This is a genomic window from Pseudomonas jinjuensis (genome assembly GCF_900103845.1).
GTDB lineage: Bacteria > Pseudomonadota > Gammaproteobacteria > Pseudomonadales > Pseudomonadaceae > Pseudomonas > Pseudomonas jinjuensis.
On record NZ_FNIJ01000008.1, the window covers coordinates 226,908 to 308,266 of the forward strand.

Sequence of the window (81,359 nt, forward strand, 5' to 3'; positions counted from 1 at the left end):
CAGCGGCAGGCCTTCGCACAGTTTGGCGACGCGCACGTTCAGGTCGCTCAGGTAATCGTCGCTGCCGACCTCCACTTCCAGCCAGACCGGCGACTCGTCGCTACCCTGCTGCGCCACCTCGGCCAGCACGGCGGGCAACTCGGCGAGGGAGCCGGATACCGACTGCAGCACCTGGAAACGCGGCACTGGCAGCGCGGTCACGCCACGCAGGCCGGACTCGTCGAGATCGACCAGCAGCACTTCCTTGCCCTGCCGCGCCTCGTCGAAGGCCAGCGGAATCGGCGAACCGCAGTAACGGATGTGCTCCAGGCCGCCGACCTTCTGCGGCCTGTGGATATGTCCCAGGGCGATGTAGTCCGCCGCCGGGAAGACGTTGGTGGGGAAGGCTTCCAGCGCGCCGACGTAGATTTCCCGCACCGACTCGCTGGCGCTGGCGCCGACGGTGGTCAGGTGGCCGGTGGCGACGATGGGCAGATGCACGCCCAGCTCGGCGCGCTTCGTCTCGGCCTGTTCGAACAGCTGCCGGTAGTGCGCCTGGATCGCCTGCTGCAGCGCCATCTGCTTGTCCTGCGCGCTCTGCCCGGCCTGGCTGCCGAGCACGTCGCGCGGGCGGATGAAGGGAATGGCGCAGAGCAGCGCGCCGGGGCTGCCGTCTCTCTGCGGAAGAACCAGCAACTGCTCGGCCGGGTCCTCGGCGACCGCGGCGATCACCCGCGTATCCAGGCAGGCCAGCAGCGCCTTGGATTCCTCCAGCATGGCCACCGAATCATGGTTGCCGCCGAGCACCACCAGCGCCGCGCCGGTGCCGCGCAGGTCGACGATGAAGCGGTTGTACAGCTCGCGGGCGTAGCTCGGCGGCGCGCCGGTATCGAACACGTCGCCGGCGATGATCACGGCATCCACCGCCTGCTCGCGCACCTGCGCCACCAGCCAGGCGCAGAAGGCCTGGTGCTCGGTCTCGCGGGTCTTGCCCATGAAGTGCTGGCCGAGGTGCCAGTCGGAGGTGTGGAGGATGCGCATGCGGGGGAAGTCCGTGTTTCGGGGTGTCGATGATAACGGCTTTCCGATGGTTCCCACGCAGGAGCGTGGAAACGATCGGAACGCTGAAGCCCTCGCTCCTACAAAGTGGCGCCGAACCTCCGGCACGCCCCCCAATGTCGTGCAAGACTTGTACTGAACCCCTCATGGCCCGAGCCCCATGCAACGCCTCGTCAACATGCTCAGGGACCTCGCCATCCTCGTCCGCGCCAATCTGTGGGTGGTGCCGGTATTGGTCGCGCTGGTGGTGGCGCTGTTCTATTTCGCTTCGCCGCCGCCGCCGATGAGCGCCAGCATGGCCACCGGCGTGCAGGGCGGTGGCTATGTGGCCTTCGCCACGAAACTGAAGGCGGAACTGGAGAAGCAGGGCTTCGAGCTGAAGCTGGTGCCCAGCGCCGGTTCGGCGGAAAACCTGGCGATGCTGCTCGACCCGGCCAGCGAAGTGGCGATCGGCCTGGTGCAGAGCGGCCAGGAGCGCCAGCTCGATGCCGCGCAGCGCGAGCGCCTGCATTCGCTCGGCGCGATGTATCACGAGCCGCTCTGGCTGTTCCAGCGCCGGCTGGTGCACATCGACCGCCTCGCCGACCTGCTGCACCTGCGCCTCGCCCTGGGCAGCCCCGGCAGCGGCACCGAGGCGGCCACCGCGGCGATGCTGGAAACCAACAACATCCTGCCCGCGCAGTACCCGCCGATCTGGCAGCGGATCGGCGCCAATCCGGCGGCGGATGCGCTGCTTGAGGGCGAACTGGATGCCGGCTTCTTCATCGGTCCGGCGGAGAACCCGCTGATCCAGCGCCTGGCCGCCAGCCCGGACCTGGTGCTCGCCGGCTTCCGCCGCGCCCGCGCCTACGAGGCACGGCTGCCGTTCCTCAGGCGCATCGAGGTCGGCGAGGGGCTGCTCAGCCTGGAGCAGAACGTGCCGTACCGGAACATCGAGACCCTCTCGCCGGTGGCGACCCTGGTGGTCAACGAGAAATTCCACCCGGCGTTGACGCCACTGCTGCTGCAGGCCGCGCGCGAGGTGATGAAGGACGGCAGCCTGCTCGATCCGCCCGCCGCCTTCCCCAGCGCCGAGCCGCGCACGCTGCGGCTCAACGACGACGCCGAGCACTACTACCGGAGCGGCCTGCCGCTGCTGCAGCGCTTCCTGCCATTCCGCATCGCCTCGCTGGCGGACCGCTACATCATCCTGCTGATTCCCTTCATCGCCATCCTCATCCCGCTGCTCAAGTCCATCGGCCCGCTGTACCGCTGGCGCATCCGCGCGCGCATCTATCGCTGGTACCGCTATCTGCGGGAGATCGACCGCGGGCTGGACGACAGCACCGGCGAGATGGAACTGAACGGGCAGATCAGGCGGCTGCAGAACCTGGAGAACGAGCTATCCAGGGTCGAGGTGCCGCTGTCGTACTACCACGAGCTGTACGAGCTGCATCTGCACCTGAGCTACGTGATCCAGCGGCTGGAGATGTTGCGGGACAGGGCGCGGCGGCCGGATGGGGAATGAGGGCCGCCGCGGAGGGATTCAGAAGACCAGCTTGTAGCCGATGCTGAACAGCATCAGGCTCAGGCACGGGCGCAGGACTTCGTCGGCGACGCGGCCGGACAGGTGGCTGCCCAGGTAGATGCCCGGCAGCGAGCCCATCAGCAGGTAGCCGAGCAGTTGCCAGTCCATGTTGCCCATGCTGGCGTGGCCGAGGCCGGCGACCAGGGTCAGCGGCACGGCGTGGGCGATTTCCGTGCCGACCAGGCGCCTGGTGGAGAGGAACGGGTAGAGCACGAACAGCGCCACGGTGCCGAGGGCGCCGGCGCCGATGGAGGTCAGGGTGACCATGACGCCGAGCACGGCGCCGGTCACCAGGGTCAGCAGATGCAGGCTCCTGCCGTTGAGGTGGTAGCGGTCGCCGGCATGGCGCTGGGCGAAGGCCAGCAGTTGCTTCTTGAACAGGATGGCCAGGGCGGTCAGCAGCAGGACGAAGCCCAGCGCGTGCTTGATGACCGCGTTCACCGCGTGGGGATCGGAGTCCAGGCCTTTCAGCAGCAGCAGGGTCAGGGCCGCCGCCGGCACGCTGCCGAGGGTCAGCCAGCCGGTGATCGACCAGTCGATGTTGTCGTTGCGCTTGTGCACCCAGACGCCGCCGGCCTTGGTGATCGCGGCGTAGAGCAGGTCGGTTCCCACCGCGGCGGCCGGATTGATGCCGAACCACAGCAGGATCGGAGTCATCAGCGAGCCGCCGCCGACACCGGTCATGCCGACGATGAATCCGACGATCAAGCCTGCCGCTACGAAACCGAGAGCCCCAATTTCCATCAATCACTTCCTGAACAGACCGAACCCGGTCGCGTTGGTTTGCGCGGCAGAATAACGGGATTCCTTATAAAACCTTATACCGATGTGGACTTTTCTTATAACTTATCGTCGGAAATTGCCGTAGGAAAGCGCGCAGGATCGCCGCTGCGGCAGGCGGCCGGCGGCTCGGTTAAACTCCTCCCCTTTCCGGCCCCGCCAACAGCGCGGGCCTCACCATTCCGACTTGCAGAAAGGCCGCGTCCGATGCCGATTCGTCACGCCATCGTCCATTTCATCGACAAGAAGCCCGACGGCAACCCCGCGACGCTGCATGCGCGCGCTGCCGAACTGGGCGATTCCCAGGCCATCGAGAACCTGATGGCCGACCTCAACGAAAGCTACAACGCCAAGCCGAACAAGGCCTGGGGCCTGTTCCAGGAGGAGTCCGGCGCCTATCCGTTCAGCGGCTGGCTGGCCGAGTACCTGGACGGCGGCAGGGATTTCGTCGCCTTCAGCCAGCAGGCGGTGGAGCACCTGAAGAGCCTGATGGAAGAGTCCAACCTCTCCACCGGCGGCCACGTGCTGTTCGCCCACTACCAGCAGGGCATGACCGACTACCTGAGCATCGCCCTGCTGCACCACAGCGAGGGCGTGGCGGTGACCGAGGCGCTGGAAGTCGCGCCGTCGCGCCACCTCGACCTAGGCCAGCTGCACATGGCGGCGCGCATCAACATCTCCGAGTGGCGCAACAACAAGGCGTCCCGGCAGTACATCTCGTTCATCAAGGGCCGCGGCGGCAAGAAGGTCTCCGACTACTTCCGCGACTTCATCGGCTGCCACGAGGGCGTCGATGCGCCGAGCGAGACGCGCACCCTGCTCAAGGCCTTCAGCGACTACGTGGAAAGCGAGGACCTGGCCGAGGAGCAGGCGCGCGAGAAGACCGAGGTGCTGGTCGACTACGCCACCAGCCAGGCGCGCATCGGCGAGCCGATGACCCTCGACGCGCTCTCCGAGCTGATCGACGAGGACGCGCCGCGCGCCTTCTACGACTACATCCGCAACAAGGACTACGGCCTGTCGCCGGAGATCCCGGCGGACAAGCGCACCCTCAACCAGTTCCGCCGCTTCACCGGCCGCGCCGAGGGGCTGTCGATCAGCTTCGAGGCGCACCTGCTGGGCAGCAAGGTGGAGTACGACGAGGAACGCGACATGCTGATCATCCGCGGCCTGCCGACCCAACTGCACGACCAGCTCAAGCGCCGGCAGAAATGACGGCACCAATGGCCTGATCGGCAGGAACATTCCGACAGGGGCCCCGGTCCGGCCGGGGCGCGGCTGCTAGAGTCAGGACAGTACGCCTGTCCGGACTCCGCGCAATGTCCCGATCAGCCGGTTCGGTGGTAGCCATCCTTCTCGCTACCGGAATTTTCCGGACGGTGGCCGTCTACCTGTCGGCGCTGCTGCTGGCCCTGCTCGCCGGCAGGCTGGCCGCGGAACCGGTGGATTCCCTCTCCCCGGACGTGATCCGCTTCATCGTCGCCAACACCGAATTCAGCGTGATGCACGAAATGGGGCACATGCTGATCGCCGAATACGACCTGCCGGTGCTCGGGCGCGAGGAGGATGCCGCCGACCAGCTCGGTTTCATCGCCCTGTTCCAGCTGTATTCCCGACTGTCGACCGCCGAGGTCGACGCGCGCCTGCTGGACATCGCCGACTACTGGCGCCTGGAATGGCAGCGGCCGAAGTCGATCCGCGAGCAGGTCCAGGCCTGGGACACCCACCCGCTGGACGAGCAGCGCTACTACAACATCGTCTGCCTGCTGTACGGCAGCGACATGCGGCGCCTGGACTGGGTGCCCGAGCTCACCCACCTGCCCTACGAACGGGCGTTGTACTGCGACGACGAGTTCCGCCAGGCGCGCAGGGCCCTGCACTGGGTGGGCAGCTTCCAGCACAAGGCGATCCAGCGGCGCGCCGGCATCCGCGTGGTGTTCGAGGCCCCCACCGGCGCGATCCCCGACATCGACCAGTTGATCACGCCCCTGCACGACGACGACACCTTCCAGCGTCTCGCCGACGACATCACCCAGCTGCTCCAGCCGCCGCGCGCGCTGACCCTGCGCCTGATGTCCTGCGGCGCGCCGGATGCCTCGTACAACCGGCGCAGCGGCGAACTGACGCTGTGCTATGAGCGCCTGGATCATTTCCGTCACCTGGCCGAGACCCTGAAGCGCCTGAAGAAGCCCAGCGACTGGCACTGCCCGCGGCCCGAGCTGGTCAAGGTGCAGGCGTGCTGAGATCAGGGGAAGCGCGGAAGCAGCGACAGGCTCGGCGCGGATGCCGCCAGGCGTTCCTTGGCCGGCTTGCGCAGGGCCTTGATCGCCCGTTCGCGGCTCAGGGCCTCGCCCTTGCCGGCGCAGGCCTCGACGTAGACCAGCGCCTGCGCCGGGCTGGAGTGGAAGAAACGCGCGCCGCGACCGCTGCGGTGGGCCTCGAAGCGCCGCTGCGGATCGTCGCTGATGCCGCAGTACAGCGCGCCGTTGGCCGCGCGCACCAGGTAGACGAACCAGGGCCGGGGTGGCGCTGCGCTCATGCCCAGACCCGCTGGTACATGCGCTCGCAGTAGTCCACCAGCCGCTCGTATTCCCGCGCCATGCGCGACAGCGGCGTTTCCAGGGTGCACAGGATCAGGTTGGCGAGCACGCCATAGGCCGCCGCATCGGCGCTGCACGGCTGGGCGCCGCCGAAATAGGGCACGTCGCCGAGCAGGCCGTCGAGAGCCTCGAGATCGGCCCGGGCGAAGGCCAGCAGCTCGTCCCGGCTGTGCGCGCCCAGGCCGCGGCCATTCATGTTGCCGCGTATCCGGCGCCGCACCAGGGGCCCCGCCAGCGGACGCAGCGGGGCGGGAATCGAGGCGAAGAACACCGGCGCCACCTGCTTCCAGCCTTCGTCGTCGAGCCAGCGGAAATACACCATCAGCGGCGCCAGGTGCTCGTCGCACAGGCGGGTGATCGCCACCGCCCAGCCGCGGCCGCGGGCGTCCAGGCCGGCGTCGAGGTCGAAGGCAAAGCGCTGCTGCAGGTCGCGGATGATGATCTCGCTGTCGGCGATGGTCTGGCCTTCGACCTTGATGAACGGCAGCTTGCCCTTGGGGCCCTGGCGCGGGTCGCCCAGATGCTTGACCTGATACTCCAGCCCGGCCAGGCGCAGGAAGGTTTCCAGCTTCAGGCAGTAGGGGCTGGCGTTGGGTACGTTGAACGCGGGAGGGAACTGGAAAAGAGTGATCATGGGCAGGGCCTGATGTCCTGTGCGGAATCGCTGTCATTTAAGCCTATCGCGGCGGCAACGGCGAGCATGGCAATGGCTGGCGCCGCCCCCGGCAGCCATAATCGCCAGGGACGCACTCACCGGAGAACCTCATGAAGCTGCAGATATTCACCACCGGCGGAACCTTCGACAAGGTCTACTACGACGCCCTTTCCGACTTCCAGATCGGCGACCCGATGGCGCCGGAAATCCTCCGCGAGGCGCGCGTGACCTTCGAATGGCAGGTGGAGGGCCTGACCCGCAAGGACAGCCTGGAGCTCACCGACGAAGACCGCGAACTGATCCGCAGCCGCGTCGCCGCCTGCCCGGAGCGGCACATCCTGATCACCCACGGCACAGACACCATGACCAGGACCGCCGACGTGCTGCGCGACATCCCCGGCAAGGTGATCGTCTTCACCGGCGCCATGCAGCCGGCGCGCATGCGCGACACCGACGCGCCGTTCAACCTCGGCGTGGCCGTCGGCGCACTGCAGGTGCTGCCGGATGGCATCTACATCGCCATGAGCGGACGCATCTTCGAGGCGGGCAAGGTGAAGAAGAACCGCGCGGAGGGGCGGTTCGAGGATAGTTGAGCCTGCGGGCCATACGTAGGGTGGATCAGCTCCATCGATCCACCATGGCCACCCATGCGGTCCCGCAATGGTGGATGAAAAAGGCCTCATCCACCCTACGTCTTGAGCATCACCGCGGTCGCGGGCATGGCCCGCTCCTACGCGAACCACTCCCGCGCCGTGCGCCACAGGCAGACGCCGATGAAGTAGGCCGAGGCGACGAACCAGATGCCCAGCAGCCACGGCCGGTCGACCGGCTGCTGGAGGATCAGCAGGGCGCTGCTGAGCATCCAGACGAAGGTCACCGCGATATTCAGCGGCATGAATTCGCGCACGCGGAACGGGTGCAGGAACTTCATCCGGGTCAGGGTCAGCGCCGCCAGCACCAGCACGGCGACCAGGCTGGCCCAGGGGTGCGGGTCGAGCACGTAGAAGTACACCGCCACCACGTTCCACGCCGCCGGGAAGCCGACGAAGTAGTTGTCCTGGCTCTTCATGTTGACGTTGCAGAAGCAGAACAGCGAGGAGACCAGGATCACCCCAACCACCGGCAGCTCGCTATACACCGGCAGCGGAATGTAGCGGTAGATGAAGATCGCCGGGATGAACACGTAGGTGAGGTAGTCGATCACCAGGTCCAGGGTCGAGCCATCGAAATGCGGCAGCACCGACTTGACGTGGAAGCGGCGCGCCAGGGTGCCGTCCAGCCCGTCCACCAGCAGCGCGACGCCGAGCCACAGCAGGCAGGCCTGGGGACGGTTGTCGACCAGCGCCAGCAAAGCCATCAGGGCGAGGATCACGCCGCTGGCGGTCACTGCGTGGACGCTCCAGGCCTTGGCCTTGCTGATATGCATCGGGGTGATGGTCAGATTCACGGTACATCTCTTCTGTCTGGCGGCGGCTACATCAACGTATAGCCCATCCTTGGCAAGTCACCGGATATCGGAACCGCAAGCCTGCGATGAGTTCAACGCAGGGTGTTCTTCGCAGGAGCGGGCCATGCGCGCGCCATCGGCGCCGCCGGCATTTCGCGGGCATGGCCCGCTCCTGCGCCTATTGCCTCACCTCAATGCAGGATCTGGCTGAGGAACAGCTTGGTCCGGTCCGACTGCGGGCTGTCGAAGAACTGGTCCGGCGGCGCCTGTTCGACGATCTCGCCCTTGTCCATGAAGATCACCCGGTTCGCCACGGTGCGGGCGAAGCCCATCTCGTGGGTCACGCAGAGCATGGTCATGCCGCTCTGCGCCAGGCCGATCATGGTGTCCAGCACCTCCTTGACCATCTCCGGGTCGAGCGCCGAGGTCGGTTCGTCGAACAGCATGATCTTCGGCTTCATGCACAGCGCGCGGGCGATCGCCACGCGCTGCTGCTGGCCGCCGGAGAGCTGCCCCGGATACTTGCCGGCCTGCTCCGGGATGCGCACCCGCTCCAGGTAGTGCATGGCGACTTCCTCGGCCTGGCGCTTGGGCATCTTGCGCACCCACATCGGCGCCAGGGTGCAGTTCTGCAGCACGGTCAGGTGCGGGAACAGGTTGAAGTGCTGGAACACCATGCCGACCTCGCTGCGGATCGCCTCGATCTGCTTGAGGTCGTTGGTCAGTTCGGTGCCGTCGACGACGATGGTGCCCTGCTGGTGCTCCTCCAGCCGGTTGATGCAGCGGATGGTGGTGGACTTGCCCGATCCCGACGGCCCGCAGAGGACGATGCGCTCGCCCTGCTGCACGGTGAGGTTGATGTCCTTGAGCACGTGGAACTGGCCGTACCACTTGTTCACGCCCTTCATCTCGATCATCACGTGATCGCCGACTTTCGCTGCGGTCTTGCCGTTCGCTTCAGCCATCGAATTGCTCCTAACGCTTGTGGCCAGTGTCCAGCCTGCGCTCGATGTGCATCGAGTAGCGGGACATGCCGAAACAGAAGATCCAGTACACCAGCGCGGCGAACACGTAGCCCTCGGTGGACATGCCCAGCCAGGCCGGGTCCGCGGTCGCGCGCTTGATGCTGTTGAGGAAGTCGAACAGGCCGATGATGATCACCAGGCTGGTGTCCTTGAACAGGGCGATGAAGGTGTTGACGATGCCCGGGATCACCAGCTTCAGCGCCTGCGGCAGGATCACCAGGCCCATCATCCGCCAGTAGCCCAGCCCCATGGCCGCGGCGGCCTCGTACTGGCCCTTGGGGATCGCCTGCATGCCGCCGCGCACCACCTCGGCGATGTAGGCGGCCTCGAACAGCACCACCATCACCATGGCCCGCAGCAGCTTGTCCAGGTTCATCCCCTCGGGGAGGAACAGCGGCAGCATCACCGAGGACATGAACAGCACGGTGATCAGCGGCACGCCGCGCCAGAACTCGATGGTGGTGACGCAGATGACCTTGATCGCCGGCAGTTTCGAGCGCCGCCCCAGCGCCAGCAGGATGCCCAGCGGCAATGCCCCGCAGATGCCGACCGCGGCGATCACCACGGTGAGCATCAGCCCGCCCCATTGACTGGTCCCCACGTTTTCCAGACCGAGGAAGCCGCCGTGCAGCAGCCAGTAGGAGACGATCGGCAGGGCGATCAGGTAGGCGATGCCGTACTTCAGCTTGTACTCGAAGCGCTTCATGAACAGCGGCGCCGCGCCGAAGATCACCAGCAGCACGGTGAGGTCCACCCGCCAGCGCAGTTCCTCGGGGTAGAAGCCGTACATGAACTGGCCGAAGCGGGTGGCGATGAACACCCAGCAGGCGCCCTCCCGCGAGCAGTCGGCGCGGCTGGTGCCGACCCAGTCGGCCTTGACGATCGCCCACTCGATCACCGGCGGCACGATCAGCCAGACCAGGTACAGGCCGATGAAGGTCAGCAGGGTGTTGAACCAGCCGGAAAACAGGTTCTTGCGCAACCAGCCGAGCACGCCGACGCTCATCGCGGGTGGCGGCAGGTCGGGCCGGAAAGTGTGTGTGCCCATGCTCGGCCTCCTAGCGTTCGACGAGCGCCATGCGCTTGTTGTACCAGTTCATCAGCAGCGAAATGCTGATGCTGATGGCCAGGTACACGCTCATGGTGATGGCCATGGTCTCGATCGCCTGGCCGGTCTGGTTGAGTACGGTGCCGGCGAACAGCGACACCATGTCCGGATAGCCGATGCCGGCGGCCAGCGAGGAGTTCTTCGCCAGGTTCAGGTACTGGCTGGTCAGCGGCGGGATGATCACCCGCAGCGCCTGCGGGATGACCACCAGGCGCAGGATCTTGCCGGGCGCCAGGCCGAGCGAACTGGCCGCCTCGGTCTGCCCGTGGCTGACCGCCTGGATGCCGGAGCGCACGGTCTCGCCGATGAAGGCGGCGGTATAGATCGACAGCGCCAGCACCAGCGACACCAGTTCGGGGATCACCACCCAGCCGCCGCGGAAGTTGAAGCCCTGCAGCACCGGCATGTCCCAGTGGAACGGCGTCCCGGCGAACAGCGCGGTGAGCGTCGGCAGCAGGATCAGCAGCGCCAGGCCGCTGAGCAGCACCGGGAAGGTCTTGCCGGTGGCATGCCGCCGGGCCTTCGCCCAGCGCCAGATCACCGCCCAGCCGGCGATGGCCAGGATCAGCGCGACGATGAACGGGCCGAAGCCGTCGGCGGCGACCGGCGCGGGCATCTGCATGCCGCGGTTGTTGAGGAAGAACAGCCCGCCGAAACTGATGCTCTGCCGCGGCCCCGGCAGCGGGCCGATCACGGCGAAGTACCAGAAGAAGATCTGCAGCAGCGGCGGGATGTTGCGGAAGGTCTCGATGTAGATGGTGGCGAGCAGGCGGATCAGCCAGTTCTTCGACAGCCGCGCGATACCGAGGATGAAGCCGAGGATGGTGGCGAAGAAGATGCCGATCACCGTGACCAGCAGGGTGTTGAGCAGGCCGATGACGAACACCCGGCCGTAGGTGTCGGCCTCGGTGTAGTCGATCAGGTGCTGGGAAATGCCGAAGCCGGCGCTGTTCTGCAGGAAGCCGAAGCCGGACTGGATGCCGCGGTGGGCGAGGTTGGTCTGGGTGTTGTCGAACAGGAACCAGCCACAACCGACGACCAGGATGACGGCGATGATCTGGAAGGCCCAGGCGCGTACCTGTGGATCGTTGAGCGACAATCCACGCGACGGGCGCCGGGCTTTGCTGGGATTATCCATCAATGGCCCTCTTGGAGGCCTGCCGGCGCGTGAGGCACGGCATCCGTCCGCGCGCCGGAGGCAACTCGTTGCCGAAACAAGAACCGGCGCCCGTCAGCGGACGCCGGCATGGGGTTCAGCGCACCGGCGGTGCGTACTGCACTCCACCCTTGTTCCACAGGGCGTTGAGGCCGCGCTGGATCTTCAGATCGCTGCCGGCGCCGACGTTACGGTCGAAGATCTCGCCGTAGTTGCCTACCTGCTTGATGACCTTCACCGCCCAGTCCTTCGGCAGCTTCAGGTCCTTGCCGTAGTCGCCCTCGGTACCCAGCAGGCGGGCGATGTCCGGGTTCTTGGTGGTCTTGGCGGTTTCCTCGACGTTCTTCGAGGTGATGCCCATCTCCTCGGCATTGAGCATGGCGAACAGCGTCCAGCGGACGATGTCGAACCATTCCTCGTCGCCCTGGCGCACGGCCGGGCCGAGCGGCTCCTTGGAGATCACTTCCGGCAGCACCACGTACTCGTCCGGCTTGGCCAGCTTGATGCGCTGGGCGTAGAGCTGCGACTGGTCGGAGGTCAGCACGTCGCAGCGGCCGGATTCCAGCGACTTGGCGCTCTCGTCCGAGGTGTCGTAGGTGATCGGGGTGTACTTGAGGTTGTTGGCGCGGAAGTAGTCGGACAGGTTCAGCTCGGTGGTGGTGCCGGCCTGGATGCACACGGTGGCGCCGTCGAGCTCCTTGGCGCTGCTCACGCCGAGCTTCTTGTTCACCAGGAAGCCCTGGCCGTCGTAGTAGGTCACGCCGGCGAAGTTCAGGCCCATGGCGCTGTCGCGGGAACTGGTCCAAGTGGTGTTGCGCGACAGCACGTCGATCTCGCCGGACTGCAGCGCGGTGAAGCGTTCCTTGGCGGTCAGCGGACTGAACTTGACCTTGTTCGCGTCGCCGAACACCGCGGCGGCGATGCCACGGCAGACGTCCACATCGATGCCCTTGTACTTGCCCTTGGCGTCGGCGAAGGAGAAGCCCGGGAGGCCATCGCTGATGCCGCACTGCACGTAGCCTTTGCTCTTCACCGCATCCAGGGTGGCGCCTGCGTGCGCGAGGCCGCTGATGCCGAAAACGGTTGCGGCGGTCAGCACTGCCAGAGTGGATTTCACCATCTTCATCGTCTTCTCCAGTTGCTCTTTTTTAGTGTTTGGAGTCGGTACCACCGCCGTACCCTCATGAGGCGCGTTCGCCGCTGCGAACGGAGTGGTCCTCAGGGGAGTCTAGCCGGCTATCGGGATACGTCCCGCTTCGCATGGCCAGTCGCTCCCGTGCCCGTTGATCGAACGGGCACGCACCCGGGGCGGGCCGGTGACGGCCTTTCCCCGGCGAGCTGCCGCGCCCCGCTTCCGTTACGGCTTTTCCGGATGGGGTCGGATAAAGTGTTACCCGGAAGCGGGGCGCCCCAGCCTGGAGCCTCTGATAGCAAGGCCCGTACCATCCGGCCGCGCTGCCGCCCGATCCGGCGAGTCAAGCTCCCGCCCTTGCGACGATGCGACAACTTCTTGCACCTGACGCACATTCCCATCGATTGCCTGCGCCCTTCGGCGGGGCACACGCCTCATTCTGGAGCCGCCATGAACCAACCCCTGATCCTTGAGCCTAGCCAACCTGCCGACGGGTGCGTCATTTGGTTGCACGGACTGGGCGCCGACCGTTACGACTTCCAGCCGGTAGCGCAGATGCTGCAGCGCGTCCTGCCGCGCCTGCGCTTCGTCCTGCCGCAGGCGCCGACCCGCCCGGTGACCGTCTTCAACGGCATGCCGGCACCGAGCTGGTACGACATCCTCGCCATGCAGCCGGCGCGGGCCATCGACGAGGCGCAGCTGGAGGAGTCGGCGCAGCAGGTCATCGCCCTGATCGAGGAACAGCTGGCCGCGGGCATCGCGCCACGGCGCATCGTCCTCGCCGGCTTCTCCCAGGGCGGCGCCGTGGTCCTGCACACCGCCCTCCACCGCTGGCAGGGCGAACTGGGCGGGCTGATGGCGCTGTCCACCTACGCGCCGACCTTCGACGCCGGCCTGCAGCTTTCCGCAGAGCGGCAGCGACTGCCGGTGCTCTGCCTGCACGGCAGCGCCGACGACGTGGTGGCACCCGCGCTGGGCCGCGCCGCCCACGACTTCCTGCTGGCCCAGGGCGTGCCGGTGGAGTGGCACGACTACCCGATGGCGCACGAGGTGGTGCTGGAGGAAATCGAGGACATCGCCGCCTGGCTGCAACGGATTCTGTAACCGTCGTGCCAACTTGCGGAGCGCTTCCAACCGCCGGTCGGGCCGCCATGGATGCGAATTGCCAGTATTCCAAACTGGTTAATACTCAGGGTTCAGTGTGCGAAGGGGACTACAGGGAGAGTCGGTCGTGCACATATACGGAAACAGCACTTCGTCTCGTGTCCGCGTGCCATGAAAGCGACCCGTTGGCAGGAAGACGTCCAGCAGCTCCAGCATTTCAGACTGTTCCAGAACGTGGCTGCGGCCAGCCTGGAACAGCTTCTGACGGATTTCTGCGCCTGCGAGCTGGAAACCGGTGAAGTGGTGCTGACGCCGTTCAGCCGCAACAACTTCCTTTATATGGTCCTGCGCGGCGAGCTGAAGGTTTACCTCGGTTCGCTGGACAACCATCCGGTCAGCGTCGTGCCGCCGGGCGAGTGCGCCGGGGAAATCAGCTTCATCGACAACAACTTCCCGTCCGCCTACGTGGTCGCCAGCCAGCCCACCATCGTGCTGCGCCTGCATCGCGAATCGTTGCTGGGGCTGATGCAGCGCTGCCCGGAATTCATGCAGAACCTGCTGGAGCTGCTGTGCCAGCGGGTCCGCCAGGGCAACCGGATCATCCTCGACACCGAGGCCAACGCCAACATCGATACCCTCACCGGGCTGTTCAACCGGCGCTGGCTGGAGCACGTCTACGACCGGGAGAAGGCCCGCTGCGTGCTGAACATGCAGCCGCTGTGCATGCTCATGCTGGATGTCGACCACTTCAAGGACTACAACGACCAGCACGGCCACCTGGCCGGCGACTACGCACTGATCCTCGTCGCCCACACTTTCCGCAACCAGCTGCGCCCCAAGGACAGCATGGCGCGCTTCGGCGGGGAGGAATTCGTCATCCTCCTGCCGGAGGTCGGCATCGACGAGGCGCGCAGCATCGGCGACCGGCTGCGCCTGAGCCTGGAGCACGTCACCTCCTTCTATTCGCCGGTCGGCGTGCTGCCGGGGGTCACGGTGTCCCTCGGCGTCGCCCAGATGGATGGCTGCGAGACCCTGGCGAGCCTGATCCTGCGCGCCGACAACGCGCTCTACCAGGCCAAGCAGTGCGGCCGCAACTGCCTCTGCGGCTGATCGGAAGCAGGGAATCCCGCTCTCCTGCAAGCACGGATTTCTCCCGGCTGGCAACATGCTTTACACTGGCGACCGCTCATTCCTTAACCACTACGAGATCACCGTGCTCAAAGCACTCAAGAAAATCTTCCGCAAGGGCGAGGGCGATCAGCCCACGGCCACTCCCGCCGCCCCTGCTCCTGCCGCCGAAGCCGCCGCCGACAGCGGTGAAAAACGCCAGCGCAAGCCGCACACACCCCGCCCGGAAGGCGAGGCCTCGCGCCCGCCGAAAGCCGCCAAGCCACGCGCCGAGAAGGCCATCGACAAGCCCGGCGAAAAGGCCGACAAGCCCAGGGACAGCAAACCGCGTAGCGACAAGCCACGCCGCGAACGCACTCCCAGGCCCCCGCTGGTGGACAACTGGAAGCTAGAGGACTTCGTCGTCGAACCGCAGGAAGGCAAGACCCGCTTCCACGACTTCAACCTCGACCCGCGGCTGATGCACGCCATCCACGACCTCGGCTTCCCCTACTGCACGCCGATCCAGGCGCAGGTGCTGGGCTTCACCCTCAGGGGCCAGGACGCCATCGGCCGCGCCCAGACCGGCACCGGCAAGACCGCCGCGTTCCTCATCTCGATCATCACCCAGCTGCTGCAGACCCCGCCGCCGAAAGAGCGCTACATGGGCGAGCCGCGCGCGCTGATCATCGCGCCGACCCGCGAGCTGGTGGTGCAGATCGCCAAGGACGCCGTCGGCCTGGCCAAGTACACCGGCCTGAACGTCATGAGCTTCGTCGGCGGCATGGACTTCGACAAGCAGCTGAAGACCCTGGAATCGCGCTTCTGCGACATCCTGGTCGCCACCCCGGGCCGCCTGCTGGACTTCAACCAGCGCGGCGAGGTGCACCTGGACATGGTCGAGGTGATGGTGCTGGACGAGGCCGACCGCATGCTCGACATGGGCTTCATCCCGCAGGTCCGCCAGATCATCCGCCAGACCCCGTACAAGGGCGAGCGCCAGACCCTGCTGTTCTCCGCGACCTTCACCAGCGACGTGATGAACCTCGCCCAACAGTGGACCGTCGAGCCGGCCATCGTCGAGATCGAGCCGGAGAACGTCGCCAGCGACACCGTCGAGCAGCACGTCTACGCGGTGGCCGGCAGCGACAAGTACAAGCTGCTGTACAACCTGATCGCGCAGAACAACTGGGAACGGGTGATGGTCTTCGCCAACCGCAAGGATGAAGTCCGCCGCATCGAGGAACGCCTGACCAAGGACGGCATCAGCGCCGCGCAGATGTCCGGCGACGTGCCGCAGCACAAGCGCATCAAGGTCCTGGAAGGCTTCCGCGAGGGCAAGATCCGCGTGCTGGTCGCCACCGACGTCGCCGGCCGCGGCATCCATGTCGAAGCCATCAGCCACGTGATCAATTTCACCCTGCCGGAAGATCCGGACGACTACGTCCACCGCATCGGCCGCACCGGCCGCGCCGGCACCACCGGCACTTCGATCAGCTTCGCCGGCGAGGACGACGCCTTCGCCCTGCCGCCGATCGAGGAACTGCTCGGCCGCAAGATCAATTGCGAAATGCCGCCGACCGAACTGCTCAAGCCGGTGCCGCGCAAGCATCACTGAGCCGAGCGGCAGTGAAGAAAGGCGAAGCCGGCAGGCTTCGCCTTTTTTGTTGGTACGGCGCCAATCGGTCCCACGCTCCCGCGTGGGAATGCATCCCGGGACGCTCCTGCGTCCGGACTCGGCAACGCAAAGCCGACTCCCTGTAGGAGCGAGCTTGCTCGCGAACCGAGGTGGCATTCATTCGCGAGCAGGAACTAGCCGCCCCCCTCGCTCCTACCGTACAGCCTGCAGGCGTACACTCCGGAGCGTTACCCCATCGGGAAAGGAGCCCCGCCATGTCCCTCAAGTTCGACGCCCAGGACCTCGCCCGCGCCGTCGCCGCCGGCATCCTCCAGCCCGGGCAGGACCAGCGCCTGCTGGAATTCCTCCGCCAGCAACCGGAAAGCCGCGCAAGCTTCCAACTCGCCCACGTCGCCTACTACTTCGGCGCCCTGCTGATCATGGGCGCCATGGGCTGGCTGCTCACCGAGGCCTGGATGAACGTCGGCGACGTCGCGCTGCTGGCCATCGCCCTGATCTACATGGTCCTGTTCACCCTCACCGGGCTGAACCTGTGGCAACGCGGGCTGCAGATCCCCGGCGGGCTGCTCGGCGCCGTGGCGGTGGGCCTGACGCCGCTGGCGGTGTTCGCCATCGAGCGCCTGACCGGCATCTGGCCCATGGACGACGCCCAGGCCGACTATCACGACTACTACAGGTACGTGCAGGGCGGCTGGCTGCTGATGGAAGTCGCCACCGTGATCGCCGGCCTGCTGATGCTGCGCCTGCTGCCCTTCCCCTTCATCGTCATGCCGATGGCGGTGGCGCTGTGGTTCATGTCCATGGACCTCACCGAGCTGGCCTACAGCAGCCCCTTCAGCTGGGACGAAAGGCGCTGGGTGTCGCTGTGGTTCGGCCTGGCGCTGATCCTCGCCAGCCTGCTGGTGGATGGCCGCAGCCGCCGGGATTTCGCCTTCTGGGGCTATTTCGCCGGCCTGTTGGCGTTCTGGGGCGGACTGAGCCTGATGGACAGCGGCAGCGAGCTGGGCAAGGCGCTCTACTGCCTGATCAACCTCGGCCTGATGGGCCTTGCGGTGCTGCTGCGGCGGCCGCTGTTCATGGTCTTCGGCGCCCTGGGCGTGGCCGGCTACCTGGGTTACCTGGCGTCCGAGGTGTTCGAGGATTCGTTGCTGTTCCCGGTGGCGCTGACCCTGATCGGCCTGGGCGTGATCGCCCTCGGCATCCTCTACCAGAAGCACCGCGACCGCATCACCGACGCCCTGCGCAATCATCTGCCAGGGGCGCTGCTGGCGTTCCTGCCGGCGCTGCGCCGCTGATCTGCCCCTCGTCCCGTTCGCGCCGCCGATCTACCCCTTCCGGGGAATCCCCGGCGCCGACGGCAATGCTTATGCTGGGTTCCAACACATGGCGACAGGAGGAGTTGGCAACGACTGAAGTATCCATGTTTTCCATTGGCAACCACGGTTAGGGCAATCCCCTTCGCCCTTGTAAGCCCCCGCGCAATGCTCATGCCGCGGGGGCTTTTTCTTTGTGGGCGCGTGTCTGGAGCATGGGAGATGGGTGACGCCGTAGGAGCGGGCCATGCCCGCGACATCGGCGGAGCCGGGCTTTCGCGGGCATGGCCCGCTCTTACGCCTGACTCTGCTGCAGAGACGTAGGGTGGATGAGGCTTTTTTCATTCACCTGCGGGGCCGCATGCGCGGCCATGGTGGATCGGTGGAGCGTGATCCACCCTACGCGGGCAGCCCACCGACAGAGTGGACGCGGGAGCGTCCGGGGAGGCGTTCCCACGCGGGAGCATGGGAACGATATGGATCAGCCGCCGCTCATGTTCATGAAACGCAGCACCTGCACCTCGCCGCCGGTGGCGAACTCGTGGCGCGCGGGTTTGCGTTGCAGGGCGGCGTAAATGGCGTCGATCACCGGCTGGTCGCCGAGCGGATGGCGGCGTAGCAGGCCGCGCATGTCCAGCGAGTTCTCGTGGCCGAGGCAGAGCAGCAGACGGCCTTCGGCGGTCAGGCGCAGGCGGTTGCAGGTCGAGCAGAAGTTGTGCGAATGCGGCGAGATGAAGCCGATGCGGGTCTGTGGATGGTCGGCGAGCCGCACGTAGCGCGCCGGGCCGCCGCTCTGCTCGGCGCTGTCCAGCAGTTCATGGCGCTCGGCGATGAGGGCTCGGACTTCTGCGCTGGAGCAGAAGCTTTCCTCGCGCTCGCGGCCCACCTGCCCCAGCGGCATTTCCTCGATGAAGCTGATGTCCAGGCCATGCTCGATGGCGAAATCCACCAGCGCCGGGACTTCGTCGGCATTGCGGCCCTTCATCACCACCGCGTTCAGCTTGATGCCGGTGAAGCCGGCGGCCTGCGCGGCGTCGATGCCGGCCAGCACCTGGCGCAGCTCGCCGGTGCGGGTGATGGCGCGGAAGCGTTCCGGGTCGAGAGTGTCCAGGCTGATGTTCAGCCGTTTAAGCCCGGCGTCGTGCAGGGCGCGGGCATGGCGGACCAGTTGCGAGCCATTGGTGGTCATGCACAACTCACGCAGTCCCGGCAGCGCGGCCAGGCGCTCGCACAGACCGACGATGCCCGGCCGCACCAGCGGCTCGCCACCGGTGAGGCGCAGCTTGCGCACGCCACGGGCGACGAAGATGCGCGCCACCCGTTCGATCTCTTCCAGGGTCAGCACCTGCTGGCGCGGCAGGAAGCGCATGTCCTCGGCCATGCAGTAGACGCAGCGGAAGTCGCAGCGATCAGTCACCGACAGGCGCAGGTAGTCGACATGGCGGCCGCAGCCGTCGATCCATTGGGACATGCTTTGGTGCTCCGGTGCGTTGTGTCTTGCCATCGGTGTGGGCGGGTTCCCTCACCCCTGCCCTCTCCCGGAGGGAGAGGGGGTTACTGCGGTGCGGAAGGAAACATCGGAGTTCGCCTGCTACACCGTACAGTCCCTCTCCCTTCAGAGAGAGGGTGGCCGGCTATTGAACGAGCGGACTATCCGCCCCGTCGAAAGCGAACCCTTCGATCTCCGCCTCCCCCGCCAGCACGGCGATGTACTGGGCGATCCCCCGCTGCATCACCTGCGCCTGCAGATGCGCGGCGATCTGCGGGCGGGCCTGTTCGAAGCTCAGCGGCTCGCCGCCTTCGCGCTCCAGCAGTTCCACCACGTGCAGGCCGTAGCGGCTTTCCAGGGGCGTTTCCAGCAGCCCCGGCGCACGGCGCAGCAGGCGCTTCTCGAATTCCGGGACGGTCTGTCCCGGCTCGATCCAGCCCAGTTCGCCGCCTTCGTCCTTCGACGGGCAGGCGGAGAAGCGCATGGCTTTCTCGGCGAAACGCTCGGGATGCTCGCGCAGCTCGGCGATCAGCGCTTCGGCGGCTTCCCGCTGTTGCGCCCGGCCCTCCAGATCGTCCGGCGCGCAGGCCAGCAGCACGTGGCGCAGGCTCATCCGCCAGGGGCCGAGCAGGCGTGCGGAGTTGGCCTGGTACCAGGTCCGGCAGTTCGCCTCGTCGGCCTGCGGCACCTGCACCTCGCGTTCCAGAAGCTGGCGGATCAGCGCCTCTTCCTCGGTCTCATCGTTCTCGCGCAGGGCAACCAGGCCCAGCGCCTCGGCGCGTTGCAGCAGCAGTTGCCGCACGACCAGGGCGCGGCAGGCAGCAACCAGCGCTTCGGCATGGCTGGCGGCCGGGTGGTATTGCAGTTCGCGGGCAAGGACGTCCTCGGCGATCTCCACCCCGTTCACCTTCAGGTGCGGCAGTTCGACCTTTTCCACGCGTTCGCTGTAGTGGGAACAACTCATCTCGATAACCTCCAGGCGGTGGATAAGCCTCGCGGGCCTATCCACCCTACGGGAACCTCTGGGCGAATGACGCGCCAGCGTCATCCGCCATCACCTCACGCCACGCGGCGCTTCTGCCGCACCACCTGATAGCGCCGGCCCAGGTACCACACCGGGGCACTGACGATATGCACCAGGCGGGTGAAGGGGAACAGCACGAACAGGGTCAGGCCGAGGGCCACGTGCAGCTTGTAGACCAGGCTGACCGGGGCGATGGCCTCGGCGGCGGCCAGCGGCTGCAGGGTGACGATGGACTGCGCCCAGTCGGCCAGCATCACCATCACCGAACCTTCCATGTGATGGGTGGAAGCGACGATGGTGGACAGGCCGAGGATCAGCTGCACGTACAGCACCACCAGGATCATCAGGTCCGAGGCGTTGCCGGCGGCACGCACCCGCGCATCGGTCAGGCGGCGCAGGATCAGCCCGCTCAGGCCGATGAAGCAGAGCACGCCGAAGAAGCCGCCGGAAACCATCGCCAGCAGTTGCTTCTGCTCGGTGCTGATCAGGTGCTCATAGACCGCGTGCGGGGTCAGCAGGCCGACGAAGTGGCCGGCGAGGATGAACAGCACACCAACGTGGAACAGGTTGCTGTACACCCGCATGCCCTTCTTGCTCAGCATCTGGCTGGAGCCGGCCTTCCAGGTGTATTGCGCCAGGTCGAAGCGCGCCCAGCTGCCGACCAGGCAGATCAGCAGGGCGACATAGGGGTAGACCCCGAACATGAGTGTGTTGAACGACATGATTCAGACTCCCTGGTTCGCTGCGCGGTACTGCATCTGCGGCACCGGCTGGGCGACCCACTGCATGGGTTGTTCGATGGACTGCGAAGGACGGCGGGCGCTGGACGACGGGCAGCCGACGGCGGGCTCGGTGAAGCTCACCGGGGTTTCTTCCCAGGCCTTGTCGATGGCTTCCAGGCTGTCGTCGCGCTCTTCCTGCTGGCGGTCGCGGCGCAGGGCGGACAGGTCCGGCTGCTCGCCGCTGAGTTCCAGCAGGGTCTGGAAGATCGCGGCATAGGCGCTGTCGCGTTCCTCCAGGCGCACTTCCAGCAGGGCGAGAATGTGCGCCACCTCGGCCAGCCCGCTGCGCGCCGCCAGCGGCGACAGCAGCGAGAGGTATTCGAGGTACAGCGGCAGGTAGTCCGGCAGTTCCGGCACGTCGATTTCCAGCCCGACCTGGGTGTAGCGTTCGAGCAGGTCGACCATCGCCTGGCCGCGGTCACGGCTCTCGCCATGCACATGCTCGAAGAGCAGCAGCGACAGCGAGCGGCCGCGCTCGAACAGGCCGTCGTAGCACGCCTGCACATCCATCAGGTCGCCCTGGCAGAGTTCGGCGAGCAGCGCGGCGAGGCCGTCGCGCTGTGCTTCCGGCAGATCGGCCATGCGGATCAGGCCGTGCAGCGCCAGGCTCTCCGCGCGCACTTCGGCGCGCGGGTAGTCGAGCAGCAGGGCCATGAGTTTCAGCAGTTGGCTGTGATCGGTCATGGCGCTCACTCCTGGATCTGCACGGTCTGGATGACGTTGCGCTTGTCCACCGGCTTGCCACCGAACAGGTTGACCCCGGAGTTGCCCGAGCAGCCGTTGCCGAAGCTGAAGCCGCAGCCGGAACGCTCGGCGAAGGCATCCGACAGCGCCTCTTCGCGGTGCGCGGTGGGGATGACGAAGCGGTCCTCGTAGTTGGCGATGGCCAGGTAGCGGTACATCTCTTCCACCTGGGCCACGGTCAGGCCGACCTTGGCCAGCACGTCGAGGTCCTGGCGCCCTTCCACATGCTCGGAGCGCTTGTAGGCGCGCATCGCCAGCAGGCGCTTGAGCGCCAGCAGCACCGGCTCGGTATCGCCGGCGGTGAGCAGGTTGGCCAGGTACTGCACGGGGATGCGCAGCGACTCGACGTCCGGGATCACCCCGTCGACGCCGATATGTCCTTCAGCGGCGGCGTTCTGGATCGGCGACAGCGGCGGCACGTACCACACCATCGGCAGCGTGCGGTATTCCGGGTGCAGCGGCAGGGCCAGCTTCCAGTCCATCGCCAGCTTGTACACCGGCGACTTCTGCGCGGCTTCGATCACGCTGTCCGGCACGCCGTCCTTGCGCGCCTGTTCGATGACCTTGCGGTCGAACGGATCGAGGAAGATTTCCAGCTGCTTCTTGTACAGGTCGCGCTCGTTCTCGCAGCTCGCCACTTCGTGGATGCGGTCGGCGTCATACAGCAGCACGCCAAGGTAGCGGATGCGGCCCACGCAGGTTTCCGAGCAGACGGTCGGCTGGCCGGCCTCGATGCGCGGGTAGCAGAAGATGCACTTCTCGGATTTGCCGCTCTTCCAGTTGAAGTAGATCTTCTTGTACGGGCAGCCGGAGATGCACATCCGCCAGCCGCGGCACTTGTCCTGGTCGATCAGGACGATGCCGTCCTCCTCGCGCTTGTAGATCGCGCCGCTCGGGCAGGACGCCACGCACGCCGGGTTCAGGCAGTGCTCGCAGAGGCGCGGCAGGTACATCATGAAGGTGTTTTCGTACTCACCGTAGATGTCCGCCTGGACCTGGTCGAAGTTCTTGTCCTTGCGCCGCTTGGCGAATTCGGTGCCGAGGATTTCCTCCCAGTTCGGACCCCATTCGATCTTCTGCATGCGCTGGCCGGACACCAGCGAACGCGGCCGCGCGGTGGGCTGGTGTTCGGATTTCGGCGCGGTGTGCAGATGCTGGTAGTCGAAGTCGAAGGGCTCGTAGTAGTCGTCGATCTCCGGCAGGTCCGGGTTGGCGAAGATGTTCGCCAGCACGCGGAACTTGCCGCCGATGCGCGGGGTGATCGAGCCGTCGGAATTGCGCTTCCAGCCGCCCTTCCACTTCTCCTGGTTTTCCCATTCCTTCGGATAGCCGATGCCCGGCTTGGTTTCGACGTTGTTGAACCAGGCGTATTCCATGCCTTCACGGCTGGTCCAGACGTTCTTGCAGGTGATCGAGCAGGTGTGGCAACCGATGCATTTGTCGAGGTTCAGCACCATGCCGACTTGCGAACGAATTTTCATGGCGTATCTCCTCAAATATCCTGGGGCAGCGGTTGCGGCAGGGCGTCGCCGTTCGGCCCGTCGAGCCAGTCGACCTTGGCCATCTTGCGCACCACGACGAACTCGTCGCGGTTGCAGCCGACGGTGCCGTAGTAGTTGAAGCCCCAGGCCTGCTGGGCGTAGCCGCCGATCATGTGGGTCGGCTTGAGCACCACGCGGGTGACCGAGTTGTGGTGGCCGCCGCGGGTCTTGGTGGTCTCGCTGCCGGGCACGTTCACGATGCGTTCCTGGGCGTGGTACATCAGCACCATGCCGTCCTTCACGCGCTGGCTGACCACCGCACGGCAGGTCGCCGCGCCGTTGGCGTTGAACACCTCGACCCAGTCGTTATCGACGATGCCGACCTTCGCCGCGTCGTTCTCGCTCATCCAGATGATCGGCCCGCCGCGGGACAGGGTGAGCATGATCAGGTTGTCGCTGTAGGTGGAGTGGATGCCCCACTTCTGGTGCGGGGTGATCCAGTTGAGGACGATCTCCTTGTTGCCGTTCGGCTTGTGGTTCAGCAGCTGGTCGGTGGTGCGGGTGTTCACCGGCGGCCGGTAGCTGACGAAGCCTTCGCCGAACGCCTGCATCCACGGGTGATCCTGGTAGAACTGCTGGCGGCCGGTGATGGTGCGCCACGGGATCAGCTCGTGGACGTTGGTGTAGCCGGCGTTGTAGCTGACGTGCTCGTCTTCCAGGCCGGACCAAGTCGGGCTGGAGATGATCTTGCGCGGCTGCGCCTGGACGTCGCGGAAGCGGATCTTCTCCTCTTCCTTCGGAATCGCCAGGTGGGTGTGGTCGCGACCGGTGATCTTCGACAGCGCATCCCAGGCCTTCACCGCCACCTGGCCGTTGGTTTCCGGCGCCAGGGCGAGGATCACCTCGGCGGCGTCGATGGCGCTCTCGATGCGCGGCCGGCCATGGCTGACGCCCTGTTCGGTGATGCGGTGGTTGAGGTCGCCGAGCAGCTTCACTTCCTTCTCGGTGTTCCAGCCGATGCCTTTGCCGCCGTTACCGACCTTGTCGAGAATCGGGCCAAGGGAAGTGAATTTCTTGAAGGTGTTCGGGTAGTCACGCTCGACCAGATGCAAGGTCGGCATGTTCTTGCCCGGAACCGGATCGCACTCGCCCTTCTTCCAGTCGAGTCCGTCTGCGCCGAACGGCTGGGCCAGTTCGGTGGGGGTATCGTGCAGCAGCGGCACGGTGACCAGGTCCTTCTCCACGCCGAGGTGGCCGACCGCTACCTGGGAGAACTTCTTGGCGATGGCCTTGTAGATTTCCCAGTCGCTCTTGGCTTCCCACGCCGGGTCGGTGGCTGCCGACAGCGGGTGGATGAAGGGGTGCATGTCGGAGGTGTTGAGGTCGTCCTTCTCGTACCAGGTAGCAGTGGGCAGGACGATGTCCGAGTACATGCAGGTGGAGGACATGCGGAAGTCGAGGGTGGTGACCAGATCGATCTTGCCTTCGGCGCCCTGGTCGACCCAGTCCACTTCGGTCGGACGCGGGCCACCGGACTTGCCGATGTCTTCGTTCATCACGCCGTTCTTCGCCCCGAGCAGGTACTTGAGCATGTACTCGTGGCCCTTGCCCGAGGAACCGAGCAGGTTGGAACGCCAGATGAACATGTTGCGCGGGAAGTTCTGCGGATCGTCCGGCGACTCGCTGGCGAAGCGCAGGTTGCCACTCTTGATCTCGCGTACCACGTAGTCCTGCACCGACAGGCCGGCCTTCTCGGCATCGGCGGCGATGCGCAGCGGGTTGCGGTTCAGCTGCGGCGCAGACGGCAGCCAGCCCATGCGTTCGGCGCGGATGTTGTAGTCCAGCGCGTGCTCGGGGAATTTGGCGGTGTCAGCCAGTGGCGATAGCACCTCGTGCATCGACAGCTTCTCGTGCCGCCACTGCGAACTGTGCATATAGAAGAAGCTGGTGCCGTTCATCTGCCGTGGCGGCCGGCTCCAGTCGGTGCCGAAGGCCAGGGGCGCCCAGCCGGTCTGCGGGCGGAGCTTTTCCTGGCCGACGTAGTGTGCCCAGCCGCCGCCGCTCTGGCCGATGCAGCCGCACATCATCAGCATGTTGATGACTGCGCGGTAGTTCATGTCCATGTGGTACCAGTGGTTCATCGCCGCGCCGATGATCACCATGGCCTTGCCGCGGGTCTTGTGCGCGCTGTCGGCGAACTCGCGGGCGACCTGGATCGCACGGGCCGCCGGTACGCCGGTGATGCGTTCCTGCCAGGCCGGGGTGTAGGGAGTCTCCCCGTCGTCGTAGGAAGACGCCACGTTGGCGCCGCCGAGGCCGCGGTCGACGCTGTAGTTGGCCATCTGCAGGTCGTAGACGGTGGCCACGCGAATGGTCTTGCCCTCGGCGCCGGTGATCTCGCGGAACGGCACGCGGCGCACCAGCACCTCGTCGTTGGCCACACCCTTGAAGTGCGGGTGTTCCTGGCCGGCGAAGTACGGGAAGCCGACGTCGCAGGCGTTCTTCGCGCCGTCGATCAGCGACAGCTTCAGGCGCGTCTCGCCGCCACTCTTGCCGTCCAGCTCGGCGATGTTCCACTTGCCCGACTCGCCCCAGCGATAGCCGATGGCGCCGGTCGGCGAGACCAGTTCGCCGCTGGTTTCGTCCAGGGCGATGGTCTTCCACTCGGGGTTGTTGTCCTGGCCGAGGTTGTCGGCGAGGTCGGCGGCGCGCAGGTAGCGGGTCGGCTTGTAGACGCCGTCGGTGTGCGGTTCGAGCAGCACCAGCATCGGCATGTCGGTGTACTGGCGGCAGTAGTCGACGAAGTAGGCGCTCGGCTTGTCGAGGTGGAATTCCTTGAGGATCACGTGACCGAAGGCCATGCCCAGCGCGGCGTCGGTGCCCTGCTTGGGGTTGAGCCAGAGGTCGGTGAGCTTGGCCACCTCGGAGTAGTCCGGAGTGACGGAAACGGTCTTGGTGCCCTTGTAGCGGACTTCGGTGAAGAAGTGCGCGTCCGGGGTACGGGTCTGCGGGACGTTGGAGCCCCAGGCGATGATGTAGCTGGAGTTGTACCAGTCGGCCGATTCCGGCACGTCGGTCTGCTCGCCCCAGATCTGCGGGCTGGACGGCGGCAGGTCGCAGTACCAGTCATAGAAGGACAGGCACACGCCGCCGATCAGCGACAGGTAACGGGCGCCGGCGGCGTAGCTGACCATGGACATGGCCGGGATCGGCGAGAAGCCGATCACCCGGTCCGGGCCGTAGGTCTTGGCGGTGTAGACGTTGGCCGCGGCGATGATGTCGGTCACCTCGTCCCAGCTGGAACGGATGAAGCCACCCAGGCCGCGCTGGCTCTTGTAGCTGTGCGCCTTCTGCTTGTCCTCGACGATGCTCGCCCAGGCGGCCACCGGGTCGTTGTGCACCGCGCGCGCCTCGCGCCACAGCTTGAGCAGTGGCTTGCGCACCTTCGGGTACTTCAGGCGGTTGGCGCTGTAGATGTACCAGGAGTAGCTGGCGCCCCGCGGGCAGCCACGCGGTTCGTGGTTGGGCAGGTCGGCGCGGGTGCGCGGGTAGTCGGTCTGCTGGGTTTCCCAGGTGATCAGGCCATTCTTCACATAGATCTTCCACGAGCAGGAACCGGTGCAGTTCACCCCGTGGGTGGACCGCACGATCTTGTCGTGCTGCCAGCGCTGGCGGTAGGAACCTTCCCAGGCGCGGCTCTCGTTGGTGACCTCGCCGTGGCCATCGGCGAACTCACCCTGCTTTTTCTTGAAGAACTGCAGGCGGTCGAGCAGGTAACTCATCTATATCTCCTCACCCGATCTACGTCGGGCGTAAAAAAGCGAAGCAGGCTCAATCGGAATCGGTCAGCACGGGCTCTCCGCCCCTTTGCGCGCATACCACCACCAGGTGGCGACGATGCAGGTCACGTAGTAGGCGATGAACACGTAGAGGGCGCCCTCGGCACTGCCGGTCATGGCCAGCGAAGTACCGAACGCCTTGGGAATGAAGAAGCCGCCGAATGCGCCGATGGCCGAGCTGAAGCCGATCACCGCCGCCGATTCCTTGCCCGCCTCGCGCTGGGCCTGGGTCGCGGTGGCCTGGCCGTGCTGCACGCGCTTTGCCCATTCGCCACGGAAGATCACCGGGATCATGCGGAAGGTGGAGCCGTTGCCGATGCCGGCGAAGAAGAACAGCAGGATGAAGGCGCCGAGGAAGCCGAAGAAGCTGCCCTGTCCGCCTGCACCCGGCAGGAAGGAAATCACCGCCAGCACGCCGCCGATCATCGCTGCGTAGTTCCACAGGGTGATGCGCGCGCCGCCGAACTTGTCCGCCAGCCAGCCGCCGAGCGGACGGCTCAGCGCGCCCACCAGCGGGCCGAGGAAGGCGTACTGCAGCGGGTTGATGTCGGGGAACTGGGTCTTGCTGAGCATGGCGAAGCCGGCGGAGAAGCCGATGAACGAGCCGAAGGTGGCCACGTACAGCCAGCACATCAGCCAGTTGTGCTTGCGCTTGAAGATCACCGCCTGCTCGCTGAAGGAAGCCTTGGCGTCGGCGATGTCATGCATGCCGAACCAGGCCGCGATGGCCACCACGCTGATGAACGGGACCCAGATCAGCCCGGCATTCTGCAGCCACAGGCGGCTGCCGTCGGAGAGCTGTTGCGGCTCGCCGCCGAAGCTGCCGAACAGGCCACCGGCCACCGCCAGCGGAACGGCGAACTGCATCACCGACACGCCGAGGTTGCCCAGGCCGGCGTTCAGGCCGAGCGCGGTGCCCTGCTGGTTCTTCGGGTAGAAGAAGCTGATGTTGGACATGCTGGAAGCGAAGTTGCCGCCGCCGAAACCGCAGAGCAGCGCGATGGCGCAGAACACCCAGTAGGGAGTGGTCGGGTCCTGCACGGCGTAGCCCAGCCACAGGCAGGGGATCAGCAGCGAAGCGGTCGACAGCGCCGTCCAGCGGCGGCCGCCGAATACCGGGACCATGAAGGAATAGAAGATGCGCAGGGTCGCGCCGGAGATCGACGGCAGCGCGGCGAGCATGAACAGCTGGTCATTGCTGAAGGCGAAGCCGACGCTGTTCAGGCGCACGGTCACCGTGCTCCATACCATCCACACGGAAAAGGCCAGGAGCAGCGCGGGGATCGATATCCACAGGTTGCGCGTGGCGATGTTCTTGCCGGACGCGGCCCAGAATTCGGCATCCTCCGGGCGCCAGTCGATCAGCAGCGGCCCCCGCGCGGTTTTCAGTTGGTTGTTGGCGATCATGCCCATGACGGCACTTCCTCAATTATTGGCAGTAAGGGATTTGGGGAAATCGACTTCTTCGGCCGCGGCGAGGCCGTCGATGCGCCGTTGCTGCTTGATCGCGTAGTGCATCCAGACCATGCAGATCACGGTCAGGCCGAACAGCAACATGAAGCAGGAGGAACGCACGCCGATGCGGTCGGCGGCGTAGCCGAACAGGATGGGCAGGATGAAGCCGCCGAGGCCGCCGATCACGCCGACCATGCCGCCGACGGTACCCATGTTCTGCGGGTAGTAGTCGTGGATGATCCGGTACACGCTGGCCTTGCCGAAGCCCTGGGCGATGCCGACGATGAACACCAGGAAGGTGAACACCCAGACGTTGAGGCCGATGCCCAGGCTGACATCACCCTTGATGCCATGGATGGTCATGGTGGTCTGCGGATAGGAGAGGAAGAACAGACAGACCAGGCAGATCCAGAACACGCCCCAGTTCACCGAGCGGGCGCCGTAGCGGTCGCTGAACCAGCCGCCGAGGGCGCGGATCAGGCCCGATGGCAGGGTGAACAGCATGGTGATGAAGGATGCGGTCCTCAGGTCCAGGCCGTACTCGGCGATGTAGTACTTCGGCAGCCACAGGGCGAGAGCGACGAAGCCGCCGAAGACGAAGAAGTAGTACAGGCCAAAGCGCCACACCCGCAGCTCGGCCAGCGGCGCCAACTGCTTGGCCAGGGTCGGCCGGTCGGCGGCCTGGGTGGCGCCTTTCACGTGCGCCGGGTCGGTGAAGGTGAAGAACCAGAACAGCAGCGCGGTGACCAGCATCGCCACCGAGTAGATCTGCGGCACCATGCGCCAGCCGAAGGCGACCACGATCATCGGCGCCACCAGGTTGGTGATCGCCGCGCCGGCGTTGCCCGCGCCGAAGATGCCCATGGCGGTGCCCTGGCGTTCCTTCTCGAACCATGCCGAGGTGTAGGCAATGCCCACTGCGAAGGAGCCGCCGGCCAGGCCGACGAACAGGCCGAGCACCAGGTAGTGCCAGTACAGGCTGGCGAAGGCCAGGCCGTAGATCGGGATCGCCACCAGCAGCATGTGCACGAAGAACACGATGCGTCCGCCGAAGCGGTCGGTGAGCAGACCCAGCGGCAGGCGGATGATCGAGCCGGTGAGGATCGGCAGCGCGACCATCAGGCCGAACTGCGCCTCGCTCAGCCCCAACTCTTCCTTGATGCGGATGCCGATGATCGAAAACATCGTCCACACGGCGAAGTTCACCGCGAACGAGAGTGTGCTCATTCCAAGCACGGAGTACTGTTTCTGACGATGGGACAACATGGCTAATCTCTCTTCCTGACCGCCGTTGCGCGCACCCTATGTAAGGGCCCTCATCACCCCCTTGATGGCCGTCAATGAAGAGAAATGCCGTTCGTGCGCCGATACGCGCCTCTACCTCCAATGAGGTACAGCCGAAAAACACACTTAACTTACTGTTTTAAAAGGAAAAACCATATGAAAGAGGGAGCCTCCCCAGGCATCGCCGGGAGTGACCAACTCTTTGGAGGTAGCAGCAGCAACGTCCTGCGCCGCTCGCTGGTGTTGCGCTTCGGCTGCTACCTCACCCTGCTGGTGTCGCTGGCCCTGGCCGGCATGTTCAGTGCACTGCTGTTCGCCGACTACTCGCACCAGGACGCCGCGGTGATCAACCAGGCCGGCTCGCTGCGCATGCTCACCTACCGGCTGGGCATGGAACCCTCGCTGGAGAAGCGCTCGGAGATGCGGACGACCCTCGCCGAACGCCTCGACGGCCCGGAAATCCGCCGTCTTCTGGAACGCCTGGAGCACGAGGCGCCGCTGCGCGAGGAGCACCGGCAACTGCGCGACGAGCTCAGCCGCCTGGACATCCGCACGTCCCCTGACCTGCAGCAGCTGGACGTCTATGTCGGGCATATCGACCACTTCGTCGGCACCCTGCAGCACGACGCCGAACGCCGCTCGCAAATGCTCAGTACCGTGCAGGGACTGTGCCTGTTCCTCAGCCTGCTGGTGGTCTTCATCACCCTCTATGACCTCAGCGTGCATGTGGTTGGCCCATTGCGCGAACTCACCCGTACCGCCCGCCGCCTCGGACGTGGCGAGCTGGACACGCGGGTGGTGTCCAATGGCGAGGACGAGCTGAGCCTGCTCGGCGAACGCTTCAACCAGATGGCCGAAGAACTGCAGGGCATCTACGGCGACCTGGAGGCACGGGTCGAAGAGAAGACCCGCGCCCTCTCCCACAGCCACCAGCGTCTCGAACTGCTTTACGCCAGCGCCCGCCGCCTCGGCGAGGACCCCTACGACCAGCGCAGCCTGCAGCCATTGCTGGCCCGCCTGGAAAGCGTGCTGCAGGCCGGCAGGGTCACCCTGTGCCTGAACAAGGATGGCGTCGAGCGCGCCTACAACTCGCTGACCACCACCGGCAGCCGCGCCGCCTTCTGCCTGCAGGGCGACTGCAACGCCTGCCGCGCCCAGGCCATCCCCTGCGACCAGCCGGCCAAGGGGCCGCAGCCGCTGTTCATGCAGCCGCTGGTGATCGGCGAGCATCGCTTCGGCGATCTCTTCGTCGAGGCCCGGGGCGAACGTCTGCAGGACTGGCAACAGCAGTTCCTCGCGGCCTTCTGCGACAACATCGCGCGCACCTTCGCCCTGTCCCTGCAACAGGAGCAGGAAAGCCGCCTGGCCCTGCTCACCGAGCGCGGCACCATCGCCCGCGAGCTGCACGACTCGCTGGCGCAATCGCTGTCCTACCTGAAGATCCAGGTCAGCCGGCTGGGCATGCTGCGCAAGCGCGACGCTCCGGCGGAAAGCATCGACGCCACCCTCAATGAGTTGCGCGAGGGCCTGAACAGCGCCTACCGCCAGCTCCGCGAACTGCTCACCACCTTCCGCCTCAGCCTCGAACAACCCAGCCTGGAAGCCGCACTGGCCGGCACGGTGAAGGAATTCACCGAGCGCGGCGTGGCGGTCGAACTGGACAACCGGATCACCCACATTCCGCTGCACCCCAACGAGGAAATCCATCTGCTGCAGATCATCCGCGAGGCGCTTTCCAACGTGGCGCGCCACTCCGGCGCCAGCAACGCCTGGGTGCGCCTGAACGAACAGGCCGACGGCCGGGTGGAGGTGTGCGTTGAAGACGACGGCATCGGCTTTGACCCAGCGCACGGCCCCAGCGGCCACTACGGCCTTAGCATCATGCGGGAACGCAGCCAGACCTTCGGCGCGCAACTCGACATCGGGCCTCGCGCACCACAGGGAACACGGGTCCGGCTATCCTTCACACCGCAGCCGCTTTCCCACGGCACCCGCGAGGAATCCATCCGATGACCGACCACGCCACCGACGGGCCGGCCCGTATCCTATTGGTTGACGACCACCCGATGATGCGCAAGGGGGTAATCCAGCTGCTCGAACTGGAAGACGACCTGAGCGTTATCGGCGAAGCCGGCAGCGGCGAGGAAGCACTCCGTCTCGCCGCCGAGCTGGACCCGGACATGATCCTCCTCGACCTCAACATGCGCGGCATGAACGGCCTGGAAACCCTGCGCGCGCTGCGCGCCAACGGCGTCGATGCACGCATCGTGGTATTCACCGTGTCCGACGACCGGAGCGACGTGATCAACGTGCTGCGCGCCGGCGCCGACGGCTACCTGCTCAAGGACATGGAGCCGGAACGCCTGCTCGAACACATCCGCCAGGCCGCCACCGGCCAGCTCACCCTCAGCCCGCAGCTGACCCAGATCCTCGCCCAGGCCCTGCGCGGCGACGAACACCCGCAGCGCATCGAGGAACTGACCGACCGCGAACGGCAGATCCTCCGTCAACTGGCGCAGGGCTACAGCAACAAGATGATCGCGCGGAAGCTGGACATCACCGAAGGCACGGTGAAGGTCCACGTGAAGCGCGTGCTGCACAAGCTCGGCATGCGCTCGCGGGTCGAAGCGGCGGTGTGGGCGGTGGAGAATCATCTGGCCTGACCGAAGGGGGGATCAGCTCTATCGATCCACCGTGGCCGCGCATGCGGCCCCCACAAGGGTGGATGAAAAAAGCCTCATCCACCCTACGTTAATCCCGACCTCGAATACCCCCTTCGCGATATCCGCCACCCGCGCTTGATATGAATCAAGCCTCCCCGCCCTCCTGCAGGATGACACTGACTCCTCTGCCTGGAGGTGCCCCATGTCCGATCTCCCCCTCGTCTACTCCTGCTCCGGCTGCTCCAACGTCGCGCAACTGGCCAACGACCTCGCCCTGCGCCTCGACCGCGCCGGCATGGCGGAAATGTCCTGCATCGCCGGGGTCGGCGGCGGCGTACCGATGCTGGTGAAGAAGGCGCAATCCGGCCGCCGGATCATCGCCCTCGACGGCTGCCCGCTGCATTGCGTGAAAGGCTGCCTGGCCCGCTGCGGCGTCACCGCGGACACCCACCTGACTCTCAGCGAGTACGGCCTGAAGAAGCGCTACGGCGCCGATTGCACCGAGGAAGACGCCGACATGCTGTTCGAGGAACTGTCCTTCCTGCTGAAGCAGCCGGCCTGACAAGCCTCGATCGCGGGCATGGCCCGCTCCTACCGGTTACTGACATGTCCGGGTAGGGCGCATAACGCGCCAGCGTTATGCGCCATCGGCAGGGCCTTGTCGGCGAATGAAGCGTTCCGCTTCATTCGCCCTACAAAGAGCCCACCCCCTGTAGGAACGGGCCATGCCCGCGAGAGCGGGGGCAACCCGCCAATTCTCACCCCGCCTGCTGCACCGCATCCCCCGCCCGCTGCATCCCCTTCCACAGCCATCCCGGCAGATCTTCCGGGTCGAGGCTGTCGATCAGGTTCTTCACCGCCAGCCCCAGTTCGGTATCGCCCTCGATCACCAGCCGGCGGCGGAAGAACAGGGTGTCAGGGTCCTCGTGACGGCTGGCCAGCAGGACGAAATCGCGCCAGTTGCCGCGAATGGTCACGCTCGGCCGGCAGCGTTGCACCAGGCGCAGGCCGCCGGGTACGCGGGTAAGGTTCCAGCCCAGGCCGAGGTCGGCGATTTCCAGGCGCAGCCACTGCCCGGATAGAACGTCGAACTCGCCATCGGCCAGCGGCCGGGCAAACAGGCGATCGATCGCCCGCTGCAGCACCAGTCGCTGCAACGGCTGCGGTACCCGCGCCGCCAGGGGCAGCAGGCGTTCGGCGGCGCGCAGGGCGCCAGTCTGCAGGTTCAGCACAGTCCCACCTCATCCGCTCGCAGCATGCCGGGCTGGCCATGCCAGTAACCATTACAGCCGTCCACCGCCAGCGGTGGGCTGGCGCCGCGGCGCACCTGGTCGAAGGCCTGGATCACCTCGGCCATGCCCTGCGCGCGCGGGCTCAGGCGCAGCAGGTCGGCGCCGCAGCGTTGCAGGGAGGCGTAGTCGGCCAGCAGGTTGCTCGGTTCGCCGGAAAGGGTCTGGATGCCGTTCAGGGTGAACAGCGTCCGGCCTTCCTGGCTCTGCAGCGGAATGCCTTCCGGGTAGTTCTGGCAGCAGAACCGGCAATCGTCCTTCGGCCGGTTCTCCGCACGTGCCGTGAAGCAGCGGGCGGACCAGGCCAGCGGCAGATGGCCGTAGGCGAAGATCTCGGTCTCGATGTCGCTCACGCCCAGCGCCTGTACCTGATCCAGCACGCCGAGAACCAGTTCGCCCGAGCACTCCACCGGCGGCACCCAGCGGCGCAGGCCGCAGCGGTGCAGCTCGGCCAGGGTATGGCCGTTGTAGATGTTCAGCGACGGCCCGCCGGCGAACTCCACGCCAAGGCGCTCCAGGTAATGCACCGCGGCCATGTCGTTGGCCTCGACGCGCAGCTCGCCGTTGGCGCACAGGCGGCGCAGCGTGGACAGCTCGGAGGCGGCCTCGAGCAGCGCCAGTCCGGAGACGACGATCTCCGCCCTGCCCTGCTGCGCCAGCTCGCGGCCCAGCCCCAGCCAGTCGTCCAGGGACAGGGCGCGGCGCTTGGAGCAGACGGTTTCGCCAAGATAGATGGCGTCCAGCGGCTGTTCCGCCATCTGCGCATAGAAATCGAGAGTCTGCTGGCGATCCCAGTAGAACAGCAGCGGCCCCAGGCTCAGTTTCATCGACGGCTCCTTCACTGCCAGGAACGGTGGTAGGCGCCCAACGTGGTCTGGTGCCCTTCGGAAAGATTGGCCAGCGTCTTCTGCCACGCCGGCTGCACGGCGAACCGGTCCGGCGCGCGCTGCAGCGTATCCAGCGCCTGACGCCAGACGCGGGTGACCTGCTCGACGTAGGCCGGACTGCGCTGGCGGCCCTCGATCTTCACCGCGGCGATGCCGACTTCCGCCAGCTGCGGCAGCAGGTCGAGGGTGTTCAGGCTGGTCGGTTCCTCCAGCGCGTGGAAACGCTGGCCGTTGACCAGGAAGCGCCCCTTGCACAGGGTCGGATAGCCCGCCGGCTCGCCGGGAGCGTAGCGGTCGATCAGCACTTCGTTGAGGCGCGAGGTCAGCCCTTCCGGTTCCTCGCTCCAGCGCACCGCCTTGGCCGGGGAACAGACTCCGCAGAGGTTCGGCGACTCGCCGGTGACGTACGAGGACAGGTGACAGCGCCCCTCGGCCATGATGCACAGGCTGCCGAAGGCGAAGACTTCCAGCTGCACCGGGCTGCCGGCGGCGACCTGGCGCACCTGGGCCAGCGACAGCACCCGCGGCAGCACGGCACGACGGATGCCGTAGTGCTCGTGGTAGAAGCTCAGCGCCCCGGCATTGGTCGCCGAACCCTGCACCGACAGGTGCAGCGGCAACCCCGGATGGCGCCTCGCGGCATAGCCGAGCACCGCGCAATCGGCGGCGATCAGCGCGTCCACGCCGAGGTCCGCGGCGCGGTCCACCGCACGCTGCCAGCGCGCCCAGCCCTGCGCGCCGGAATAGGTGTTCACCGCGATGTACAGCTGCCGGCCGGCCTGGCGCACGCGCTGCAGGCCCTCTTCCAGCTGGCGGTCATCCAGGTTGAGACCGGTGAAATGCCGGGCGTTGGTGTCGTCGCGAAAACCGACGTAGATGGCGTCCGCCCCTTCACGCAGGGCGGACTTGAGCGCGGGCAGACTGCCCGCGGGACAGACCAGTTGCATGCATCCCCCAAGAATCAGCTACAGCAGAGCGGAAAACGGCAGGTAGCCCACCGGCTCGCCCTCGCGCAGGGTCGCGCCCGCCTCGACCACCGCCAGGCCGTCGGCCCAGCTGGCGGCGAGCAGCATCGCCGAACCCTGCTGTGGATGGATCACTACGTGGCCCTGTTCGAGGCGCGCCCGCAGGTACTGCCGGCGGGCATTCGGCTTCGGCCAGTCGAAGCCGGCGGGCAGTTCCAGCAGCGGCGTATCGACCTCGACCTGCCCCTGTGCACGGAGCAGGAACGGCCGCGCCACCACCAGCGCGGTGACCAGCGCCGCGGCCGGGTTGCCCGGCAGGCCGATCCACGGCTTGCCGGAAATCTCGCCGAAGGCCAGCGGCTTGCCCGGCTGCATCGCCAGGCGCCACAGGTGCAGTTCGCCGAGTTCGCGGATCGCCTGCTTGAGATGGTCGCGCTCGCCCACCGAAACGCCGCCCGAGGTGATCAGCACATCCCATTCGGAAGCGGCCAGGCTCAACGCGTCGCGGCTGGCCGCCAGGGTATCGGCGAGCACGCCGTAGTCGTGCAGTTCCATGCCCCAGCCGTCGAGCAGCGCGCCGATGCTGAAGCGGTTGACGTTGTAGATCTGCCCGGGAGCCAGCTTCTCGCCCGGCTCGCGCAGCTCGTCGCCGCTGCTCAGCAGGCAGACGCGCAGGCGCCGATGGACCGGTACTTCGGCGATCCCGACACTGGCCAGCAGGCCCAGCTCCTGGACGCGCAGGCGGCTGCCCTTGCGCAGCAGCGGGGCGCCCTCGCGCAGTTCCTCGCCGCGCAGGCGCACATGGCTGCCGCGCCGTACCGGCGGCAGGATCACCCGCTCGCCGTCGATTCGGCAGTCTTCCTGGGCGACCACGCTGTCGGCGCCCGGCGGCAGCGGCGCGCCGGTGAAGATGCGTACGGCGTGCCCTGCGGGCAGCGCATCGCTGGCCGGATCACCAGCGGCGATGCACCCGGCCAGCGGCAGCGCGCCACCGGCGTCAGGCAGATCGGCGGCGCGCAGCGCGTAGCCGTCCATCGCGCTGTTGTCCCAGGCCGGCTGGTCCTGGGTCGCACTCAGGTCTTCCGCCAGCACCCGCCCCAGCGCTTCGCCCAGCGGCACCCGCTCCACCTTCGGCGGCGCCGGTACCCGTTGCAGCAGTGCGGCCAGCGCTTCATCCACCGGGCGCAGGTCATGGCCCGAACATCCGCAGCCGCTCATGCCCGGCTACCGCAGCAGAGGCGTTCGGCCTGATCGGGCTGGACCTTCAGGTGCGGCACGAAGTTGCACGGCCGCGTGCGGCTGTCCAGCTGGCCGAGGAGGATTTCGTTCCAGGCGGTGCGGCAGGCGCCCGGAGAGCCGGGCAGGCAGCAGACCAGGGTGCCGTTGCTGATCCCGGCGAGGGCGCGTGACTGGATGGTGGAAGCGCCGATCTCCTGCATGGAGACCTGGCGGAACAGCTCGCCGAAACCGTCCACCGTGCGCTCCAGCAGCGGCGCCACGGCCTGGGGCGTGTTGTCGCGCAGGGTGAAACCGGTGCCGCCGGTGATCAGGCCGACCTGGATGGCGGGGTCGGCGATCCAGGCGGAGACCACGGCGCGAATCTGGTAGATGTCGTCCGGCACCAGGCGGCGCTCGGCCAGTTGGTGGCCGGCGTCCTGCAGCAGGTTCGCCAGGGTCTGTCCGGAAGTATCGGTGGAGAGGTTGCGGGTGTCGCTGACGGTAAGGACGGCGATCTGCAGGGACTGGAACTCCTGCGTGGCCAGGTGGCTCATGGGCATCTCCGGGAAAATCAGGCTGCCCGCCAGCCTGCGCCGAAGACAGGTATCAGGCCATTCCTCGGAAGGGGTAGGAAAGGCTGCGAAAAGGGAAACGGCACCGCGAGGAAATTTCCCCTTACCATCTCCCCCGACAACTCACTCCCCAAACGGAATGTCCGGAATGATCGAAACGGATTACCTCATCATCGGCGCCGGTATCGCCGGTGCCTCCACCGGCTTCTGGCTATCGCGCCACGGCCGCGTCACCGTGCTGGAACGCGAGGCACACGCCGGCTACCACTCCAGCGGCCGCTCGGCCGCGCTCTACACCCCGGCCTACGGCGCGCCCCAGGTGCGTGCGCTGACGGTCGCCAGCCGCGCCTTCTTCGACGCGCCGCCGGCCGGTTTCACCGAGCACCCGCTGCTCTCGCCGCGCGGCGAGATCATCGTGGACTTCGAGGGCAATCCCGACGAGCTGCACCGCCAGTTCGACAGCGCCCGCGCCAGCGTGCCGGAGATGCGCCTGATCGACGCCGACGAGGCCTGCGCGATGTTCCCCGCCCTGCGCCGGGAGCAGGTGCATGGCGCGATGCACGACCCGACCGCCGCGGACATCGATACCGACGCGCTGCTGCAGGGCTATCTGCGCGGCATCCGCCACAATGGCGGGAGCATCCAGCTGGGTTGCGAGGTGCTGGGCATCGAGCGGATCGACGGCGGCTGGGAAGTGCGCAGCAGCGGCGAAACCTTCCGCGCAGCGGTGCTGGTCAACGCGGCGGGCGCCTGGTGCGACAAGGTCGCCACGCTGGCCGGCGTCGCCCCGCTCGGACTGCAGCCGAAGCGTCGCGCGGCCTTCCTCTTCGCCCCGCCGGAAGGCGTGGACTGCCAGCGCTGGCCGATGCTGGTCGGCCTCGACGAATCCTTCTACATCAAGCCGGATGCCGGCCAACTGCTGGGCTCGCCGGCCAATGCCGATCCGGTGGAGCCGCACGACGTGCAGCCGGAGGAGCTGGACATCGCCACCGGCATCTACCGCATCGAGGAACACACCACCCTGAGCATCCGCCGCCCCAGCCATGCCTGGGCGGGGCTGCGCTCGTTCGTCGCCGATGGCGGGCTGGTGTCCGGCTACGATCCGCGGGTGGCGGGCTTCTACTGGGTCGCCGGCCAGGGCGGCTACGGCATGCAGACCTCCCCGGCGATGGGCGAGGCCAGCGCGGCGCTGATCCGCGGCGAGCCGTTGCCGGAGCATCTGCAGCGGCAGGGGTTGAGTGCGGAGATGCTGGCGCCGGGGCGGCTTGGCAGGTAACGAAAGGGCTCAGGCGTGCGTAGGGTGGATCACGCTCCACCGATCCACCATGGCCGCGCATGCGGCCCCGAAAATGGTGGATGAAAAAAACCTCATCCACCCTTGTCAGCGGAACCGTTCCGGGCAGGGCGAATAACGTGCCAGCGTTATCCGCCGAAACCGTCAGAGGTGCTTGATCTTCTCCAGCTCCTCGGGGCTGTAGTTCAGCTCGGTGGAGCGGGTCAGGTCGGTCATGAAGTGCGACTGCAGCGTCTTCGCCTGGTCCAGGGCCCACAGCGCGGTGCCGTTGCTGAAGCGTTCGGCGTAGGCGCGGGCGGCTTCCGGGTCCTTGGCGGCGAGGGTCTTGAGCATGGCGTCGGTGGCCGGCTGGGCGGTCGTCAGGCTGCCTTCGATGCGGTCGCGCCAGGCGTGCAGCACCGGCATGTACCTGGCGTCATTGCTGTGCGCCAGGCTGGTCAGGCTGCGGAAGGTCCACCAGGCGGACTGGCCGTCGTAGTCGTCGTTACCCTGCTGGAAGGCTTGCGGCGTGCTGCGCAGGCTTTCCAGGTAGTACGGCAGCAACAGGCCGTCGCGTACGTTGCCGAGGGACTGCCAGGACAGCACCTGCAAGTCCTTGGGCATGTCGCCGCGAACCTGCAGGATGTGCGCCTCGACATTGCGCTCCATGGCGATCGGCCGCTGCTTCTGGCCGTCGGCGGGCTTCTTGCCGTCCAGCGGAGTACCGGCATAGGTGTCGGCGCGCAGGATGGCGGCCACCTCGGGCACGCTGATCGGCTTGTCGGCCTTGTCGATGAACGGGTACTGCTGCTGGCGGATGGCCTGCTTGTGCGACGGTGTCAGGCGTTCCTGCACCAGCCATTCGCGGTCGATGTTGTAGGCGTCGCCGACCACGCCGAAAGCCTTGGCGAAGTTGAATTTCGCCGGGTCGACCTTGTCCAGCAACTGGTTCTTCTCGACGAACTCGGCGATGCCCTTGCTGGCGATGACATTGGCGTGGTCGTTGAGGTTGACGTCATGCACGCGCATGCCGTTGGCCATCACCATGTAGCTGTCGTCCGGCACGCGCACGGCGATCCAGTGGTGGCCGGAGCCGATCTCGAACAGCCAGGCTTCCTTCGCGTCGCCGATCTCGATGCCGTTGGTCTCGCCGGCGCCGAGGGTGTCGACGTAGTGGCCGAGCAGTTCCACCGCCTCGCGGGCGGTCTTCGCCTGCGGCAGGATCAGGTCCGGGATGATCGCCTCGACCACCCCGCCCTCGTCGGCCACCAGCGGGTCGGCCTTGGCGGCGCGGTCGTTCGGCGAAGTGCTGTTGGTGGCGGAAATCACCACCCCGGCCTCGTTGCTGCCGAACTCGCTCCACTGGCCGAGGGCGCCGAACTGGTCGCCGTTCCAGTCGCGCATGGCGGTGTAGCGCAGGCCGATCTTCGGCGCCGGCACGCTGACGCCATTGTCGAAGCTCAGCGTGTCGCCGTCCTTGTATTGCTGGTGCGGCACCACCACGAAGCGCTTGGCGTGGTTGTTGGTGGTGTAGTCCTCGAGGCGGGCGACCAGCACCGAACCGTCGGCGGTGGCGCCGCGGCCGGCGATGATGGTGGTGCAGGCCAGCGCGCTCTGCGACATGCCGGCGACCAGCATTGCGGAAACCAGGCCCTTGAGGACGAAATTCTTGATGCGCATGACACTCTCCTTTCGATCAGCGGGCTGGAACGGCTTTCAGGGCCGAACCAGTTGATAGCCAGGAGGTGTACTGGTTAAGGCAGGGCGAAGAGGTCCTGGAGCTTTGAGCTGAAGTGCCGACCACCTGGCGACGGTGGCCAGATTAGCCAAATCCGAACAGACGGAGATGATTAGTCAGCTATCTAATGTCCGAGATCAATTTTCCCAGCGTTTGGCAGCCGAATGGTCGCTGCAGCGGCCTTCCACCCAGCGCGGGCCTTCGGTGGTGTCTTCCTTCTTCCAGAACGGCGCGCGGGTCTTCAGGTAGTCCATGACGAAGTTGCAGGCGTCGAACGCCGCCTGGCGGTGGGCGCTGGCGGCGCCGACGAAGACGATGGGCTCGCCCGGCTCCAGGCGGCCGATGCGGTGGAGGATTTCCAGGCGCAGCAATGGCCAGCGCTCGGCAGCCTCGGCGGCGATCTTCTCCAGGGATTTCTCGGTCATCCCCGGGTAGTGTTCGAGGAACATGCCGCCCACTTCGCGGCCGTCGTTGAAATCGCGCACGTAGCCGACGAAGCCGACCACCGCGCCGATGCCGACATTGGCGGCATGCAGCGCATTCAGCTCGGCGCCGGGATCGAACGCCTGTTCCTGCACACGGATCGCCATCGCCTCAGCCTCCGGTCACGGTGGGGAAGAACGCCACTTCGTCGCCGTCCTGCAGCGCCTCGTCGAGGCTGCACAGCTCCTGGTTGCGCGCGCACATCAGGTTCTGCTCGGCGAGCACGCTCCACACGCCGCCGCGCTCCAGCAGCAGGTGGCGCAGGTCGTCGAGGCGGGCCAGGCTGCCGTCCCAGGCCAGCTGCTCGCCATCCAGGCCGAGCGCTTCACGGTAACGGGCGAAATACTGCACGCGAATCATGGGGTTTCCTCGACTACGTAATGGCCGCTCTTGCCACCGAGCTTCTCCAGCAGGCGCACCTGCTCGATGGTCATGCCGCGGTCCACGGCCTTGCACATGTCGTAGATGGTCAGCGCGGCGACGCTGGCGGCGGTCAGCGCCTCCATTTCCACGCCGGTCTGCCCGGCCAGCTTGCAGCGCGCGACGATGCGCACGCAGTCCGCGCCATCGGCTTCCAGTTCGACCTTGACGCTGGTCAGCAGCAGCGGATGGCACAGCGGGATCAGTTCGTGGGTGCGCTTGGCCGCCTGGATGCCGGCGATGCGCGCCACGGCGAACACGTCGCCCTTGGGATGGCCGCCGTCCTGGATCAGTTGCAGGGTTTCCGGGCGCATGCGCACCCGCGCTTCGGCCACCGCCTCACGGGATGTCACCGCTTTTTCGGTGACATCGACCATGTTGGCGCGGCCCTGGGAATCGAGATGGGTCAGCACGGAGGGGACTCTTGGCTGGTGGGGAGATCAGTTTAAGCCCTGGCGCCACCCGGGGATAACCGTCGGGCGGGGCGTTGGAGGGATGATTGTATACAGAAAGAGGTATTCCGGGATCGATAGCGTCGTAGGATGCGTTCCCACGCGGGAGCGTGGGAACGCTGAGTCCGCGGTTTTTGTAGGAGCGGGCCATGCCCGCGAAAGCGCGGTTGGTCGCGGGCACGGCCCGCTCCTACAGGAGTTACAGGTTCAGCTCGGCGAACTCCGCCAGCACCGAGCGCGGCACCCCTTGCAGGGTCACGTGCACGCCGTGGGGGAAGTCCTTGAAGCGCTCGGTCAGGTAGGTCAGGCCGGAGCTGGTGGCGGACAGGTAGGGTGTGTCGATCTGCGCCAGGTTGCCCAGGCAGATCACCTTCGAGCCGTTGCCGGCGCGGGTGATGATGGTCTTCATCTGGTGCGGGGTGAGGTTCTGGCACTCGTCGATGAGGATCAGGCTCTGCTGGAAGCTGCGCCCGCGGATGTAGTTCAGCGATTTGAACTGCAGCGGCACCTTGCTGAGGATGTAGTCGACGCTGCCGTGGGTACATTCGTCGTCGGAATGCAGCGCCTCCAGGTTATCGGTGATGGCGCCGAGCCAGGGCTCCATCTTCTCCGCCTCGGTGCCGGGCAGGAAACCGATGTCCTCGTCCAGCCCCTGCACGCTGCGGGTGGCGATGATGCGGCGGTAGCGCTTGGTGACCATGGTCTGCTCGATGGCGGCGGCCAGGGCGAGGATGGTCTTGCCGGAGCCGGCGGCGCCGGACAGGTTGACCAGGTGGATGTCCGGATCGAGCAGCGCGTAGAGCGCCAGCGACTGGTACACGTCCCGCGGGCGCAGGCCCCAGGCTTCCTGGTGCAGCAGCGGTTCCTGGTGCAGGTCGAGGATCAGCAGTTCGTCCTGCTCGATGCCCTTGATCCAGCCGACGAAGCCCTGCTCGTCGACGATGAACTCGTTGATGTGCACCGCCGGCAGGTTGTCGGTGAGCTGCACGCGGTGCCAGGTGCGGCCGTGGTCCTGGCGGGTCTCCACGGTGCTGACGCGGTCCCAGAACGAGCCGCTCAGCGAGTGGTAGCCGCGCGACAGCAGGTTGACGTCGTCGATCAGTTGGTCGGTGTGGTAGTCCTCCGCCGCCACCCCGCAGGCGCGCGCCTTCAGGCGCATGTTGATGTCCTTGGTCACCAGCACCACGCGCTTGGCGTTGTGGCGGCTCTGCAGCTCCACCAGCTGGTTGATGATGCGGTTGTCGTTGAGGTGCTCGGGCAGCCAGGTGATGGGTTCGGCGCGCTTGCTCATGAGGATCGACAGGCTGCCGCACGGGCCGCTCTTGCCGCGCTGGATCGGAACGCCCTCCTCCACTTCCTCGGGCGACGCTTCGCCCAGCACCTGGTCGATCAGGCGGATGGCCTGGCGGCATTCCGCGGCGATGGTGTGCTTTCCGGCCTTCAGCTTGTCCAGTTCCTCCAGCACCGTCATCGGAATGGCTACGTGGTGCTCCTGGAAATTCAGCAGTGCGTTGGGGTCGTGGATCAGAACGTTGGTGTCGAGAACGTAGAGGGTGGGCTTGGTGGGGCGGGAGCGTCCGTGGTCATCCATACGCGGGTCACCTCTTCTTGGAAGGTAACGACGGAATGCCAGACCAGCGCTCCGCCGTGTGGTGAGCCGCCGACTCTCGAGGAGGCTCGAGAGAGGATGCAAGCAAGTGACGGGCCGGGGCCGCCACCTGTGTGCAGGATTCGGCGGTCTACGGCTCAACAAATACAGGAAAAATTGTGACGGTAAAAAGTACTTTTCCTTCTGAAGGACATTTTTTTTTACCTGCGCTGAAATAGCTTGGCAGTGAGCTAAGCCTCCGCTAGCGTTAAAGATCTTTCCCTCCGATGAATGCCGGTTCAGCATTTTTCGCGGCAATCCGGTCACTGCGCAGCATCTCCCGGATCAGCGCCTTCGCGAAGTCGAAATCCGAAATTTCCTAACGATACTCGTCCCTTACGGACACAAATCGGAGCCACGCGCCCGCCCTTAGGCGGACGCGCATGCCCTCAGCCCTGCAAGCCGCCGAAGAACGCCCGCGCATTGCGCTCCAGCGTCTGCAGGTGATACCCGCCTTCCTGCACTATGACCTGCGGCAGCCCCAGCGCGGCGATTTCGCGGCCGAGCCGGGCAAAACCTTCGGTACTCACCGCCACTTTCGACTGCGGGTCGTCCTTGTAGATGTCGAAGCCCAGCGACAGCACCAGCGCCTGCGCACCGAAGTCGCGCACCGCGCGCAGCGCCTCGGCCACCTGCACGAAGAAGTCCTCCTCGCCGGCCCCATGCGGCATCGGCAGGTTGAGGTTGAAGCCTTCGCCCTGCCCTTCGCCGCGCTCGTCGTCGAAGCCGGCGACCACCGGGTAGAAGTTGGTCGGATCGCCGTGCACCGACACGTAGAGCACATCGTCGCGGCCGTAGAAGATTTCCTGGATGCCCTGGCCATGGTGCATGTCGGTGTCGAGGATGGCGACCCTGTCGAAGCGCTGGCGCAGCTCCGCTGCGGCGATGGCGGCGTTGTTCAGGTAGCAGAAGCCGCCGGCGCCCTCCTCCCGCGCGTGGTGTCCCGGCGGACGGCAGAGGGCGTAGGCCGCCGGCGCGCCATCGCGTACCACCCGCGCCGCCGCCACGGCGGATTGCGCCGACCAGTAGGCCGAGTGCCAGGTGTGCTCGCCCACCGGACAACTGCCGTCGGCCAGGTAGCGCGCCGCCTGGGCAAGGATGCCGCGCAGCGGGTTGCCCTCGCGGATGAACACGTTGGACATCACCTCGTCGCCCCAGTCCTCCGGCACTTCATGCCAGCGCTGGTAGGCGTGTTCGAGGAAGTCCAGGTACGCCTCGCTGTGCGCGGCCAGCAGTGGCTGACGACCGAAGTCGTCGGGCACCAGGATCGGGAAGCCCATCGCCCCCACCGCCTTCAGCAGTCGTTCGGCGCGCTGCGGCAGCTCTTGCGGAGTGCGCATCTGGCCACGAGAGAAGTAGCTGCGCGGCACATGCAGCAGTTGATCGGGATGGAAGAACGTCAGCACGGCTATCTCCTGTCAGTCGGCACGGCCGGCGCGAGCCAGCACGGCATTGAGCAGCACATCGGCGCCCTGGGTGGCCTGTTCGGGAATCACGTCCTCGGCCTCGTTGTGGCTGAGCCCGCCGACGCAGGGAATGAACACCATGGCCGTCGGGCAGACCCGCGCCAGGTGGATGGCGTCGTGGCCGGCGCCGCTGACGATGTCCTGGTGCGAGTAGCCCAGCGCCTGCACCGCCTCGCGCACGTGGCCGACGCAGTCAGCGTCGAATGGCGTGGCCGGGCTGACCCAGTGCACGCCGATCTCCAGCGCCAGCCCGCGACGCGCGGCGATGTCCGCCAGCAGCACGCGGGCTTCCTGCTCCATGGCGGCGATCACGTCGTCGCCGTGGTGGCGCAGGTCGATGGTGAAGTCCAGCAGGCCGGCGATGGTATTGCGCGAGGACTTGGCGATCTCCAACTGGCCGACGGTCACCAGTCCGTTGGGCGCGAAACGCTGCGCCAGTGACTCCAGCGCCCGGATCATCTCCGCCGCACCGAACATCGCGTCGTGGCGCAGCGGCATCGGCGTGGTGCCGGCGTGGGCGGCCTGCCCGCCGACGCGTACATCGAGCCAGCGGATCGCCTGGCCGCCGGTGACGACGCCAACGTCGATGCCGTTGTCTTCGAGAATCGGCCCCTGTTCGATGTGCGCCTCGAAATAGGCGTCGAGACGGCGCCCCAGCGGCAGGTCGCCCTGCCAGTCGAGTGCCTGCAACGCCTCGCCGACGCTGACGCCCTCGGCATCGCGGGACGCCAGCGCCGCGTCCAGCGCCATGGCGCCGGTGAACGCCGCCGAGCCGAGCATCGCCGGGGTGAAGCGCGCGCCCTCCTCGTTGGTCCACACCGCCACTTCCAACGGACGGCGGGTGCGGATGCCCCGGTCGTTCAGGCTGCGCAGCACTTCCAGTCCGGCCAGCACGCCGTAGACGCCGTCGAAGCGGCCGCCTTCGGGCTGGGTGTCGAGGTGGCTGCCCATCACCACCGGGTCGAGGCTGTCGTCCTCCCCGGCACGACGGGCGAACAGGTTGCCCACGGCGTCGCGGTGCAGGCTCAGGCCGGCGTCACGACACCAGCCTTCGAACAGTTCGCGGCCGGCGCGGTCCTCTTCGGAGAGCGCCAGTCGGCGGGAGCCGCCACGGGCGGTCGCGCCGACCTGGGCCATGTCCATCAGGCTCGCCCACAGGCGGGCGCCATCGATCTTCAGCATCAATCAGTCCTCGGGGAAATCAGGCAGCGGCCGCTGCGGTGCGCAGGCGCTGGCGGCGGTCCAGACCGACGATGCACAGCAGCGAGAGGCCGGCCAGCAGGGAATAGAACAGCGCCAGCGGCAGCCACTGGCCATCGAAGCGGTGCGCCAGGAAGGTGCCGATCAGCGGCGTGAGGCCGCCGGCGATGGCGCCGCAGACCTGGTAGGCGATGGAGATCGCCGAGTAGCGCACGCGGGTCTCGAACACCTCGCTGACGAAACCGGCGATCACCGAATAGAAGCTGGACATGCACACCACCGCGGTGGCGATGCCGACGATGATCGCTCCGGAACTGCCCTGGCTGACCAGCAGGAACATCGGGTATGGAGAAGCCACCGCCAGCAGCGCCGCCAGCTTGAGGAAGCGTGCCGAGCCGATGACTTCGGCCAGGCGCGCGGCCAGCGGCTGCACGCAGAACTGGATGATCGCCACGTAGAACAGGCAGTCGAGGATCAGCGCCCGGTCGATCTGCAGGTTCTGCGTGGTGTAGGAAATCATGAAGGTGTTGGTGAAATAGACGCCGGCGATACCGATGGTATTGGCGCCGATGCACAGCAGCAGCGGTCGCCAGGAACTGCGCAGCACCTCCAGCGCCGGCAGCTTGTGCTGGCGCGACTGCTGCTGGATGCGGGCGAATTCCGGCGACTCGTTGACGCCCAGGCGGATCGCCAGGCCGACGATCAGCAGCACCGCGCTGGCGAGGAACGGCAGGCGCCAGCCCCAGTCGAGGAAGGTCGCGCTGTCCATGCTGGTGACCGCCTTGAAGGCCAGCAGCGAGAGGATCAGCCCGGCCGGGCTGCCGAGCTGCGCGAACGAGGCGAAGAAGGTGCGTCGTCCGCTGGGCGCATGCTCGCCGGCCATCAGCACGGCGCCGCCCCACTCGCCGCCCACGGCGATGCCCTGGACGATGCGCAAGGCCACCAGCAGCGCCGGAGCCGCAACGCCGATCTGCGCGTGGGTCGGCAGCAGGCCGATGCACACCGTCGCCACGCCCATCATCACCAGGGTGACCAGCAGCGCCTTCTTGCGCCCGATGCGATCGCCCAGGTGACCGAAGATCAGCCCGCCCAGCGGCCGGGCGAAGAAGCCCACGGCGAAGGTGCCGAAGGCGGCCATGGTGCTGAGGAACTGGCTGTCGGAGGGGAAGAACAGGGTGCCGAACACGAGGGCGGCGGCGGTGGCGTAGATGTAGAAGTCGTACCACTCGATCATGGTACCGATGAAGGCGGCCGTGGCGGCACGGACCGGCTGTGGCGCGGGTTGGGACATTTCAGGCTCCCGATCTTGTCGATTGTTCTGGGCAGACGCTGTACGAGCGGCGTTCTGCAACGCCTGACCAGCGTTATCGCACCGGGACCATGATCATTCAATTTTCTAATCGTTATTCAAAGAATAATTCCCGCTTATAATCGGACGACCTACGAGCGGAGATTGTCCTGTGGAACCTCGCGACGGCCTCGGCCGCTTTCTCAACGACCGGCTGGACTGGAACCTGCTGCGCACCTGGCTGGTGATCGGCCAGGAACGCAGCATCAGCCGCGCCGCCGCACGCCTGCACCTGACCCAGCCGGCGGTCAGCCAGGCGCTGCGCCGTCTGGAAGAGCAACTCGGCGCCGCGCTGATCCAGCGTCGGGGACCGCGCTTCGAAATCACGGCGATCGGCGAGGAAATCCTGCGCATCGCCGGCGATGTCAACGGCAACGTCTCGCGTCTGGCGGCTGCGCTGGAGCAGCCGGCCGACCAGGTGGTGGGCAAGGTGCGCATGCTCAACATCAGCCGCATCCAGTCGGGTTTCTATGACGACTTCCTCACCGACTTCCACCGTGCCCATCCCGGCGTCGAACTGGAAATCGAGGTGATGCGCAGCGCCGACGTGCTCAGCTCGCTGCAGCAGAAGACCGCCACCCTCGGCCTGGCGCTGTGCCGCCTGCCCTCGCCGCGCCTGGAGCAACGCGCCTTCCTGCGCCAGCGCTACACCTTCTTCTGCGGGCGCCACCATGCGCTCTATGGCCGCCGCGACCTGCGCCTGGACGACCTGCTGGGCGAGGACTTCGTGTCCTTCACCAGCGACCAGATCGGCGAGGCGCTCTCGCCGCTGACCATCTTCCGCGACCAGCAGGGCTTCACCGGCAAGCTGGTGGCCTCCTCGCCGAGCCTCGAGGAAATCCGCCGTCTTGTTTATTGCGGCTATGGCATCGGCTGCCTGCCGCAGCACATCGTCGCCGACGACCTCGCCCAGGGCCGTCTCTGGCAACTGCCGCCGGAGGATGGCGTGGCCGACGTGGACATCCACCTGCTGTGGAACCGCGAGCAGAAGCACACCCAGGCCGAGCGCTGCTTCCTCGGCGAACTGCTCAAGCGCATGGAACAGGTGCCGATGGAGCAGCGTCTCCTATCGTCGCCATAGCTGGAGCCTCACGCCCTCAGCCCCTACAATCGCCCCTCGCTTGAAGGAGACTGCACGATGCTGATGGTGATTTCCCCCGCCAAGACCCTGGACTACGACACCGCTCCGGTGACCGAGCGCTTCACGCTGCCCGAACACCTGGACGACGCCCAGGAGCTGATCGGCATCCTCCGCGAGCTGACGCCGGCGCAGATCGCCGAGCTGATGAGCCTCTCCGACAAGCTGGCCGGCCTGAACGCGGCGCGCTTCGGCAGCTGGCACCCGGACTTCACCCCGGCCAACGCCAAGCAGGCGCTGCTGGCGTTCAAGGGCGACGTGTATACCGGGCTGCACGCCGAGGACTTCTCCGCGGACGATTTCGACTTCGCCCAGCGCCACCTGCGCATGCTCTCCGGCCTGTACGGCGTGCTGCGGCCGCTGGACCTGATGCAGCCCTATCGCCTGGAAATGGGCACGAAGCTGGCCAACGCCCGTGGCAAGGACCTCTACGCCTTCTGGGGCGAGCGCATCAGCGGCTGGCTGAACGAGGCGCTGGCCGAACAGGGCGACGACGTGCTGCTCAACCTGGCCTCCAACGAATACTTCGGCGCGGTGAAGCGCAAGGCGCTGAATGCGCGGGTCATCGACACCGAGTTCAGGGACCTGAAGAACGGCCAGTACAAGATCATCAGCTTCTACGCCAAGAAGGCCCGCGGGCTGATGGCGCGCTATGTGATCCGCGAACGCCTGAGCGACCCGGCCGGGCTGAAGGACTTCAGCTACGCCGGCTATCGCTTCAGCGCCGAACAGTCCGGCGCGGACAACCTGGTGTTCCTGCGCGACCAGCCCGACGATTGAAGCGGGCCGCTTGAAGCGGGCCTACACGGCAGGCCCGTAGCACTACGGGGAACTCAGTTCACCGCCCGGCCCTTGCCCTTCCAGTAGGGCTCGCGCAGCTCGCGCTTGAGGATCTTGCCGGCGCCGGACAGCGGCATGGCGTCGCGGAATTCCACGCTCTTCGGGCACTTGTAGCCGGCGATGTGCTCGCGGCACAGGGCGCGCAGCTCGTCCTCGCTCGCCGTCACCCCCGGCTTCAGGGTGACGATGGCATGCACCGCCTCGCCCCACTCCGCGCTGGGGATGCCGATGACCGCGCACATGGCCACCGCCGGGTGCTTGGCCAGGGCGTTCTCCACCTCCGCCGAGTACACGTTCTCGCCGCCGCTGACGATCATGTCCTTCACCCGGTCGACGATGAAGATGTAGCCGTTCTCGTTCATCCGGGCCGCATCGCCGGTGTGGAACCAGCCGTCGCGTAGCGCCGAGGCGGTTTCCTCCGGCTTGTTCCAGTAGCCCTGCATCACCGACGGTCCCTTGATCAGGATTTCCCCGACCTCGCCCCGCGGCACCTCGTTGCCCTCGGAGTCGGCGATCATCAGCTGCAGGCCGGTCATCACCCGCCCCGCGGAACGATAGAGCCCGCTGGCGCGCCCTTCCGGGCCATGGTTCTCCGCAAGGTTGAGGGTCACCGTGCCGGCGTTCTCGGTCATGCCGTAGGCGTGGATGAACTCGATGCCCGCCGGCAGCATTTCCATGGCCTTCTCCAGCACCGCCGCATTGATCGGCGAGGCGCCATAGCTGATGCGGCGCAGGCTGCCGAGGTCGTACTCGGCGAATTTCGGATGGGCCAGCAGCATCTGCAGCATGGTCGGCACCAGCACCGCTTCGGTGATCCCCTCGCGCTGGATGGCTTCCAGCGCCATGGTCGGCTCGAACATGGGCAGGAAACAGCTCGGCACACCGACCACCACCCGTGCGGCGGCGTAGGCCAGGCCGGCGATATGGAACATCGGCGAAGTCACCAGCGCCAGCGAGTCGTCGCGGATCGGCGCCACGGTCATGCGCATGAACATGCAGGACCACAGGCTGGCGTGCGACATCATCACGCCCTTGGGCAGGCCGGTGGTGCCGCCGGTGTACATGATCACCGCCAGGTCGTCGCCGCCATGGCCGGAGTCGGCGATGGGCGCGGAATCGGCGATCAGCCGTTCGAAGGAGTGCATGCCGTCAGGCGCCTCGCCATCGCCGGCGTGGATCAGCAGCGGCCGGTTCTTCGCCGCGGCGAGGATGCCTTCGGTCAGCGGCAGGAACTGGTCGTCGACGATCACGTAGCGGGTATCGCAGTCGTCCAGCGAATAGACGATCTCCGGGACGCTCCAGCGGGTATTCACCGGATTGAGCACCGCGCCGAGCCACCAGCCGGCCAGTATGTATTCCAGATAACGGTCGGAGTTCAGCGCCAGCATGCCGATGCGGTCGCCCGGCTGCACGCCGAGGCCGCGCAGGCCGGCGGCCAGGCGCGCCACGCGCTCGCCCAGCTCGCGGAAGGTGTGCCGGCGGTCCTTGTAGATGGTGGCGACCCGCTCGGGATTCATCTGCATGGCGATCTGCAGACCATGGGTCAGTTGCATGGGAAAACCTCGACCGTTGTTCTTGTAGAAGGCATGCATCCTAGGCGGCGGTCCCGGCACCGTCATGGCTCAAAGGAGTGAGAGGCGGCGGTGCCGGGAATCGGTCGAACGGACCAGTCCCCGCCGAACGGGGACCGGATGCGCGGCGGCAGGCCTCAGTTGACCGCGCGGGCCCGGTCCTGCCAGTACGGCTCGCGCAGGTCGCGCTTGAGGATCTTGCCGGCGCCGGAGAGCGGCATGGCGTCGCGAAACTCGACGGTCTTCGGGCACTTGTAGCCGGCGATGAACTCGCGGCAATGGGCGCGCAGTTCGGTCTCGTCGGCGCTGCAGCCAGGCTTCAGGGTGACCACCGCGTGCACCGCCTCGCCCCAGGTTTCGTGGGGAATGCCGATCACCGCGCACATCGCCACCGCCGGGTGGCGGGCCAGGGCGTTCTCCACCTCCGCCGAGTACACGTTCTCGCCGCCGCTGACGATCATGTCCTTCACCCGGTCGACGATGAACAGGTAGCCGTCCGCATCGACGTAGCCGGCGTCGCCGGTATGCAGCCAGCCATCGCGCAGCGCCCTGGCGGTTTCTTCCGGCTTGTTCCAGTAGCCCTGCATCACGGTCGGGCCCATGCAGGTCACCTCGCCCACCGTGCCGCGCGGCACCTCGTTGCCGTCGGCGTCGACGATGCGCATGGCGAGCCCGGTCAGCGCCCGGCCGGCGGAGCGGTACAGGCCGCTGGCGCGCGCTTCGGGGCCGTGGTTTTCCGGCGGGTTGATGGTGATCACCGGCGAATTCTCGGTGAGTCCGTAGGTGTGGTAGAACTTCGCGCCCGGCAGCACTTCCAGGGCGTGCTCCAGCACCGCGGCGTTGATCGGCGAGGCGCCATAGGCGATGCGCTTCAGGCTGGAGAGGTCGAATTCGCGGAAGCGCGGATGCGCCAGCAGCGCCTGCAGCATGGTCGGCACCAGCATGATCTCCGCCACCTTCTCGCGCTCGATGGTTTCCAGCACCTCGGTCGGCTCGAAGAACGGCACGTAGGCATTCGGCTCGCCCTGGATCACCCGTGCCGCGACCCGCGACAGGCCGGCGGTGTGGAACAGCGGGGCGACGTTCAGGCAGACGGTGTCGCGCAGCGGCTCCAGGTCGGCCATGCGCATCAGCGCGCTGGTCCACAGGTTGCGGTGCGACAGCATCACGCCCTTGGGCAGGCCGGTGGTGCCGCCGGTATAGAGGATCACCGCGAGGTCCTCGCCGCCGCGCCGGCAGTCTTCCACCGGCTGCGAATCGGCGATCAGTGCCTCGAACGAGTGCATGCCCGCCGGCGCCGGGCCGTCGCCGGCGTGGATCAGGACCGGTTTGCGGCGGGCGCCGGCGACGATCGCCTCCACCAGCGGCAGGTGGGCGTCGTCCACGATCAGCAGGCCGGTGTCGCAGTCGTCCAGCGAATAGACGATCTCCGCCGCGCTCCAGCGGATGTTCACCGGGTTGAGCACCGCGCCGGCCCACCAGCCGGCCAGCATGTATTCCTGGAAACGGTCCGAGTTCAACGCCAGCATCGCGATGCGGTCGCCTGGCTGCACGCCGAGTCCGCGCAGGCCGGCGGCCAGCCGGGCCACCCGCTCGCCGAGCTCCCTGTAGGTGCGATGACGGCCGCGGAAGATGGTGGCGATCTTGTCCGGCGTCATGAGGACGGAGGTGTGCAGGCCTTGCGTAAGATGCATGAAGCGAACCCTCTTGTTGTTCTGTTTTCGGATGACCACCCGGGCATCCTAGGGTCGGCTGGCGGCGGCGGGCATAGATCAAAGGAACCATAAGCGCATCGCCAGCATTTCCCGCCGCGCCAGCGCGGGGAAGTCCCTGCGATCGATGTGCCTTTCGCTACCGCTCATCCGGAAACGCCTCTCCCGCGGAAGAACTTTTCAGCGCCATCGCAGCGCCGACTGGCGTCCGGAATTTCCGCAAATGCCAATCATCCTGTAATCCATTGGCCATTACAGGCGAGGCGCCATCCTGTGCATTTCACGATTGCAAGTTGCACTGAAACGCACCGGACCAAGTCTTTCGAGTGGTGATCCGATCAATTTTCAGACAAATATTTTCGGGAACTTTTCGGCATCCTGCAATTTGCACAGGGAATACGAAGCGGGAGATTTGCCATCATTCCGAGATCAATGGATGGCAACTGGATAGCCTTGTGAAACTTTCGTTCGGGATGAGCGGCAGGAACTATCCGTGAATTTGAAAAATCCTATCTGCGCAACGTCCCTGATATTCAACAGGGCTTGATCCCTGCCGTTCCGCAACTGCTGCAGAACGCCTCGGAGGTATTGCCAACTTCAACCGATTCAATGAGTTAGCGATTAGCAACTGATTATCGAACCAAACTGGAGCACCTCAGTCCGACATATGCACCATCAACGACATCGAACTGAAACATAACGGGGCAATGCTCATGAAGTTTGCCCGAATATTGTGCTCTGAAGTCTAGCAGTACTTCTCATACCTGCCAGGAGGAAGTTCGGAGACATTTGTTTCCGCAATATTCCTACGCATGAAAAACGGCTCTTCGGCCAACTTTGAATCACTCGATAATTGCAGAGGTGAATGCGATGCGTATCAGCATCTTTGGGCTCGGCTATGTCGGCGCTGTATGTGCCGGTTGCCTGTCTGCGCGTGGTCATGAAGTTATCGGCGTGGATGTTTCCACCACCAAGATCGACCTGATCAACCAGGGCAAGTCCCCCATCGTCGAACCGGGCCTGGAAGAACTCCTGCAACAGGGCATCCGCAGCGGCCGCCTGTCCGGCACCACCGACTTCCGCAAGGCGGTGATGGACAGCGACGTGTCGTTCATCTGCGTCGGCACGCCGAGCAAGAAGAACGGCGACCTCGACCTCGGCTACATCGAGACGGTATGCCGCGAGATCGGCTACGCCATCCGCGAGAAGGCCGGCCGCCACACCGTGGTGGTACGCAGCACGGTGCTGCCGGGCACGGTGCAGAACGTGGTCATCCCGCTGATCGAGGACTGCTCCGGGAAGAAGGCCGGCGCTGACTTCGGCGTCGGCACCAACCCGGAATTCCTCCGCGAAAGCACCGCGATCAAGGACTACGACTTCCCGCCCATGACCGTGATCGGCGAGCTGGACAGCCAGACCGGCGACCTGCTGGAAGAGATCTACCGCGAACTAGACGCACCGATCATCCGCAAGTCGGTCGAGGTCGCCGAGATGATCAAGTACACCTGCAACGTCTGGCACGCGGCCAAGGTCACCTTCGCCAACGAGATCGGCAACATCGCCAAGGCGGTGGGCGTCGACGGCCGCGAGGTGATGGACGTGATCTGCCAGGACAGCAAGCTGAACCTGTCACGCTACTACATGAAGCCCGGCTTCGCCTTCGGCGGCTCCTGCCTGCCCAAGGACGTGCGCGCCCTCACCTACCGCGCCAGCCAGCTCGACGTCGAGCACCCGATGCTCGGTTCGCTGATGCGCAGCAACTCCAACCAGGTGCAGAAAGCCTTCGACATCATCGCCAGCCACGGCACCCGCAAGGTCGGCCTGCTCGGCCTGTCGTTCAAGGCCGGCACCGACGACCTGCGCGAAAGCCCGCTGGTGGAACTGGCCGAGATGCTGATCGGCAAGGGCTACGAGCTGCGCATCTTCGACCGCAACGTCGAGTACGCCCGCGTCCACGGGGCGAACAAGGAATACATCGAGTCGAAGATCCCGCACATCTCCTCGCTGCTGGTCTCCGACCTCGACGAAGTGGTGCGCGCCTCCGACGTGCTGGTGCTGGGCAACGGCGACGAGCTGTTCGTCGACATCGTGAACAAGGCGCCGGCGGGCAAGAAGGTGGTCGACCTGATCGGCTTCATGCCGAGCGTCACGGACGAGCGCGCCGAAGGCATCTGCTGGTAAGCGCCACGCGCCCCTGTAGGAGCGGGCCATGCCCGCGAAGAACGAACGCTCCGGCGGTCGCGGGCATGGCCCGCTCCTACAACACCCCTGCCCAACGTGACGGTTCTGATGATGGACACATACAAGCGAATCCTCGGCGAAGCCAGCGGCTGGCTGGCAATGATCGGCGGGCTGATGCTGCTGGCCCTGCTGGTGCCGCCGTCGGTCTTCGATGCCGAATCCCGGGACTTCCTCCTGCTGATCGGCGCGGTCGGCATCTGGCGCTATTCCATGGGCGGCCTGCATTTCCTGCGCGGGATGCTGTTCCTCCACGTGGTCTACCCGCACTACCGCCGCCGGCTGCGCAAGCTCGGCAGCGCGGCGGATCCGTCCCATGTGTTCCTGATGGTCACCAGCTTCCGCATCGACGCCCTGACCACCTCCATGGTCTACCGCTCGGTGATCCAGGAAGCCATCGACTGCGGCCTGCCCACCACCGTGGTGTGCTCCATCGTCGAGCTGTCCGACGAGGTGCTGATCAAGCAGCAGTGGCAGAAGCTCAACCCGCCGGAGCACGTGAAGCTCGACTTCGTGCGCATCCCCGGCACCGGCAAGCGCGACGGCCTGGCCCACGGTTTCCGCGCCATCTCCCGGCACCTGCCGGACGAACATGCGGTGGTCGCGGTGATCGACGGCGACACCGTGCTGGAGCAGGGCGTGGTGAGGAAGACCGTGCCCTGGTTCAGGCTCTTCCCCAACGTCGGCGGCCTCACCACCAACGAATTCTGCGAAGTGCGCGGCGGCTACATCATGAGCGAGTGGCACAAGCTGCGCTTCGCCCAGCGCCACATCAACATGTGCTCGATGGCCCTGTCCAAGCGCGTGCTGACCATGACCGGACGCATGTCGGTGTTCCGCGCCCAGGTCGTCACCGATCCCGACTTCATCGCCGACGTCGAGAGCGACCACCTCGACCACTGGCGCCTCGGCCGCTTCCAGTTCCTCACCGGCGACGACAAGTCCAGCTGGTACAGCCTGATGCGCCTGGGCTACGACACCTTCTACGTGCCCGACGCGGCGATCAATACCGTCGAGCACCCGCCGGAGAAGAGCTTCCTCAAGGCCAGCCGCAAGCTGATGTTCCGCTGGTACGGCAACAACCTGCGGCAGAACGCCCGCGCCCTCGCCCTCGGCCCGCAGCGCCTGGGCTGGTTCACCAGCGTGGTGCTGTTCGACCAGCGCGTGTCGATGTGGACCTGCCTGCTCGGCCTGACCGCCGCGCTCATCGCCAGCATCAAGTACAGCATCGCCTACCTGCTGGTGTACCTGCTGTGGATCGGCCTCACCCGCCTGGTGCTGACGCTGCTGCTGTCGCTGTCCGGCCACCACATCGGACCGGCCTACCCGCTGATCCTCTATTACAACCAGATCGTCGGTGCCCTGGTGAAGATCTACGTGTTCTTCCGCCTCGACCAGCAGTCGTGGACCCGCCAGAACACCAAGCTCGACCGTGGCCTGGCCAGCTTCCAGCGCTGGTTCAACACCTGGTCGTCGCGCGCCATGACCTTCTCCGCTGCCAGTGTGTTCGTCGCCGTGCTGCTGACGATCGTGTGAATCCGCCCCGAACAGGACAACGCCACTGCCGCCCGTGCGGCCGAGCCAGATGACAGGAAACGAAGCCCATGAATACCGCCGTCAACGTCAACGTCGTGCATGAATCCGAAGCCCAGCGCCAGCACGCACGGGTCAAGCTGCCCGCGCGCATCCGCTACATCGGCGCCAACCGCGAGGGGGTCGACGCGCGCCTGCTGGACATCTCCGCCGGCGGCTTCGCCTTCACCGCCAGCGCCGCGCCGGTGCAGGTCGGCGACCTGTACAAGGGGCGCCTGCTGTTCCAGATCGACAGCATCGCCTTCTCCCTGGAGGTGGAATTCCAGGTGCGCAACTTCGACCCGGCCAGCCGACGCACCGGCTGCGAGTTCCAGAACCTCAAGCCGCGCGAGGTCGCCGCGCTGCGCTACCTGATCACCTCCTTCCTCGCCGGCGAGGTCATCAGCTTCGGCGACATGCTCGCCACCCTGCAGCGCGAGAACTTCACCAAGGCCCGCAAGCACGGCGCCGCCGGCGGCGGCATGGGCTTCTTCGGCCGGGTCCGCGCGGTGACCCTGAGCACGGCGATCTTCGTGGTCGGCGTCGGCGCCTTCGGCTTCATCCTCAACCAGCTGTACAACCTGTACTTCGTCACCCGCGCCGACTCCGCGGTGGTCAGCGTCGCCAGCCAGCAGATCACCATGCCCCGCGAAGGCACAGTGGAAAGCCTGGTGCAGGCCAACGCCGAAGTCGCCAAGGGCGCGCCCATCGCCACCTTCTCCGCCAACCTGCTGGACCTGCTCAAGGGCAACCTGAACGACGACCAGCTCAACCCCGGCAACATCGAGAAGCTGTTCGGCCGCACCCTCAAGGGCACCCTCACCAGCCCCTGCGACTGCCGCGTGGTCGAGCAGCGCGTGGCCGACGGCCAGTTCGCCAACAAGGGCGAGGTGATCTTCACCCTCGCCCCGCGCGACAGCACCGCCGCCATCGAGGCGCGCTTCCCCTACCGCGAATCCGCCGACCTCGCGCCGGGCACCGCGGTGAACTTCCAGGTCGCCGGCGACAGCGAGGTACGCAGCGGCCGGATCATCCGCACCGCCCCGGTGGACGGCGACCTGGCCTCGGAAGTCCGCGTGCAGATCCAGCCCGACCAGCCGCTGGACAGCCAGTTCGCCGGGCGCCCGGCCGAAGTCAGCATCGGCGGCCTGCCGGGCCGCACCCTGCTGAACAAGGCGATGGCCCTGGCCACCGCGCGTTGAGAGGTACGCCGAGATGAACTTCCCCGTCGAACGACTGGCCCTGGCAATGGCGATCGCCGTCGCCGCAGGCTGTGCCGGGCTGCCCGACGAACGCCTGGCCCGCGAGGCCATGGAGCGCGGCGACGTCACCACCGCCCAGGCCAACTACCAGGCCCTGGCCGCCATGGGCTACGCCGACTCGCAGATCGGCCTGGCGGAAATCCAGGCGGCCAACGGCGACGGCGCCGCCCAGGCCCGCGCCGAAAAGCTCTACCGCGAAGCCGCCGAGACCTCGCCCCGCGCCCGCGCGCGCCTCGGCAAGTGGCTGGCGGCCAAGCCCGGCGCCAGCGACGCCGAGCATCGCGAGGCCGAACAGCTGCTGAGCCGCGCCTTCGAGGAAGGCGAGGACAGCGCGCTGGTGCCGCTGATCGTGCTCTACCTGCAGTACCCGCAGGCCTGGCCGGAGGTGAACCCGCAGCAGCGCATCGACCAGTGGCGCGCCCGCGGCCTGCCGCAGGCCGACCTGGCGCAGATCGTCCTCTACCGCACCCAGGGCACCTACGCGCAGCACCTCGGCGAGATCGAGCAGGTCTGCCAGCGCTGGCTGACGCGCATGGACGTGTGCTGGATGGAGCTGGCCACCGTCTACCGGATGCAGGGCAACGCGGATAAGCAGAAGGCCCACGTCGAGGCGCTCAAGGCTGGCTGGAAGGCCGGCAAGGTATCGCCCGAGCGGGTCGAGTCGGTGGCCCTGGTGCTGGCCGACGCCGACCTCGGCAACGCCGATCCGCAGGCCGCGCAGGCGCTGCTCACGGAACTCGCGCCGCAATACCCGGCGGCCTGGGTCGACCTCGCCAGATTGCAGTACGACAACCCCGACCTCGGCGACCTGGAGCAGATGCTCGACTACCTGAAGAAGGGCCAGGAAGCCGCCCAGCCGCGCGCCGACCTGCTGCTCGGACGGCTGAACTACGACGGCAAGTGGATGCCGCAGGACCCGCAGAAGGCCGAGCAGCACCTGCTCAAGGCCGCAACCAGCGAGCCGCAGGCGCACTACTACCTCGGGCAGATCTACCGCCGCGGCTTCCTTGGCCAGGTCTACCCGCAGAAGGCCGTCGACCACCTGCTCATCGCCGCCCGCGCCGGCCAGGCCAGCGCCGACCTGGCCCTGGCGCAGCTCTTCTCCCAGGGCCGCGGCATCCGCCCGGACCCGGTCAACGCCTGGGTCTTCGGCCAGCTCGCCCAGCGCCAGCAGGTGCCGGCGGCCAGCGACCTGCTGACCCAGCTCGAACCCCAGCTGCAATCCGCCCAGCGCGCCCAGGCGGCGCAACTGCTCAAGCGTGAGGAGCAGGCGCGCGGCAGCAACTGGCAGGCCAGCGTCGGCCTGCTGCAGAACAGCCAGGAACAGACATCCCTATGAAGCGTATCGAACCGATGACCCCGCTTTTCCAACCGCGCGAACTGGCCCGTGCCGTGCGCCGCGCCCGCCTGCTGCCGGCCATGCTCGGCGCCGGCCTGAGCCTCGCCGGCACCCTGCTGGCCAACTCCGCCTGGGCGGTCGAGGAACCGCCGAAGAACTTCGGCATCGACATCAAGATCACCGCCGAATCCGAGGACGACCGCGACCTCGGCACCGCCCCCGAAGGCGACGTCAACGGTCTCGCCCTCGACCTGCGGCCCTGGGCCTTCGGCCAGTGGGGCGACTGGAGCGCCTACACCATGGGCCAGGCGGTGGCGGCCACCGACACCATCCAGACCGATACCCTGCAGGAAGACGAAAGCGGCAACCGCAACGACGCCCGCGAGCGCGACGACAGCTATCTCGCCCTGCGCGAATTCTGGGTCGACTACGCCGGCCTCACCGCCTACCCCGGCGAGCACCTGCGCTTCGGCCGCCAGCGCCTGCGCGAGGAAAGCGGCCTGTGGCAGGACACCAACATCGAGGCGCTGAACTGGAGCTTCGACACCACCCTGCTGCGCGCCCATCTCGGCGCCGCCCAGCGCTTCTCCGAGTACCGCACCGACCTCGACGACCTGGCGCCGCAGGACGAGGACCGCACCCACGTGTTCGGCGACATCTCCACCCAGTGGATGCCGCACCACTGGGTCGGCATGCGCATCCACCACTCCGACGACAGCGGCAACCTGAACGACCCGGGCGAGGTGGTCGACGAGCTGGACAAGACCTCCACCGGCAAGCTCACCTGGCTCGGCATCGAGGCCAACGGCGACGGCTACGACTACCGCTCGCAGATGCCGCTGAACTACTGGGCCAGCGCCACCTGGCTGACCGGCGACCGCGACCGCCTGACCAGCGCCGTGGTCAACGGCGACCGCATCGCCACCGGCAAGCAGAGCGGCGACGTGGACGCCTGGGGCGTCGACCTCGGCCTGCGCTGGAACATCGACGAGCAGTGGAAGGTCGGCGGCGGCTATGCCCGCGGCAGCGGCGGCGGCGATGACGGCGAGGAGCAGTTCCAGCAGACCGGCCTGGAGAGCAACCGCTCCAGCTTCACCGGCACCCGCTCCCGCGTGCACCGCTTCGGCGAAGCCTTCCGCGGCGAACTCTCCAACCTCCAGGACGCCACCCTGTTCGGCTCCTGGCAGCTGCGCGACGACTACGACGCCAGCCTCGTGTACCACAAGTTCTGGCGCGTCGACGGCGACTCGGACATCGGCAACAGCGGCATCACCGCACCGCTGGTGAACGACGACAAGGACATCGGCCAGGAAGTCGACCTGGTGGTGACCAAGTACTTCAAGCAGGGCCTGCTGCCGGCCTCCATGAGCCAGGCGATCGACGAACCCTCGGCGCTGGTGCGCTTCCGCGGCGGCCTGTTCAAGCCGGGCGACGCCTACGGCAGCGGGGTCGACTCGACCATGCACCACGCCTTCGTCGACGTGATCTGGCGCTACTGAGGATGGCCGGGATGGGTTGTTCACTGGATTTCCGCAGTTCATTGGATCCCCGCGTTCGCGGGGATGACGGAGTGGTTGCGGGCCGCGAGGCATTGCCCGGCTTCCGTCTCCCCCGCGAACGCGGGGGCCCAGTGGACAGCCCCCGCCGCCCGCAAGGAGACAAGGCCATGAAGCATCCGAGCCCTATCCAGCGACCGCTGGCCGCCGCCCTCCTCGGCACGCTCCTGCTCGCCGCCCCGCTCACCTGGGCCGCCGAGAAGCAACCCGACCAGCCCGGCCGTACCCAGACCCTGAAGGAGTCCGGCAACTACACCGTCACCACCGCTCCGGTGGAGCCGCTGCACCTGGAGCCGCCGAAGCTCCCTGATCTCTCCGGCTACACCGCCGAAGCCGTGGAGAAGAAGATCGACCGCAGCAAGCCAGGCAAGGCCGTGGTGCAGCGCATGGTGCAGCAGCAGCCGCTGAAGGAATTCACCGGCGGGCAGAACCGCCTGTCCGAGTGGGTGAAGCGCCAGCGGCAGATGCCCCAGGCGATCTTCATCGAAGGCGGCTACGTCAACCTCGCCCAGCTCGCCGGCAAGCTGCCGAAGGCAGTGCTGGAGCAGGTCGAGCCGGGCGTGTTCGTCGCGCGCCGGCCGATCGTGGTCAGCCAGGGCGCGACCCTGGAAATCGACGCCAAGGTCAAGGAACTGCGCCTGTCCCAGGATCGCGGCGCGTTCATGGTCAACGACGGCAAGCTGTTCGTCCGCGACACCAGGATCACCGCCTGGAACGAGGCGAAGAAGGAGCCGGCCTGGTACCGCACGCCCAACGAATTCCGCCCGTTCCTGATTTCCTGGGGCGGCGCCGAGGCCTACCTGGTGAACAGCACCTTCACCAGCTTCGGCTACAACTCGTCGAAGGCCTACGGCATCTCCATCTCGCAGTACAGCCCGGGCATGGACAAGATCATGAAGCGCCCGCGGCCGAAGGGCTGGGTGATCGGTTCCACCTTCATCGACGCCTGGTACGGCTTCTACTGCTACGAGGCCGACGACCTGGTGGTGAAGGGCAACACCTATCGCGACAACATCGTCTACGGCATCGACCCGCACGACCGCTCGCACCGCCTGATCATCGCCGGGAACGAGGTCCACGGGACGAAGAAGAAGCACGGCATCATCGTTTCCCGCGAGGTGAACGACAGCTGGATCTTCAACAACAAGACCTACGACAACAAGCTGTCCGGCATCGTCCTGGACCGTAACTCGGAAGGCAACCTGGTCGCCTACAACGAGGTGTACCGCAACCATTCCGACGGCATCACCCTCTACGAATCCGGCGACAACCTGATCTACGCCAACCAGGTGCTGGGCAACCACCGCCACGGCATCCGCGTGCGCAACAGCGTGAACATCCGCCTGTACGAGAACGTCGCCGCCGGCAACCAGCTGATCGGCATCTACGGCCACATCAAGGACCTCTCCAACACCGACCGCGACATCGACCTCGACCCCTTCGACACCAAGGTTTCGCTGATCGTGGTCGGCGGCAAGCTGATCGGCAACGGCTCCGGCCCGCTCTCGGTGGATTCGCCGCTGTCCCTCGAACTCTACAAGGTGGCGATGCTCGCCCCGACCAAATCCTCCGGCATCAGCCTGCCCGGCATCCTCGGCGAAAAGCAGGACGAGATCCTCGACCTGCTGGTGCGCCAGGAACGCGCGGTTCTGATCGACCCCGTGGAAAGCCAGGCCGAACTCCAGGACTGAGGACCCAGACGCATGAAGACTCGCACCATCACCCTCTCCGGCCTCGCCGCCGCCCTGCTGCTGGCCCATGGCGGCGCCAGTGCCGACCAGGCGCCGAGCTACCGCGCGCTGCCCGCCGGCGGCCTCTGCGCCACGGCCGCCGACGACCGCGCCTACAACACCAAGTACCTGGGTTTCTTCACTCATCTCGTGCCGGCCCAGGAAGACTGGCTGTTCCGTACCACCTACGACCTGCGCACCGACTTCGGCACCACGCCGGAAGGCTGGCGCAACCTCAAGGCGCTGCGCGACGGGCTCAAGCGCAAGGGCATCGAGCTGGTGGTGGTCTACCAGCCGACCCGCGGGCTGGTGAACCGCGAGAAGCTCAACCCGCAGGAGAAGGCCAGCTTCGACTACGAGCTGGCGAAGAAGAACTACCTGGCGACCATCGCCCGGTTCCGCAAGGCCGGCATCTGGACGCCGGACTTCTCGCCGCTGTTCGACGAGCAGGAGGAACACGCCTACTACTTCAAGGGCGACCACCACTGGACGCCCTACGGCGCCGAGCGCAGCGCCAGGATCGTCGCCGAGACGCTGAAGGAGATTCCCGCCTACGCCGACATCCCGAAGAAGGAGTTCGAGAGCAAGCGCGTCGGCCTGCTGTCCAAGCTCGGCACCCTGCACAAGGCCGCCGCGCAGCTCTGCGGAACCAGCTACGCGCCGCAGTACGTCGACCGCTTCGAGACCGAGCCGGTCGGCGCCAGCGACGGCGGCGACCTGTTCGGCGACGGCGGCGATCCGCAGGTCGCCCTGGTGGGCACCTCCAACAGCGGCCCGGCCTACAACTTCCCCGGCTTCCTCGAGCAGTACGGCAAGGTCGACATCCTCAACAACGCGGTGTCCGGCGGCGGCTTCGACAGCTCGCTGCTGGCCTACATGAGCAGCGAGCAGTTCCACAAGAAGCCGCCGAAGATCCTCATCTGGGAATTCGCCACCCACTACGACCTCGCCCTGAAGAGCTTCTACCGCCAGGCCCTGCCGCTGGTGGGCAACGGCTGCACCGACGGCAAGCCGGCGCTGGCCCGCACGGTGAAGCTGCACCCGGGGCGCAACGAGGTGCTGCTCAACAGCGGCGCGCTGCCGATCCGCTCGGGCTCCTACGTCGCCGACGTCACCTTCAGCGACCCGTCGATCCACGAGTTCAAGAACACCATCTGGTACATGAACGGCCGCCGCGAGGAGCTCAAGCTCGACCAGTCGGCGGCGGTGGATACCGGTGGCCGCTACGTGTTCTCCCTGCGCAAGGACGAGGACTGGGCGAACCAGCAATTCCTTTCACTGGAAATCGAGGCCCCGGCGCAGATGCCGGCGGGCCTGCAGGTCGAGGCCAAGCTGTGCCAGGCGCCAGGCGCCGGGGCTGAAGTGGCCAAGAGGTAACTATCGATGATCAGCAAACCCCATCTGCCCAGGTTCCTTTGCGGCGTCCTCTCGGTCGCCGTCATCGGCGTGCTCTACGCGCAGAGCAGCCAGGCCGCCGACCTGCTGCCGCCACCCGGCTACTTCGCCGCGGTCCCGGAACAGAAGGCCGGCTCCGGCAAATGCCCGACCGCGCCCCGGCCGTACACCGGCAAGCTGGTCTTCACCAGCAAGTACGAGGGCTCGGACTCCTCGCGGGCGAAGCTGAATGCCGCCGCGGAAAAGAAGTTCCGCAAGCAGATCGCCGAGATCACCGATATGGAACGCGGCACCGCCAAGCTGATCACCCAGTACATGCGCCATGGGCGCAAGGCGGACCTGGACTGCGCCGTCGACTGGCTGTCGCGCTGGGCGCAGGCCGACGCGCTGGAGAGCACCGAGTTCAACCACACCGGCAAGTCCATGCGCAAATGGGCGCTGGGCAGCCTGTCGTCGTCCTGGATGCGCCTCAAGTTCTCCAGCAGCCGCCCGCTGGCCGCCTATCCGCAGCAGGCGCGCGTGATCGAGAAGTGGTTCAGCAAGCTCGGCAGCCAGGTGGTGCGCGACTGGAGCAACCTGCCGCTGAAGAAGATCAACAACCACTCCTACTGGGCCGCCTGGTCGGTGATGTCCACCGCCGTGGTGACCAACCGCCGCGACCTGTTCGACTGGTCGGTGAAGGAATTCAAGGTCGCCGCCAACCAGGTCGACGCCAACGGCTTCCTGCCCAACGAGCTGAAGCGCAACCAGCGCGCGCTGGCCTATCACAACTACTCGCTGCCGCCGCTGACCATGATCGCCGCCTTCGCCAAGGCCAACGGCGTCGACCTGCGCCGCGAGAACGGCGGCGCCCTCGAGCGCCTGGCCGAACGGGTGATCAAGGGCGTCGACGACCAGTCGCTGTTCGAGAACAAGACCGGCAGGAAACAGAACATGAGCGACCTGAAGGACGACAGCAAGTTCGCCTGGCTGGAGCCGTACTGCGCGCTCTACCAGTGCACGGCGAAGGCCCGCGGCTGGAAGGAGGACAAGGGCCCGTTCAACACCTACCGCCTCGGCGGCGAGGTGAGCCGGGTGTTCAACGGCAAGGCGCGAAACAACGGCGGATAACCGAGGCACGAACCAACGTAGGGCGCATGACCGTTCGCGGTCATCCGCCATCGCGGCACCACGAAACATCGGCGGATAACGCCTGGGGCGTTATGCGCCCTACGGCCGGAACCTAGATCCAAACCCGACCCATGCACCAGACACGGGCGGGCGCACCAATCGCTTTTGCAACACCGGGGAGGAACTGGCGGATCGCACCGACCGTTCCTTGCGAACGGCGCTCGATCTGAACGATTGAAGCTCCAGAGAGAGACGTGGAATGGTCTTTTCCTCCAACGTGTTCCTGTTCCTGTTCCTGCCGATATTCCTCGGCCTGTACTACCTGAGCGGGAACCGCTACCGGAATCTTTTGCTGCTGGTAGCCAGCTACATCTTCTACGCCTGGTGGCGCGTGGACTTCCTGCTGCTGTTCGCCGGGGTCACGCTGTTCAACTACTGGATCGGCCTGCGCATCGGCGCGGCCGGCGTGCGCACCCTGGCCGCGAAACGCTGGCTGATCCTCGGCGTGGCGGTCGATCTCTGCGTGCTCGGCTACTTCAAGTACGCCAACTTCGGCGTCGACAGCCTCAACGAGATCATCACCTCGTTCGGCATGCAGCCCTTCGTGCTGACCCACATCCTGCTGCCGATCGGCATCTCCTTCTACACCTTCGAATCGATCAGCTACATCATCGACGTCTACCGCGGCGACACCCCGGCGACGCGCAACCTGATCGACTTCGCGGCGTTCGTGGCGATCTTCCCGCACCTGATCGCCGGCCCGGTGCTGCGCTTCCGCGACCTGGTGGACCAGTTCAACCACCGCACCCACACCGTCGACAAGTTCGCCGAAGGCTGCACCCGCTTCATGCAGGGCTTCGTCAAGAAGGTGTTCATCGCCGACACCCTGGCGGCGGTGGCCGACCACTGCTTCGCCCTGCAGAACCCCACGACGGGCGACGCCTGGCTCGGCGCGCTGGCCTACACCGCGCAGCTCTACTTCGACTTCTCCGGCTACAGCGACATGGCCATCGGCCTCGGCCTGATGATGGGCTTCCGCTTCCTGGAGAACTTCAACCAGCCCTACATCAGCCAGTCGATCACCGAGTTCTGGCGGCGCTGGCACATCAGCCTGTCCAACTGGCTGCGCGACTACCTGTACATCAGCCTCGGCGGCAACCGCGGCGGCGAGCTGAAGACCTACCGCAACCTGTTCCTCACCATGCTGCTCGGCGGCCTGTGGCACGGCGCCAACTTCACCTACGTGATCTGGGGCGCCTGGCACGGCGCGATCCTCGCCATCGAACGCCTGCTCGGCGTCAAGGCCGCGCCGCGGGTGTTCAACCCGCTGAAATGGGCGCTGACCTTCCTGCTGGTGGTGATCGGCTGGGTCATCTTCCGCGCCGAGAACCTGCACGTGGCCTGGCGCATGTACGAGGCGATGTTCAGCTTCGGCGACTGGCGCCTCTCCGAACTCAACCGCGCCAGCCTCACCGGCCTGCAGGTCGGCACCCTGGTGGTCGCCTACCTGGTGCTGGCGGTGTTCGGTCTGCGCCAGTTCTACCGCCACCCGCTGGACCAGAAGGCCAACAAGACCGAGGCCATCGAGCCGACGGCGGTCGTCGCCAGCAGCGGCGGCGCCCTCGCGGTGATGCCGGAGCTGGCCATGCGCGCCGCCCTGCTGCTGCTGTTCGCCGCCTCGGTGCTGAAGCTCTCCGCGCAGAGCTACTCGCCCTTCCTCTACTTCCAGTTCTGAGCGAGGCCGCAACCATGACCATCGCGAAACCGCTGCAATACACCTACATCGCCCTGTTCGGCGGCATGCTGGTGGGCCTGGCCGGCTGGTCGACGAAGAGCTTCCCGAGCTTTTCCACGGCCGCCGACACCCCGCTGCTCAACGGCAAGCTGGCCCACGCCTTCGAGAAGCACTACGACGCGGAATTCCCGGTCAAGCGCCTGGGCACCAACCTCTGGGCCGCGCTGGACTACACCCTGTTCGACGAAGGCCGGCCGGGCGTGGTGATCGGCAAGGACGGCTGGCTGTTCACCGACGAGGAATTCAAGCCGGCGCCCAGCGCCACCCAGCTCGACGACAACTGGGCGCTGATCCGCGGCGTGCAGCAGGAGCTGGAGCGCCGCGGGGTGAAGCTGGTGCTGGCGATCATCCCGGCCAAGTCGCGGCTGTATCCGGAATACCTCGGCAGGGAACAGCCGGCGGCGCTGCACGCGGCGCTCTACCGGGACTTCCTCAACCGCGCGCGGCAGTCCGGCATGGCCGCCCCGGAACTGCTGGAAACCCTGCGCCAGGCCAAGGACAACGGCCAGGTGTTCCTGCGCACCGACACCCACTGGACGCCGCTCGGCGCCGAGGCCGTGGCCCAGCGCCTGGGCGCCGCCATCCGCGCCGGCGAGGGCCGCGACCTGCCGCAGCAGGACTTCGTCACCGAGACCGGCAAGCCGGCGGCGCACAAGGGCGACCTGCTCAGCTTCCTGCCGCTCGACCCGCTGTTCAGCGAACTGCTGCCGCAGGCGGACCAGCTGGAAGCGCGCAAGACCCATGCGGCCGACGACGCCGCCGGCGCCGACCTGTTCGGCGACAGCGCGCAGCCGCAGGTCGCCCTGGTCGGCACCAGCTTCAGCGCCAACCCGCGCTGGAACTTCGCCGGCGCGCTGAAGCAGGCGCTCTCCGCCGACCTGATCAACTACGCCAAGGACGGCAAGGGTCCGCTCGACCCGATGCTCGAACTGCTGCAGGACGAAGGCTTCAGGCAGAAGCCGGCGCGCCTGCTGGTCTGGGAATTCCCCGAACGTTACCTGCCGATGCACAACGACCTCAGCCGCTTCGATCCCGAGTGGCTGGCGCAACTGCGCGCGGCGGGCAACCGCGATGAACGCCTGGCTGCGACCCAGCCCGGCACAACGGCGGCGCATTGAATGCCGCATGCAAGCAGGAGGTATACCTCGATGATCCGTCAGAAGAACCGTAGCTGGATGGCCCAGGCCTGCGCCCTCGCCCTCGCCCTCTCGGCATTCGGCGCCCAGGCCGGCGAAGGCGCCCTTTATGGTCCGCAGGCGCCCAAGGGCTCGGCCTTCGTGCGCGCATACAACGCCGGCAACTCGGAACTGTCCGTCAGCGTCGGCAACGCCGCGCTGAACGACGTCTCGCCGCTCGGCTCCAGCGACTTCAAGTTCCTCCCGCCGGGCAACTACACCGCCCAGGTCGGCAGCCAGAGCCTGCCGGTGAAGCTCGATCCGGACAGCTACTACACCCTGGTCAGCCAGCCCGGCGGCCAGCCGAAGCTGGTCCCCGAGCCGCCGTTCCGCAACAAGCAGAAGGCCCTGGTGCGGGTGCAGAACCTCTCCGGCAGCAAGCTGACCCTGAAGACCGCCGACGGCAAGACCGCCGTGGTCAGCGACGTCGCCCCGCAGAGCCACGGCGACCGCGAGATCAACCCGGTGAAGGTCAACCTGGCGCTGTTCGACGGCGACAGGAAGGTCAGCGACCTCAAGCCGGTCAGCCTGGAACGCGGCGAGGTGGTCTGCCTGTACGTCACCGGCAACGCCGGCAAGCTCTCGCCGGTGTGGGTGAAGCGGCCGGTGAAGGCGGATTGATGACTGTTCATTGGATCCCCGCGAACGCGGGGATCCAATGAACAAGGAAACCCAACCGAACAAAAAAAGACCGGCCCCAGTCCGGCACCCGCCAGCAAGGCACGAACAGGAGAGGCTCCCCCGGGAGCAGGCATCCAACAGAACGCACGACGCTTAATGGAGAACAACCGATGATCCCAGTAATCCTTTCCGGTGGCAGCGGCTCGCGACTCTGGCCCCTTTCCCGCAAACAGTATCCCAAGCAGTTCCTCGCCCTCACCGGCGAGCACACCCTGTTCCAGCAGACCCTGGAGCGCCTGGTCTTCGACGGCATGGAGGCGCCGGTGGTGGTGAGCAACAAGGAGCACCGCTTCATCGTCCAGGAGCAGCTCGAACAGCTCGGCCTGAAGACCCAGGCCATCCTGCTCGAGCCCTTCGGCCGCAACACCGCGCCGGCGGTAGCCATCGCCGCCATGAAGCTGGTCGCCGAAGGCCGCGACGAGCTGCTGCTGGTGCTCCCCGCCGACCACGTGCTGGACGACCAGCGCGCCTTCCAGCGCGCCCTGGCGCTGGCCACCAATGCCGCGGAAAAGGGCGAGATGGTGCTCTTCGGCGTCCCCGCCATGCGCCCGGAAACCGGCTACGGCTACATCCGCGCCGCCACCGGCGACGGCCTGCCGGAAGGCGTGCAGCGTGTCGAGCGCTTCATCGAGAAACCCGACGAGGCCCGCGCCCGCGAGTTCGTCGAGGACGGCGGCTACTACTGGAACAGCGGCATGTTCCTGTTCCGCGCCAGCCGCTACCTGGAGGAACTGAAGAAGCACGACGCCGACATCTACGACACCTGCCTGCTGGCCCTCGAACGCAGCCAGCACGAAGGCGACCTGGTCAGCATCGACCCGGCCACCTTCGAATGCTGCCCGGACAACTCCATCGACTACGCGGTGATGGAAAAGGCCGGGCGCGCCTGCGTGGTGCCGCTGGCCGCGGGCTGGAACGACGTCGGCAGTTGGTCGTCGATCTGGGAAGTCCACGACAAGGACGCCAACGGCAACGTCACCAAGGGCGACGTGCTGGTCCACGACAGCCGCAACTGCCTGGTGCACGGCAACGGCAAGCTGGTCTCGGTGGTGGGCCTGGACGACGTGGTGGTGGTGGAAACCAAGGACGCCATGATGATCGCCCACAAGGACCACGTGCAGGACGTGAAGAAGGTGGTCAACGAGCTGGACGCCCAGGGCCGCAGCGAAACCCAGAACCACTGCGCCGTGTACCGCCCGTGGGGCTGCTACGACTCGGTGGACATGGGCGGGCGCTTCCAGGTCAAGCACATCACGGTGAAACCGGGCGCGCGCCTGTCGCTGCAGATGCACCACCACCGCGCGGAACACTGGATCGTGGTCTCCGGCACGGCCCAGGTGACCTGCGACGAGCAGACCTTCCTGCTCACCGAGAACCAGTCCACCTACATCCCCATCGCCTCGGTCCACCGCCTGGCCAACCCCGGCAAGATCCCGCTGGAGATCATCGAGGTGCAGTCCGGCAGCTACCTCGGCGAGGACGACATCGAACGGCTGGAAGACGTGTACGGCCGGGCCGGCGAGAACGAGGTGAAGCTGCAGGTGGTCGGCCGCTGAATCCTCGACCTTGAACCCTGAATCCGATGGAGCAGCTCCCATCGGAGCCTTGCCCCCGCGCCTGATAAGCGCGGGGGATTTTTTATGGGCTTCAGGGACGCAGGACCAACCGACTTCGCGCCATGGCCAAGCGCTGGTGTAGGGCGAATGAAGCGGAACGCTTCATCCGCCGACAAGGCCACGCCGATGGGATGGCGGATAACGCTGGCGCGTTATGCGCCCTACGCAGGGTGGTCATGCAGAACCTGTAGGAGCGGGCCATGCCCGCGAAATGACGCGGCACGCTGTGTCGCGGGCATGGCCCGCTCCTACAAAAGCTTGGTTCCCACGCAGCGCGGGAACGACGACCTACAGCTTCTGCGCCCACTCCCGCAGCACGAACTTCTGGATCTTCCCGGTCGAGGTCTTCGGCAGGTCGGTGAACACCACGCTCTTCGGAATCTTGAACCCCGCCAGGTGCTCGCGGCAGAAGCGGATGATCTCCTCCTCCCCGCAGCCCGCATGCTCGCTCTTCAGCGTGACGAAGGCGCACGGCGTCTCGCCCCAGCGCTCGTCCGGGCGCGCCACCACCGCCGCTTCGAGCACCGCCGGATGGCGGTACAGCACGCCCTCGACCTCGATGGTGGAGATGTTCTCGCCGCCGGAGATGATGATGTCCTTCAGCCGGTCGCGGATTTCCACGTAGCCGTCCGGATGCCACACCGCCAGGTCGCCGGTGTGGAACCAGCCGCCGGCGAAGGCTTCCTCGGTGGCGCTGGGGTTCTTCAGGTAGCCCTTCATCACCGTGTTGCCACGCATGAAGATCTCGCCGATGGTCTCGCCGTCGCGCGGCACTGGTTCGAGGCTGGCCGGGTCGGCGACCATCACGCCTTCCAGGGTCGGGTAGCGCACGCCCTGGCGCGACTTGATGCGCGCGCGCTCGTCCAGCGGCTTCTCGTCCCACTCGCCTTTCCAGGCACACACCGTGACCGGGCCGTAGACCTCGGTGAGGCCGTAGACGTGGGTGACCCTGATGCCCATCTCCTCCACTGCGCCGATCACCTTGGCCGGCGGCGCGGCGCCGGCGACCAGCGCGTTGACCGGATGGTCGATGGCGGCCTTGGCCGAGGCCGGCATGTTGACCAGCGCGTTGAGCACGATCGGCGCGCCGCTGAAGTGGGTGACCCGGTGCTCGCGGATCAGGTTGAAGATCTTCTGCGGATCGACCCGGCGCAGGCAGACATGTACGCCGGCCATGGCGGTGACGGCCCAGGGGTAGCACCAGCCGTTGCAGTGGAACATCGGCAGGGTCCACAGGTACACCGGGTGCTGGCCCATGGACCAGATCATCTGGTTGCCCAGCGAGTTCAGGTAGGCGCCGCGGTGGTGGTAGACCACGCCCTTGGGATTGCCGGTGGTGCCGGAGGTGTAGTTCAGCGAGATGGCGTCCCACTCGTCCTGCGGCCACTGCCAGGCGAACTCGGGATCGCCCTCGGCGAGCAGCGCCTCGTAGTCCAGGCTGCCGACCAGCTCTCCCTCGCCGTATTCCGGATCGTCCACGTCGATCACCAGCGGCGGATGGTCGAGCATGCCGATGGCGGCGCGGATGACGTTGTGGAACTCGCGGTCGGTGATCAGCACCTTGGCCTCGCCGTGCTGCAGCATGAAGGCGATGGCCTCCGCGTCCAGGCGCACGTTGAGGGTGTTGAGCACCGCGCCGATCATCGGCACGCCGAAGTGCGCCTCGATCATCTCGGGAATGTTCGGCAGCATCACCGCCACCGTGTCGCCACGGCCGATGCCGCGTCCGGCCAGCGCGGAAGCCAGGCGGCGGCAGCGCTGGTAGGTCTCGCGCCAGTTGCGGCGGATGCTGCCGTGGATCACGGCGGGGTAGTCGGGATAGACGCTGGCGGTGCGCTCGATGAAGCTCAGCGGAGTCAGCGCGGTATGGTTCACGGCAGAAGGAGCGAGGCCCTGTTCGAAGATCGACATGGAGACACCCTGGGGCTGATTTTTAGCATTGTTCTTTGTAGTGCCGGCGGCTGACCGACTACATGGGGCGTTTTATAGCAATCGACCGATTGATATGGAAGTACAACCTAAGCCGTATAGTATATTTACCATATATCTTCAGCAGGGCTTCCCATGCAGCACCTGAACACCCTGGTCCGCCTGATCCGCGAGCAGGCGCCCCTGCCTTCCCGCGCCGCCGCCCTGTGTCGATTGTGCGACGAACGGCCGGGCGTGGTCCGCAGCCTGTACCTGGGCTGGAAGGCCGCCTCCCGGACCTACGAAGCGCTCGGCGGCGGCAACCTGCCGCCCGGCCTCGGCGATCCGCTGCAGGCCAGCGACGCCGAACTGCACACCGCCCTGCAACAGCGGCCGCAACTGCCGCTGGCGGAGCTGGGCCGGCTGCCATGCTGGCTCGCCGGCCGCCTCAAACGCGCCGGCGTGGGCCAGGGAATAGCGCTCGCCCTGGCGCTGGACGACGGGCAGGACGGCCTGCTGCTGATCGAAAGCAGCGGCGAAACGGGCGACTGGCTGGGCTGGATCGGCGAACTGCTCGCCGGACTGGTCAGCCTCGCCGCCGGCGCCCTCCCCGTCGCCCCGCTGCTCGCCGCCGATCCGCTGCCGACCCTGCTGCTCGACGACCAGGCGCAGGTGCTGGAAAGCAACGACGCGCTGCAGGCCCTGCTCGGCGAAATCCCGCAGACCGACGGCGCCGCCCTGCTCCCGGCCAACCGTGCGCAACTGGTCCGCAGCTGCCTGCAGCAGGGCCGAGCGATCCATGAAGTGCCCAGCCAGGCCGGCGTCCGCCAGTTCCTCTGGACCTTCATCCCCGAACCGGCGCAGCAGCGGGTGCTGGCGCGCTGCCGCGAATCCACCCGGCAGCTGCACGCCGAACGCGATGCCGCCAGGACGCGGCGGCTGTACCGGCTGATCATCGAGAACACCACCGACCTGATTTCCCGGCAAAGCCTCGACGGCGAATTCATCGATGCTTCCCCGGCCTCCTGGACCCTGCTCGGCTACTGGCCGGAGGAACTGCGCGGCCGCCACCTGCCCGAGCTGATGCACCCGCAGGACCGCGAGCAGTTCGCCGCCCGCCGCGACATCCTGCTGCAGGACGGCTACCTCACCGAGACCTACCGCCTGCGCCATCGCGACGGCCACTACCTGTGGTTCGAGACCGCCAGCCGGGCCATCCGCGAGACCTACACCGGCGCGGTGGTGGAAGTGATCAGCGTGTCCCGCGACATGACCGAGCGCGAACTGCGCGAGGCCCAGCAGCGCCGGCACCAGGACGAACTGGCGCACACCGCGCGGCTGGTGACCCTCGGCGAACTGGCCTCGGGCATCGCCCACGAGATCAACCAGCCGCTGGCCGCGGTGGTCAACTACGCCAGCGCCAGCCAGCGCTACCTGCAGGCGCTGGACAGCAACCCGGACGCCGCCAGCCGCGTCGCCCAGGGCCTGCAGCGGATCACCGAGCACGCCAACCACGCCTCGGAGGTGATCCGCCGCCTGCGCGCCTTCCTGCGCAAGGGCCAGCGGCGCATGCAGGCGCTCGACCTCAGCGAGCTGGCGCGCGAATCGCTGCACCTCTGCGGCTGGGAAGCGAACCAGGCGAAGGTGACGATCGACCTGGCGCTGGCGGACAATCTGCCGCCGGTCTATGCCGACCGCGTGCTGCTCGAACAGGTGCTGCTCAACCTGCTGCGCAACGCCATCGAGGCCAACCGCGAACGCCACGCCGGCGAGCCGTCGCGCATCGTCATCGGCAGCGCGGCGGCGCCCGACGGCGTGCGGGTGTGGGTCGAGGACAGCGGCGCGGGGCTGGCCGGCGACGAGCTGGAGCGGATCTTCACGCCCTTCTACACCAGCAAGCCGGAGGGGCTGGGGCTCGGCCTGTCGATGAGCCGCAGCATCGTCGAAGGCTTCGGCGGCAGCCTCGACGCGCAGCCGGCCGAGGGCGGCGGACTGCACATGGAATGCCGCCTGCCGGCCGGCGAAAGGGGAAAACGGAATGCCTGAACGGGAAAATGCGACGAACCTGGCCGACGAGCCGCTGGTGTACGTGGTGGACGACGACCTCGGCATGCTCGACTCGACGGTCTGGCTGCTGGAATCGGTCGGCCTCAAGGCGCGGGCCTTCACCAGTGGCCGCGACTTCCTCGACGCCTGCGACCCGGGCAGCCACGGCTGCGTGCTGCTCGACGTGCGCATGCCCGGCCTCGGCGGGCTCAGTGTGCAGGAGGAAATGCGCCGGCGCGGCATCGACCTGCCGGTGATCTTCGTCAGCGGCCACGCCGACGTGCCCATCGTCATCCGCGCCTTCAAGGCCGGCGCGGTGGACTTCATCGAGAAGCCCTACAACGAGCAGCTGCTGCTGGACAGCGTGCAGCAGTCCCTGCAGGCCCGCGCCGAGCACCACACCAGCCGCGCCGACCTAGGCGAACTCGACACCCGCCTCGCCGCCCTCACCCCGCGCGAACGCGACGTGCTGCTGCCGCTGGTGCGCGGCTACACCAACCGCGAAGTGGCCGAGCAACTGGACATCAGCGTGAAGACCGTCGACCTGTATCGGGCGCGGGTGATGAAGCGCATGCAGGCGGAAACCCTGGCGGACCTGGTGGGGATGGCGATCGCCGCGGGGCTGGTCGATCCGCTGAACCTGCGGCCGGAAGCGGAAGCGTCGTAGGGCGAAGCTCCCCTGTAGGGCCATGCCCGCGACATGTCGCGGCACGGATTTTCGCGGGCACGGCCCGCTCCTACAGGTTCATTCCCATCGCTCCCACGCTTCCCCATGGGACGATAGACTGACCTCACATTCCAACGGAGCTCCACATGCTCTTCGGCATCCTCCTCATCGCCACCTGGGTCGTCCTGCTGATCGTCTACCCCACCCGCGCCCTGCCCGTCTCGGCCGCGGCGCTGGCAGGGCTGGCGCTGGTGGCGCTGTGGGCGATCTGGCAGGACAGCAGCGAGCGCCGCGATCTCGAACGCCTGGAACTGCGCATCGCCTACGCGCCCACGCAATGCCCCGCCGACCGCCCGCTGGCGCTGACGCTGAAGAACGGCAGCCAGCGCCCGCTGCGCGAGCTGCGCTGGAAGATCGCCGCCTACCGCCCCGGCGACACCACCGACCTCGCCGAGAACCTCTACGAAGCCCCGCGCTACCGCGGCCCCGGCGCGCTGCTCGGCGGGGACAGCTGGAGCGACTGCCTGCCCGTCCCACCGCTGCGCCCCGGCTATCGCGCCAGCACCCTGGAATTCCGCGCCGAGCGCATCGAGGGGAGTTTCGGCGAATGACAGATGGCGCCAGCGGCTGGCACGATCAACCGGTAATCACGCAAGGATTCGCCCATGACCACACCCGTCGCCCTCATCACCGGCTGCTCCAGCGGCATCGGCCGCGCCCTCGCCGAGGCGTTCCTCGGCGCCGGCTACCAGGTCTGGGCCAGCGCCCGGCGCGATGAGGACGTCGCCAGCCTGAACCTCGCCGGCTTCCACGGCGTGCGCCTGGACGTCAACGACGAGGCGGCCGTCGCCCAACTCGTCACACGCCTGCAGATGGAAGCCGGGCGCCTCGACGTGCTGGTCAACAACGCCGGCTACGGCGCCATGGGCCCGCTGCTGGACGGCGGCACGGAGAACATCCGCCGGCAGTTCGAGACCAACGTCTTCGCCATCGTCGGCCTGACCCGCGCGCTGTTCCCGCTGCTGCGCCGGAGCCGCGGGCTGGTGGTGAACATCGGCAGCGTCTCCGGCGTGCTGGTGACGCCCTTCGCCGGCGCCTACTGCGCCTCCAAGGCCGCGGTCCACGCGCTGTCCGACGCGCTGCGGCTGGAACTGGCGCCGTTCGGCATCCGCCTGATGGAAGTGCAGCCGGGGGCGATCGCTTCCAGCTTCGGCGCCAACGCCAACCGCGAGATGGAGAACGTGGTGGACGAACACTCGCCCTGGTGGCCGCTACGCGAGTCGATCCGCGCCCGCGCCAACGCCTCGCAGGACAAGCCCACCCCGGCCAGCGAATTCGCCCGCCAGTTGCTGCACGCGGTGCGCACCCAGCCGGAGCGGCGCCTGCTGCGCATCGGCAACGGCAGCCGGGCGCTGCCGTTCCTGGCCCGCTGGCTGCCGGCGGCGCTGGTGGACAAGGCGCTGAAGCGCCGCTTCGGACTGGACGGCCAGCTATGAGCGCGAACATCGCCATCCGCTACTACGCCTTCGCCGGCATCGCCGTGGCGGTGCTGCTCAACGTGCTGCTGCGCGCGGTGATCAAGGTCGGCGGGCTGCCGGCCAACCTGCTGGTGGCCGCGCTGATCGGCGCCGGCATGGCCTTCTGCTTCGCCCGCATCGTCCGCCGCGAAGCCTCCCTCGGCGAGCGCTGGCGCCTGCTGGCGATCTACGGCGGCACCCTCGCGCTGTGCTACCTGTGGCTGGTCGGCATGGCCGCCTGGAAGAACCCGCCGGGGCCGGCCGCCCTGCTGCTCTACCTGCTCAACTACCTGTGCTACCCGCTGGCCGCCTGGTGGTTCTTCCGTCCGTCGGTGATGGCGCGTTTCCTGCCGCGCTGAGCAGCACGCTTCACGCTTTTTTCACGGCCTTTTCATCCACGCTTTACGGCGAAGTCTTCAGGATTGCGGCACCGTTCCTGAGGACCCGCCCGATGAAGCCGTCCTTCCGTCTCGAACCCTTCCTGCGCGGCGCCTGTTGCGTCGCCGTGCTGCTCGGCCTGCTCGCCGGCGTGCCCGGCGAAGCCGCGCCCGCCGCCCGGCCGCAAGTCTGGGCGCAGCCCGTGGATACCTCGTTCAACCTCTACCGGATGTCGCCGACCCTCTACCGCAGCGCCCTGCCGGACCAGAGCGACGTGCCGCTGCTGGACCGGCTACGGGTGCAGACCGTGGTCAGCTTCATCAAGGACGACGACCGCCAGTGGCTCGGCGAACTGCCGGTCAACCTGGTCAGCCTGCCGATGCACGCCGACCGGGTCGACGACGCCGACGTGCTGAAGGTCCTGCGCACCCTGCAGGGCGCCGAACGCAACGGCCCGGTGCTGATGCACTGCAAGCACGGCCGCGACCGCACCGGGCTGTTCGCCGCCATGTACCGCACGGTGATCCAGGGCTGGAGCAAGGAAGAGGCGCTGCAGGAAATGCAGCAGGGCGGCTTCGGCGATCCGAAGCACATGGACGACGCCGTGGCCTACGTGCGCGACGCCGACATCCCCGCACTGCGGAAGGCCCTGGCCAGCGGCGAATGCAGCACCACGCTGTTCGCCAGCTGCCAGGTCGGCGAATGGCTGACCAGCCTGGTCACGCCGGCCGAGGCCAACGCAGCCAGCCGCTGATCGCCCCGCGCTCCCCACCGCGAATCGCCCGCATGGAACGCCTACGGATCACCAGAACGCCAGACCTGTAGGAGCCAGCTTGCTGGCGATCCGGACTTGCCGGCGACCACTGAGCTGCCGGCTGGCATGGATGATCGCCAGCAAGCTGGCTCCTACAAGGTTCGGATGACTCCGTGCGCATTCACCCCCGCCATCCTCGCGAATGCGGGGACGCCTTCAGAACTTCCCCGGCCCCATGTAACCGAACAGGTAGCCCGCCACCTTGCGCATCTGAATCTCGTCGGAGCCCTCGGTGATGCGATAGCGCCGGTGATGCCGGTAGATGTGCTCGAACGGCTTGTGCCGCGAATAGCCCAGCCCGCCGTGCACCTGCATGGCGAAGTCGGCCGCCTCGCAGCACAGTCGGTTGGCGGTGAAGTTGCACATGGAGACCTTGTCGGACAGGCGCTTCTCCACTTCCGGCTTGGGCATGCGGTCCATTTCCCAGGCCGTCTGGCGGATGAAGGTGCGCAGCATCTGCACCCGCGTGGCCAGTTCGACGAGGGGGAACTGGATGCCCTGGTTGCGCGCAAGGTCCTCGCCGAAGGGCTTGCGTTCACGGGCGTACTTCACGCTTTCGCGCACGCAGTAGTCGGCGGCGCCGAGGCTCGCGGCGGCCTGGCGGATGCGGTTCTCGTGGACGAAATGCTGGGCCAGGGACAGGCCGCGCCCGGGCTGGCCGAGCATGGCCGAGTCCTCCACCCAGACGTCGGTGAAGCTGACGCGCGGGTGGTCCGTCGGCATGTTGAAGGTCCACAGGTATTCCTCGATACGCACGCCTTGCGCCTGCGCCGGCACCAGGAAGGCGCTGATCCCGTGGGCGTCGCCATCCGCGCCGGACGTGCGGGCGAACAGCAGGCAGTGGGTGGCGGTGTGCATGCCGGTGGTCCACATCTTCTCGCCATCGATGCGCCAGCCGGCCACGCCATTGCGGGTTTCCGCGACCGCGCGGGTTTCCATGTGCGTGGCGTCGGAGCCATGGTTCGGCTCGGTGAGGCCGAAGGCAGTCTTCATCTCTTCGGAAAGGATCGCCGGGATCATCTCGCGCTGCTGCTCGGGGGTGCCGAAGTCACGCAGCATGAGGACGAAGGGCTTGTTGCCGACGATCGAGTGCTCGTTCTGCAGGTCGTTGTGCAGGCCCAGCCCCCTGGCCGCCAGGTGATCGCGAATCACCGCCATCGCCAGGTTGCCGGCACCCTTGCCGCCGTAGGCTTCCGGCAGCGCATAGCGCAGGTGGCCGGCACTGTCGGCACGGCGGCGCGCCTCGGCGAGCAGCGCCTCCCATTCCGGGCGCGGCAATCCTTGATTGTCGAAATCGGTACGCGCCCACTCGCGGCGGTGATCGAAGAAGCGCTGGTTGTCGTCCTGCGCCTGCAGCGGCTCGATCTCGGTGACGATGAAGTCGTCCAGCGTGTCCAGGTAGGCCTGCAGTTCCGCCGGCAGGGTGAAATCCATCTTCAAGACTCTCCTTTCTGGTCGGCGACGAGACGCCGGTAGGTGACGTAGTTCGGCTGGTCGATGGCCACTTTGGCCAGGGTGGTCAGCCACAGGTGTTCGAACAGGCCGGGGCTGTCGAGGTCCAGCTCGCCGGCGTCGATCCGCTGGCACAGGCTGCGGTTGAGGCTTTCCAGGTCGGCGTCCTCGCCCAGCAGTTCGCCCAGGCGCTGGCGTTCCTCTGCCTCCTGGCGCGGCGCGAGTTCGAGCTCCCGGCGCACGATGTCCAGCACGTTGGCCGCCACGCGGGCGTGGAAGGCGGTCTGTCCGCTGAGCGCGGGCATCGCCTGTTGGCGAAGAAATTCGGCCACTGCCTGGAGCAGTTCGGTGGCCTTGGGCAGGTCTTGCATCGGCTTATCCCCTCACGCTGGCGAACAGTTGCATCAGATCGATCTCGGTCTCCGAGCTGCGCCGGCCGATCGCCGCGCGCTCGACGCTGCGGGGGGCGTCGGGCTCGCCGATGCGCGCCATGGTCTGGCAGCCGATGCCCCATTTCAGCGTGCCGAGCATTTCCCAGTAGCGGACGCGCTCGGCATCGACCACACCGCCGCCGGCCCGGTAGCCGTCGAACAGTTCCTCGCGCAGGCCGAAACCGCCCACCGGCTTGTCCGTCTCGCCGAAGCGCCAGGAGTTGACGCACAGCCAGCCGAGGTCCTCCATCGGATCGCCCAGGTGCACCAGCTCCCAGTCGAGCACCGCGCGCAGGCCGTTTTCGTCGACCATCAGGTTGCCGTTGCGGAAATCGCCGTGCACCAGCACCGGCGGGCCGTCCAGCGCCGGGGCCTGTCGCCGCAGCCACTGGAACGCCAGGGAGAACACCGGCTTCACCGTGCCGCGCTGGCGATGCCGTTGTTCGAATGTTTCGAGTTCTTCGCGCGCCGGCGCCACCCGCAGCTCCGGCAGGCCATCGAGGGGAATGCGGTGGATGCGCGCCAGCGCCTCGCCGCACTGCCAGGCCAGCCGCTCGCGGGCGCCGGCCAGGGACGGATCGCGGACGATCTTCGCGCCCAGGGTCTCGCCCGCCAGCCGGCTCATGATGAACCCGCGGCCGAGCCCGTCGGCGGGTTCGAGAATGCAATGCACCTGTGGAACAGGAACGCCGCCGGCCTCCGCGCGCATCAGTACCCGCGCCTCGTCGTCGAGGCCGATGCAGCTGCTGGTGGACGATACGACGCCGTGGTCGCAGCGCAGGATCAGCCCCACCGGGCCGCTGTCCTGCAGCAGGTCGAACGACCAGATCGCCTGGTTGGCGCCGCCGGACAGGCGGCGTACATCGGCCACCGTCCCGGTGCCGCCGGGCAAACGGCGGACAAGGGCTTGCAGGCTGCACGCTACCTGCGCAGCCAGAACTTCGGGATTGCTCATCTAGGGTCCTCGTTGCGGAGCTGCCCACCCGCCGAATGCATGTCCGGGCGGGCGGTCAGTCGATGGCGAAGTCAGGAAGCGGAGACGTCACGGCGCGCGCCGATGCGCGCCAGGAGCTTGAGCAGCGCGACTTCGCCCGCCAGCAGGATGCCCCCGCCGACGACGATCAGCCCGCTGATCTCCAGCGGCGGTTCGGCGAGGTGGGTGGCCAGGGCGACGGTAAGGAAGACGAAGGCGCTCTGGTTGATGAACAGCGGTGCGAGAAGACCGCCGCAGAAGATGATGTAGACGCCGACGAACAGCACCAGGGCGGTCGCGACGATCGGCTCCATCAGGGTGTTGAGCAGGCCGATGGAAACCACGATCGCCCATGCCAGCCACACCCCGGTGACGGCGCCGCAGATGATCTCGGGGATGCGCTTGACGTCCTTGTTGTAGATGCTGAACAGGATGGCGCAGAAGAACGGCGCCCAGATCGCCTTGAAGCCCAGTTCGACCCCGACGATCGCCACACCGACGACCCAGGCCACCAACACTCCGGCGTCGGCGAAAAGCTTGGGACGGATTTCCGGTACTGCATTGCTCATAACGCTACCTCATTCTTGTTTTTGTATCGTGCGGATCGGTAACGAACCATGGGAAATGGCTGCGCGGACCAGCTTATCCAGCCGGGCTGGAGGTCAAATCGGTCGAAGGAGGTATCCGGGCTCTAGTCCCGGAAATGCGCTGGACTCTTTCGGACTTTTCCTGGACCTGCCGGGTCTGAACCAGGAGATCGGCCACTGGGACCAGCGGAATGGAGTTCCTCGACCTGCTGCAATGGCCAGCGATGCTGGTCACCGTGCTCGCCGCCTGGCTTGTCGGCTCGCGCCAGCGACGCAGGCGCCGGCTCGGCTTCTGGACCTTTCTCGCCAGCAACGCGCTGTGGATAGCCTGGGGCCTGCCGGCCGGCGCCTATGCGCTGGTGCTGCTGCAGGTGTGCCTGGCGGCGATGAACATCCGCGGCAGCCACAAGGCGCGGAAGGAAGCACCCGGGTAGGGCGAATGATGCGCCAGCATCATCCGCCGAT

Annotated in this window: 70 protein-coding genes (1 of these 70 only partly in view); 33 read left to right on the top strand and 37 right to left on the bottom strand. The window is 66.8% G+C overall.

Going from position 1 to position 81,359, the window contains the following annotated elements:
* Nucleotides 1–1,020, bottom strand: the 5' portion of a protein-coding gene (gene sbcD, locus BLR75_RS13675) for an exonuclease subunit SbcD (protein ID WP_084309581.1). Its footprint begins 201 nt before the window's first position; 1,020 of the gene's 1,221 nt are visible here — the first part of the coding sequence; it begins with the start codon at nt 1,018–1,020; its stop codon lies beyond the left edge, outside the window.
* Nucleotides 1,021–1,198: 178 nt separating this feature from the next.
* Here sbcD and BLR75_RS13680 point away from each other — a divergent pair, with 178 nt between their 5' ends.
* Nucleotides 1,199–2,545 (top strand): TAXI family TRAP transporter solute-binding subunit, encoded by a 1,347-nt coding sequence (locus tag BLR75_RS13680; RefSeq protein WP_084309580.1) that lies wholly within the window; start codon nt 1,199–1,201, stop codon nt 2,543–2,545.
* 18 nt (nt 2,546–2,563) lie between these two features.
* On the opposite strand, the gene BLR75_RS13685 is transcribed toward BLR75_RS13680, so the two are convergent.
* Complete coding sequence (locus tag BLR75_RS13685) at nt 2,564–3,349, bottom strand: sulfite exporter TauE/SafE family protein (RefSeq protein WP_084309579.1); 786 nt, start codon at nt 3,347–3,349, stop codon at nt 2,564–2,566.
* Nucleotides 3,350–3,592: 243 nt separating this feature from the next.
* Between BLR75_RS13685 and yejK the strand changes: the two genes are divergently transcribed.
* Complete coding sequence (gene yejK, locus BLR75_RS13690) at nt 3,593–4,600, top strand: nucleoid-associated protein YejK (protein ID WP_084309578.1); 1,008 nt, start codon at nt 3,593–3,595, stop codon at nt 4,598–4,600.
* Nucleotides 4,601–4,704: 104 nt separating this feature from the next.
* Nucleotides 4,705–5,628 carry a DUF4344 domain-containing metallopeptidase gene (locus BLR75_RS13695; RefSeq protein ID WP_084309577.1) on the top strand — a complete coding sequence of 308 codons (924 nt, stop codon included), beginning with the start codon at nt 4,705–4,707 and terminating at the stop codon, nt 5,626–5,628.
* Nucleotides 5,629–5,630: 2 nt separating this feature from the next.
* Here the strand turns inward: BLR75_RS13695 and BLR75_RS13700 are convergent, their stop codons facing one another.
* Both BLR75_RS13700 and BLR75_RS13705 read right to left on the bottom strand, forming a co-directional pair.
* Nucleotides 5,631–5,924: a GIY-YIG nuclease family protein gene (locus BLR75_RS13700; RefSeq protein ID WP_084309576.1), complete on the bottom strand. Its 294-nt coding sequence runs from the start codon at nt 5,922–5,924 to the stop codon at nt 5,631–5,633.
* Nucleotides 5,921–6,619: a glutathione S-transferase C-terminal domain-containing protein gene (locus tag BLR75_RS13705; protein WP_084309575.1), complete on the bottom strand. Its 699-nt coding sequence runs from the start codon at nt 6,617–6,619 to the stop codon at nt 5,921–5,923. The genes BLR75_RS13700 and BLR75_RS13705 overlap by 4 nt, the downstream gene beginning before the upstream one ends.
* Before the next feature lie 131 nt (nt 6,620–6,750).
* Here BLR75_RS13705 and BLR75_RS13710 point away from each other — a divergent pair, with 131 nt between their 5' ends.
* Nucleotides 6,751–7,233 (top strand): asparaginase domain-containing protein, encoded by a 483-nt coding sequence (locus tag BLR75_RS13710; RefSeq protein WP_084309574.1) that lies wholly within the window; start codon nt 6,751–6,753, stop codon nt 7,231–7,233.
* A 137-nt stretch (nt 7,234–7,370) separates the two neighbouring features.
* On the opposite strand, the gene pcsA is transcribed toward BLR75_RS13710, so the two are convergent.
* The 5 genes from pcsA to BLR75_RS13735 all read right to left on the bottom strand — a co-directional run bounded on the left by pcsA (nt 7,371) and on the right by BLR75_RS13735 (nt 12,502).
* Nucleotides 7,371–8,066, bottom strand: coding sequence for a phosphatidylcholine synthase (gene pcsA, locus BLR75_RS13715; RefSeq protein ID WP_084309777.1), 696 nt, complete (start codon nt 8,064–8,066; stop codon nt 7,371–7,373).
* A 212-nt stretch (nt 8,067–8,278) separates the two neighbouring features.
* On the bottom strand, nt 8,279–9,052 hold the full coding sequence (locus BLR75_RS13720; protein ID WP_084309573.1) for an amino acid ABC transporter ATP-binding protein: 774 nt from the start codon (nt 9,050–9,052) through the stop codon (nt 8,279–8,281).
* 10 nt (nt 9,053–9,062) lie between these two features.
* Complete coding sequence (locus tag BLR75_RS13725) at nt 9,063–10,160, bottom strand: amino acid ABC transporter permease (RefSeq protein WP_084309572.1); 1,098 nt, start codon at nt 10,158–10,160, stop codon at nt 9,063–9,065.
* Between the two features lie 10 nt (nt 10,161–10,170).
* The gene (locus BLR75_RS13730) at nt 10,171–11,358 is read right to left on the bottom strand and encodes an amino acid ABC transporter permease (RefSeq protein WP_084309571.1); all 1,188 of its coding nucleotides are present in this window, start codon (nt 11,356–11,358) and stop codon (nt 10,171–10,173) included.
* A 115-nt stretch (nt 11,359–11,473) separates the two neighbouring features.
* On the bottom strand, nt 11,474–12,502 hold the full coding sequence (locus BLR75_RS13735; RefSeq protein WP_084309570.1) for an amino acid ABC transporter substrate-binding protein: 1,029 nt from the start codon (nt 12,500–12,502) through the stop codon (nt 11,474–11,476).
* 456 nt (nt 12,503–12,958) lie between these two features.
* Here BLR75_RS13735 and BLR75_RS13740 point away from each other — a divergent pair, with 456 nt between their 5' ends.
* The 4 genes from BLR75_RS13740 to BLR75_RS13755 all read left to right on the top strand — a co-directional run bounded on the left by BLR75_RS13740 (nt 12,959) and on the right by BLR75_RS13755 (nt 17,653).
* A complete protein-coding gene (locus tag BLR75_RS13740; protein WP_084309569.1) occupies nt 12,959–13,612 on the top strand; it encodes an alpha/beta hydrolase in 654 nt (217 codons plus the stop codon).
* A gap of 171 nt (nt 13,613–13,783) precedes the next feature.
* Entirely contained in the window at nt 13,784–14,722 is a 939-nt protein-coding gene (locus BLR75_RS13745; RefSeq protein ID WP_084309568.1) for a GGDEF domain-containing protein, read from the top strand.
* A 103-nt stretch (nt 14,723–14,825) separates the two neighbouring features.
* On the top strand, nt 14,826–16,337 hold the full coding sequence (gene rhlB, locus BLR75_RS13750; RefSeq protein ID WP_084309776.1) for an ATP-dependent RNA helicase RhlB: 1,512 nt from the start codon (nt 14,826–14,828) through the stop codon (nt 16,335–16,337).
* A 275-nt stretch (nt 16,338–16,612) separates the two neighbouring features.
* Nucleotides 16,613–17,653: a DUF2157 domain-containing protein gene (locus tag BLR75_RS13755; protein WP_084309567.1), complete on the top strand. Its 1,041-nt coding sequence runs from the start codon at nt 16,613–16,615 to the stop codon at nt 17,651–17,653.
* A 499-nt stretch (nt 17,654–18,152) separates the two neighbouring features.
* Here BLR75_RS13755 and moaA read toward each other — a convergent pair whose 3' ends face one another.
* The 8 genes from moaA to BLR75_RS26875 all read right to left on the bottom strand — a co-directional run bounded on the left by moaA (nt 18,153) and on the right by BLR75_RS26875 (nt 29,751).
* A complete protein-coding gene (moaA, locus tag BLR75_RS13760; protein ID WP_084309566.1) occupies nt 18,153–19,142 on the bottom strand; it encodes a GTP 3',8-cyclase MoaA in 990 nt (329 codons plus the stop codon).
* A 163-nt stretch (nt 19,143–19,305) separates the two neighbouring features.
* Nucleotides 19,306–20,124 (bottom strand): peptidylprolyl isomerase, encoded by an 819-nt coding sequence (locus BLR75_RS13765; RefSeq protein ID WP_084309565.1) that lies wholly within the window; start codon nt 20,122–20,124, stop codon nt 19,306–19,308.
* A gap of 95 nt (nt 20,125–20,219) precedes the next feature.
* Nucleotides 20,220–20,906, bottom strand: coding sequence for a respiratory nitrate reductase subunit gamma (gene narI, locus BLR75_RS13770; protein ID WP_084309564.1), 687 nt, complete (start codon nt 20,904–20,906; stop codon nt 20,220–20,222).
* Nucleotides 20,907–20,909: 3 nt separating this feature from the next.
* Nucleotides 20,910–21,650 carry a nitrate reductase molybdenum cofactor assembly chaperone gene (gene narJ / locus BLR75_RS13775; RefSeq protein ID WP_084309563.1) on the bottom strand — a complete coding sequence of 247 codons (741 nt, stop codon included), beginning with the start codon at nt 21,648–21,650 and terminating at the stop codon, nt 20,910–20,912.
* Between the two features lie 5 nt (nt 21,651–21,655).
* Nucleotides 21,656–23,191 (bottom strand): nitrate reductase subunit beta, encoded by a 1,536-nt coding sequence (gene narH / locus BLR75_RS13780; RefSeq protein ID WP_084309562.1) that lies wholly within the window; start codon nt 23,189–23,191, stop codon nt 21,656–21,658.
* Between the two features lie 11 nt (nt 23,192–23,202).
* On the bottom strand, nt 23,203–26,973 hold the full coding sequence (locus BLR75_RS13785; RefSeq protein ID WP_084309561.1) for a nitrate reductase subunit alpha: 3,771 nt from the start codon (nt 26,971–26,973) through the stop codon (nt 23,203–23,205).
* Between the two features lie 63 nt (nt 26,974–27,036).
* Complete coding sequence (locus BLR75_RS26870; protein ID WP_084309560.1) at nt 27,037–28,443, bottom strand: NarK family nitrate/nitrite MFS transporter; 1,407 nt, start codon at nt 28,441–28,443, stop codon at nt 27,037–27,039.
* 12 nt (nt 28,444–28,455) lie between these two features.
* Nucleotides 28,456–29,751 (bottom strand): nitrate/nitrite transporter, encoded by a 1,296-nt coding sequence (locus BLR75_RS26875; RefSeq protein ID WP_084309559.1) that lies wholly within the window; start codon nt 29,749–29,751, stop codon nt 28,456–28,458.
* 174 nt (nt 29,752–29,925) lie between these two features.
* Between BLR75_RS26875 and BLR75_RS13800 the strand changes: the two genes are divergently transcribed.
* From BLR75_RS13800 to BLR75_RS13815, 3 genes are all read left to right on the top strand, one after another.
* Complete coding sequence (locus tag BLR75_RS13800; protein WP_084309558.1) at nt 29,926–31,782, top strand: histidine kinase; 1,857 nt, start codon at nt 29,926–29,928, stop codon at nt 31,780–31,782.
* The gene (narL, locus tag BLR75_RS13805) at nt 31,779–32,432 is read left to right on the top strand and encodes a two-component system response regulator NarL (protein ID WP_084309557.1); all 654 of its coding nucleotides are present in this window, start codon (nt 31,779–31,781) and stop codon (nt 32,430–32,432) included. Before BLR75_RS13800 ends, narL begins: the two co-directional genes overlap by 4 nt.
* A 202-nt stretch (nt 32,433–32,634) precedes the next feature.
* Complete coding sequence (locus BLR75_RS13815; RefSeq protein WP_084309555.1) at nt 32,635–32,994, top strand: putative zinc-binding protein; 360 nt, start codon at nt 32,635–32,637, stop codon at nt 32,992–32,994.
* 196 nt (nt 32,995–33,190) lie between these two features.
* On the opposite strand, the gene ubiT is transcribed toward BLR75_RS13815, so the two are convergent.
* From ubiT to moaB, 5 genes are read right to left on the bottom strand one after another with little or no spacing between them, the layout of a single operon-like run.
* Nucleotides 33,191–33,664: a ubiquinone anaerobic biosynthesis accessory factor UbiT gene (ubiT, locus tag BLR75_RS13820; protein ID WP_084309554.1), complete on the bottom strand. Its 474-nt coding sequence runs from the start codon at nt 33,662–33,664 to the stop codon at nt 33,191–33,193.
* Nucleotides 33,658–34,548, bottom strand: a complete 891-nt coding sequence (locus tag BLR75_RS13825; protein WP_084309553.1) for a U32 family peptidase — start codon at nt 34,546–34,548, stop codon at nt 33,658–33,660. The genes ubiT and BLR75_RS13825 overlap by 7 nt, the downstream gene beginning before the upstream one ends.
* 11 nt (nt 34,549–34,559) lie before the next feature.
* Complete coding sequence (gene ubiU / locus BLR75_RS13830; RefSeq protein ID WP_084309552.1) at nt 34,560–35,555, bottom strand: ubiquinone anaerobic biosynthesis protein UbiU; 996 nt, start codon at nt 35,553–35,555, stop codon at nt 34,560–34,562.
* A gap of 18 nt (nt 35,556–35,573) precedes the next feature.
* Nucleotides 35,574–36,791, bottom strand: coding sequence for a molybdopterin molybdotransferase MoeA (locus BLR75_RS13835; protein ID WP_084309551.1), 1,218 nt, complete (start codon nt 36,789–36,791; stop codon nt 35,574–35,576).
* Nucleotides 36,788–37,345: a molybdenum cofactor biosynthesis protein B gene (gene moaB / locus BLR75_RS13840; RefSeq protein ID WP_084309550.1), complete on the bottom strand. Its 558-nt coding sequence runs from the start codon at nt 37,343–37,345 to the stop codon at nt 36,788–36,790. Before moaB ends, BLR75_RS13835 begins: the two co-directional genes overlap by 4 nt.
* Before the next feature lie 166 nt (nt 37,346–37,511).
* On the opposite strand from moaB, the gene BLR75_RS13845 reads away from it, so the two are divergent.
* On the top strand, nt 37,512–38,639 hold the full coding sequence (locus BLR75_RS13845; RefSeq protein ID WP_084309549.1) for an NAD(P)/FAD-dependent oxidoreductase: 1,128 nt from the start codon (nt 37,512–37,514) through the stop codon (nt 38,637–38,639).
* A 162-nt stretch (nt 38,640–38,801) separates the two neighbouring features.
* Here BLR75_RS13845 and BLR75_RS13850 read toward each other — a convergent pair whose 3' ends face one another.
* The 8 genes from BLR75_RS13850 to BLR75_RS13885 all read right to left on the bottom strand — a co-directional run bounded on the left by BLR75_RS13850 (nt 38,802) and on the right by BLR75_RS13885 (nt 47,334).
* Nucleotides 38,802–40,316, bottom strand: coding sequence for a C69 family dipeptidase (locus tag BLR75_RS13850; RefSeq protein WP_084309548.1), 1,515 nt, complete (start codon nt 40,314–40,316; stop codon nt 38,802–38,804).
* 195 nt (nt 40,317–40,511) lie between these two features.
* Complete coding sequence (gene moaE, locus BLR75_RS13855; protein WP_084309547.1) at nt 40,512–40,964, bottom strand: molybdopterin synthase catalytic subunit MoaE; 453 nt, start codon at nt 40,962–40,964, stop codon at nt 40,512–40,514.
* Between the two features lie 4 nt (nt 40,965–40,968).
* Nucleotides 40,969–41,217: a MoaD/ThiS family protein gene (locus tag BLR75_RS13860; RefSeq protein ID WP_084309546.1), complete on the bottom strand. Its 249-nt coding sequence runs from the start codon at nt 41,215–41,217 to the stop codon at nt 40,969–40,971.
* A complete protein-coding gene (gene moaC / locus BLR75_RS13865) occupies nt 41,214–41,690 on the bottom strand; it encodes a cyclic pyranopterin monophosphate synthase MoaC (protein WP_084309545.1) in 477 nt (158 codons plus the stop codon). Before moaC ends, BLR75_RS13860 begins: the two co-directional genes overlap by 4 nt.
* Nucleotides 41,691–41,928: 238 nt before the next feature.
* On the bottom strand, nt 41,929–43,320 hold the full coding sequence (locus BLR75_RS13870; RefSeq protein ID WP_084309544.1) for a PhoH family protein: 1,392 nt from the start codon (nt 43,318–43,320) through the stop codon (nt 41,929–41,931).
* A 446-nt stretch (nt 43,321–43,766) separates the two neighbouring features.
* Nucleotides 43,767–44,783: a histone deacetylase family protein gene (locus BLR75_RS13875; protein WP_084309543.1), complete on the bottom strand. Its 1,017-nt coding sequence runs from the start codon at nt 44,781–44,783 to the stop codon at nt 43,767–43,769.
* A gap of 12 nt (nt 44,784–44,795) precedes the next feature.
* The gene (locus tag BLR75_RS13880; RefSeq protein ID WP_084309542.1) at nt 44,796–46,025 is read right to left on the bottom strand and encodes a Zn-dependent hydrolase; all 1,230 of its coding nucleotides are present in this window, start codon (nt 46,023–46,025) and stop codon (nt 44,796–44,798) included.
* 19 nt (nt 46,026–46,044) lie between these two features.
* Nucleotides 46,045–47,334: an MFS transporter gene (locus BLR75_RS13885; RefSeq protein WP_084309541.1), complete on the bottom strand. Its 1,290-nt coding sequence runs from the start codon at nt 47,332–47,334 to the stop codon at nt 46,045–46,047.
* A gap of 169 nt (nt 47,335–47,503) precedes the next feature.
* Between BLR75_RS13885 and BLR75_RS13890 the strand changes: the two genes are divergently transcribed.
* Complete coding sequence (locus BLR75_RS13890; protein WP_084309540.1) at nt 47,504–48,472, top strand: LysR family transcriptional regulator; 969 nt, start codon at nt 47,504–47,506, stop codon at nt 48,470–48,472.
* A gap of 57 nt (nt 48,473–48,529) precedes the next feature.
* On the top strand, nt 48,530–49,309 hold the full coding sequence (gene yaaA, locus BLR75_RS13895) for a peroxide stress protein YaaA (protein ID WP_084309539.1): 780 nt from the start codon (nt 48,530–48,532) through the stop codon (nt 49,307–49,309).
* A gap of 53 nt (nt 49,310–49,362) precedes the next feature.
* Here yaaA and BLR75_RS13900 read toward each other — a convergent pair whose 3' ends face one another.
* Complete coding sequence (locus BLR75_RS13900; RefSeq protein WP_084309538.1) at nt 49,363–50,922, bottom strand: long-chain-fatty-acid--CoA ligase; 1,560 nt, start codon at nt 50,920–50,922, stop codon at nt 49,363–49,365.
* A gap of 155 nt (nt 50,923–51,077) precedes the next feature.
* Nucleotides 51,078–52,634, bottom strand: a complete 1,557-nt coding sequence (locus BLR75_RS13905) for a long-chain-fatty-acid--CoA ligase (RefSeq protein WP_084309537.1) — start codon at nt 52,632–52,634, stop codon at nt 51,078–51,080.
* 888 nt (nt 52,635–53,522) lie between these two features.
* On the opposite strand from BLR75_RS13905, the gene algD reads away from it, so the two are divergent.
* The 12 genes from algD to BLR75_RS13970 all read left to right on the top strand — a co-directional run bounded on the left by algD (nt 53,523) and on the right by BLR75_RS13970 (nt 70,061).
* Nucleotides 53,523–54,833, top strand: coding sequence for a GDP-mannose 6-dehydrogenase (algD, locus tag BLR75_RS13910; protein WP_084309536.1), 1,311 nt, complete (start codon nt 53,523–53,525; stop codon nt 54,831–54,833).
* 108 nt (nt 54,834–54,941) lie between these two features.
* Nucleotides 54,942–56,426, top strand: coding sequence for a mannuronan synthase (alg8, locus tag BLR75_RS13915; RefSeq protein WP_090416075.1), 1,485 nt, complete (start codon nt 54,942–54,944; stop codon nt 56,424–56,426).
* 68 nt (nt 56,427–56,494) lie between these two features.
* Entirely contained in the window at nt 56,495–57,664 is a 1,170-nt protein-coding gene (locus BLR75_RS13925) for an alginate biosynthesis protein Alg44 (protein ID WP_084309535.1), read from the top strand.
* 13 nt (nt 57,665–57,677) lie between these two features.
* Complete coding sequence (gene algK, locus BLR75_RS13930) at nt 57,678–59,063, top strand: alginate biosynthesis TPR repeat lipoprotein AlgK (protein WP_084309534.1); 1,386 nt, start codon at nt 57,678–57,680, stop codon at nt 59,061–59,063.
* An 80-nt stretch (nt 59,064–59,143) separates the two neighbouring features.
* Entirely contained in the window at nt 59,144–60,562 is a 1,419-nt protein-coding gene (locus tag BLR75_RS13935; RefSeq protein WP_090416078.1) for an alginate export family protein, read from the top strand.
* Between the two features lie 167 nt (nt 60,563–60,729).
* Nucleotides 60,730–62,310 carry a mannuronan 5-epimerase AlgG gene (gene algG / locus BLR75_RS13940; protein WP_084309532.1) on the top strand — a complete coding sequence of 527 codons (1,581 nt, stop codon included), beginning with the start codon at nt 60,730–60,732 and terminating at the stop codon, nt 62,308–62,310.
* Nucleotides 62,311–62,322: 12 nt separating this feature from the next.
* Nucleotides 62,323–63,726 carry an alginate O-acetyltransferase gene (locus BLR75_RS13945; RefSeq protein WP_084309531.1) on the top strand — a complete coding sequence of 468 codons (1,404 nt, stop codon included), beginning with the start codon at nt 62,323–62,325 and terminating at the stop codon, nt 63,724–63,726.
* A 9-nt stretch (nt 63,727–63,735) separates the two neighbouring features.
* Nucleotides 63,736–64,854 (top strand): mannuronate-specific alginate lyase, encoded by a 1,119-nt coding sequence (locus tag BLR75_RS13950; protein WP_217633610.1) that lies wholly within the window; start codon nt 63,736–63,738, stop codon nt 64,852–64,854.
* A 259-nt stretch (nt 64,855–65,113) separates the two neighbouring features.
* The gene (locus BLR75_RS13955) at nt 65,114–66,589 is read left to right on the top strand and encodes an MBOAT family O-acyltransferase (protein WP_084309529.1); all 1,476 of its coding nucleotides are present in this window, start codon (nt 65,114–65,116) and stop codon (nt 66,587–66,589) included.
* A gap of 14 nt (nt 66,590–66,603) precedes the next feature.
* Nucleotides 66,604–67,767: an alginate O-acetyltransferase gene (locus tag BLR75_RS13960; RefSeq protein ID WP_084309528.1), complete on the top strand. Its 1,164-nt coding sequence runs from the start codon at nt 66,604–66,606 to the stop codon at nt 67,765–67,767.
* Between the two features lie 30 nt (nt 67,768–67,797).
* Nucleotides 67,798–68,445, top strand: a complete 648-nt coding sequence (algF, locus tag BLR75_RS13965; RefSeq protein ID WP_084309527.1) for an alginate O-acetyltransferase AlgF — start codon at nt 67,798–67,800, stop codon at nt 68,443–68,445.
* 170 nt (nt 68,446–68,615) lie between these two features.
* The gene (locus BLR75_RS13970; protein WP_084309526.1) at nt 68,616–70,061 is read left to right on the top strand and encodes a mannose-1-phosphate guanylyltransferase/mannose-6-phosphate isomerase; all 1,446 of its coding nucleotides are present in this window, start codon (nt 68,616–68,618) and stop codon (nt 70,059–70,061) included.
* A gap of 348 nt (nt 70,062–70,409) precedes the next feature.
* Here BLR75_RS13970 and BLR75_RS13975 read toward each other — a convergent pair whose 3' ends face one another.
* Nucleotides 70,410–72,032, bottom strand: coding sequence for an acyl-CoA synthetase (locus BLR75_RS13975; protein WP_084309525.1), 1,623 nt, complete (start codon nt 72,030–72,032; stop codon nt 70,410–70,412).
* A gap of 567 nt (nt 72,033–72,599) precedes the next feature.
* Here BLR75_RS13975 and BLR75_RS13980 point away from each other — a divergent pair.
* The 6 genes from BLR75_RS13980 (at nt 72,600) to BLR75_RS14005 (ending at nt 77,391) form a co-directional block, all read left to right on the top strand.
* Entirely contained in the window at nt 72,600–74,075 is a 1,476-nt protein-coding gene (locus tag BLR75_RS13980) for a sensor histidine kinase (protein WP_371858099.1), read from the top strand.
* Nucleotides 74,068–74,742: a response regulator transcription factor gene (locus tag BLR75_RS13985; protein ID WP_084309523.1), complete on the top strand. Its 675-nt coding sequence runs from the start codon at nt 74,068–74,070 to the stop codon at nt 74,740–74,742. The genes BLR75_RS13980 and BLR75_RS13985 overlap by 8 nt, the downstream gene beginning before the upstream one ends.
* Before the next feature lie 146 nt (nt 74,743–74,888).
* Nucleotides 74,889–75,353: a multidrug transporter gene (locus BLR75_RS13990; protein WP_084309522.1), complete on the top strand. Its 465-nt coding sequence runs from the start codon at nt 74,889–74,891 to the stop codon at nt 75,351–75,353.
* A gap of 54 nt (nt 75,354–75,407) precedes the next feature.
* On the top strand, nt 75,408–76,238 hold the full coding sequence (locus tag BLR75_RS13995; RefSeq protein WP_084309521.1) for an SDR family oxidoreductase: 831 nt from the start codon (nt 75,408–75,410) through the stop codon (nt 76,236–76,238).
* Nucleotides 76,235–76,618 carry a hypothetical protein gene (locus tag BLR75_RS14000; RefSeq protein ID WP_084309520.1) on the top strand — a complete coding sequence of 128 codons (384 nt, stop codon included), beginning with the start codon at nt 76,235–76,237 and terminating at the stop codon, nt 76,616–76,618. The genes BLR75_RS13995 and BLR75_RS14000 overlap by 4 nt, the downstream gene beginning before the upstream one ends.
* Nucleotides 76,619–76,710: 92 nt before the next feature.
* A complete protein-coding gene (locus BLR75_RS14005; RefSeq protein ID WP_084309519.1) occupies nt 76,711–77,391 on the top strand; it encodes a dual specificity protein phosphatase family protein in 681 nt (226 codons plus the stop codon).
* Nucleotides 77,392–77,607: 216 nt separating this feature from the next.
* Here the strand turns inward: BLR75_RS14005 and BLR75_RS14010 are convergent, their stop codons facing one another.
* The 4 genes from BLR75_RS14010 to BLR75_RS14025 all read right to left on the bottom strand — a co-directional run bounded on the left by BLR75_RS14010 (nt 77,608) and on the right by BLR75_RS14025 (nt 80,876).
* A complete protein-coding gene (locus tag BLR75_RS14010; RefSeq protein WP_084309518.1) occupies nt 77,608–78,885 on the bottom strand; it encodes an acyl-CoA dehydrogenase family protein in 1,278 nt (425 codons plus the stop codon).
* Nucleotides 78,886–78,887: 2 nt separating this feature from the next.
* Complete coding sequence (locus tag BLR75_RS14015; protein ID WP_084309517.1) at nt 78,888–79,274, bottom strand: DUF6285 domain-containing protein; 387 nt, start codon at nt 79,272–79,274, stop codon at nt 78,888–78,890.
* A gap of 4 nt (nt 79,275–79,278) precedes the next feature.
* The gene (locus tag BLR75_RS14020) at nt 79,279–80,289 is read right to left on the bottom strand and encodes a phosphotransferase family protein (RefSeq protein ID WP_084309516.1); all 1,011 of its coding nucleotides are present in this window, start codon (nt 80,287–80,289) and stop codon (nt 79,279–79,281) included.
* Between the two features lie 71 nt (nt 80,290–80,360).
* The gene (locus tag BLR75_RS14025; protein ID WP_084309515.1) at nt 80,361–80,876 is read right to left on the bottom strand and encodes a hypothetical protein; all 516 of its coding nucleotides are present in this window, start codon (nt 80,874–80,876) and stop codon (nt 80,361–80,363) included.
* A 209-nt stretch (nt 80,877–81,085) separates the two neighbouring features.
* Between BLR75_RS14025 and BLR75_RS14030 the strand changes: the two genes are divergently transcribed.
* On the top strand, nt 81,086–81,328 hold the full coding sequence (locus BLR75_RS14030) for a hypothetical protein (protein WP_084309514.1): 243 nt from the start codon (nt 81,086–81,088) through the stop codon (nt 81,326–81,328).
* Nucleotides 81,329–81,359 lie beyond the last annotated feature (31 nt).

What these genes read in the sequence shown, in the direction of transcription:
- BLR75_RS13955 (WP_084309529.1), top strand. Translation starts at nt 65,114, where the DNA reads ATGGTCTTTTCCTCCAACGTGTTCCTGTTCCTGTTCCTGCCGATATTC.
- BLR75_RS13680 (WP_084309580.1), top strand. Translation starts at nt 1,199, where the DNA reads ATGCAACGCCTCGTCAACATGCTCAGGGACCTCGCCATCCTCGTCCGC.
- BLR75_RS14005 (WP_084309519.1), top strand. Translation starts at nt 76,711, where the DNA reads ATGAAGCCGTCCTTCCGTCTCGAACCCTTCCTGCGCGGCGCCTGTTGC.
- BLR75_RS13740 (WP_084309569.1), top strand. Translation starts at nt 12,959, where the DNA reads ATGAACCAACCCCTGATCCTTGAGCCTAGCCAACCTGCCGACGGGTGC.
- BLR75_RS13705 (WP_084309575.1), bottom strand. Translation starts at nt 6,619, where the DNA reads ATGATCACTCTTTTCCAGTTCCCTCCCGCGTTCAACGTACCCAACGCC.
- alg8 (WP_090416075.1), top strand. Translation starts at nt 54,942, where the DNA reads ATGATGGACACATACAAGCGAATCCTCGGCGAAGCCAGCGGCTGGCTG.
- BLR75_RS13755 (WP_084309567.1), top strand. Translation starts at nt 16,613, where the DNA reads ATGTCCCTCAAGTTCGACGCCCAGGACCTCGCCCGCGCCGTCGCCGCC.
- BLR75_RS13880 (WP_084309542.1), bottom strand. Translation starts at nt 46,025, where the DNA reads ATGCTGAAGATCGATGGCGCCCGCCTGTGGGCGAGCCTGATGGACATG.
- BLR75_RS13990 (WP_084309522.1), top strand. Translation starts at nt 74,889, where the DNA reads ATGCTCTTCGGCATCCTCCTCATCGCCACCTGGGTCGTCCTGCTGATC.
- BLR75_RS13835 (WP_084309551.1), bottom strand. Translation starts at nt 36,791, where the DNA reads ATGAGCGGCTGCGGATGTTCGGGCCATGACCTGCGCCCGGTGGATGAA.
- BLR75_RS13800 (WP_084309558.1), top strand. Translation starts at nt 29,926, where the DNA reads ATGAAAGAGGGAGCCTCCCCAGGCATCGCCGGGAGTGACCAACTCTTT.
- BLR75_RS14015 (WP_084309517.1), bottom strand. Translation starts at nt 79,274, where the DNA reads ATGCAAGACCTGCCCAAGGCCACCGAACTGCTCCAGGCAGTGGCCGAA.
- BLR75_RS13995 (WP_084309521.1), top strand. Translation starts at nt 75,408, where the DNA reads ATGACCACACCCGTCGCCCTCATCACCGGCTGCTCCAGCGGCATCGGC.
- BLR75_RS13785 (WP_084309561.1), bottom strand. Translation starts at nt 26,973, where the DNA reads ATGAGTTACCTGCTCGACCGCCTGCAGTTCTTCAAGAAAAAGCAGGGT.
- BLR75_RS13870 (WP_084309544.1), bottom strand. Translation starts at nt 43,320, where the DNA reads ATGGATGACCACGGACGCTCCCGCCCCACCAAGCCCACCCTCTACGTT.
- algD (WP_084309536.1), top strand. Translation starts at nt 53,523, where the DNA reads ATGCGTATCAGCATCTTTGGGCTCGGCTATGTCGGCGCTGTATGTGCC.
- yejK (WP_084309578.1), top strand. Translation starts at nt 3,593, where the DNA reads ATGCCGATTCGTCACGCCATCGTCCATTTCATCGACAAGAAGCCCGAC.
- BLR75_RS26875 (WP_084309559.1), bottom strand. Translation starts at nt 29,751, where the DNA reads ATGTTGTCCCATCGTCAGAAACAGTACTCCGTGCTTGGAATGAGCACA.
- yaaA (WP_084309539.1), top strand. Translation starts at nt 48,530, where the DNA reads ATGCTGATGGTGATTTCCCCCGCCAAGACCCTGGACTACGACACCGCT.
- narL (WP_084309557.1), top strand. Translation starts at nt 31,779, where the DNA reads ATGACCGACCACGCCACCGACGGGCCGGCCCGTATCCTATTGGTTGAC.
- BLR75_RS13850 (WP_084309548.1), bottom strand. Translation starts at nt 40,316, where the DNA reads ATGCGCATCAAGAATTTCGTCCTCAAGGGCCTGGTTTCCGCAATGCTG.
- BLR75_RS13970 (WP_084309526.1), top strand. Translation starts at nt 68,616, where the DNA reads ATGATCCCAGTAATCCTTTCCGGTGGCAGCGGCTCGCGACTCTGGCCC.
- BLR75_RS13695 (WP_084309577.1), top strand. Translation starts at nt 4,705, where the DNA reads ATGTCCCGATCAGCCGGTTCGGTGGTAGCCATCCTTCTCGCTACCGGA.
- BLR75_RS13735 (WP_084309570.1), bottom strand. Translation starts at nt 12,502, where the DNA reads ATGAAGATGGTGAAATCCACTCTGGCAGTGCTGACCGCCGCAACCGTT.
- BLR75_RS13710 (WP_084309574.1), top strand. Translation starts at nt 6,751, where the DNA reads ATGAAGCTGCAGATATTCACCACCGGCGGAACCTTCGACAAGGTCTAC.
- ubiU (WP_084309552.1), bottom strand. Translation starts at nt 35,555, where the DNA reads ATGCAACTGGTCTGTCCCGCGGGCAGTCTGCCCGCGCTCAAGTCCGCC.
- narH (WP_084309562.1), bottom strand. Translation starts at nt 23,191, where the DNA reads ATGAAAATTCGTTCGCAAGTCGGCATGGTGCTGAACCTCGACAAATGC.
- BLR75_RS14020 (WP_084309516.1), bottom strand. Translation starts at nt 80,289, where the DNA reads ATGAGCAATCCCGAAGTTCTGGCTGCGCAGGTAGCGTGCAGCCTGCAA.
- narI (WP_084309564.1), bottom strand. Translation starts at nt 20,906, where the DNA reads ATGTCGTTCAACACACTCATGTTCGGGGTCTACCCCTATGTCGCCCTG.
- BLR75_RS26870 (WP_084309560.1), bottom strand. Translation starts at nt 28,443, where the DNA reads ATGGGCATGATCGCCAACAACCAACTGAAAACCGCGCGGGGGCCGCTG.
- BLR75_RS13765 (WP_084309565.1), bottom strand. Translation starts at nt 20,124, where the DNA reads ATGAGTTGTTCCCACTACAGCGAACGCGTGGAAAAGGTCGAACTGCCG.
- moaA (WP_084309566.1), bottom strand. Translation starts at nt 19,142, where the DNA reads ATGTCCCAATGGATCGACGGCTGCGGCCGCCATGTCGACTACCTGCGC.
- BLR75_RS13925 (WP_084309535.1), top strand. Translation starts at nt 56,495, where the DNA reads ATGAATACCGCCGTCAACGTCAACGTCGTGCATGAATCCGAAGCCCAG.
- BLR75_RS13960 (WP_084309528.1), top strand. Translation starts at nt 66,604, where the DNA reads ATGACCATCGCGAAACCGCTGCAATACACCTACATCGCCCTGTTCGGC.
- BLR75_RS13900 (WP_084309538.1), bottom strand. Translation starts at nt 50,922, where the DNA reads ATGCAACTGACCCATGGTCTGCAGATCGCCATGCAGATGAATCCCGAG.
- BLR75_RS14030 (WP_084309514.1), top strand. Translation starts at nt 81,086, where the DNA reads ATGGAGTTCCTCGACCTGCTGCAATGGCCAGCGATGCTGGTCACCGTG.
- BLR75_RS13945 (WP_084309531.1), top strand. Translation starts at nt 62,323, where the DNA reads ATGAAGACTCGCACCATCACCCTCTCCGGCCTCGCCGCCGCCCTGCTG.
- BLR75_RS13985 (WP_084309523.1), top strand. Translation starts at nt 74,068, where the DNA reads ATGCCTGAACGGGAAAATGCGACGAACCTGGCCGACGAGCCGCTGGTG.
- algF (WP_084309527.1), top strand. Translation starts at nt 67,798, where the DNA reads ATGATCCGTCAGAAGAACCGTAGCTGGATGGCCCAGGCCTGCGCCCTC.
- BLR75_RS13685 (WP_084309579.1), bottom strand. Translation starts at nt 3,349, where the DNA reads ATGGAAATTGGGGCTCTCGGTTTCGTAGCGGCAGGCTTGATCGTCGGA.
- BLR75_RS13725 (WP_084309572.1), bottom strand. Translation starts at nt 10,160, where the DNA reads ATGGGCACACACACTTTCCGGCCCGACCTGCCGCCACCCGCGATGAGC.
- BLR75_RS13720 (WP_084309573.1), bottom strand. Translation starts at nt 9,052, where the DNA reads ATGGCTGAAGCGAACGGCAAGACCGCAGCGAAAGTCGGCGATCACGTG.
- BLR75_RS13730 (WP_084309571.1), bottom strand. Translation starts at nt 11,358, where the DNA reads ATGGATAATCCCAGCAAAGCCCGGCGCCCGTCGCGTGGATTGTCGCTC.
- BLR75_RS13825 (WP_084309553.1), bottom strand. Translation starts at nt 34,548, where the DNA reads ATGAAACTGAGCCTGGGGCCGCTGCTGTTCTACTGGGATCGCCAGCAG.
- BLR75_RS13745 (WP_084309568.1), top strand. Translation starts at nt 13,784, where the DNA reads ATGAAAGCGACCCGTTGGCAGGAAGACGTCCAGCAGCTCCAGCATTTC.
- BLR75_RS13860 (WP_084309546.1), bottom strand. Translation starts at nt 41,217, where the DNA reads ATGATTCGCGTGCAGTATTTCGCCCGTTACCGTGAAGCGCTCGGCCTG.
- BLR75_RS13905 (WP_084309537.1), bottom strand. Translation starts at nt 52,634, where the DNA reads ATGCATCTTACGCAAGGCCTGCACACCTCCGTCCTCATGACGCCGGAC.
- narJ (WP_084309563.1), bottom strand. Translation starts at nt 21,650, where the DNA reads ATGACCGATCACAGCCAACTGCTGAAACTCATGGCCCTGCTGCTCGAC.
- algK (WP_084309534.1), top strand. Translation starts at nt 57,678, where the DNA reads ATGAACTTCCCCGTCGAACGACTGGCCCTGGCAATGGCGATCGCCGTC.
- BLR75_RS14000 (WP_084309520.1), top strand. Translation starts at nt 76,235, where the DNA reads ATGAGCGCGAACATCGCCATCCGCTACTACGCCTTCGCCGGCATCGCC.
- BLR75_RS13975 (WP_084309525.1), bottom strand. Translation starts at nt 72,032, where the DNA reads ATGTCGATCTTCGAACAGGGCCTCGCTCCTTCTGCCGTGAACCATACC.
- BLR75_RS14010 (WP_084309518.1), bottom strand. Translation starts at nt 78,885, where the DNA reads ATGGATTTCACCCTGCCGGCGGAACTGCAGGCCTACCTGGACACGCTG.
- BLR75_RS13815 (WP_084309555.1), top strand. Translation starts at nt 32,635, where the DNA reads ATGTCCGATCTCCCCCTCGTCTACTCCTGCTCCGGCTGCTCCAACGTC.
- BLR75_RS13845 (WP_084309549.1), top strand. Translation starts at nt 37,512, where the DNA reads ATGATCGAAACGGATTACCTCATCATCGGCGCCGGTATCGCCGGTGCC.
- pcsA (WP_084309777.1), bottom strand. Translation starts at nt 8,066, where the DNA reads ATGCATATCAGCAAGGCCAAGGCCTGGAGCGTCCACGCAGTGACCGCC.
- BLR75_RS14025 (WP_084309515.1), bottom strand. Translation starts at nt 80,876, where the DNA reads ATGAGCAATGCAGTACCGGAAATCCGTCCCAAGCTTTTCGCCGACGCC.
- moaB (WP_084309550.1), bottom strand. Translation starts at nt 37,345, where the DNA reads ATGAGCCACCTGGCCACGCAGGAGTTCCAGTCCCTGCAGATCGCCGTC.
- BLR75_RS13935 (WP_090416078.1), top strand. Translation starts at nt 59,144, where the DNA reads ATGCTCGGCGCCGGCCTGAGCCTCGCCGGCACCCTGCTGGCCAACTCC.
- moaE (WP_084309547.1), bottom strand. Translation starts at nt 40,964, where the DNA reads ATGGCGATCCGTGTGCAGGAACAGGCGTTCGATCCCGGCGCCGAGCTG.
- BLR75_RS13700 (WP_084309576.1), bottom strand. Translation starts at nt 5,924, where the DNA reads ATGAGCGCAGCGCCACCCCGGCCCTGGTTCGTCTACCTGGTGCGCGCG.
- algG (WP_084309532.1), top strand. Translation starts at nt 60,730, where the DNA reads ATGAAGCATCCGAGCCCTATCCAGCGACCGCTGGCCGCCGCCCTCCTC.
- BLR75_RS13885 (WP_084309541.1), bottom strand. Translation starts at nt 47,334, where the DNA reads ATGTCCCAACCCGCGCCACAGCCGGTCCGTGCCGCCACGGCCGCCTTC.